Source organism: Enterococcus sp. DIV0970a (assembly GCF_051711265.1).
GTDB classification, from domain to species: domain Bacteria; phylum Bacillota; class Bacilli; order Lactobacillales; family Enterococcaceae; genus Enterococcus_D; species Enterococcus_D casseliflavus.
This window is the reverse complement of sequence record NZ_JBIOMF010000001.1, coordinates 1,890,001-2,005,343: the sequence shown is the minus strand read 5'-3', so window position 1 is coordinate 2,005,343 and position 115,343 is coordinate 1,890,001. Positions and strand designations below refer to the sequence as shown.

General features: G+C 42.5%; 102 protein-coding genes, 2 rRNA genes, 2 pseudogenes, 2 riboswitches and 1 other annotated feature (1 of these 109 running past the window's edge). Of the genes and pseudogenes, 84 read left to right on the top strand and 22 right to left on the bottom strand.

The window, feature by feature from the left end; translation table 11 throughout:
* Window positions 1–62 precede the first annotated feature (62 nt).
* The gene (locus tag IGK14_RS09625) at window positions 63–1,025 is read left to right on the top strand and encodes an aromatic acid exporter family protein (RefSeq protein ID WP_438712124.1); all 963 of its coding nucleotides are present in this window, start codon (window positions 63–65) and stop codon (window positions 1,023–1,025) included.
* Between the two features lie 32 nt (window positions 1,026–1,057).
* Here IGK14_RS09625 and IGK14_RS09620 read toward each other — a convergent pair whose 3' ends face one another.
* Window positions 1,058–2,014, bottom strand: coding sequence for a Gfo/Idh/MocA family protein (locus IGK14_RS09620; protein WP_005229991.1), 957 nt, complete (start codon window positions 2,012–2,014; stop codon window positions 1,058–1,060).
* A gap of 123 nt (window positions 2,015–2,137) precedes the next feature.
* Between IGK14_RS09620 and IGK14_RS09615 the strand changes: the two genes are divergently transcribed.
* The 9 genes from IGK14_RS09615 (at window position 2,138) to purB (ending at window position 10,366) form a co-directional block, all read left to right on the top strand.
* On the top strand, window positions 2,138–2,641 hold the full coding sequence (locus IGK14_RS09615; RefSeq protein ID WP_005229993.1) for a hypothetical protein: 504 nt from the start codon (window positions 2,138–2,140) through the stop codon (window positions 2,639–2,641).
* A gap of 32 nt (window positions 2,642–2,673) precedes the next feature.
* Entirely contained in the window at window positions 2,674–3,684 is a 1,011-nt protein-coding gene (locus IGK14_RS09610; RefSeq protein WP_034696034.1) for a M15 family metallopeptidase, read from the top strand.
* Window positions 3,681–4,286 (top strand): glycoside hydrolase family 73 protein, encoded by a 606-nt coding sequence (locus IGK14_RS09605; protein WP_010749576.1) that lies wholly within the window; start codon window positions 3,681–3,683, stop codon window positions 4,284–4,286. The genes IGK14_RS09610 and IGK14_RS09605 overlap by 4 nt, the downstream gene beginning before the upstream one ends.
* Before the next feature lie 20 nt (window positions 4,287–4,306).
* Window positions 4,307–4,984 carry a hypothetical protein gene (locus IGK14_RS09600; RefSeq protein ID WP_010749577.1) on the top strand — a complete coding sequence of 226 codons (678 nt, stop codon included), beginning with the start codon at window positions 4,307–4,309 and terminating at the stop codon, window positions 4,982–4,984.
* Between the two features lie 82 nt (window positions 4,985–5,066).
* Window positions 5,067–5,164: riboswitch (purine riboswitch) on the top strand.
* 76 nt (window positions 5,165–5,240) lie between these two features.
* A complete protein-coding gene (locus IGK14_RS09595; protein WP_010749578.1) occupies window positions 5,241–5,822 on the top strand; it encodes a xanthine phosphoribosyltransferase in 582 nt (193 codons plus the stop codon).
* The gene (locus tag IGK14_RS09590; RefSeq protein WP_010749579.1) at window positions 5,822–7,126 is read left to right on the top strand and encodes a nucleobase:cation symporter-2 family protein; all 1,305 of its coding nucleotides are present in this window, start codon (window positions 5,822–5,824) and stop codon (window positions 7,124–7,126) included. Before IGK14_RS09595 ends, IGK14_RS09590 begins: the two co-directional genes overlap by 1 nt.
* A 329-nt stretch (window positions 7,127–7,455) precedes the next feature.
* A complete protein-coding gene (gene purE / locus IGK14_RS09585; protein WP_010749580.1) occupies window positions 7,456–7,944 on the top strand; it encodes a 5-(carboxyamino)imidazole ribonucleotide mutase in 489 nt (162 codons plus the stop codon).
* Window positions 7,928–9,055 (top strand): 5-(carboxyamino)imidazole ribonucleotide synthase, encoded by a 1,128-nt coding sequence (gene purK, locus IGK14_RS09580; protein WP_010749581.1) that lies wholly within the window; start codon window positions 7,928–7,930, stop codon window positions 9,053–9,055. Before purE ends, purK begins: the two co-directional genes overlap by 17 nt.
* Window positions 9,056–9,067: 12 nt before the next feature.
* Window positions 9,068–10,366 (top strand): adenylosuccinate lyase, encoded by a 1,299-nt coding sequence (gene purB, locus IGK14_RS09575; RefSeq protein WP_438712119.1) that lies wholly within the window; start codon window positions 9,068–9,070, stop codon window positions 10,364–10,366.
* A 48-nt stretch (window positions 10,367–10,414) separates the two neighbouring features.
* Here purB and pbp4 read toward each other — a convergent pair whose 3' ends face one another.
* The 3 genes from pbp4 to IGK14_RS09560 all read right to left on the bottom strand — a co-directional run bounded on the left by pbp4 (window position 10,415) and on the right by IGK14_RS09560 (window position 13,605).
* Window positions 10,415–12,463 carry a penicillin-binding protein PBP4(5) gene (gene pbp4 / locus IGK14_RS09570; RefSeq protein ID WP_438712117.1) on the bottom strand — a complete coding sequence of 683 codons (2,049 nt, stop codon included), beginning with the start codon at window positions 12,461–12,463 and terminating at the stop codon, window positions 10,415–10,417.
* 1 nt (window position 12,464) lies between these two features.
* A complete protein-coding gene (locus IGK14_RS09565; RefSeq protein WP_010749584.1) occupies window positions 12,465–13,070 on the bottom strand; it encodes a DUF1054 domain-containing protein in 606 nt (201 codons plus the stop codon).
* A gap of 100 nt (window positions 13,071–13,170) precedes the next feature.
* Window positions 13,171–13,605 carry a hypothetical protein gene (locus tag IGK14_RS09560; RefSeq protein WP_016611022.1) on the bottom strand — a complete coding sequence of 145 codons (435 nt, stop codon included), beginning with the start codon at window positions 13,603–13,605 and terminating at the stop codon, window positions 13,171–13,173.
* 214 nt (window positions 13,606–13,819) lie between these two features.
* Here IGK14_RS09560 and purC point away from each other — a divergent pair, with 214 nt between their 5' ends.
* The 19 genes from purC to IGK14_RS09465 all read left to right on the top strand — a co-directional run bounded on the left by purC (window position 13,820) and on the right by IGK14_RS09465 (window position 39,179).
* Entirely contained in the window at window positions 13,820–14,545 is a 726-nt protein-coding gene (purC, locus tag IGK14_RS09555) for a phosphoribosylaminoimidazolesuccinocarboxamide synthase (RefSeq protein ID WP_438712115.1), read from the top strand.
* Window positions 14,536–14,808 carry a phosphoribosylformylglycinamidine synthase subunit PurS gene (purS, locus tag IGK14_RS09550; RefSeq protein ID WP_010749587.1) on the top strand — a complete coding sequence of 91 codons (273 nt, stop codon included), beginning with the start codon at window positions 14,536–14,538 and terminating at the stop codon, window positions 14,806–14,808. The genes purC and purS overlap by 10 nt, the downstream gene beginning before the upstream one ends.
* Window positions 14,805–15,482: a phosphoribosylformylglycinamidine synthase subunit PurQ gene (purQ, locus tag IGK14_RS09545; RefSeq protein WP_010749588.1), complete on the top strand. Its 678-nt coding sequence runs from the start codon at window positions 14,805–14,807 to the stop codon at window positions 15,480–15,482. Before purS ends, purQ begins: the two co-directional genes overlap by 4 nt.
* Window positions 15,475–17,703 carry a phosphoribosylformylglycinamidine synthase subunit PurL gene (gene purL / locus IGK14_RS09540; protein ID WP_010749589.1) on the top strand — a complete coding sequence of 743 codons (2,229 nt, stop codon included), beginning with the start codon at window positions 15,475–15,477 and terminating at the stop codon, window positions 17,701–17,703. The genes purQ and purL overlap by 8 nt, the downstream gene beginning before the upstream one ends.
* On the top strand, window positions 17,688–19,112 hold the full coding sequence (gene purF, locus IGK14_RS09535) for an amidophosphoribosyltransferase (protein WP_010749590.1): 1,425 nt from the start codon (window positions 17,688–17,690) through the stop codon (window positions 19,110–19,112). Before purL ends, purF begins: the two co-directional genes overlap by 16 nt.
* A gap of 115 nt (window positions 19,113–19,227) precedes the next feature.
* Entirely contained in the window at window positions 19,228–20,274 is a 1,047-nt protein-coding gene (gene purM / locus IGK14_RS09530) for a phosphoribosylformylglycinamidine cyclo-ligase (RefSeq protein ID WP_010749591.1), read from the top strand.
* On the top strand, window positions 20,271–20,855 hold the full coding sequence (gene purN / locus IGK14_RS09525; RefSeq protein ID WP_010749592.1) for a phosphoribosylglycinamide formyltransferase: 585 nt from the start codon (window positions 20,271–20,273) through the stop codon (window positions 20,853–20,855). The genes purM and purN overlap by 4 nt, the downstream gene beginning before the upstream one ends.
* Window positions 20,848–22,383, top strand: coding sequence for a bifunctional phosphoribosylaminoimidazolecarboxamide formyltransferase/IMP cyclohydrolase (purH, locus tag IGK14_RS09520; RefSeq protein ID WP_015509884.1), 1,536 nt, complete (start codon window positions 20,848–20,850; stop codon window positions 22,381–22,383). Before purN ends, purH begins: the two co-directional genes overlap by 8 nt.
* A gap of 16 nt (window positions 22,384–22,399) precedes the next feature.
* Entirely contained in the window at window positions 22,400–23,686 is a 1,287-nt protein-coding gene (purD, locus tag IGK14_RS09515; RefSeq protein ID WP_010749594.1) for a phosphoribosylamine--glycine ligase, read from the top strand.
* A gap of 169 nt (window positions 23,687–23,855) precedes the next feature.
* Complete coding sequence (locus IGK14_RS09510) at window positions 23,856–24,770, top strand: aldo/keto reductase (protein WP_010749595.1); 915 nt, start codon at window positions 23,856–23,858, stop codon at window positions 24,768–24,770.
* Window positions 24,771–24,980: 210 nt separating this feature from the next.
* Window positions 24,981–25,958 carry a GMP reductase gene (gene guaC / locus IGK14_RS09505; protein WP_005230038.1) on the top strand — a complete coding sequence of 326 codons (978 nt, stop codon included), beginning with the start codon at window positions 24,981–24,983 and terminating at the stop codon, window positions 25,956–25,958.
* 121 nt (window positions 25,959–26,079) lie between these two features.
* Entirely contained in the window at window positions 26,080–27,180 is a 1,101-nt protein-coding gene (wecB, locus tag IGK14_RS09500; RefSeq protein WP_010749597.1) for a non-hydrolyzing UDP-N-acetylglucosamine 2-epimerase, read from the top strand.
* Window positions 27,181–27,570: 390 nt separating this feature from the next.
* A riboswitch (M-box (ykoK) riboswitch) is annotated at window positions 27,571–27,742 on the top strand.
* Between the two features lie 187 nt (window positions 27,743–27,929).
* Complete coding sequence (mgtA, locus tag IGK14_RS09495; RefSeq protein WP_010749598.1) at window positions 27,930–30,521, top strand: magnesium-translocating P-type ATPase; 2,592 nt, start codon at window positions 27,930–27,932, stop codon at window positions 30,519–30,521.
* A 434-nt stretch (window positions 30,522–30,955) separates the two neighbouring features.
* Window positions 30,956–32,065, top strand: a complete 1,110-nt coding sequence (gene pdhA, locus IGK14_RS09490) for a pyruvate dehydrogenase (acetyl-transferring) E1 component subunit alpha (protein WP_005231936.1) — start codon at window positions 30,956–30,958, stop codon at window positions 32,063–32,065.
* A 2-nt stretch (window positions 32,066–32,067) separates the two neighbouring features.
* Complete coding sequence (locus IGK14_RS09485; protein WP_005230047.1) at window positions 32,068–33,045, top strand: alpha-ketoacid dehydrogenase subunit beta; 978 nt, start codon at window positions 32,068–32,070, stop codon at window positions 33,043–33,045.
* 25 nt (window positions 33,046–33,070) lie between these two features.
* A complete protein-coding gene (locus IGK14_RS09480; RefSeq protein ID WP_010749599.1) occupies window positions 33,071–34,717 on the top strand; it encodes a dihydrolipoyllysine-residue acetyltransferase in 1,647 nt (548 codons plus the stop codon).
* A 7-nt stretch (window positions 34,718–34,724) separates the two neighbouring features.
* Window positions 34,725–36,131 (top strand): dihydrolipoyl dehydrogenase, encoded by a 1,407-nt coding sequence (gene lpdA, locus IGK14_RS09475; RefSeq protein WP_005230052.1) that lies wholly within the window; start codon window positions 34,725–34,727, stop codon window positions 36,129–36,131.
* Window positions 36,132–36,241: 110 nt separating this feature from the next.
* Window positions 36,242–36,495: a binding site (T-box leader), on the top strand.
* Window positions 36,496–36,545: 50 nt separating this feature from the next.
* Window positions 36,546–37,817, top strand: coding sequence for an O-acetylhomoserine aminocarboxypropyltransferase/cysteine synthase family protein (locus tag IGK14_RS09470; protein ID WP_010749600.1), 1,272 nt, complete (start codon window positions 36,546–36,548; stop codon window positions 37,815–37,817).
* Window positions 37,818–37,979: 162 nt separating this feature from the next.
* Window positions 37,980–39,179, top strand: coding sequence for an MFS transporter (locus tag IGK14_RS09465; protein WP_010749601.1), 1,200 nt, complete (start codon window positions 37,980–37,982; stop codon window positions 39,177–39,179).
* A 72-nt stretch (window positions 39,180–39,251) separates the two neighbouring features.
* Here the strand turns inward: IGK14_RS09465 and IGK14_RS09460 are convergent, their stop codons facing one another.
* Window positions 39,252–39,776 (bottom strand): type 1 glutamine amidotransferase domain-containing protein, encoded by a 525-nt coding sequence (locus tag IGK14_RS09460; protein ID WP_154694507.1) that lies wholly within the window; start codon window positions 39,774–39,776, stop codon window positions 39,252–39,254.
* 188 nt (window positions 39,777–39,964) lie between these two features.
* Here IGK14_RS09460 and IGK14_RS09455 point away from each other — a divergent pair, with 188 nt between their 5' ends.
* The 21 genes and pseudogenes from IGK14_RS09455 to IGK14_RS09355 all read left to right on the top strand — a co-directional run bounded on the left by IGK14_RS09455 (window position 39,965) and on the right by IGK14_RS09355 (window position 59,750).
* On the top strand, window positions 39,965–40,870 hold the full coding sequence (locus tag IGK14_RS09455; protein ID WP_010749604.1) for a hypothetical protein: 906 nt from the start codon (window positions 39,965–39,967) through the stop codon (window positions 40,868–40,870).
* A gap of 206 nt (window positions 40,871–41,076) precedes the next feature.
* Window positions 41,077–41,349, top strand: coding sequence for a UPF0223 family protein (locus IGK14_RS09450; protein ID WP_008381425.1), 273 nt, complete (start codon window positions 41,077–41,079; stop codon window positions 41,347–41,349).
* Between the two features lie 8 nt (window positions 41,350–41,357).
* On the top strand, window positions 41,358–42,125 hold the full coding sequence (locus IGK14_RS09445) for an inositol monophosphatase family protein (protein ID WP_010749605.1): 768 nt from the start codon (window positions 41,358–41,360) through the stop codon (window positions 42,123–42,125).
* Window positions 42,126–42,255: 130 nt separating this feature from the next.
* Entirely contained in the window at window positions 42,256–44,085 is a 1,830-nt protein-coding gene (gene typA, locus IGK14_RS09440) for a translational GTPase TypA (protein ID WP_005236363.1), read from the top strand.
* 244 nt (window positions 44,086–44,329) lie between these two features.
* Window positions 44,330–45,697, top strand: a complete 1,368-nt coding sequence (gene rlmD, locus IGK14_RS09435; RefSeq protein WP_010749606.1) for a 23S rRNA (uracil(1939)-C(5))-methyltransferase RlmD — start codon at window positions 44,330–44,332, stop codon at window positions 45,695–45,697.
* Between the two features lie 422 nt (window positions 45,698–46,119).
* Window positions 46,120–47,781, top strand: a complete 1,662-nt coding sequence (locus IGK14_RS09430; protein ID WP_010749607.1) for a phosphoenolpyruvate carboxykinase (ATP) — start codon at window positions 46,120–46,122, stop codon at window positions 47,779–47,781.
* A 73-nt stretch (window positions 47,782–47,854) separates the two neighbouring features.
* Complete coding sequence (locus IGK14_RS09425; RefSeq protein ID WP_010749608.1) at window positions 47,855–48,283, top strand: VOC family protein; 429 nt, start codon at window positions 47,855–47,857, stop codon at window positions 48,281–48,283.
* Window positions 48,284–48,619: 336 nt separating this feature from the next.
* The gene (locus IGK14_RS09420) at window positions 48,620–49,450 is read left to right on the top strand and encodes a prenyltransferase (RefSeq protein ID WP_438712107.1); all 831 of its coding nucleotides are present in this window, start codon (window positions 48,620–48,622) and stop codon (window positions 49,448–49,450) included.
* Window positions 49,451–49,559: 109 nt separating this feature from the next.
* A complete protein-coding gene (locus IGK14_RS09415; protein WP_010749609.1) occupies window positions 49,560–50,252 on the top strand; it encodes a response regulator transcription factor in 693 nt (230 codons plus the stop codon).
* Window positions 50,245–51,228, top strand: coding sequence for a sensor histidine kinase (locus tag IGK14_RS09410; RefSeq protein ID WP_010749610.1), 984 nt, complete (start codon window positions 50,245–50,247; stop codon window positions 51,226–51,228). The genes IGK14_RS09415 and IGK14_RS09410 overlap by 8 nt, the downstream gene beginning before the upstream one ends.
* Before the next feature lie 93 nt (window positions 51,229–51,321).
* Window positions 51,322–52,080 (top strand): ABC transporter ATP-binding protein, encoded by a 759-nt coding sequence (locus IGK14_RS09405; RefSeq protein ID WP_010749611.1) that lies wholly within the window; start codon window positions 51,322–51,324, stop codon window positions 52,078–52,080.
* Between the two features lie 3 nt (window positions 52,081–52,083).
* The gene (locus IGK14_RS09400; RefSeq protein ID WP_010749612.1) at window positions 52,084–54,057 is read left to right on the top strand and encodes an ABC transporter permease; all 1,974 of its coding nucleotides are present in this window, start codon (window positions 52,084–52,086) and stop codon (window positions 54,055–54,057) included.
* A gap of 322 nt (window positions 54,058–54,379) precedes the next feature.
* On the top strand, window positions 54,380–55,072 hold the full coding sequence (locus IGK14_RS09395) for a M23 family metallopeptidase (protein ID WP_010749613.1): 693 nt from the start codon (window positions 54,380–54,382) through the stop codon (window positions 55,070–55,072).
* A 128-nt stretch (window positions 55,073–55,200) separates the two neighbouring features.
* Window positions 55,201–55,752, top strand: coding sequence for a CDP-alcohol phosphatidyltransferase family protein (locus tag IGK14_RS09390; RefSeq protein WP_051095385.1), 552 nt, complete (start codon window positions 55,201–55,203; stop codon window positions 55,750–55,752).
* A gap of 141 nt (window positions 55,753–55,893) precedes the next feature.
* Window positions 55,894–56,877 carry a serine hydrolase domain-containing protein gene (locus IGK14_RS09385; RefSeq protein WP_010749615.1) on the top strand — a complete coding sequence of 328 codons (984 nt, stop codon included), beginning with the start codon at window positions 55,894–55,896 and terminating at the stop codon, window positions 56,875–56,877.
* Window positions 56,878–57,146: 269 nt separating this feature from the next.
* The gene (locus IGK14_RS09380; RefSeq protein ID WP_005230091.1) at window positions 57,147–57,521 is read left to right on the top strand and encodes a hypothetical protein; all 375 of its coding nucleotides are present in this window, start codon (window positions 57,147–57,149) and stop codon (window positions 57,519–57,521) included.
* Window positions 57,522–57,688: 167 nt separating this feature from the next.
* Window positions 57,689–57,991, top strand: coding sequence for an antibiotic biosynthesis monooxygenase family protein (locus IGK14_RS09375; protein WP_010749617.1), 303 nt, complete (start codon window positions 57,689–57,691; stop codon window positions 57,989–57,991).
* 58 nt (window positions 57,992–58,049) lie between these two features.
* Window positions 58,050–58,514, top strand: a complete 465-nt coding sequence (locus IGK14_RS09370) for a hypothetical protein (RefSeq protein ID WP_010749618.1) — start codon at window positions 58,050–58,052, stop codon at window positions 58,512–58,514.
* A 48-nt stretch (window positions 58,515–58,562) separates the two neighbouring features.
* Window positions 58,563–58,694 (top strand): annotated as a pseudogene (locus IGK14_RS09365) (hypothetical protein); the annotation flags it as partial.
* A 110-nt stretch (window positions 58,695–58,804) separates the two neighbouring features.
* Complete coding sequence (locus IGK14_RS09360) at window positions 58,805–59,020, top strand: DUF3788 domain-containing protein (protein ID WP_256998704.1); 216 nt, start codon at window positions 58,805–58,807, stop codon at window positions 59,018–59,020.
* 316 nt (window positions 59,021–59,336) lie between these two features.
* The gene (locus IGK14_RS09355) at window positions 59,337–59,750 is read left to right on the top strand and encodes a VOC family protein (protein ID WP_010749620.1); all 414 of its coding nucleotides are present in this window, start codon (window positions 59,337–59,339) and stop codon (window positions 59,748–59,750) included.
* Window positions 59,751–59,838: 88 nt separating this feature from the next.
* On the opposite strand, the gene IGK14_RS09350 is transcribed toward IGK14_RS09355, so the two are convergent.
* Entirely contained in the window at window positions 59,839–60,723 is an 885-nt protein-coding gene (locus IGK14_RS09350) for a LysR family transcriptional regulator (RefSeq protein ID WP_010749621.1), read from the bottom strand.
* 210 nt (window positions 60,724–60,933) lie between these two features.
* Between IGK14_RS09350 and IGK14_RS09345 the strand changes: the two genes are divergently transcribed.
* The 3 genes from IGK14_RS09345 to IGK14_RS09335 all read left to right on the top strand — a co-directional run bounded on the left by IGK14_RS09345 (window position 60,934) and on the right by IGK14_RS09335 (window position 63,258).
* Window positions 60,934–62,031 carry an alpha/beta hydrolase gene (locus tag IGK14_RS09345; RefSeq protein ID WP_376717223.1) on the top strand — a complete coding sequence of 366 codons (1,098 nt, stop codon included), beginning with the start codon at window positions 60,934–60,936 and terminating at the stop codon, window positions 62,029–62,031.
* A 122-nt stretch (window positions 62,032–62,153) separates the two neighbouring features.
* The gene (locus IGK14_RS09340; protein WP_010749623.1) at window positions 62,154–62,666 is read left to right on the top strand and encodes a cyclophilin-like fold protein; all 513 of its coding nucleotides are present in this window, start codon (window positions 62,154–62,156) and stop codon (window positions 62,664–62,666) included.
* Between the two features lie 22 nt (window positions 62,667–62,688).
* Window positions 62,689–63,258, top strand: coding sequence for a sugar O-acetyltransferase (locus IGK14_RS09335; protein WP_010749624.1), 570 nt, complete (start codon window positions 62,689–62,691; stop codon window positions 63,256–63,258).
* 78 nt (window positions 63,259–63,336) lie between these two features.
* On the opposite strand, the gene IGK14_RS09330 is transcribed toward IGK14_RS09335, so the two are convergent.
* Together IGK14_RS09330 and IGK14_RS09325 are read right to left on the bottom strand one after the other, a co-directional pair.
* Window positions 63,337–64,791: a flotillin family protein gene (locus tag IGK14_RS09330; RefSeq protein ID WP_010749625.1), complete on the bottom strand. Its 1,455-nt coding sequence runs from the start codon at window positions 64,789–64,791 to the stop codon at window positions 63,337–63,339.
* A 25-nt stretch (window positions 64,792–64,816) separates the two neighbouring features.
* Window positions 64,817–65,362 (bottom strand): NfeD family protein, encoded by a 546-nt coding sequence (locus tag IGK14_RS09325; RefSeq protein ID WP_051095388.1) that lies wholly within the window; start codon window positions 65,360–65,362, stop codon window positions 64,817–64,819.
* Between the two features lie 302 nt (window positions 65,363–65,664).
* On the opposite strand from IGK14_RS09325, the gene IGK14_RS09320 reads away from it, so the two are divergent.
* Together IGK14_RS09320 and IGK14_RS09315 are read left to right on the top strand one after the other, a co-directional pair.
* A complete protein-coding gene (locus tag IGK14_RS09320; RefSeq protein ID WP_010748508.1) occupies window positions 65,665–66,852 on the top strand; it encodes an IS110 family transposase in 1,188 nt (395 codons plus the stop codon).
* 539 nt (window positions 66,853–67,391) lie between these two features.
* Window positions 67,392–67,520: a hypothetical protein gene (locus tag IGK14_RS09315; protein ID WP_005236316.1), complete on the top strand. Its 129-nt coding sequence runs from the start codon at window positions 67,392–67,394 to the stop codon at window positions 67,518–67,520.
* Between the two features lie 79 nt (window positions 67,521–67,599).
* Here IGK14_RS09315 and spxB read toward each other — a convergent pair whose 3' ends face one another.
* From spxB to IGK14_RS09300, 3 genes are all read right to left on the bottom strand, one after another.
* Window positions 67,600–69,333, bottom strand: coding sequence for a pyruvate oxidase (spxB, locus tag IGK14_RS09310; RefSeq protein ID WP_010749629.1), 1,734 nt, complete (start codon window positions 69,331–69,333; stop codon window positions 67,600–67,602).
* 127 nt (window positions 69,334–69,460) lie between these two features.
* On the bottom strand, window positions 69,461–70,153 hold the full coding sequence (locus IGK14_RS09305; protein WP_010749630.1) for an N-acetylmannosamine-6-phosphate 2-epimerase: 693 nt from the start codon (window positions 70,151–70,153) through the stop codon (window positions 69,461–69,463).
* Window positions 70,154–70,333: 180 nt separating this feature from the next.
* Window positions 70,334–70,819 (bottom strand): MerR family transcriptional regulator, encoded by a 486-nt coding sequence (locus IGK14_RS09300; protein ID WP_005230125.1) that lies wholly within the window; start codon window positions 70,817–70,819, stop codon window positions 70,334–70,336.
* A gap of 137 nt (window positions 70,820–70,956) precedes the next feature.
* Here IGK14_RS09300 and IGK14_RS09295 point away from each other — a divergent pair, with 137 nt between their 5' ends.
* The gene (locus IGK14_RS09295; protein WP_010749631.1) at window positions 70,957–72,435 is read left to right on the top strand and encodes an MDR family MFS transporter; all 1,479 of its coding nucleotides are present in this window, start codon (window positions 70,957–70,959) and stop codon (window positions 72,433–72,435) included.
* Window positions 72,432–73,139: a DUF4811 domain-containing protein gene (locus tag IGK14_RS09290; protein ID WP_010749632.1), complete on the top strand. Its 708-nt coding sequence runs from the start codon at window positions 72,432–72,434 to the stop codon at window positions 73,137–73,139. Before IGK14_RS09295 ends, IGK14_RS09290 begins: the two co-directional genes overlap by 4 nt.
* A 134-nt stretch (window positions 73,140–73,273) precedes the next feature.
* On the opposite strand, the gene IGK14_RS09285 is transcribed toward IGK14_RS09290, so the two are convergent.
* Genes IGK14_RS09285 through IGK14_RS09275 form a run of 3 tightly spaced genes read right to left on the bottom strand, consistent with a single transcriptional unit; the run spans window position 73,274 to window position 76,642 of the window.
* Window positions 73,274–74,428, bottom strand: coding sequence for a pyridoxal phosphate-dependent aminotransferase (locus tag IGK14_RS09285; protein WP_010749633.1), 1,155 nt, complete (start codon window positions 74,426–74,428; stop codon window positions 73,274–73,276).
* Window positions 74,429–74,445: 17 nt separating this feature from the next.
* A complete protein-coding gene (locus IGK14_RS09280) occupies window positions 74,446–75,168 on the bottom strand; it encodes an amino acid ABC transporter ATP-binding protein (protein ID WP_005230134.1) in 723 nt (240 codons plus the stop codon).
* Entirely contained in the window at window positions 75,161–76,642 is a 1,482-nt protein-coding gene (locus IGK14_RS09275) for an ABC transporter substrate-binding protein/permease (RefSeq protein ID WP_010749634.1), read from the bottom strand. The genes IGK14_RS09280 and IGK14_RS09275 overlap by 8 nt, the downstream gene beginning before the upstream one ends.
* 393 nt (window positions 76,643–77,035) lie before the next feature.
* On the opposite strand from IGK14_RS09275, the gene IGK14_RS09270 reads away from it, so the two are divergent.
* From IGK14_RS09270 to IGK14_RS09250, 5 genes are all read left to right on the top strand, one after another.
* Window positions 77,036–77,698 carry a 2,3-bisphosphoglycerate-dependent phosphoglycerate mutase gene (locus tag IGK14_RS09270; RefSeq protein WP_010749635.1) on the top strand — a complete coding sequence of 221 codons (663 nt, stop codon included), beginning with the start codon at window positions 77,036–77,038 and terminating at the stop codon, window positions 77,696–77,698.
* A 103-nt stretch (window positions 77,699–77,801) separates the two neighbouring features.
* Window positions 77,802–78,068, top strand: a complete 267-nt coding sequence (locus IGK14_RS09265; protein WP_005230142.1) for an ACT domain-containing protein — start codon at window positions 77,802–77,804, stop codon at window positions 78,066–78,068.
* An 8-nt stretch (window positions 78,069–78,076) separates the two neighbouring features.
* Window positions 78,077–79,426 (top strand): PFL family protein, encoded by a 1,350-nt coding sequence (locus IGK14_RS09260; protein WP_005230144.1) that lies wholly within the window; start codon window positions 78,077–78,079, stop codon window positions 79,424–79,426.
* 140 nt (window positions 79,427–79,566) lie between these two features.
* Window positions 79,567–81,159, top strand: coding sequence for a TPM domain-containing protein (locus tag IGK14_RS09255; protein ID WP_154694504.1), 1,593 nt, complete (start codon window positions 79,567–79,569; stop codon window positions 81,157–81,159).
* Window positions 81,160–81,388: 229 nt separating this feature from the next.
* The gene (locus tag IGK14_RS09250; protein ID WP_010749637.1) at window positions 81,389–82,006 is read left to right on the top strand and encodes an HAD-IA family hydrolase; all 618 of its coding nucleotides are present in this window, start codon (window positions 81,389–81,391) and stop codon (window positions 82,004–82,006) included.
* 72 nt (window positions 82,007–82,078) lie between these two features.
* On the opposite strand, the gene IGK14_RS09245 is transcribed toward IGK14_RS09250, so the two are convergent.
* Both IGK14_RS09245 and IGK14_RS09240 read right to left on the bottom strand, forming a co-directional pair.
* The gene (locus IGK14_RS09245; RefSeq protein ID WP_034695912.1) at window positions 82,079–83,521 is read right to left on the bottom strand and encodes a sensor histidine kinase; all 1,443 of its coding nucleotides are present in this window, start codon (window positions 83,519–83,521) and stop codon (window positions 82,079–82,081) included.
* Window positions 83,511–84,179, bottom strand: coding sequence for a response regulator transcription factor (locus tag IGK14_RS09240; RefSeq protein WP_270792552.1), 669 nt, complete (start codon window positions 84,177–84,179; stop codon window positions 83,511–83,513). The genes IGK14_RS09245 and IGK14_RS09240 overlap by 11 nt, the downstream gene beginning before the upstream one ends.
* Window positions 84,180–84,349: 170 nt before the next feature.
* On the opposite strand from IGK14_RS09240, the gene IGK14_RS09235 reads away from it, so the two are divergent.
* Together IGK14_RS09235 and IGK14_RS09230 are read left to right on the top strand one after the other, a co-directional pair.
* Window positions 84,350–86,149: a penicillin-binding transpeptidase domain-containing protein gene (locus IGK14_RS09235; RefSeq protein ID WP_010749641.1), complete on the top strand. Its 1,800-nt coding sequence runs from the start codon at window positions 84,350–84,352 to the stop codon at window positions 86,147–86,149.
* Window positions 86,150–86,346: 197 nt separating this feature from the next.
* Window positions 86,347–87,387: a CAP domain-containing protein gene (locus tag IGK14_RS09230; protein WP_010749642.1), complete on the top strand. Its 1,041-nt coding sequence runs from the start codon at window positions 86,347–86,349 to the stop codon at window positions 87,385–87,387.
* Window positions 87,388–87,505: 118 nt separating this feature from the next.
* Here the strand turns inward: IGK14_RS09230 and IGK14_RS09225 are convergent, their stop codons facing one another.
* Window positions 87,506–88,531, bottom strand: coding sequence for an AraC family transcriptional regulator (locus tag IGK14_RS09225; RefSeq protein ID WP_010749643.1), 1,026 nt, complete (start codon window positions 88,529–88,531; stop codon window positions 87,506–87,508).
* A 167-nt stretch (window positions 88,532–88,698) separates the two neighbouring features.
* Here IGK14_RS09225 and IGK14_RS09220 point away from each other — a divergent pair, with 167 nt between their 5' ends.
* The 6 genes from IGK14_RS09220 to holA all read left to right on the top strand — a co-directional run bounded on the left by IGK14_RS09220 (window position 88,699) and on the right by holA (window position 97,186).
* Window positions 88,699–89,856, top strand: a complete 1,158-nt coding sequence (locus IGK14_RS09220; RefSeq protein ID WP_010749644.1) for a PTS sugar transporter subunit IIC — start codon at window positions 88,699–88,701, stop codon at window positions 89,854–89,856.
* 149 nt (window positions 89,857–90,005) lie between these two features.
* Window positions 90,006–92,600 carry a family 78 glycoside hydrolase catalytic domain gene (locus tag IGK14_RS09215; RefSeq protein WP_438712098.1) on the top strand — a complete coding sequence of 865 codons (2,595 nt, stop codon included), beginning with the start codon at window positions 90,006–90,008 and terminating at the stop codon, window positions 92,598–92,600.
* An 87-nt stretch (window positions 92,601–92,687) separates the two neighbouring features.
* The gene (locus IGK14_RS09210) at window positions 92,688–93,329 is read left to right on the top strand and encodes a helix-hairpin-helix domain-containing protein (RefSeq protein ID WP_010749646.1); all 642 of its coding nucleotides are present in this window, start codon (window positions 92,688–92,690) and stop codon (window positions 93,327–93,329) included.
* Between the two features lie 93 nt (window positions 93,330–93,422).
* A complete protein-coding gene (locus tag IGK14_RS09205) occupies window positions 93,423–93,920 on the top strand; it encodes a ComE operon protein 2 (RefSeq protein ID WP_005230159.1) in 498 nt (165 codons plus the stop codon).
* Window positions 93,892–96,135 carry a DNA internalization-related competence protein ComEC/Rec2 gene (locus IGK14_RS09200; protein ID WP_034695907.1) on the top strand — a complete coding sequence of 748 codons (2,244 nt, stop codon included), beginning with the start codon at window positions 93,892–93,894 and terminating at the stop codon, window positions 96,133–96,135. Before IGK14_RS09205 ends, IGK14_RS09200 begins: the two co-directional genes overlap by 29 nt.
* Before the next feature lie 31 nt (window positions 96,136–96,166).
* Window positions 96,167–97,186: a DNA polymerase III subunit delta gene (gene holA / locus IGK14_RS09195; RefSeq protein ID WP_034696026.1), complete on the top strand. Its 1,020-nt coding sequence runs from the start codon at window positions 96,167–96,169 to the stop codon at window positions 97,184–97,186.
* Between the two features lie 52 nt (window positions 97,187–97,238).
* Here holA and rpsT read toward each other — a convergent pair whose 3' ends face one another.
* Window positions 97,239–97,493 (bottom strand): 30S ribosomal protein S20, encoded by a 255-nt coding sequence (gene rpsT / locus IGK14_RS09190; RefSeq protein WP_005230162.1) that lies wholly within the window; start codon window positions 97,491–97,493, stop codon window positions 97,239–97,241.
* Between the two features lie 236 nt (window positions 97,494–97,729).
* On the opposite strand from rpsT, the gene IGK14_RS09185 reads away from it, so the two are divergent.
* On the top strand, window positions 97,730–98,785 hold the full coding sequence (locus IGK14_RS09185; RefSeq protein WP_005230169.1) for an inorganic phosphate transporter: 1,056 nt from the start codon (window positions 97,730–97,732) through the stop codon (window positions 98,783–98,785).
* A 12-nt stretch (window positions 98,786–98,797) separates the two neighbouring features.
* Window positions 98,798–99,421: a DUF47 domain-containing protein gene (locus IGK14_RS09180; RefSeq protein ID WP_010749649.1), complete on the top strand. Its 624-nt coding sequence runs from the start codon at window positions 98,798–98,800 to the stop codon at window positions 99,419–99,421.
* 76 nt (window positions 99,422–99,497) lie between these two features.
* Here IGK14_RS09180 and IGK14_RS09175 read toward each other — a convergent pair whose 3' ends face one another.
* The 3 genes from IGK14_RS09175 to IGK14_RS09165 form a co-directional block, all read right to left on the bottom strand.
* Complete coding sequence (locus tag IGK14_RS09175; RefSeq protein WP_005230172.1) at window positions 99,498–100,331, bottom strand: undecaprenyl-diphosphate phosphatase; 834 nt, start codon at window positions 100,329–100,331, stop codon at window positions 99,498–99,500.
* 148 nt (window positions 100,332–100,479) lie between these two features.
* Window positions 100,480–101,184 carry a histidine phosphatase family protein gene (locus tag IGK14_RS09170; RefSeq protein ID WP_005230175.1) on the bottom strand — a complete coding sequence of 235 codons (705 nt, stop codon included), beginning with the start codon at window positions 101,182–101,184 and terminating at the stop codon, window positions 100,480–100,482.
* Between the two features lie 33 nt (window positions 101,185–101,217).
* Window positions 101,218–101,838 (bottom strand): MBL fold metallo-hydrolase, encoded by a 621-nt coding sequence (locus IGK14_RS09165; RefSeq protein WP_010749650.1) that lies wholly within the window; start codon window positions 101,836–101,838, stop codon window positions 101,218–101,220.
* 98 nt (window positions 101,839–101,936) lie between these two features.
* Between IGK14_RS09165 and IGK14_RS09160 the strand changes: the two genes are divergently transcribed.
* The 3 genes from IGK14_RS09160 to IGK14_RS09150 all read left to right on the top strand — a co-directional run bounded on the left by IGK14_RS09160 (window position 101,937) and on the right by IGK14_RS09150 (window position 105,917).
* Window positions 101,937–102,350 carry a GNAT family N-acetyltransferase gene (locus tag IGK14_RS09160; RefSeq protein ID WP_228074207.1) on the top strand — a complete coding sequence of 138 codons (414 nt, stop codon included), beginning with the start codon at window positions 101,937–101,939 and terminating at the stop codon, window positions 102,348–102,350.
* A 281-nt stretch (window positions 102,351–102,631) separates the two neighbouring features.
* The gene (locus tag IGK14_RS09155) at window positions 102,632–103,168 is read left to right on the top strand and encodes a hypothetical protein (protein ID WP_010749653.1); all 537 of its coding nucleotides are present in this window, start codon (window positions 102,632–102,634) and stop codon (window positions 103,166–103,168) included.
* 256 nt (window positions 103,169–103,424) lie between these two features.
* On the top strand, window positions 103,425–105,917 hold the full coding sequence (locus tag IGK14_RS09150) for an ATP-dependent DNA helicase (RefSeq protein ID WP_010749654.1): 2,493 nt from the start codon (window positions 103,425–103,427) through the stop codon (window positions 105,915–105,917).
* A 91-nt stretch (window positions 105,918–106,008) separates the two neighbouring features.
* Here the strand turns inward: IGK14_RS09150 and IGK14_RS09145 are convergent, their stop codons facing one another.
* Window positions 106,009–106,500 carry a YajQ family cyclic di-GMP-binding protein gene (locus tag IGK14_RS09145; RefSeq protein WP_005230187.1) on the bottom strand — a complete coding sequence of 164 codons (492 nt, stop codon included), beginning with the start codon at window positions 106,498–106,500 and terminating at the stop codon, window positions 106,009–106,011.
* A 153-nt stretch (window positions 106,501–106,653) separates the two neighbouring features.
* On the opposite strand from IGK14_RS09145, the gene IGK14_RS09140 reads away from it, so the two are divergent.
* The 9 genes and pseudogenes from IGK14_RS09140 to IGK14_RS09100 all read left to right on the top strand — a co-directional run.
* Window positions 106,654–107,589 (top strand): YitT family protein, encoded by a 936-nt coding sequence (locus IGK14_RS09140; RefSeq protein ID WP_005230189.1) that lies wholly within the window; start codon window positions 106,654–106,656, stop codon window positions 107,587–107,589.
* Window positions 107,590–107,663: 74 nt separating this feature from the next.
* Entirely contained in the window at window positions 107,664–107,993 is a 330-nt protein-coding gene (locus tag IGK14_RS09135; protein ID WP_005231940.1) for a metal-sulfur cluster assembly factor, read from the top strand.
* Between the two features lie 756 nt (window positions 107,994–108,749).
* Window positions 108,750–109,067 (top strand): DUF2500 domain-containing protein, encoded by a 318-nt coding sequence (locus IGK14_RS09130; RefSeq protein ID WP_438712093.1) that lies wholly within the window; start codon window positions 108,750–108,752, stop codon window positions 109,065–109,067.
* Window positions 109,068–109,509: 442 nt separating this feature from the next.
* Window positions 109,510–110,055, top strand: a pseudogene (locus IGK14_RS09125) (zinc-binding dehydrogenase); the annotation flags it as partial.
* 210 nt (window positions 110,056–110,265) lie between these two features.
* On the top strand, window positions 110,266–111,204 hold the full coding sequence (locus IGK14_RS09120) for a dihydroorotate oxidase (RefSeq protein WP_010749657.1): 939 nt from the start codon (window positions 110,266–110,268) through the stop codon (window positions 111,202–111,204).
* Window positions 111,205–111,279: 75 nt separating this feature from the next.
* Complete coding sequence (locus IGK14_RS09115; protein WP_010749658.1) at window positions 111,280–111,801, top strand: GNAT family N-acetyltransferase; 522 nt, start codon at window positions 111,280–111,282, stop codon at window positions 111,799–111,801.
* Between the two features lie 139 nt (window positions 111,802–111,940).
* The gene (locus IGK14_RS09110; RefSeq protein ID WP_005230211.1) at window positions 111,941–112,126 is read left to right on the top strand and encodes a hypothetical protein; all 186 of its coding nucleotides are present in this window, start codon (window positions 111,941–111,943) and stop codon (window positions 112,124–112,126) included.
* A gap of 540 nt (window positions 112,127–112,666) precedes the next feature.
* A 16S ribosomal RNA gene (locus IGK14_RS09105) occupies window positions 112,667–114,226 on the top strand.
* A gap of 229 nt (window positions 114,227–114,455) precedes the next feature.
* Window positions 114,456–115,343 (top strand): 23S ribosomal RNA (locus IGK14_RS09100) (it continues 2,027 nt past the right edge of the window).
* The 16S and 23S rRNA genes sit together here, the layout of an rRNA operon.

The window sequence follows — 115,343 nt, the reverse complement described above, 5'->3', positions numbered from 1 at the left end:
AGTTGAGAAATTCTAGTCTTATTCCTCACAATTTAGTATACTTTTCACAGGAGGTGACAAAAATGAAAATCGGAATGAGGACCGTGAAAACGGCGATTGCTGCTGGTTTATCAATGTTTCTGGCACAACAGATCGGTCTTTTGTATGCGCCAGCCGCAGGGATCATCGCCATTTTAAGCGTCGTTAATACAAAGAAAACGTCACTTTTTACGGGAATCGGGCGTTTGATCTCTTTGGCGATCGCAACGCTCTTAGCTTTTGTCAGCTTCCATTTATTAGGCTTTGGGCCGATAGGATTTGTTCTTTTTCTCTTTCTCTTTATCCCAACCGCTGTCTATTTCAATTTGACCGATGGGATCGTCGTCAATTCTGTCTTGGTGACCCATTATATGATGGAACGTTCGTTTGCTTGGCCACTGATTGGGAATGCTTTTTTATTGATGAGTATTGGCATTGGCTTTGCACTTTTGTTCAATTTATATATGCCAGATGGCGAACGAGCATTGAAAGAAAGACAGCAATTAGTGGAAGAAACGTTTAAAAATCTTTTAAAAGACATGTCGATTGCCTTAACTAAAAAAGAAAAGGCGACGCTTCCCCAGGTCTGCCAAACGCTTTTGGGGGATATCAAGCAAGGCAAACAACAAGCAATGGTGCATAGTGAAAATCAATGGCGAGGAGAAGCCTCCTATTATGAAGAGTACTTTACCATGCGCCAAAGTCAGGCACGCTTACTCTTAGAAATGGTTGACTTATTGCAGTTGTTTTGGGTAGAAGAAGCCTATACAAATGCGTTTCAAGAGTTGCTATCCTTTACTGCCGAGTCCTTTCACGAAAATAACGATGGGAAAGAGATATTGGCAAAAATTGCTGCGCTTTATGAAGATTATCGACAAAAGCCATTGCCCCAAACAAGAGCAGAGTTTGAAAATCGCGCTCAGCTGTTTCAGTTTCTGCAAACCTTTAAAAGTTTTATTGAAATCAAAGCCGACTTTTCTAATCAAATGCAAACAATGGCACGCTAAAAAAAGACTCCTAAAAAGGATTCTTTTTCATTTTACTGCTGTTCCCAAAAAGCTTGCATTTGATCAAGAACGTCAATGACATCGGTGGTCAAATGGATCGATCCTTCGATCTCGCCATCGATGGCTTTGATCATATTGGCAATTTCATAATTAAGGGCTTGACTGCTGTCGCCAGCTTCAATCACTTCATTTGTTCCATCTCGGAAATGGATCACGGCTTTGTCCGCACGAGGGTATTCATCTACGGTAATGTATCCTTCTTCGAAAGCGACGATACCGGTTTTAGGCATTTTCGCTTGAAAAGTCAGCGTGACACTAGCCATTTCATCGGCTGGATTTTGTAGGATCGTGACTGATTGTTCATCCACACCTGTAGAGAAGGGCTTCATGCTGCTAAACGTCACTTCTGGTGTATCCGTCATGAAAAAGCGGGCAAATGAAACAGCATACGTACCGATATCCAATAAAGCACCGCCGCCTAAATCTGGATTGAAGAAACGATTGCTTGGGTCTGGATCTTTGTAGCTGCCAAATGGTGCTTGGATCATTTTTAATTTTCCTAAGCGTCCGGCATCGATCTCTTCTTTCAACCGAGCATAAACCGGCATATTGAAAATCGTCATTGCTTCTTCTAAGATTAGGTTTTTTTCTTTGGCTAAGGCTAGTTCTTCCGCTAGCTCATCGGCACTGGTAGTGATGGCTTTTTCGCAGAGGACATGTTTTCCTGCCATCAGAGCTTTCATAATAAATTCATGATGAAGATCATTAGGTACTGCAATATAAACAATATCGATTTGCGGATCTTCTAACATGGCATCTGTGCTTTCATAGGCATGGGGAATAGAGTGTTTCTCAGCAAATGCTTGGACTTTAGGGAAACTCCGGGCACTGACCCCATATAGTTCACTTGCTTCATTAGAAAAGCCAGCAGCAAATTGCGTTGCGATATCTCCGAGGCCAATCATTCCCCAACGGTATTTTTTCATCATTGATCATCTCCTTCGTATTTAGTATAACAAAAGAAATCAATTCTTTAAAATAATCAAAAACAATCGCAAAAAGTTTCCATTACGGCTGACTTTCAGTAAAATATAGAAGAGGAGGGATAACATATGCATAATGTATCAATTGCAATTATTTTAAATACCATCATCGAGCAATACGCATCAGAAAAACAGTTTTATGAAACACAATTAGGCATCACCGAGGAGCAATGGGAGGCATGGAAAAATGGCACAATGAGTCTGTCACCTGCTGAAAATCAGAAAGTGAAGCTGCTGTTTTCAGATTATGAATGGATGTTGATCCAAAAAATCATTCGGCAAACCGTCATTTATCCAGAAAAACGCAATCAAGCGGTCGTCGAGTTCAAAAAAATGAAGACTCAAATCGCCAGAACGTGGTTAGCAAGCGATTTAGCGAAAGTCGAATTGTTAACAGAATCTGAAGAAACAGCCCAATACCTTGATTTGAGAGTCAGTATTACGTATGATGAGTGGGGTTATGATGATATACTAAACTTCCGATTGCCCGCTTTTGTTCAGCAGCAAATTCGCAATGAAAAAATCGAACTGTTGGAGTGGGTCAAAGAAAATCTGGAAGAAACTTACAACTAAAGGTAGGATATTTTTTGAAAAAGTATTATGGAATGGCTGCGGCGGCGGGCTTCTTGTTTCTGGTTCTTTTAACCATTCAAGTGAACCGAGTGACCGCAGTCACCCCAACAAAGAGTGCAAGTATCGCTCGTTCAACAGATCAAGCATCAACGGGTGAAACAACAGAAACAAATGAAAAAGAGCCAAATGGGAACACGCAAGAGTCACAAGAACAAGCAAGTGCTAGTGATGAAGTGAACGAAGAGGATTTTCCAACTGTTTCATTGGATGATTGGTCATTGGTTTTGGTAGGCCCAAACAATAAAATCAAAAGCGAAATTGCCCAAAAAGATTTAGGGAAATTGTCGAATGGCTATCTCGTCGATCAACGCATCGTTTCAGCTTATGAAAAGCTGGCAGATGCCGCAAAAGCTGCAGGACATCCTTTGGTGATGGTCTCTGCCTACCGTTCAGTAGCGTATCAAGAGGAGATATTCAATGCCAATGTCAACACCCTGATGAGTCAAGGTCATACAAAAGAAGAAGCAATTCGTATCACGAAACTGACCTTTACTGAGCCTGGCTATAGCGAACACCATACTGGGCTTGCTGTTGATGTTGTGGATCAGGATTGGTATCAAAATCATACAGGAGAACTGCTCAATGAGGGGTTCGGTGATACTGAGGGTGGAAAATGGCTACAAGCTCATGCAAGGGAGTATGGGTTTATCATCCGTTACCCGAAAGGAAAACATGCTATTACGCAAATCGATTATGAGCCTTGGCATCTACGATATGTAGGGGTCGAAGTGGCAACCTACATTGAGGAGCAGGAGTTGACCTTTGAAGAGTTTCTGGAAGAAGCAAAAGAACACATCGCTCGAAAAGAAGCAGAACTGTCCTCTCACGAATGGGAAGATCCTCTGGCAGAGGACTGGATCTATGAGGGTTCTCTTGCTAAAAGTCAAGAAAGCAGTGAGCTTACACAAGATGAGTTGTTGCTGAATGGAGGCAATTTGTTTTCTGAAAATGTGTTTAGTCAGACAAAGGAAGTGAAAAAATGAGCGCAAGACGAAAAAAACAGAAGACTCGTTTCCCATTAGTCTTTCTAGGGTTATTCTTGATTGGGATTGCTTTTATTTTTTCCTTAAATAGTTTGGCAGACCCCCTTCCCAAAGAGGAAGAAACAAACATGGAAGCCATCTCCCATGAAGAATTTATTGATCGCATCGCTCCTTACGCACAAGAACTGCAAAAGGGCTACGGGATTTTACCAAGTATCATTATTGGACAGGCAATCCTTGAATCAGATTGGGGTCAAAGTTCTCTAGCCAGTGAATACAATAATTTATTTGGAATTAAGTCGTTTGGCCATTCAAAAAAGGTGACATTAGATACCCAAGAGTTTTATAATGGAGAATGGGTCACGATTCAAGGAGATTTTCGTGTCTATGATACTTGGGAAGAATCAATGGATGATCATACGATGTTGTTTGTAAATGGTGTGGATTGGAATCCTGCACTTTATGTAAATGTCTTGACAGCAAACGACTACCGCAGTGCCGCACAAGCATTACAAGATGCAGGGTATGCAACGGATCCGGATTATGCCAGCAAAATCATTCAAGTAATTGAAACCTACCAATTGAATCGATTTGATCAATAAGAAAAGAGAGTTGGCTGCTTATGGAAGAAAAATATATGCCAAAAATCACCACCGATTTGCGCAAAGATATCGTGAAAGTGCCTAAAGTTATTCGAGAGGCTAGCGGTATTCAAATATTTGGAAAACAAATCCGCTCCATTATTTTCACAACGGATATTGCGATCATCCGCAATACAAATGCGGATGCTGTGATTGCGGTCTATCCCTTTACACCACACCCAGCAATTACGAAAGCAATCATCGAAGCAGCGGACATTCCAGTGTTTTCTGGTGTCGGCGGGGGCTTGACCCAAGGATTTCGCTCGTCTTATATGAGCATGTTTGCTGAAGCCCAAGGGTCGATCGGGGTCGTCTTAAACGGACCAACGCCACTGAAAACTGTAGAGCAGGTCTGTAAAGTTGTAGATATTCCCGTTATCAGTACCGTAACGAGTAAGTATACCGAAATTGATGCCAAGCTTGAAGCTGGTGTGAAAGTCATCAATATCAGTGCTGGCAAGGACACAGCAGATACCGTGGCTTTCTTCCGTAAAAAATATCCGAAGCTGCCGATCATCGCAACCGGTGGACCAACCGATGAAAGCATCTTAGAAACGATTGAAGCAGGCGCTAATGCCATCACCTACACGCCGCCGTCCAATGGGGAGCTTTTCAGTAAAAAGATGGAACACTATCGCGATATGGAGAAGCCAGAGTAGGAAATGATCCACAAATGAGAATATTTTTATTTATAAAGGGCATTCCATGCTTGTGTTTTTAATCAAAGACAGGCATAATCGAATCTATCATTTAAAAATTACTTGTATATCGTCGAAATATGGTCGACAGTCTCTACCCGATACCGTAAATATCGGACTATAAGTAAAAATCGTGCCTGTTAGACACTTTTTTTGCTTTGGCAAAAAGAGTGTCTTTTTTTTCAGGATGGAATAGAAAGGAACGAGGAGAGCTAGGATGGAAAAATTAGTTGAGCGTATCAAAACACACGGAAATGTGCTGGGCGAAGGGGTTCTTAAAGTGGACCAATTTTTGACCCACCAAGTGGATTATGAGTTGATGAAAGAAATCGGTGCAGTCTTCGCGGAACGGTTTCAAGGAAGCGGCATCACAAAAGTAGTGACCATCGAAGCTTCAGGGATCGCACCAGCCCTTTATACTGCAGAACAGTTACAAGTACCAATGATCTTTGCCCGTAAAGCAAAGAGTTTGACGATGGATGAAGAGCTGCTGACTGCATCTGTCTATTCCTTTACCAAGCAAGTGACCAGCCAAGTATCGATTTCCAAGAAATTTTTGTCATCAGAGGATACAGTCTTGATTATTGATGATTTTTTAGCAAACGGACAAGCAGCAAAAGGGTTGATCGAACTGTGTCAACAAGCAGGAGCCAACGTCGTCGGTATCGGTATCGTGATTGAAAAATCATTCCAAAGTGGTCGACAATTACTTGAAGAAATGGGAATTCCTGTTGTTTCACTAGCACGGATCGCCTCATTGTCTGAGGGACAAGTCAGCTTTTTAGAAGGAGATGCCTAATGAAAGAAACGAATAGCCGTTCAGCAGTTTTAGGCTTGCAGCATTTGCTAGCGATGTATGCAGGAGCTGTTGCCGTTCCTTTGTTGATTGGGACAGGTCTGGGCTTCAATGAAGCTCAGATGACGTATTTGATCTCGATCGATATTTTCATGTGCGGAATCGCTACGCTTTTGCAATTAGTTGTTACCCGCTTTTTCGGGATCGGCCTACCAGTCGTTTTAGGCTGTGCCATCCAAGCTGTCTCCCCATTGATTTTGATTGGCACCAAATCAGGGATCAGTGCGATTTACGGAGCGATCATTGCTGCTGGGATTTTCATTGTTCTGATCGCTGGCATTTTTTCGAAAATCAAAGTCTTGTTTCCCCCATTGGTGACGGGAACCGTGATTACCGTCATCGGCTTGACCTTGATTCCAGTCGCCATCACTAAAATCGGTGGCGGCGATGCTGCAGCTGCTAACTTTGGTGATCCAACGAATTTATTGTTAGGCTTTGTGACGATTGCCTTGATCATTGGGGTGCAGGTCTTTGGGAAAGGCTTTATTCGCTCGATTGCCGTTTTGATCGGTTTGATCGGTGGGACCATTTTAGCAGCGCTCTTAGGATTGGTGGATCTTTCTGCCATCGCCCACGCGCCTGTGTTTCATTTGCCTCAGCCTTTTTATTTTGGCTTACCAACCTTTGATCTGTGGTCGATCGTTTTGATGATCATTATTTCCATCGTGAGTCTGGTAGAGTCCACTGGTGTTTATTTTGCGCTGGGAGATATTACTGAAAAACCGATTACAGGCAATGACTTAAAGCGCGGCTATCGTGCGGAAGGCTTGGCGGTGATCCTTGGGGGGATCTTCAATACATTCCCTTATACTGGATTTTCACAAAATGTAGGTTTGGTTCAACTTTCAGGTATTAAGACGCGACGCCCGATTTTCTTTTCAGCTATCTTTTTGATCGTATTAGGGCTGTTTCCAAAAGTTGGTGCCATTGCGCAAATCATTCCAGAAGCAGTACTGGGAGGCGGCATGTTAGTGATGTTTGGCATGGTCGCTGTTCAAGGGATGCGAATGCTGAGCAAAGTTGATTTTATGAATGACAAGAACTTGTTAGTGATTGCGGTATCGATCGGTTTTGGTTTAGGGTTCAATATGATGCCAACCTTATTCAGTCAGATGCCTGAAACCGTCCAAATGTTTACAGGCAATGGGATCGTCATGAGTAGTTTGACAGCCATTGTTTTGAATCTGTTCTTCAATGGATTGCCGAAAGAAACAGACGAAGTGACGGAACTGAGCTTGCAACAGTAAGTTGATTTGATCCAGACGAGGATTCGTCTGGATTTTTTGTATTGTTCCTTTATTTGTCTTTTTCCTACCAAACAGAAAGATTGAATAGTTTTCTTAGCCATAAAAACGAACGATACAAAGTTAAACTAGCAAATAGTTCGAAAATATTTTGACATTGCTCCGGCAACTCGTTACTATTTAAAGGTGAAAGTGATTGTTAGTCATAACGTGTTATGCAAGGGGCGTTGGGTCGCAGTGACAAACTGCTGCTAACAAACTAATTTCGTGAGAAAATACTTCTGAGCTTGTTTCAGAAGAAACTAGTAAAAAATCGTTGGAGGGAAAATCAAATGAAACCAGCAGTTGCAGTGATTATGGGGAGCAAGTCAGATTGGGAAACAATGAAGGAGTGCTGCTTGATTTTAGATGAGTTAGCGATACCTTATCAGAAAAAAGTCGTTTCGGCACATCGTACACCAGATTTGATGTTCGAATTTGCCGAAACTGCTCGTGCAGAAGGAATCAAAGTCATTGTCGCAGGAGCAGGGGGAGCAGCTCATTTGCCAGGAATGGTCGCAGCGAAAACAACGTTGCCCGTCATTGGTGTGCCTGTACAATCTCGCGCATTAAACGGGTTGGATTCCCTACTATCGATCGTGCAGATGCCAGCTGGGGTACCAGTGGCAACAACAGCGATCGGAAAAGCTGGCGCAACTAACGCAGGACTACTTGCAGCACAGATGCTTTCCATGTATGATTTAGAGATAGCGGAGAAATTAAACGCGCGAAGAAATACATTAAAAGAAATTGTATTGGAAAGTAGTGATCAACTTGATTAAACCTTTAATGCCCAACGCAACGATCGGAATCGTTGGCGGAGGACAGCTAGGTCGTATGATGGCAATGAGTGCCAAAGAAATGGGCTTTCGGGTTGGCGTCTTAGACCCTACTGCCAATTGTCCAACAGCCCAAGTCGCTGATTGGCATATTGTTGCTGCCTACGATGATGTGTTTGCTTTAGAAGAAATGGCTCGACGTGCCGACGTGATTACCTATGAATTCGAAAATGTCAGTGTCGAGGCATTAAATTCCATTTTGCCTTATTCCCATATCCCTCAAGGGACTGACCTGTTAGCAATCACTCAAGACCGTTTATTAGAAAAGTCATTTCTAGAGGCTAACAATATCGTGATTGCACCTTATGCCACGATCATCAGTCCAACGGATATCCAAGATGCCATCGACAGTATCGGTTACCCCTGTGTGTTAAAAACGACTAGAGGCGGTTATGACGGAAAAGACCAGCACGTACTTTACAGCACTGCTGATTTAGCGCCTTCGATGAACTTGCTGCGTGAAGGGACGTGCGAATTAGAAGCGTGGATTCCTTTTGAAAAAGAATTGTCGATTTTAGTTGCTGGTAATGGAGAAACCTTTACCACTTTCCCAGTGGTAGAAAACATCCACCGCAACAATATTTTGCATCAAACGATCGCTCCTGCGCGCATTGATCCAGAAGTTGCCGAAGAAGCCAAACGGATCGCTCATATTATTGCGAAGGCCTTGGATCTGCAAGGTGTTTTAGCCATCGAAATGTTCCTGACCAAAAGCGGCGGCTTGTATGTCAATGAGTTGGCACCACGACCGCATAATTCTGGTCACTATTCGATTGAAGCTTGTTCCATGAGTCAGTTTGATGCCCATATCCGGGGGATCTGTGGCTGGCCATTACCGGAAGTGACATTGCTTTCACCAGCAGTCATGGTCAATGTCTTAGGCGATGAATTGACAGAAACCTATGAGTTGATTGCCACAAAACCTGCTTGGCAATTCCATTACTATGGCAAAGAAGAAGCGAAAACCGGGCGTAAAATGGGGCATATCACTGTTTTGACAGAAGATATCGCAGAGACCACTGAAGAAATCTATCAAACCAATATTTGGGATTAAAGGAGATAAAAAATGTTAGAGCGTTATACAAGACCAGAAATGGGTGCTATTTGGACCGATCAAAACCGTTACCAAGCGTGGTTAGAAGTAGAAATATTGGCGGATGAAGCTTGGGCGGAACTAGGGGAGATACCGAAAGAGGATGTTGCGTTGATTCGTGAAAAAGCAACCTTTGATATCGACCGTATCTTAGAGATCGAAGCGCAAACGCGACATGATGTGGTTGCTTTTACCCGAGCAGTCTCTGAATCTTTAGGTGATGAAAGTAAATGGGTCCACTACGGCTTGACGTCGACGGATGTTGTTGATACTGCGTATGGCTACTTGATGAAGCAAGCCAACGACTTGATTCGGGAAGATTTGAATCGTTTTGTGACGATCATTGGTGAAAAAGCAAAAGAATACAAACATACCGTGATGATGGGGCGTACCCATGGTGTTCATGCGGAACCAACGACCTTTGGCTTGAAATTAGCCTTGTGGTATGCGGAAATGAAACGCAATGTTGAACGTTTTGAGCGGGCAGCAAAAGGGGTCGAAGCAGGAAAGATCAGCGGAGCAGTTGGAACCTTTGCAAATATTCCACCGTTTGTCGAAGAGTATGTCTGTGAAAAATTAGGGATTCGTGCGCAAGATATTTCCACACAAGTACTACCTCGTGACCTACATGCAGAGTATTTCTCTGCAATGGCGTTGATAGCAACGAGCATTGAGAAATTTGCCACCGAAATCCGGGGCTTACAAAAATCAGAAACCCGAGAAGTTGAAGAATTCTTCGCCAAAGGACAAAAAGGTTCTTCTGCCATGCCCCATAAGCGTAACCCAATCGGTTGTGAAAATATGGCGGGACTTGCACGAGTCGTTCGCGGCCATATGGTGACAGCTTATGAAAATGTCTCACTGTGGCATGAACGGGATATCTCACATTCATCGGCAGAACGGATCATTATTCCGGATACGTCGATTTTGATCGATTATATGTTGAATCGCTTTGGGAATATCGTCAAAAATCTGACCGTTTTCCCAGAGAATATGAAGCGCAATATGAATGCGACCTTTGGATTGATCTACAGCCAACGAGTGATGTTGAAATTGATCGATCACGGTATGACAAGAGAGCAAGCCTATGACTTGGTTCAGCCAAAAACAGCGCAAGCTTGGGATGAGCAAACGGATTTCCGTCCACTATTAGAAGCTGATCCAGCCATTACGGATGTGTTGTCCAAAGCAGACTTAGACGATGCGTTTGATTACAACCATCATTTAAAACAAGTCGACACGATCTTTGAACGTGTCGGTTTAGCCGAATAAGAAAAAAGCCGTAACCTTCAGATACTTGTCTGAAGGTTGCGGCTTTTTTTAATAATGTTCAGCTAAGTAGGTCAATAGCTCAGGTGCTAAACCAGTTGCTGATTGGTTTTCCTGGCGATCTTCTAGCATGGAGACCATCAGAAATCCTTGGTCTTGCGAATCAAAGGCAAATAAGAAACTGTTTTCCTGGCCTTTTTCATCTTGCTTTTCTTTGATTTCAGCTGTTCCTGTCTTAGCAGCCAATGGAATGTTTAATGCTGCCAAGGAATGTGCAGTTCCGTTTGAATCGGAAACAACGGCGGTCAAATCTTGATTGATTTGATCGATCGTTTCTGCTTTAAAGACTTCTTTGTCTTTTTGCTCTGCCTCTTTCACTAAACGGGGATAGACCAGCTTCCCTTGATTGGCAAAGACGGAGTAGATCGCCGCTTGCTGGATTGGATTCAATAGCAATTCTCCTTGACCATAGCCGGTATCTGCCAGTAAAATGTCCGAATTGAAGGAGTCTTCATTTGAAATTTGAGCAGGATTCATCGCGATCGGTAAATCCAATGTTTCACCAAAAATCAACTTGGACAAGCCGTCACGAAAGGCATCTTCGCCCATAGATAAAGTTTGTTGCGCCATATAAATGTTATCAGAGTATACCAGTGCATCCTTGAGATTCACAGAAGCTACATCAGTAACTCTCGTCACAAAGTAGTCGCCCCACGAGCTATCTTTTTGCCATTTCAATCCATCGATTGCGATACTCTGCGTAGGATCGATCGTGCCATTTTCCAAGCCGATCGCACCAGTGATGGCCTTAAAGGTCGAACCAGGTGCATAGGCCGTAGCAAAGCGGCTGATGAAAGGCAGGTCTTCATTTTGTTCATACGCATCATAATCTTCTTGTGAGATCCCTTGGGTCATTTTATTGGGATCATAACTTGGCGAGCTGGCAAGTACCAACAGATCGCCAGTTTTGGGTTCGGTAACGACCGTTGCTCCTGCTTGGTTTTGTAAGGAGTCAAACGCCGTCTTTTGGGCTTGGGCATCAATAGTCAATTGGATATCCTTGCCATCTGCGCGTTCTTTTTCTAAAAGAACCGATTTTTCAGCACCGTCTTCATCTGTGATGGCGATTTTTCCGCCATTTTCGCCCCGCAACTCTTTATCGAAGGCAGCTTCTAGACCACTACGACCAATTTGTCCGTTGCTTGCTAGTGTTTCATCTTTTTCGATATCTTCCGCTGTTACATTTCCTAAGTAACCAATCAGTTGGGCGGCAGCTTCCCCAAGTGGGTAAGTGCGTCCAGTCGTTTCTTTTAAACTTGTTCCAGTTGGCATCTCATCCGTTGGTTCGATGATCTTCAAGGGGACGAACAACTCATCTTGAACCCAAGATTGCTCCAACGCTTGAGTGATGGCTTCTTCTGTCAGGTCGAAACGTTCCGCGATCGCTTTGATATTGGCGTTTTTTTCGTCTCCCGTGCCCAGTTGCCCCGGAACGACGCCTAACTGATAAAGCGTGCCATTTTCTGCTAGTGGTTCGTTGTTTCGGTCGAGAATCTCACCGCGAGTGGCATTATCTACGGAAATACTGACTTTGTCTTGTCCCTCCATTCCTGGAAAGATCAACTGAGGGGACCAATCGATCTTGGCTTCGTTATCAGCTACAGTGATCGTGCCACTATAAGAAAGCTCGGTTAATTCACCTAACGAGGTGGTCAAGGAACCGTTGTATTGGAAAGTGAATTGATCGGAATCCTTGTCATTAGGAGTTACCTCAATCCCAGAGGCTTTAAATGATTCGGCACCGATACCAGTGAAGATCGCTTCGTATTTTGCAGAGACTTCGTCTGCGGTAAAGCCGGTTGATGCTAAACTGTCTTCAGACACGAAGGCAGGCAAGTCACTGTACTTCTGATCGGCCAAAGCGTCGATAAAGGAAGTGAGGGCTTTTTTAGCAGCGGCTTCTTCTTGCCGATCCTGATAGACGGTATAACCATAATAGCCACCACCTAGTACCAATAAGGCGGCAGGAAGTGCCAACCAGACGAAGCGCTTAGGCTTTTTCGCTGGTTTTTCGGTGCGAGAACGCCGATTTTCTGACATTTTATTGTTCCTCCTTTTGTGCCGATAAACGGGCATGATAAAGCGGCAACAGCGTTTGATAAACTGCTAAAATATCCGCCATCTCAACGTCTTCGATCATTTCTTTTGGAAAGATCTTTCCAATTTGAAGTTCACTTTTTTTGACTTTCTTCAATCGTTCCAGATAGGCTGGCCACATGGCGATAGGGTGGTGGTCGTATTTTGTGTGATCAGGAGAAAGTGTAAAGTCAGCTGGTAATTGATCGAATAATTCTTTTTGAGCCAGCCAAGATTCCGCGATCGTTGCTTGATTTTTCGGTTGATCGATCACACTGAGCCAAACAAAGACATACGCTTGATTGATCCCAATTTGAAAGTGGGCATCCATTTTATAGCCTCGTTTGTTCGGACCGATCCCTGCCCAGGTTTCGGCAGGAGGGTAGACGGTTCTGCGTCGGTGCTGAGCAATATGCAAATAAAAAGGCTCTTGGCAGCTTTCTTCAATTAATGGGATCGCTGCCTCACCGATCGTTTGAAAAATCGGCTGAATCTCGGCACGGATTTTTTCCATTCGTTCGTCTAACGTTTCTAAAGAAAAAGCATCAAATGATTGTTTCGTAAATAGCATAATCGTATCCTTTCTGTTGTCTGAAAATAGTATAACAAAAAAAGCCCGAGAAATTACGGGCTTTTGTTTATTTTACCTTTTTTTATCGAAGGATACTCAGTCAATTTGCCGCTGGACTCAATTTAAACGTTGGTGTCTGGCTTTGTTCCTTCAAAAGATGCAAAAGATCATCCAAGAAAGAAAAGTCCATTTCTTCTAAATTAAAATAAATCCGAAAAGAATACGTATGTTTAAATAAGCTTTGGCGATGGATTTGATGAATGATCAATTCGTCATTGCGTTCATTTTGAAATTGTAGAACACGCTTTTGTTCTTCGGCATAATGAGGGCGCGCCCCTTTTTTGAAGGGACTGAATAAATAGAAACTTGTTTGTTGGTTGATGGAAAGGATTTGCTGCACGGCCAATAATTCGTTATGGAGCTGTTGTTTTTCTTTGTCTGATAAATGAGCTAAAAAAAGTTCAGCACGATTCTTTAGCGACCACATATAGTACTCCTCCTTGAATGTAGCTACAATACGACCTAAATATAGCATGAAAAAAGAATATTGTAAACGCTTTATAAATTCTTCGCTGCTTCTAAAGAGGAATCTGCTTTCAACCAACTGGGTAAAAAGCGAACATTCGTGTTTATTAATATGTAAATGTACAGATAATCGTTGACCCGCTTTTTCTGCGTTGTTAGAATAATAAGCAAATAAAGATGTGTGTCATCGCTATGTGAAAAATATTACTTAACTGAGGTGGATTATGGAATCAGAAGTGCTTCTTTATGAAGGAAAAGCCAAGAAATTGTTTAAAACCAACGAAGAGGATGTATTGAGAGTCGTTTATTTGGATCAAGCTACTGCATTGAATGGTCAAAAGAAAGATGCCGTTGTAGGAAAGGGTGCCTTGAACAATCAGATCACTGCGCATCTTTTTCAGCGCTTAGCCGACAAAAACGTCCCAAGTCACTTTCTTCAATTAGTGTCTAAACACGAACAATTAATTCGATCTGTCACCATGATTCCTTTAGAAGTCGTTGTTCGCAACACGGCTGCTGGTAGTTTTTCAAAGCGCTTGGGCATCGAAGAAGGAACCAAACTGCCAAAGCCGATCGTAGAGTTTTACTACAAAGAAGATCGCTTGGATGATCCGTTTATCAATGATGATCATGTGTTTTATCTAGGGCTTGCCTCAGAAGAGGAGCTGGACCAGATCAAAACATTGGCGCTGCAAGTCAACGCTGCGTTACTGGAAATCTTTGCGAACATCAACATTCGCTTGATCGATTTTAAAATCGAGATCGGCAAAACCAAAAAGGGCGAGTTGCTTCTGGCTGATGAGATTTCACCAGATACTTGTCGTTTATGGGATATGGGGACAAATGAGCATCTTGATAAAGATGTTTATCGACGTGAATTAGGGGACATCGTTCCTGTTTATGAAGAAGTCTTAAATCGTTTAGAAAAGGAGAATTCAGCATGTATTTAGTCAAAGTTTATGTAACCTATAAGGAATCTGTTTTAGACCCTCAAGGAGAAGCTGTGAAAGGAGCCGTTCATCGCTTGGGGTATCAAGATGTCAGTGATATTCGGATCGGGAAATACTTTGAAATCAAAGTGACACCTTCAAACAATCAAACACAAGCAGCTGTAGCAGAAGAAATCGAAGCGATCTGCGACAAGCTTTTGGCAAACGTCAATATGGAAACCTACCGTTATGAAATGGTTCAAATGGAGGAAGCGGCCCTATGAAATTTGCAGTGATCGTTTTTCCTGGATCAAATTGTGATGTTGATTTGATGTGGGCAATCAAAGATATCATGGGGGCAGAAGCAGAATATGTGCGCCATGATGCAGACAGCTTAGCTGGTTTTGACGGTGTTTTGCTTCCAGGAGGATTTTCTTATGGTGATTACTTAAGATGTGGAGCGATCGCCCGTTTTTCAACGATCATGTCAGAGGTCATTCGTCTGGCAAATGAAGGCAAACCTGTCTTTGGTACCTGCAATGGGTTTCAAATTTTAACGGAAGCGGGCTTGTTACCAGGGGTTTTACAAAGAAATGAATCACTCCATTTTATTTGCAAACCGGTCCGTCTGCAAGTGAATAATCAAACAGCTTTTACTTCTGAATATGAAACGGATCAAGTCATTACGCTTCCTGTCGCTCATGGTGAGGGCAATTATTATTGTGATGAAACGACTTATCAGGAATTGGTTGCCAACAATCAAATCGTTTTCCGTTATGAAGATAACGTCAACGGTAGCCTACACAACATCGCTGGTATCTGTAATAAAGCTGGCAATGTTCTAGGCATGATGCCTCATCCAGAACGAGCGATGGAAAGCTTATTAGGCTCAGAAGATGGCAAGAAGTTTTTTGCTTCATTATTGAAAAATTTTGGGAAGGTGCCGGTAAATGGATAAAATGATCGTAAAAGAACCTACACCACAAGAAATCAAAGACACGAAATTATACGAGCAATGGGGATTGACCCAAGAAGAATATCGGATGATCTCAGAAGATATTTTGGGACGTTTACCGAACTATACCGAAACTGGACTCTTTTCAGTGATGTGGAGTGAACATTGTTCTTACAAAAATTCCAAACCTGTTTTGCGGAAATTTCCGACAGAAGGGCCGCAAGTACTGCAAGGACCTGGCGAAGGTGCGGGTATCGTGGATATCGGCGATGATCTAGCCGTCGTTTTTAAAGCGGAAAGCCATAATCATCCTTCTGCGGTGGAACCTTATGAAGGAGCAGCAACTGGTGTTGGTGGGATCATCCGCGACATCTTCAGTATGGGTGCAAGACCGATTGCTGTTTTAGACTCCTTACGATTTGGTGAGTTAGATAATCCAAGAACGAAATATCTTTTGGAAGAAGTCGTTGCTGGAATCAGTGGCTATGGCAACTGTATTGGGATTCCGACCGTCGGTGGTGAAGTGGCATTTGATCCTTGTTATGAAGGCAATCCATTAGTCAATGCGATGTGTGTAGGGATCATTGCCCACAAGGATATTCAAAAAGGGCAGGCTAAAGGTGTTGGAAACACCATCATGTATGTCGGCGCAAAAACAGGACGCGACGGGATACACGGGGCGACTTTTGCATCGGAAGAATTTGTCGAAGGAGAAGAACAGCAACGTTCCGCCGTACAAGTCGGTGATCCTTTTATGGAAAAACTTTTGTTGGAAGCTTGTTTGGAATTGATCGTGGATCATTCGGACATTTTAGTCGGAATTCAGGATATGGGTGCTGCTGGATTGGTTTCTTCTAGTGCCGAGATGGCATCAAAAGCCGGATCAGGGTTGCGCTTAACGTTAGATGATGTTCCACAACGAGAAACCAATATGACGCCTTATGAAATGATGTTGTCAGAATCCCAAGAGCGGATGCTGATCTGTGTCAAAAAAGGGCATGAAGCTGAAGTGGAAGCCCTATTTAAGAAATACGATCTAGAAGCAGTCGTGATTGGTGAAGTGACGGATGATGGCAACTATCGTTTGTTCCATCATGGACAGGAAGTCGCTAATTTACCAGTGGATGCTTTAGCTGAAGATGCACCGACTTACTACAAAGAGATGGCAGAACCAGCACGGATCAAAGTGTTTAAGGAAACACCGGACTTTGTTCCAGTGATTCATTCAGCAACGTCTGTATTTGCCGATCTACTGCAGCAGCCGACGATCGCTTCAAAACGCTCGATTTTTGAAACCTACGACTCGCAAGTTCGTACCAATACCGTGGTAGGACCCGGCAGTGATGCCGCTGTTTTACGAATCAAGGGAACCAATAAAGCCTTGGCGATGACGACTGACTGTAATGCTCGTTACCTGTACTTAGATCCAGAAGTCGGCGGACAGATCGCAGTTGCAGAAGCTGCTCGAAATATCGTCGCTTCCGGTGGGCGTCCATTGGCGATCACTGACTGCCTTAACTTCGGCTCGCCAGATAAACCAGAAGGATTCTGGGAGTTATCCACGGCTGCTGACGGGATCTCAGAAGCTTGTCGTGTGCTAGAGACACCAGTCATTTCTGGGAACGTCTCCTTATACAACGAAACGGACGGACAATCGGTCTATCCAACGCCGGTAATTGGGATGGTCGGATTGATCGAAGAGCTGGCGCATATCACGACGCAGCATTTCCAAGCAGCGGGGGATCTGATCTATGTCCTAGGGGAAACCCATGCTGACTTCAATGGGTCTGAATTGCAAAAACTGCAGACAGGAAAGATCGCTGGGCGTTTAATGTCCTTTGACCTTGAAACAGAAAAAATGAACCAACAATTGGTTACCGCAGCGATCCAAGCAGGTCTTGTTCAAAGTGCCCACGATTGTGCCGAAGGTGGTTTAGCGATCGCTTTAGCCGAATCCGCTTTTGACAAGGGCTTTGGTCTAAATGTGACCGTGTCATTGCCAGCAGCACAATTGTTTTCAGAAACCCAATCCCGATTTGTGCTTTCAGTCGCACCTGATAAGCAAGCAGCTTTTGAAGCGCTGGTAGGCGCTGCTGCAACAGCGATCGGGGAAGTGACTGCTGATGGCCAGATTCGCATGCAAGCACAAGATGATACGATCGAGATGCCCCTTACTGAGGCGAAATTGAAATGGGAGGAAGCCATTCCATGTTTAATGAAGTAAAGAGCCTCAACGAGGAATGTGGGGTTTTTGGTGTTTGGGGTCATCCAGATGCCGCTCGCGTCACCTACTTCGGACTACACAGTTTGCAACATCGCGGCCAAGAAGGTGCAGGGATTGTCACGAATGATGCGGGGAAACTCAATGGCCACCGTGATTTAGGGTTGCTAGCGGAAGTCTTTTCGGATGAACGTGTCCTCCAGCGTCTGACAGGAGATGCTGCTATTGGTCACGTTCGCTACGCAACTGCTGGTAATGGTAGCGTTGATAATATTCAACCATTTTTATTCAAATTTTTTGATCAGCAGATTGGCTTAGCTCATAACGGCAACTTGACGAATGCGAAAAGTCTACGGAAATCCTTAGAAAAGGCTGGTGCGATTTTCCACTCGAATTCCGATACAGAGATTCTCATGCACTTGATCCGTCGCAGCGAAGAACCGCTTTTTATGGATCGGGTCAAGGAGGCATTAAATCAAGTTAAAGGTGGATTTGCGTACCTTTTACTGACCGAAAATGCCATGATCGCAGCACTAGACCCCAATGGCTTTCGGCCATTGTCAATCGGGAAAATGGTCAATGGTGCTTATGTGGTGGCTTCAGAAACCTGTGCGTTGGAAGTCATCGGTGCGGAATTTATTCGTGATGTCCGACCAGGCGAAGTCGTGATCATTGATGATGCAGGCATTCAAATTGAACAGTATACCCAAGAAGTACAACCTGCGATATGTTCGATGGAGTTTATCTATTTTGCCCGTCCTGATTCCAACATCGCTGGCGTCAACGTCCATCGTGCCCGTAAAAATATGGGCCGTCGCTTAGCACAAGAGGCGCCGATCGAAGCGGATATGGTCATTGGTGTACCGAATTCATCCTTATCTGCTGCCAGCGGGTATGCAGAAGCTTCAGGTATTCCCTATGAATTAGGCTTAGTAAAAAATCAATACATCGCACGAACGTTTATTCAACCGACGCAGGAGTTAAGGGAACAAGGTGTACGGATGAAGCTCTCAGCTGTTCGTGGCGTAGTCGAAGGCAAACGAGTGATTCTAGTCGACGATTCGATCGTCCGAGGAACCACCAGCCGCCGTATCGTGCAACTGCTAAAAGAAGCAGGTGCCAAAGAAGTTCATGTACGTATCGGTTCGCCGCCTTTGCGCTATCCGTGTTTTTACGGGATCGACATTCAAACGAGAAAAGAATTGATCGCAGCCAAATATACGGAAGCTGAGATTTGTGAAAAAATCGAAGCAGATTCTTTGGCCTTTTTAAGTGAAGACGGGTTGATCGAAGCGATCGGTTTAGATTTTGACGCACCTTACTCAGGATTGTGTATGGCCTATTTCAATGGCGATTATCCAACCCCTTTGTATGATTATGAAGAAAACTATCTCGCGTCTTTAGCTGAATAAATTGTAGGCAAAAATGGTTTTTCAAACGAAGCAGTGAAGGACCGCTGGTTTACTTGCGTTAACGACGAATGAGCTGAATGAAGAAAAGCGGATGAATGATTGAGGAGGAACGAACGTGGCAAATGCATATGCAAAAGCCGGTGTCGATGTCGAAGCCGGTTATGAAGTAGTCGAACGGATCAAAAAGCATGTGAAACGAACAGAACGTCTAGGCGTGATGGGGGCAATCGGGGGTTTTGGTGGCTGTTTTGACTTATCATCGTACCAATTGAAAGAACCAGTACTCGTTTCTGGGACAGATGGTGTAGGAACTAAGCTTTTATTGGCGATCCAGCAAGAACAGCATACAACGATCGGCATTGATTGCGTCGCAATGTGCGTGAATGATATCGTCGCTCAAGGGGCAGAACCTATCTACTTCCTTGACTATGTTGCAGTCGGTAAAAACGATCCTGCAAAGATCGAACAAATCATTGCTGGTGTCGCAGAGGGCTGTGTGCAAGCGGGTGCTGCCCTGATTGGTGGGGAAACCGCTGAAATGCCGGGAATGTACCAACCAGAAGAATATGATCTTGCTGGCTTTGCCGTAGGAATCGTCGAAAAAAGTCGCTTGATCACTGGAGAAACCATCAAAGAAGGCGATGAGCTGATTGGTTTGCCTTCATCAGGCATTCACTCGAATGGGTACTCTTTAGTCAGAAAAGTCTTTTTTGAACAGCATGGCTATACAGGAGCAGAAACATTTGCAGAACTTGACAACCAAACACTTGCAGAAAGTTTATTGACGCCAACGAGAATTTACGTGGATGCATTGAAGCCTTTATTGACAGAAGGATTGCTAGCTGGAATTTCTCATATCACTGGTGGCGGCTTTGTTGAAAATATCCCGCGGATGCTGCCTGAAGGTCTGGCGGCAGAAATCTCCTTAGACACTTGGCCGCAGTTGCCGATATTTGATCTGATCGCTGCTCATGGCGCGATTCCTCACCAAGAAATGTTCGAGATTTTCAACATGGGGATCGGTATGGTCTTAGCCGTTGCGCCAGAAAATGTTGCGGCAGTAATGGCGCTTCTATCTGCCAATGAAGAACCAGCGTATCGGATCGGTAAAGTGACGAAACGTGACAACGAAGCTGTCTGCTTTAAAGAGGCAGTCCGATGAGGATCGCCGTCTTTGCTTCTGGAACGGGCAGCAATTTTACAGCGATCGCCGATGCGATCCAGGCTAATGAAATCAAAGGGGCGCAGATCGGATTGGTCTTTTCCGATAAACCTGCAGCGCCAGTGATAGAAAAAGCCCGCGCAAGAGACTATGAAACGCTTGTCTTGGAGCCAGCGGCTTTTGCGTCAAAAGCAGCCTTTGAAAGGAAATTGATCGAAGAATTGCAGTATCATGCCATCGATTTTATTGTTTTAGCTGGGTATATGCGGATCATCGGGAACACCCTATTATCCGCTTATGAAGGCAGAGTCATCAATATCCATCCCTCGTTGTTGCCGAGCTTCCCAGGCAAATCTGGGATTGCCGATGCCTTCGCTTATGGCGTGAAAGTGACGGGGGTTACGGTTCATTATGTCGATGCTGGCATTGATACAGGGCCAATCATTGCCCAAGAAATCGTTCGGATTGACACCGACGATACGTTAACAAGTGTGACAGAGAAAATTCATCAAGTGGAACACCAAATCTATCCAGCTGTTTTAGCTGAAATTGTGGAAAAGGGGCTATCAAATCGTGAATAAACGTGCATTAATCAGTGTGTCTGACAAAGAAGGACTGGTACCATTTGTCCAAGAATTGACCAATTTAGGATTTGAGATCATTTCAACTGGCGGGACCAAAACCGTCTTGGAGGAAGCAGGGCTTCAACCGATCGGCATCGAAGCGATCACAGAATTTCCTGAAATGATGGACGGTAGGGTAAAAACGCTACATCCGCGGGTGCATGGTGGTCTGTTAGGGCGACGTGATCTGCCTTCTCATATGGAGGCAATGGCTGAGCACGGTATTTTACCGATCGACCTCGTTGTCGTCAATCTTTATCCATTTAAAGAAACGATCAGCAAGCCTGATGTCACAGAAGCCGACGCAATCGAAAATATCGACATCGGCGGACCAAGCATGCTGCGTTCTGCGGCGAAAAACCATGCCTCAGTAACTGTTGTCGTTGATCCCAAGGATTACGACTGGGTTTTAACTGAGCTGAAGGAAGGCAATACGACGTTGGCATCAAGAAAGAAATTAGCTGCCAAAGTCTTCCGTCATACCGCAGCCTACGATGCCTTGATTGGTGAATACTTGACCAAAGCGGTGGCCGAAACAGAAACGGAGAACTTGACGAAAACCTATGTTTTGAAACAAACATTGCGTTATGGTGAAAATAGTCATCAGAAAGCTTCCTTCTATCAAGACGCATTACCCGTGCCCTATTCGATTGCCAGCGCAAAACAAATCCACGGCAAAGAATTGTCTTACAACAACATTAAAGATGCTGACGCTGCCTTACGGATCGCAGAAGAATTTACAGAGCCAACTGCAGTAGCCCTAAAGCACATGAATCCATGTGGAATCGGAAGTGGAGAAACGATTGCTGAAGCTTTCCAAGAAGCTTACGAAGCAGACCCAGTGTCGATTTTTGGCGGGATTATCGTCTTAAATCGTCCAGTTGATGTGGCAACTGCGCAGCAGCTGCAGCGGATTTTTCTTGAGATCATTATTGCACCTGCATTTGAAGAAGGAGCACTTGAAATCCTAACGAAGAAAAAAAATCTGCGCTTGCTGGTTGTTGATTTCGAAAAAGCAGCCAAACAGCCAGAAGTTGTCTCTGTCCTTGGGGGCTTATTGGTGCAAGAACCAGACGATCAAATGGAGTCACCAGCAGATTGGACCGTGGTGACCAAAAGACAGCCGACACCAGAAGAAATCGCAGCCTTGGCATTTGCTTGGAAAGCGGTGAAACACGTGAAGTCCAATGCGATCGTTTTAGCCAATCAACAGCAAACCGTCGGGATCGGTGCTGGTCAGATGAACCGCGTTGGTTCAGTGAAAATCGCTGTGGAACAAGCCCGTGAAAACAATAAATTGGCTGGTTCAGTGCTGGCAAGCGATGCCTTTTTCCCGATGGATGACAGTGTCGAATATGCAGCACAACAAGGAATCAAAGCGATTATTCAACCTGGTGGTAGTATCAAAGATCAAGAATCGATCGACATGGCAGATAAGTACGGTGTGGCGATGGTCTTTACTGGTGTTCGTCATTTTAAACACTAAGAAATAGGAGAAGACGATGAAAATACTTGTTATTGGTAGTGGTGGCAGAGAACATGCCGTCGCAAAAAAGTTTCTGCAAGACCCTCAAGTTGAAACAGTCTTTTGTGCAAAGGGCAATCCTGGAATGCGAAAAGACGGGATCGTGACAGTCGCAATTGAAGAGTCCGATCATGAAGGTTTGATTGCTTTTGCTCAAGAGCAGGAGGTTGATTGGACCTTCGTTGGTCCAGAAGTTCCATTACTAAATGGCATCGTAGATGATTTTCAGGCGGCGGGCTTGGAAATTTTTGGTCCCAATCGACAAGCAGCGATGATCGAAGGATCAAAAGAGTTTGCCAAAGAATTGATGCGTGCCAATCACATTCCAACAGCTGACTATCAAAGCTTTACAGATAGTGCGCAAGCAAAAGCATATATCCAACTTAAAGGTGCACCGATCGTTATCAAAGCGGATGGCTTAGCGGCAGGCAAAGGCGTAGTTGTTGCTGAAACCGTTGATGAGGCGAATGCAGCTGTCGAAGCGATGCTGGAGCAAAATGCTTTTGGTGAAAGTGGTGCAAAAGTGGTGATCGAAGAGTTTTTGGCTGGCGAAGAGTTTTCGCTCTTGGCGTTTGTTAAGGACGAAGCCGTCTATCCAATGGTCATTGCCCAAGACCATAAACGTGCGTTTGATGGCGATTTAGGGCCGAATACAGGTGGTATGGGGGCGTACACACCAGTACCGCAGATTTCGCAAGAAATGGTCGATCAAGCGGTCAAAGAAGTTTTACTTCCTGCAGCAAAAGGGATGATTCGTAATAAGACACCATTTACTGGTATTCTTTATGCAGGTCTGATTGCTACTAATGATGGACCGAAAGTCATTGAATTTAATGCTCGTTTTGGTGATCCAGAAACGCAAGTCGTGTTAAGTCGTTTAGATAGTAGCCTGGCACAGATCATTGATGATCTCTTGCAGGATCGAGAGCCCGCGATCCGCTGGAACCAAGCGGCTTCGATCGGTGTCGTGATTGCATCGCAAGGATATCCTGGCAAGTATCAGCAAGGAATGCCTGTTCCATCTCCTCAAGGAGAAGGAACACAATTCTTTTATGCAGGAGTGGAGGAGACTACTGATCAAGGCGATTTGACGGCAGCTGGTGGTCGTGTTTTTCTTGTGGAAGCTTCAGCTGAGGATTTAGCTACTGCACAAAAGAACGTCTATGAAGCAATCAATAAATTGCCTTTGTCGGGTTTGTTTTATCGAAATGACATTGGTGACAAAGCCTTACACTATAGCAACTCATCAAAGGCGATGAAGTAAAGAACGTTTCTATGCGTAATGCAAATTAAAAGTAAAGGATGACTGCCAGTAAAACCGATCGGTTGTGCTGGTGGTTTTCATTTTATAGGAGGTTTTTTTGACGTTGGTGTAGCGTTTTCATCTTGTTGTGCTAAAATAAGAATGTAGTTTAAATAAGGAGGAACTTTACGTGAAAAAAATTAAATTCGGTCCCACTGATTTAGAAGTATCTAGCGTGATTTTAGGCTTGATGCGAATCAACAATGCCAAAGACCCAGTGAAAGTATTGATGACAGCGATTGAAAATGACATTACCTTTTTTGACCATGCCGATATCTATGGGCGCGGGGAGTGTGAAACGATTTTTGCGGAAGCGTTAGCAAAAACGGATGCCAAAAGAGAAGAGTTGTTCATTCAATCAAAATGTGGCATCGTTCCAGGTGAAATGTTTGATTTTTCGAAAGAGCATATCATTTCTTCCGTGGAAGGTAGTTTACAGCGTTTGAAAACCGATCATTTGGATGCGCTACTATTGCATCGCCCTGATACTTTGTTTGAACCAGAAGAAGTGGCAGCTGCCTTTGATCAATTAGAAAAAGACGGCAAAGTGAAATACTTCGGTGTCAGCAATCAAAAACCTGGTCAAATCGAATTGTTGAAAAAATATATTTCCCAACCTTTAGTAGCGAATCAGCTGCAATTCGGGATCATGCATACGGGAATGATCGATCAAGGAATTCATGTCAACATGACGGATGCTGGTAGTGTCGATCATGATGGAGAAATTCTTGAATATTCTCGCTTGCATGAGATGACGATCCAAGCTTGGTCTCCGTATCAATATGGTTTCTTCGAAGGTGTCTTTATCGGTAACGAGAAATTCCCAGAGTTGAACGAAAAATTGACCGAACTAGCGGACAAGTATCAAACGACACCAACAGGTATTGCTTCTGCGTGGATCTTACGTCACCCTGCAAACATGCAAGTGATTGCTGGAACGATGACCCCACATCGGATCGAAGAAATCGCGCAAGCATCTTCGATCGTATTGACCCGCCATGAATGGTATGAGGTGTATAAAGCAGCAGGGAACATCTTGCCGTAATTTATTAGTAAATCCCGTTTTTTTCAGTACTTATAAGGATGAATGTTCGCAAAAGACGAACATTAATCCTTTTTTTTCAAAAAGTATTTCTAAAAAGCTTGTATTTCACTTCTAGGTGGTTTAAATTGTTGTGGGCGTTAAAAATAGGCTGAGGCCATTTGATGCTTGCTTCACTCTTAGTAAGATTTGGAGGATATTTTTATGTTTGACATGAAAGTTTTTGATTACGAAGATATACAACTGATTCCTAACAAGTGTATCGTGAACAGCCGTTCAGAATGTGATACCACGGTGACATTAGGCGGACACTCTTTTAAGATGCCTGTCGTTCCTGCAAATATGCAAACGATTATTGATGATTCGATCGCAGAATTTTTAGCTGAAAATGGCTATTTTTATATTATGCACCGCTTTGATGAAGAAGCACGGATTCCATTTATCAAAAAAATGAAGAGCCGTGGCTTGATTGCTTCTATCAGCGTAGGTGTCAAAGAAAATGAATATGCCTTTGTGGAAGAACTAGCTGACAAAGAGCTTGTTCCTGATTTTATTACGATCGATATTGCTCATGGCCACTCAAACGCCGTGATCAATATGATCCAACACATCAAGAAGCATTTGCCAGCAACGTTTGTGATCGCTGGAAATGTTGGAACGCCAGAAGCAGTTCGTGAATTGGAAAACGCTGGTGCAGATGCAACGAAAGTCGGCATTGGACCTGGGAAAGTTTGTATCACAAAAATCAAAACTGGTTTCGGGACTGGCGGCTGGCAGTTAGCAGCACTACGCTGGTGTGCCAAAGCTGCTCGCAAACCAATCATTGCAGATGGCGGCATTCGGACACACGGCGATATCGCTAAATCTGTCCGTTTCGGTGCAACAATGGTCATGATCGGTTCGTTGTTTGCAGGTCATGAAGAATCACCTGGTGAAACGAAAGTAGAAAACGGTGTTGTGATGAAAGAATACTTTGGTTCTGCATCGGAATTTCAAAAAGGCGAAAAGAAAAACGTGGAAGGAAAGAAAATTTGGATTCAATACAAAGGTTCTTTGAAAGACACGTTAGTTGAAATGCAGCAAGACTTGCAGTCATCGATCTCTTATGCAGGTGGAAAAGATTTAGAATCGATTCGTAAAGTTGATTACGTAATCGTGAAAAATTCGATTTTTAATGGAGATACGATCTAAACAGGATACTAAAGAAGCGACCTTCTATTGGTCGTTTCTTTTTTTGTAAGAAGAACCATTTTGTTTTTCTGTTTTCTTCGTTATAATAGAAGCAACGAAGAGTAGAGGAGCGGGTGACCAAATGACAATCAAAGTGATGTCAGTGTTCGGTACCAGACCGGAAGCCATCAAAATGGCGCCACTAGTAAAGGAATTGGAAAACGACCCGCGTTTTGAATCGATCGTTGTGGTGACGGCGCAGCATCGAGAAATGTTGGATCAAGTATTAACGGTTTTTGAGATCACACCAGACTATGATCTGGATATTATGACTTTAGGGCAAACTTTAACAGGGATCACCACCAAAGTTTTACTAGATCTAGAACCGATCCTGCAAAAAGAAACTCCTGATATCGTGCTGGTTCATGGGGATACGACCACCGCTTATGCAGCCGCAACGGCCGCCTTTTATCAGCAAATTCCTGTGGGGCATGTGGAAGCCGGTTTGCGCACATGGAACAAAAAATCTCCTTATCCAGAGGAAGCCAATCGTCAATTGATCGATGTCTTAGCTGATTTTTACTTTGCGCCAACTTCCCAAAGCAAAAAAAATCTGCTGGCTGAAAACCGCAATGAGGCTGCGATTTATGTAACAGGTAATACCGCCATTGATGCGATGCGTTATACGATCTCGGAGGAATACCAGCATCCAGAACTTTCCGCAGCAGATCAAACCATGATCCTATTAACAATGCATCGTCGAGAAAACTTAGGTGCTCCGATGCAGCAGGTCTTTCGTGCTTTGGCGCAGATCGCAAAGGAGAAGCCAACGATCAAAGTGGTTTTCCCTATGCACAAGAATCCCCAAGTCCGAGGGATTGCTCAGGAAATTCTTGGGGAACTAGCAAATGTTACGTTGATTGAGCCTTTAGATGTCATTGATTTTCATAACGTTGCGAATCAAAGTACCTTGATTTTGACGGATTCCGGTGGTGTCCAAGAAGAAGCGCCGTCATTAGGCGTTCCTGTTTTGGTCTTGCGAGATACAACAGAGCGTCCAGAAGGCATTGCTGCAGGTACGTTAAAACTGATCGGTACGTCTGAAGCTGCGGTTTATCAGGAAACAAAGCGACTTCTAGAAGATCCAGAAGCTTACAATGCCATGGCACATGCAGAGAATCCATACGGCGATGGGAAAGCAAGCCAGCGAATCCTGCAGATTTTAGCCGATCATTTTTCATGAGAGCTAGAGTAAATAATAATTCTCCCAGTATAGGGGAACATAGAGAAAGAGGCAGCTGTTTGTTAAATGGCTGTCTTTTTATATACATGAAACCTGCGGGAACGCCGTTTCCATTTTTTCGTTGATTGTGACAAACGAAGAAGCTTGATTAAGTGTGAGTTTCGCTTTGAAAGGATTTCTGTTCATCTGCTCGTATATAAAGGTTTATCAAGTATAAAATCACATCAGTTCTTTAACGTTGTTATTTTATTGTAAGACCTTTCATTTGAAAACCTATGGAAAACTTTGAAAAAAGGGTACTTTTTTCCTTAGATACTGTTGACATTGGTTAGGATAGCAGTTATTATGTGGGTAGTTGGAAGAAAGACTTCCGACGAACTGACATTTTATACAAATAATTGTTAGGTGAGGCTCCTATATGGACACAAGCTGCTGCCGCAAAAGCATCGAGAGATGCTTAGTTGGTAGGACAGGTCTAATCGTGAAGGTTAAACCCAAAGCAGCTGATAGCAAATTTGCTATCTACGCCCTATAGTGCTAAAGCTCTACAATGATCATGAGTTTTTTACGCATGCTTATTGGGAGCGTGCGTTTTTTTGTGTCTTTTGCGCGCGTTCCACAGTGACTTACCTAATAAAAAGAAAGGAAGATTCACATGGAATACCCCAGTCCCCAGATGAAACAGCGGAGTAGTTATCGAATCGCTAGGGGTGGCGTAAGCAACTCCTAAGTGCTAGGAGGAAAAAAAGATGTTAAAAAAACTATCGAAAGATCAAGAACTAAAATTACTTGCAAAATTGACCGAAAGAGAATTATTGATGGAGATGCGGACCTCCTTTCAAGGGTTATCGGAAGAAGATGCTGCAGAACGTTTAGCAGAGTATGGTCCAAACAAAGTCGACGCACAAAAACCAACACCCGCTTGGTTGATGATCTTAGGCGCTTTTAAAGATCCCTTTGTGTTAGTTTTAGCCCTATTAATGATTATTTCTTTTGTAACAGGCGATATTGAAGCAGTGATCGTGATGGGAATCATGATTTTAGCCAGTGTCATGATTACTTTCGTCCAAGAATACCGTTCCCAAAAAGCAAGCTTAGCGTTAAAAGAACTTATTGAAAATACTTGTTCCGTAACCAGAGATGGAATCACGAGAGAAATTCCAATGGATGAAGTCGTTCCTGGAGACATCGTCACCTTAGCAACTGGCGACATGATCCCTGCGGATGCGATCTTGATTTGGACCAAAGATTTATTTATCAATCAATCTTCATTAACAGGCGAATCAATGCCCGTTGAAAAATTTGTCGATGCTGGGATCAAAGAAAGCGATGAACAAATTTCTGCACTAGATATGCAAGATCTTGTTTTCATGGGTACCGATGTCTTAAGTGGTCAAGGAAAAGCCATTATTTTGAAAACCGGTCAAAGTACATTCTTTGGCGATATTGCTAAAAATGCGACCACGAAACGCGGCAAAACAACCTTTGAAGATGGCTTAACGAAAGTCAGCAAGCTATTGTTGCGAATGGTCATGGTTCTTTTCCCAATCGTTTTACTGATTAATGGATTAACCAAGGGTGATTGGGGCGAAGCGTTGTTCTTCGCGATTGCAGTAGCAGTTGGTTTGACGCCAGAAATGCTACCAATGATCGTTACCAGTAACTTAGCCAAAGGGGCGATCTCTTTATCAAAAGAAAAAGTGATCGTCAAAGAATTGCCTTCGATTCAAAACTTAGGTGCAATGGATGTCCTATGTACCGATAAAACGGGTACGATCACCGAAGATCGTGTCGTGCTGGTACAACATTTAAACCCGTTTGGCGTAGAAGATAAACAGGTTCTTGATATGACCTATTTAAATTCTTACTATCAAACAGGGTGGAAAAACCTGATGGATATCGCAGTCCTAAACTACTATGAAGAAGAAGGTTTGGCAGCGCCATTTAACGATGTGACAAAAATCGATGAGATTCCTTTTGACTTTTCACGTCGTCGCTTGACGGTTGTTGTCAATGCGGATGGTCATCAACTGATGGTCACAAAAGGTGCAGCTGAAGAAATGGAACAAGTCTGCAAATACGTAGAAGTTGATGGCAAAGTGATGGAATTGACTCCTCAATTGAGAGAGCAATTACGTCAAGTGAACCTGCGCTTGAATAAACAAGGAATGCGCGTGTTGACAGTTGCCGTAAAACGCGATGCTCACGCAGATGCCGTTTATTCTGTAGCAGACGAACAAGACATGATCATGATTGGCTTTATGGGCTTCTTAGATCCAGCAAAAGAAACAGCCAAAACAGCGATTGCTTCTTTACACGGTCATGGCATCAATGTCAAAGTGTTGACTGGAGATAATGCGATCGTTGCGCAAAAAGTTTGCCGAGATGTTGGTATCGATGCAGATGAATACTTATTGGGAACCGATATTGATCATCTATCAGATGAAGAGTTAGCAGCGAAAGCTGCAAAAACCAATCTGTTTGCAAAATTAAACCCAATGCAAAAATCACGAATCATTGAAACCATTCAAGCAGCAGGCCATACAGTCGGCTTTATGGGAGATGGCATCAACGATGCGCCTGCTTTACGCACGGCAGATGTTGGCATCTCGGTTGATACAGCAGCGGATATCACCAAAGATGCCAGCTCGATCATTTTATTAGAAAAAAGTTTAAATGTCCTTGATAAAGGGGTCATCGAAGGGCGCAAAGTATTTACCAATATGATGAAGTACATCAAAATGACGTTGAGTTCGAACTTCGGGAATGTCTTCTCAATCTTAGTTGCTAGTGCCTTTTTACCTTTCTTACCAATGTTGTCCATTCAATTGTTGGTTCAAAACTTGGTGTACGATATGGCACAATTGACGATTCCATGGGACAACGTAGACAAAGCAGAGTTAGAAAAACCAGTCAAATGGCAAGTGGGCGGACTATTGAAGTTTACCGTCGGCATTGGACCGGTCAGCAGCATCTTTGATATTTTGACCTTCTTTGTGATGTGGCATGTCTTCAGTGCAAATACGATCCAAGAGCAAGCCTTGTTCCAAGCAGGATGGTTTATGATCGGCTTAACGACACAAACCTTAGTTGTTCACATGATCCGAACAAGAAAATTACCATTTATCAATAGTATTGCTTCACCGGCAGTCCTGATCTCCAGCGTCCTAGCAATTGCAGTTGGCTTCTTAGTTATCTTGACGCCATTGCACACCGTCTTCGATTTTGCGGCGCTGCCATCAAGCTACTGGCCATGGTTTATTGGTATCAATTTCGCTTATTTAGTAACAGTTGAATTTGCCAAACGCATTTACATTCATGTAACGAAAGAATGGATTTAAAAAAACAGGTCGGCGTTCTTCCTATGGAGGGGAGAATTGCCGATCTGTTTCTTTTTATCCGATCTCTGTATTATTTTTTTCTCATCTTAAGAAAATTCTTTTTGATTCAAGTCGAATCCTTCACAAGTAATAAAAGGAGGTTAATGGTAAATCTGTTTAGCCAAAGGATGATTGCTGTACTATTCTTAAATAAAAAAAAGAATCTGAAAAGAAAAAATTGAAGAAAGCGATTGCTTTAATGTGATTAATTTCACTAATGTTTTCTTAAGAGTTGCTACAGTGGGAATTGTTTTATTAAAAAAAATACCCTTTTCACTTGTCATTTTCGAAGTTAAATGATAATTTATAAGAGTAAATGAAATTTCGATAGTACAGATTTAAACCCTGTTACATACGAAAGTGAATTTTTATATCAGAGAGGAAAGTGTGTCAAGATGGCAAAAAAACAAAAAGCACTTGATTTCCAAGCGATTTTGGAGCAAGTCAATGCAGATTTTCCAACTTACCAAGCTTTGGACAAAGACGGGAAAATTGTAAATCAAGAGTTAGTACCGGATTTAAGTGACGACGAATTAGTTGAATTGATGACTCGTATGGTATGGTCTCGTGTATTAGACCAACGCTCAACTGCGTTAAACCGTCAAGGTCGTCTAGGTTTCTTCGCGCCAACTGCTGGACAAGAAGCAAGCCAATTAGCAAGTCAATTTGCTTTTGAAAAAGAAGACGTTCTATTACCTGGTTACCGTGATGTACCACAATTGATCCAACACGGTCTGCCATTGAAAGAAGCGTTCTTATGGTCACGTGGTCACGTTGCTGGGAACCTTTACCCAGAAGATTTAAAAGCATTGCCACCACAAATCATCATCGGTGCACAATACGTCCAAGCAGCCGGCGTTGCTTTAGGATTGAAAAAACGCAATAAGAAAAATGTTGTATTCACTTATACAGGTGATGGCGGTTCTTCACAAGGGGACTTCTATGAAGCAATCAACTTTGCAGGGGCATACCATGCAAACGCTGTATTCTACATCCAAAACAATGGTTTTGCGATCTCTACACCTCGTGAAGTACAAAGTGCGGCACCAACATTGGCACAAAAAGCAGCAGCAGCTGGGATCCCTGGTATCCAAGTTGACGGTATGGATCCATTGGCAGTGTACTATGTTTCTAAAGCAGCTCGTGAATGGGCAGCAAACGGCAACGGTCCTGTATTGATCGAAACCTTGACTTACCGTTACGGTCCACATACATTGTCTGGTGATGATCCAACCCGTTACCGTTCAAAAGACATGGACAGCGAATGGCAACAAAAAGATCCATTGGTACGTTTCCGTACTTACTTAACTGAAAAAGGACTTTGGTCTGAAGAAAAAGAAGAACAAGTCATTGAACAAACAAAAGAAGAAATCAAAGCAGCGATCGCTGAAGCTGACCGCGTGCCAAAACAAAAAGTTTCAGATTTCTTGAAAAACATGTTTGAAGTTCAACCACAAAACATTAAAGAACAAATTGCAACTTACGAAGCGAAGGAGTCGAAATAGTCATGGCACAAAAAACAATGATTCAAGCAATTACAGATGCCTTAGCTGTTGAAATGGAAAATGACAAAGAGATTTTAGTCTTTGGTGAAGATGTCGGTAAAAACGGCGGGGTTTTCCGTGCAACAGAAGGTTTACAAGAAAAATTCGGCGAAGATCGTGTCTTCGATACCCCTCTTGCTGAATCTGGTATCGGCGGCTTGGCTTTCGGTTTAGCATTAGAAGGTTTCCGTCCAGTTCCAGAAATCCAATTCTTTGGTTTCGTATTTGAAACCTTTGACGAAATCGTTGGTCAAATGGCGCGTACTCGTTACCGTATGGGTGGTACACGTAATTTACCAATCACTATTCGTTCACCATTTGGTGGCGGTGTGCACACACCAGAATTGCACTCAGATAACTTGGAAGGATTGATCGCTCAATCACCTGGTATCCGTGTCGTTATTCCATCAAACCCATATGATGCAAAAGGATTATTGATTGCTTCTATCCGCAGCAATGACCCAGTTGTTTTCTTAGAGCACATGAAACTTTACCGTTCATTCCGTGAAGAAGTGCCAGAAGAAGCATACGAAGTTCCTTTAGACAAAGCAGCAGTAACTCGTGAAGGTTCTGATGTTTCCATCATCACTTATGGTGCGATGGTTCGTGAAGCAATCAAAGCTGCTGACAACTTAGCGAAAGAAAACATCAACGCTGAAATCATCGACTTGCGTACAGTTGCTCCTCTTGATGTTGAAACGATCATCAAATCAGTTGAAAAAACTGGTCGTGTGGTTGTCGTTCAAGAAGCACAAAAACAAGCAGGCGTTGGCGCTCAAGTCGTTTCTGAAATTTCTGAACGTGCGGTTCTATCACTAGAAGCTCCAATCGGACGCGTGTCTGCACCAGATACGATCTTCCCATTCGGTCAAGCTGAAAACATTTGGTTGCCAAATGCAAAAGACATCGAAGACAAAGTGAAAGAAATCGTGAACTTTTAATAGTTGAAGAAGGGAAGAATAGAAAATGGCATTTCAATTTAAATTACCGGATATCGGTGAAGGAATTGCAGAAGGCGAAATCGTAAAATGGTTCGTCAAAGCAGGGGATACCATCAATGAAGATGATACCTTACTAGAAGTTCAAAATGATAAATCAGTGGAAGAAATTCCATCTCCAGTAACAGGAACAGTGAAAAACATCGTTGTCCCTGAAGGTACAGTCGCAAACGTTGGGGATGTCCTTGTTGAGATCGATGCACCAGGACATGAAGACAACGAAGGCGATGAAGGTGTAGCAGCAGAGTCTCAAACACCAGCAAAACCAGCGGCAGAACCTACAACGGAAACGGCTGAAGCATCAGCTGGTTCTTCTGAAGGCGCAGGCGTTTTCCAATTCAAATTACCAGATATCGGTGAAGGTATTGCAGAAGGTGAAATCGTAAAATGGTTCGTTAAAGCAGGAGATACCATCAATGAAGATGATACGTTGCTTGAAGTTCAAAACGACAAATCAGTGGAAGAAATTCCATCTCCAGTAACAGGAACAGTGAAAAACATCGTTGTTGCTGAAGGAACAGTCGCAAATGTTGGGGATGTTTTAGTTGAAATCGACGCACCTGGTCACAACAGTGCGCCTGCTTCATCAAGCACATCTGCAGAAGCACCAAAAGAAAAAGTGGAAACTTCTGGTTCAGCAAGTGTTGTTGAAGCAGCAGATCCTAACAAACATGTCTTGGCTATGCCTTCTGTACGTCAATTCGCTCGCGAAAAAGATGTTGATATTTCTCAAGTATCAGCAACAGGTAAAGGCGGCCGTGTAACAAAAGAAGACATCGAAAACTTCCTATCAGGTGGCGGACAAGCTGCAAAAGCTGAAACTCAAGCTCCTGCGAAAGAAGAAACAAAAGCTGCAGCAACTGAAAGCAAACCAGCAGCTCCAGCAAAAGCCTTCAAATCAAACTTAGGTGATTTAGAAGAACGTGTGGCCTTAACACCTACACGTAAAGCAATCGCTAAAGCGATGGTAAACAGCAAACAAACAGCACCTCATGTAACCTTGCATGATGAAGTTGAAGTAACAAACCTATGGGATAACCGTAAGAAATTCAAAGAAGTTGCTGCTGCAAACGGCACAAAACTTACTTTCTTACCATATGTTGTGAAAGCATTGACTGCAACAGTGAAAAAATTCCCTATCTTGAATGCGTCGATCGATGATGCAAAACAAGAGATCGTATACAAAAACTATTACAACATCGGTATCGCAACAGATACTGACCATGGTTTGTATGTACCAAACGTAAAAGATGCAGATCGTAAAGGCATGTTTGCTATCGCCGATGAAATCAACGAAAAAGCAAAACTTGCTCATGACGGCAAATTAGCTGCAGATGATATGCGTAACGGTACCATCACGATCAGTAACATTGGTTCAGTTGGTGGCGGCTGGTTCACACCAGTAATCAACTACCCTGAAGTAGCTATTTTGGGTGTAGGTACGATCGCGCAACAACCAATCGTAAACGCTGAAGGCGAAATCGTTGTCGGACGTGTGATGAAACTTTCATTAAGCTTCGACCACCGTATCGTTGATGGCGCAACAGCGCAACAAGCAATGAATAATATCAAACGTCTATTAGCTGATCCAGAGCTATTAATGATGGAAGGATGATTAACAAATGGTAGTTGGAGATTTTGCTGTTGAATTAGATACAGTTGTAATCGGTGCGGGACCTGGCGGCTATGTAGCTGCCATCCGCGCTGCTGAAATGGGACAAAAAGTAGCAATCATTGAAAGAGAATACATCGGCGGCGTTTGTTTAAACGTTGGTTGTATCCCTTCAAAAGCTTTGATCGCTGCAGGTCATCATTACCAAGAATCTTTGGATTCAACAATGTTTGGTGTAACAAGTGAAAATGTTTCCCTTGATTTTACCAAAACACAAGAATGGAAAGACAACAAAGTCGTTAAAACGTTAACTTCTGGCGTTGGTTTCCTATTGAAAAAACATAAAGTTGAAACAATTGAAGGAGAAGCTTTCTTCGTTGATGATCACACATTGCGTGTCATCCACCCAGATTCAGCACAAACTTACTCTTTCAACAATGCAATCATCGCAACAGGTTCTCGTCCAATTGAAATCCCTGGTTTCAAATTCGGCGGACGTGTCCTTGATTCAACTGGCGGATTGGCATTAAAAGAAGTTCCTAAAAAATTCGTTGTTATCGGTGGCGGTGTCATCGGTTCTGAACTAGGTGCAGCGTATGCAAACCTAGGTGCAGAAGTAACAATCCTTGAAGGTTCTCCTCAAATCTTGCCAACCTATGAAAAAGACATGGTCAAATTGGTTGAAGAAGACTTTGCGAAAAAAGGTGTAACAGTCGTTACCAACGCAATGGCGAAAGAAGCAATTGACAATGGCGATAGCGTAACTGTGAAATATGCCGTAGATGGTAAAGAAGAATCAGTTACTGCTGATTACGTGATGGTTACTGTTGGCCGTCGTCCAAATACTGATGACATGGGCTTGGAACAAGCAGGTGTTGAAGTAGGCGAACGCGGATTGATCACGGTTGACAAACAAGGCCGTACCAACGTATCAAACATCTACGCAATTGGTGATATCGTTCCTGGTGCTGCATTAGCACATAAAGCCAGCTACGAAGCAAAAATCGCTGCTGAAGCAATCTCTGGCAAAAAAGTTGCCGTTGATTACAAAGCGATGCCTGCAGTTGCCTTTACTGACCCAGAATTGGCTTCTGTCGGTATGACCATCAAAGATGCCAAGGATGCTGGAATTGAAGCAAAAGCATTCAAATTCCCATTCTCAGGTAACGGTCGTGCGTTATCTCTAGGAAAAACCGAAGGATTCATTCGCTTAGTAACAACGGTTGAAGACAATGTGATCATCGGTGCGCAAATTGCTGGTTTAGGAGCAAGCGATATGGTTTCAGAACTTGCTCTTGCTATTGAATCTGGCATGAACGCAGAAGATATCGCGTTAACCATCCATCCACATCCATCTCTAGGTGAGATCACAATGGATGCTGCTGAGTTAGCTCTAGGTTTACCAATCCACATTTAAGCTTTTTGAAACTCGTTCATCATTTGGTGAACGAGTTTTTTTATCACCAAAAATAAAGCGATCCTAAGCTATTGACAGAATCTTCTGTAAATGATACGATGCTCTTAATGTTTCAACTGTTGATGAGGAAAGTACATTGATTTGGCAAGCCTAGAGAGTCTTCGTAGGGTGCAAGAAGAACTTGTAGAATCAATCGAAAATGGCCTCAGAGGTGATCTTCTGAACTTGTACGAAAGATAAGAAGATCCGGGTGCGCCCGCTATCGCGTCAGAGTATAACGACGTTTATTTGTCGCGTACTTGCTGAGAAGCATGCTGGAAAGTCTGCTTGAATAAAGGTGGTAACACGTAAACACGTCCTTTGATATCTCGATATCAGAGGGCTTTTTTATTTGTATTATTAAGGAGGAATAGTATGACAGAAAGATTTGAGACGATTCAATTACACGGAGGACAAACACCAGATCCTACCACAGGGAGTCGCGCCGTACCCATTTATCAAACCACATCGTATGTGTTTGAGGACGCAGATCAAGCGGCAGCGAGATTTAGTCTTAGTGAGAATGGCAATATCTATACCCGTATTACCAATCCGACAACGGCTGTTCTAGAAGAACGATTAGCCCTCTTAGAAGGCGGTGTCGGTGCGTTAGCAACGGCTTCTGGCTCAGCAGCGATCACCTATGCGATTTTAAATCTTGCACAAGCAGGAGATCATATCGTTTCGGCTGCTTCAATTTATGGGGGGACCTATAATTTATTCGCTCATACGTTGCCAGATTTTGGCATCACTACAAGCTTTGTTGATAGTGAAGATCTGGCAGCACTAAAAGCAGCCATCCAAGAAAATACTAAAGCAGTTTTTCTAGAGTCTTTAGGCAATCCAGATATTGATATTGCCGACTTTAAAAAGATTGCAGCGATCGCTCATGAAGCAGGGATTCCCCTCATCATTGACAATACCTTTGCGACTCCCTATCTGTTTCGAGGATTTGAGCATGGGGCGGACATCGTCGTTTATTCCACGACAAAATACCTCGGTGGTCACGGTGCTGCTTTGGGAGGGGCCATTATCGACAGCGGCAACTTTGATTGGACAAATGGCAAATTTCCCAAGCTGGTTGATCCCGATCATAGCTACCATGGAATCTCATGGGTAGAAGCCGCTGGTAACGCTGCCTATATCACTCGAGCACGAACGATTCTTTTACGGGATACAGGCGCTGCGATTTCTCCCTTCAATTCATGGGTGTTGCTGTTAGGCATCGAGACGCTTTCGTTGCGAATGGAACGTCATGTAGAAAATGCGCAACAAGTTGCTGAATTTTTAGCCAAGCACTCGGAAGTCTCTTGGGTTCATTTCCCAACACTGCCGGACAGCCCCTATTTTGAACGGGCGCAGGAGTATTTCCCCAAAGGGACCAGTTCCGTCTTTTCCTTTGGATTAAAGGGTGGGGCAGAAGCAAGCAAAACCTTTTGTGGCGCAACCAAGCTCTTCTCTTTGCTGGCAAATGTCGGGGATGCAAAGTCCTTGATCATCCATCCAGCTTCGACGACCCATTCCCAGCTTAGCGTAGAAGAACTTGCAGCAGCCAAAATTCGTCCAGAGACGATTCGCCTATCCATTGGATTGGAAAACATCGACGATCTATTGGAAGATCTCACGCAAGCCTTCCAACAGCTCTAAATAGTTGAAGCAGTAGGAAAAGCGCAGGATACTATGCTGCGCTTTTTTGTTGCTGGTTAGTGTTTCAAATAAAACTGCGGTTTCTGTTGATAGAAGGATAGTAAATCCATCGGTTCTATGCTATATTTAGTTGCTAAGGAATATGGATAAGGTGGGGGATGTATGCGTAATCATGCAAGTGACAAGAGGATTCGGTTTTACTACACAAGTTTGCAATTTCTTTATTGGATGATGTTTTGCTCAATCTATGGCTTTGCGACCCTTTTTTTGATTTATTTCAAGGTCGATCCAGCAAAAATTGGCGGTATTTTAGCCTTAGTCAATATTGCGTCTACGATTTTGCAGCCCTTCATCAGTCAAGTCATTATCAAAAAAAGTAAAGTACCACTGATCGTTGTCTTGAAAACGATGACAATCGGCGTGGTCGCGGTGCTCTTAGCAGGTGTGATTGTCCCTGCATTATCAATACTGACCTATGTTTTAGGAGGGGTTTTGCTCGTTTCCATGCAGTCCTTTCTCAACGCCTTGGCGTTTGAATACACGAATAGCGGCAACAAAATCAATTTTGGCTTTTCCCGTGCCGGTGGGTCACTAGGATTTGCGGGTACCTCCTTTTTACTGGGGCAGCTCTTAGAGGAGTTTTCGGCAGCCCTTTTACCAATGATCGCTATCGGGCAAGCCGTTTTGTTTCTCATTATTTTGCTTTTGCTGCCAGCGATCAAGAAGCCAGAAATGCCCGTGATGCATACAGAACAAAGTCATTCAGGTGCCTTTTTGAAAAAATATCCTTTTTTACTCTTTCTCTTTGTCGGATTTAGCTTTCTCTTCAGCTTCCACACGATGATCAACAGTTTTTTGGCACAAATTTTTGCCGATATTGGCGGTGGCAGTAAGGAAGTTGGCATCGCCCTGATGGTTGCGGCGTTATGCGAATTGCCGGGCATGATTTTCTTTGAACAGTTAGTGAGGATACGGTCTAGCCGTTTTTGGCTGTTGCTGTCCAGTGTTGCCTTTGCCATTCGTGGGGTGCTGATGCTGTTGATCAGCTCCATCATCCTGATGGAAATGAGCCATTTGATGCAAGGGGTTAGTTTTGCCTTGTTTATTCCTGCTTCTGCTTATTTGTTCAACCATAGTTTGGCAGATGAAGACCGGGTTTTTGGACAAACGATCATCATTATCGCTACCACGATCGGTGGCGTGATCGGCAACCTTTTAGGGGGGATGCTGATCCAAAGCTTCGGTGTCTGGGAAATGCTTTTGATTGGGACTGGGTTTGCCGTTTTGGGTGCTGCATTGACCTTTATCGGTGTGAAAAAAATCCCTAAAAGCAACAAAAAATTAGCGATCATAAGCGAATGATCGATAGGTAGAAAAAAGAGTTGCGGCCGTATTTCCTTCGGTCGCAACTCTTTTGAATCTGATCAATGGGTACTATTTCTTTTCTAAAACAGCAATAAATTCCCGCATATAGTCTGGTAGATCTGGGGGACGGCGGCTGGAAACGATATGTCCATCCGTAACCACAGGTGTATCGATCCATGTGGCTCCAGCATTTGTCATATCATCTTTGATGCCTGGTGTACTGGTAACCGTCTTGCCTTGCAGGATATTCGCAGAAATCAAGACCCAGCCTGCATGACAGATTTGTCCAATGATTTTTTGGTCTTTGTCCATCGTTCGCACGAAAGAGATGACCTCTGGGAAACGCCGTAATTTATCAGGTGCCCAACCACCCGGAACTAAGATGGCATCGTAGTCATCGGCGTGAATATCAGAAAAAGCATAGGCTGATTCTGCGGGTACACCATATTTGCCAATATACGTTTTATGCGCTTCTTCACCGACTAAATCGACTTGTGCGCCTTCTTCCCGTAACCGATGGACCGGATACCAAAGTTCTAAATCTTCGAAATCATTGTCGACTAAGGCAATGATTTTTTTGTTTTCTAAACGCAAGAGAATTCCTCCTTTTTCTTGTTATTCTTACTGTAACATCATGCCAAGGGAAACACCAAAAGTATGCTTCCTGAAAAATGCCAAGAAGCTATTCTGAGAATGGTCGTTCAGAGAAATGATATTGATGTAAGCGTTGTAATCATTAGGGGAGTAAGCGATAATAAAAGAAAGCCAAAGGAGGCGAAGATATGGAAGCATTCGAAAAAGCACGAAAATTTATTTACAAAAACGCGCGCCCTTTAGACCTTGCTCGTTGGCAGTACCATTTTGAAAATGGATCTCGCGAGGCTGTATTACAGGCGTTACAAGTCTACCAAAATGAAGATGGTGGTTATGGGCATGGTTTGGAACCTGATTATTGGAATCCCAATAGTACACCGATTGCAGTGTGGGAGGCATGTCGAATTTTACGAGAGCTTGAATGCCTTCATTCGTCAAATCCACAAGTCCAAGGGATTCTAAGGTATTTAGCTAGTGGAAAAGAATTTTCTAAAGGGAAATGGTTCAACCAAGTGCCGTCAACGGTATCCTATCCGCATGCGATTTGGTGGGAGAGTCCTGTGGGCGTGCCAGCAGACAACCCAACGGCCAGTCTAGCTGGTACGATCTTAAGAACAGGCGAAACGACCCTCTATCAAAAAGCACAAGAAATCGCCGAAACAGCAGTTGCAAGTTTTCTTAAGGAGCCAACAGGTGAAATGCACACATTAGTCGTCTATCTAGAATTATTACAAGACTGTGAAGAAATCCAGTATCAGCCTGTTTTAGCAAATGAACGCTTTCTCGAGATCTTATTCTGGCAAATTCGCCATGCAGTCTCAAACGAGCCAGAAGAGTGGTTCACATCTTATGTCAGCAAACCTTCAAATTTTTTCTTTACAAGAGAGCAGCTGCTTGGGATTTTTAGTGAAGAAATATGTAAAAAAGAAGCCGAAGAAATTTTAGAACACCAACAAGCAGACGGATCATTTGTCATTCCATGGCAATGGGGAACGGATTACCCAGAGTTTTTCATTAGTAAACAGTGGTGGAAATCAATTGCTATCATTAAAAATTTTTTGTTCTTGCGGGCTTTTCTAGACGAACCTTTTTGACATCGGTCATCTTTTAATCAGCGATCTCGTTGAAAGAACAAAGGAATTTCCTTCTTATTTGAGATTCATGGAGTTCAGCTTCTAGAAATCCAAATAGTTTGTAAACCAGAGGTACATTCATTGCCAGAATGTACCTTTTTGCAGCGGAGGCTCTGACCTATTTTCAATTTTGTGGTACACTGAATAAGATGAATAGGAGTGGTAATATGCGGGATTATCAATATCCTCTGGACTTAGATTGGTCGACGGATGAAATGGTCGTCGTCATGAAGATGTGGGAACGGTTAGAACAAGCCTATGAAAAAGGCCTTCCTAGCAGCACGTTTCTTGAGGCGTATCAAGCCTTTAAGAAAGTCGTTCCCAGCATTGGCGAGGAACGCCGTTTAGGTAGAGAATTTGAAGAACTATCAGGCTATTCGTTATACCATGCCGTGCAGGCAGCGAAAAAGACTGAGGGAAAACTAAAAATGAAAGGGTAGATCAACGAATGCATGAAATCGTTAATGAAGTTCGCCAGTGGATGATCGCTGCAGGCGAAAGGATCAAAGACAATTTAAATAAAGAAGACTTGGTGGTCGAGACAAAATCAGGACGGAAAGACTTAGTGACAGAATTGGATAAAGCCACGCAAGATTTTCTGATTGGTAAGATCCAATCCTATGATCCGGATGCCAAAATTTTAGGTGAAGAAAACGGACTGGACACACTTGCCGACATGAGTGGACGGGTCTTCATCATTGATCCGATCGATGGAACCATGAATTTCGTGTTGGAAAAAGAAAACTTTTGTATCATGATCGCGATCTACGAAGAGGGCAAAGGGCGCTTTGGCTTTGTCTATAATGTCATGAAAGATGAATTCTTATGGGGGGGTCCAGAGATTGGTGTTTATAACAATGGCAAGAAGATCGAACCGCCGAAAGATATTGCCTTATCCGAGGGTCTCGTTGGCTTGAATTCACCCATGTTGATCCATAACCGCCACCACGAAACTGAAGTCAGTGACAAAGCATTAGGCATTCGTATGACTGGATGTGCTGGGGTAGAGTTGATCGCCCTCGCTAAAGGACAAAGAGCAGGCTATCTTTCTCATCTTGCGCCATGGGATTATGCGCCAGGGGGTGTTTTGTTAGAAACCCTTGGATTAAAAATGGCAAACATCAAAGGAGAGCCACTATCCCTGAATGGACGGGAATTGTTTGTCGGCGGTACACCGAAAGCTTTCGAAGAATTATTGGCGATCGTTAATCAATAAGAAAAAAACCAGATATTTTATTAATATCTGGTTTTTTCTGTAAAAATGAAAACTTTGCACTATATTTCAGAAAGAAATTCTGGTATAATGGCTTGTCGAGTGCAATGTCACCAAAAAAGGAGTTTATAAATTGAATATTAGAAATGATATCCGCAACGTCGCTATTATTGCCCACGTTGACCACGGAAAAACTACATTAGTTGATGAATTATTGAAACAATCCCAAACGTTAGATAGCCATACCCAATTACAAGAACGGGCGATGGATTCAAATGCGATCGAAAAAGAACGTGGCATCACGATCTTAGCGAAAAATACAGCGGTTGAATACAACGGTACAAAAATCAATATCATGGATACCCCAGGACACGCGGACTTTGGTGGTGAAGTAGAGCGGATCATGAAAATGGTCGATGGTGTTGTTTTGGTTGTTGATGCTTATGAAGGAACGATGCCTCAAACACGTTTCGTATTGAAAAAAGCGTTGGAACAACACTTAGTGCCAATCGTAGTTGTCAACAAAATCGACAAACCATCTGCTCGTCCTGAGCATGTTGTCGATGAAGTCTTAGAACTATTTATCGAATTAGGTGCCGACGATGACCAATTGGACTTCCCAGTGATCTACGCTTCTGCGATTAACGGAACTTCAAGTGAATCAGATGATCCTGCTGATCAACAAAAAACGATGGCACCATTGTTTGATACGATCATCGAACATATTCCAGCGCCAATCGACAACAGCGACGAACCATTGCAATTCCAAGTATCATTGCTTGATTACAATGACTACGTTGGACGTATCGGTATTGGCCGTGTCTTCCGCGGATCAATCAAAGTCGGCGACCAAGTTGCATTGATGAAATTAAACGGAGAAGTTAAAAAATTCCGTGTGACGAAACTTTTCGGTTTCTTCGGTTTGAAACGTTTAGAAATCCAAGAAGCCAAAGCCGGTGATTTGATTGCCGTTTCTGGGATGGAAGATATCTTCGTTGGTGAAACTGTTACACCAATCGATCATCAAGATTCATTACCTGTTTTACACATTGATGAACCAACATTGCAAATGACCTTTATCGTGAACAATTCACCATTTGCGGGTCGCGAAGGAAAATTCGTAACCGCTCGTAAAATTGAAGAACGCTTAATGGCGCAACTGCAAACAGACGTTTCATTGCGTGTTGATCCAATCGGACCTGACTCATGGATCGTTTCTGGACGTGGTGAACTTCATTTGTCAATTTTGATCGAAAATATGCGTCGTGAAGGCTTTGAATTGCAAGTTTCTCGTCCAGAAGTTATCGAACGCGAAATCGATGGCGTGAAATGTGAACCATTTGAACGGGTGCAAATCGATACCCCAGAAGAATACATGGGATCAGTAATCGAATCATTGGGAATGCGTAAAGCAGAAATGCAAGATATGATCAATACAGGGAATGGACAAGTACGGATCATTTTCTTGGCACCAGCTCGTGGCTTGATCGGTTACACGACAGAATTCCTATCAATGACTCGCGGCTACGGCATCATGCACCACACCTTCGATCAATATTTGCCAATGATCCAAGGACAAATTGGTGGCCGTCATCAAGGCGCACTTGTATCGATCGATACAGGAAAAGCAACAACATACTCGATCATGAGTATTGAAGAACGTGGAACGGTCTTCGTTGAACCAGGTACCGAAGTGTACGAAGGAATGATCATTGGTGAAAACTCTCGTGACAAAGACTTAACGGTCAATATCACGAAAGCAAAACAAATGACCAACGTCCGTTCAGCAAACAAAGACCAAACCTCAGTTATCAAGAAACCTCGTATTCTTTCTTTGGAAGAATCACTGGAATTCTTGAATGATGATGAATACTGTGAAGTAACACCAGAAAGCATTCGTTTAAGAAAACAAATCTTGAACAAGAGCGAACGGGAAAAATCACAGAAAAAGAAAAATAACTGATAACTAAAACAGTGATCAAAAGTTTTAAACACTTCTGATCTGTTCGATTTTCCGAAGGATGGAAAAGGGATTGCTCCTGTGTTGCAGCGGCTCTTCGCCGCAGGACCCAGAAAAAGCAATCAGCCGATTTCCCTCCTTCGGTTCTTTTTTGCTCGAAGTCAAGTTGAACCGTTAGAATAAGCACCGCTTGCAATTTCGGCCATTCCTTTTTAAAATGAAGAAAGCAAGCACAAAGGAGAAATCTATGAAAAATTATCCTGTTAAAAAGAATCAGGAACTTGAAGTTGATATTTTGGATCTTTCCCATGAAGGAAATGGGATCGCCAAAGTCGATGGGTACTTATTATTTATTGAAAACACCCTGCCAAATGAACGTGCCTTAGTCAAAGTGTTGAAAGTCGGCAACAAATTTGGTTTTGCCAAAGTGATGAAATTGTTGCAAGCAAGTCCTGATCGGCAAGAATTGCCGAATGAAGCATTGTTGCGCACCGGTATCGCTCCATTGAGTCATTTGAGCTATGACAAACAATTAGCCTTCAAACAGCAGCAAGTAGAGAATGTTTTGGCTAAAATCGCCAAATTGCCTGAAATCACAGTCAATGCGCCAATCGGAATGGAAAAACCATTTGGTTACCGCAACAAAGCGCAAATCCCTGTGCAAAAAATCCATGGGGAATTAACGACTGGATTTTACCGCAAAAACAGCCATACTCTGGTACCGATCGAAGACTTTTATATTCAAGATCCAAACATCGATCAAGCAATCATCAAAGTCAGAGATATTTTGCAGCGGTTCAATGTCAAAGCCTACAATGAAGAAGCCCATGAAGGGTTCTTACGCCACATTGTCGTTCGTCGTGGGCATCACTCAGGTGAAATGATGGTCGTATTAGTGACACGTAAACCGAAATTCTTCAAAGGAGAAGAAATTGCGGAAGTGATCCACGAAGAGATTCCAGAAGTTGTTTCTGTCATTCAAAACATCAATGAAGAAAAAACCAATGTGATCATGGGGGAATTCGAGCGTGTGTTGTATGGCAAGTCATCGATCGATGATCAATTATTAGGCAAAACCTTCCAAATCTCAGCGAAATCTTTCTACCAAGTCAACACAGCGCAAACGGAAGTCTTGTATCAAACCGCCTTCGAGATGGCGCAACTGTCTGAAAATGATGTCGTTGTGGATGCTTATGCAGGAATCGGAACGATCGGGATTAGTTTGGCTGATCGCGTGAAAGAAGTGTTAGGGATGGAAGTCATTCCTGAAGCAGTGAACGATGCCAAAGCCAATGCCAAAAGAAATGGTGTCGAAAACGTGCATTACTTTATCGGTAAAGCCGAAAAAATCATGCCGCAATGGCTACGCGAAGGCATTCAACCGACAGTCGTCTTCGTTGATCCACCTCGCAAAGGTTTAGATGCTAGCTTTATCGAAACGACTGCTGCGGTTAAACCAGAGCGCATCGTCTACATTTCCTGCAATCCAGCAACTTTGGCTCGTGACCTCGCGTTATTTGCGGAAGAAGGGTATGTGACAAAAGAAGTCCAACCTGTTGATTTGTTCCCACAAACGACCCATGTAGAGTGTGTCGTGTTGTTAGAACGTGGTTAAGAAACAACAAGTTTTTTCAGCAATTTTGATTTTGAATTCTTTTTATGGTAAATGTCATAAAATCTTACGATAGCAAAGTTACTAGAGAAAGCAAGTCAATTGAGAAATAAGCAACTAAAACCCATCTGTCTATCTAGTTACGTCGATTGTGACGTTTAGAATGGATGAAATATAAAACCAGAAACTGGAACTGAAAGATACTCTTTCTGTGCCAGTTTTTTTGTTCTTTCTCACTATTGATGAGCGGGGAAAAAATCAATGCAAAAAGCAGTGAAGCTTCAAATATGCAGACATCCCAATCCTTTAACAAAATGGTTTGTCGGCAATTTATAGTTAATGTGTATAAAAATATGGCGTGTGATGATTAGAAAGTATTATAATAAACGTAGTGAATAGAAAATTTTTGTTAGGAGGGATTGCACATGGCAACGATTCGTGCATTTTCACACAAAGAGATTACACCGCAAAATACACATTTGTCGAGTTTTAAAGTGTTGATAGAGTCAGCTTTTTATGGGAACAATGTCACTTGGATTGATGATCTAGCCACTGCCTATCACTTAGCAAAAGAATCTTCTAGCGCTATTCTTACGGATATGCCGGTAATACACACCAAGGAGTTAGGACTACCAGAGGATGCTAAAGTCATCGTGTTTAATGACGGAAAAGTGGTTGGACGGACAGCGGCAGCTCGACGCATCATCGGGCATCCTGGAATCCAGCGAGAATTATATGAAGACATTTTGCGAGATGCCTTATACCAAGGAACCCGCAAGCAATTTTATGGTGGTGAAGTTGTTGTAGGATTAGATGAAGCGTTTATGGTCAAAGCTCACCTGTTGATACCAGAGCACTATGAAACCAACTTTTACTCTTATTTGTTGAATTTTCAATTGATGACGAAATCATGGGAAGAAAGGTACCAATGTTCCAAAGAATATCCAGAGACGGACATTTTTTTGTACGCTGATCCAGATTGGTCTCATCCTGATTTTCCTTATGGACTGTCTCTTTTTGATCCTGAACACAATGTTGCGGCAGTCTTAGGTTTAAACTATTTTGGTGAATTGAAAAAAGCGACATTAACTTTGGCTTGGGCTACCGCGCATCGCCATGGCTTTGTGGCGTGTCATGGGGGAATGAAGCAGTATCAGTTACCGAATCGAACATTTACGATGGCGGCTTTTGGTCTTTCAGGATCAGGAAAATCGACTATCACATTGGCAGAACATGGTGGCAAATATGAGATCAAGGTTTTGCATGACGATGCATTTGTGATTAATCAAACAAATGGTGCCTCCACTGCACTGGAGCCTTCTTATTTTGATAAAACGCAAGACTATCCACTAACCAACCCAAATGTCCGCTACTTTATCACCTGTCAAAATGTTGGGGTTACTTTAGACGAGAAAGGAAAAAAGGTCCTCGTGACCCAAGATATTCGTAATGGGAATGGTCGAACCGTCAAATCACGATATGTCACACCTAATCGGGTGGACCATTTAGATTCTCCGATCGATGCCGTATTTTGGATCATGAAAGATGACACGCTGCCTCCTGTAGTAAAAATTGACGATCCGATTTTAGCCGCTGTTTTTGGTTTGACCTTAGCTACGAAGCGCACGACAGCTGAACATATTGTCGAGACCACGGATATAGATAAACTGGTCATCGAACCTTATGCCAATCCATTTAGAGTCTATCCTTTAGGGGAAGATTTTGCCCATTTCATGCACTTGTTTAAAGAAAACCAAACGGCTTGTTATATTCTAAATACAGGCTTTTACAAAGGCAAGAAAGTCACGCCTGAAGTCACACTAACATCGATTGAAAAAATTGTGGAAGGCGAGGCTGAATTTAAAAATTTCGGTGGGATCACCGAAATGAGTTTCCTGCCAGTAACAGGCTTTAAAGTCGATTTTCAAGATGCCTCCTATGTGGCTCATTTAAGAGAGCGGATGCAAGGACGGCTGGACTTTATTTTGGCTCAAGAGACAGAAAATGATGGCTATAATAAGTTGCCTAAAGAAGTAGCAACGGCAATGGAAAAGGTGATTTCTACATTAAGTGAGCTTCCTAGCTAATTTAGTTGAATCAAACTTCCGCAAGCGGCTTTTTTCCTGAAACACTTATTTTGTTAGCCAGAAAGGAGCGAATATGAACATTCAGTTTCACCATATCCAAATCACAGTCAATGATGTAAAAAAAGCAGAAGGCTTTTATGATCAATTATTTGCACTATTAGGTTTTGACCTCCAGAAGAAATATTCTGGGTATTTAGAACATGCTGATATGGAAGTAGTAGAATATATAGGCGATTCATTTGATTTCGGCATTTGTTCCCCACGAAAAGAATGGAAGAACGAGAAAATCGATTCAAGAAAACCTGGCTCTGTTCAGCACATAGCATTTAAAGCGGAAAGCCGCGAAGTAGTAGATGCGATTTTTCCCAAAATAAAAGCTTTAGGGGTAAAGATCCTTCATGATCGACCAATGGAATACAAAGAGCGCATCGCCCCTAACTACTATGCCTTATTTTTTGAAAGCCCAGAAGGCATTCGTTTTGAACTATTTCATTATGCCTGATTCCTTGAACTAAAAGAGCGTGACATGAACTTGTTGCGTGAGCGTGTTCCTATTCAGGTGATCTTTCATTATGGGGTTCGTATAACCATGCGATTTCAGAGACAAACTTTTTTCGAACCTGTCATCAGGAAAACTAGAACACTCTTTTTTTAAAGTAGGTCCGTTTGGAAAAAACTATTTGATTCCTAAAATTCATTTGGACAATTCAAAAACAAAAATCTAACACATGTGTTAAAAAACGTTTGAATTTTTATCATTCTAGAAGCGAGTGCACCGTGGGTCAATGAGGATTATTGGGTTGATTGCACGACACTTAAGAGATGGAGGAAGATCAATATGGATCAGAGGGTTCAGCAAGACATCGAAGCAATCATTTCCCATCAATATGATCATGGCGCCGATTTATGGTCGACGCCAGACCATAAATTACTAAAAGGAGCACCCTTTACGACCTTAGAAAGTCCTCTTTATTTACTTGAACTTGGCATGTCACGTGAGGAGAACTTATTAAAAGAGACAGCCGCATTGATCTTTCAAGGATGGAGAGAAGACGGCAGATTTAAAATTTCTCCGTCAGGGGGGATCTATCCATGTCATACGGCGTTGGCTTTGCGAACGCTGTGTGCTCTTGGTTACACAAGGGACCAGCGGCTGCAACAGACCTTTCACTATTTTCTTGCTACTCAGGAAGCAGATGGCGGCTGGAAGTGCAATAAGTATAGTTTTGGTCGCGGCCCTGAGACCCACTTTTCCACGCCAATGACGACGTTAACGGTCCTTGATGCTTTTCGATATACTCATGATCGTGAACAAATGGAAACGCTTAAGCAAGCAAGCGAATTTTTGCTTGCTCATTGGGAGATCCGTCAGCCAATCAGTCCCTGTCATTATGGGATGGGTACATTATTTATGCAGACAGAATATCCCTTTAGAGGATACAATCTTTTTTATTATCTGTATGTCTTTTCTTTTTATCCTTCTGCCAGAAAAGACGCACGATTTTTGGAGGCTTTGCAGCAGTTTGAATCGAAAGTTCAAAATGGCAATGTCATCGTAGAACGGGTCGTACCCAAACTGGGGAAACTGAATTTTTGCCAAAAAGGGCATATAAGTCCCTTTGCCACACAGCGTTACCAAGAAATTCTTGCTCGATTGGCAGAGGATTGAGGAAAAAAACAGCCCTTTGAAAGGTTCCCCCCATCTAGACGATTCTTTTTCTTTTCTGGTACACTGTCTGTAAAGAAGCAAGTGATTAATCAACAGAGAGGAGAAAGACATGCAAAAAATATATCTTGTTGAAGATGATGCAACGATCGTCTCTGTTCTAGCAGAATATTTGCAGCAATGGGGGTACGAATGTGTTTCTGCTAAGAATTTTGCTAGCATCTTGCAAGAGTTTCATGAGATCAAACCGGATCTCGTTCTTTTAGATATTTCGCTGCCTTATTACAACGGGTATCATTGGTGCCAAGAAATTCGCAAGAAGTCAGAAGTGCCGATCATTTTCCTTTCGTCGATGGATCAACAGATGAATCAGATCATGGCGATGAACATGGGAGCAGATGATTATTTAACAAAACCCTTTGATTTAGCCTTCGTTTTGGCAAAAATCCAAGCATTGCTGCGGCGCAGCTATCAGTATAGCCACCAACAAGCGCTGACCTTTGAGATAGGGCAAGTAACCTTTTATCCCACAGAAAATGTATTAAAAAAACAGGGGGAACAGTTGCCACTGTCTCCAAATGAAGCTCGGATTCTTTCCTTGCTTTTGCAGCATCGAGGGAAGATCGTAGCCAAAGAGACCATCATTGAAATGCTCTGGAATAGTGAAGAATTCATCGATAATAACACATTAGCGGTCAATATGACCCGCTTGCGAAAAAAATTAAGCCAGATCGAACTATCCGATTTGATCCAGACGGTAAAGAATAAAGGGTATTTGATAGAAAAGGAACACGCCTATGACTAACGTGAAAGAATATTTCGTCCTTTATGGAAAGTTTTATCTCGTTTACCTGCTGTTTAGTGCGGGCCTATTTGGGCTATTCTTTCTCCACAGCCTTTCGTTGGAGCCCTTCATTGACTATGTGGTCTTTTCAGGGGTGATCTTAGGGGGACTTTCCCTTTTTCATTATTTTCGTTACGCACAAAAAAGAAAGCAGCTGCAGCATTTATTAAGAAAAGAACGTATGACGGAAGCGGCGTTGGCGTTCTTGCCTGCCACTCGAAATCGTTTAGAAGACGAATACCAAGCCCTTCTTAAACAATTGGCAAGAGAAAAAACCACTTCTGATTACAAGGCAGCGTTAAAAAATGAAGAAATTTATGAAGATTTCGGCTTGTGGCTTCATCAAATCAAAACGCCTCTAGCTGCGCTGGATCTTTTGGTCCAAAGCGATTCGTTGTCACCGACGGAGGTCAAAGCGGAATTATTTAAGGTGAATGATTACTTGCAAATGATGTTGAATTATTTACGACAAAATTTAGCGAATGAAGATTTTGTCTTTGAGTCGATGGCTTTAGCGCCCCTCGTTCGTCAAACGATCAAAAAGTATGCCTTGTTTTTCTCGAAAAAGAATCTGCAACTGGACATGGCGGTGGATTTGACGGTGACATCCGATCGAAAGTGGCTCGTTTTTATTTTTGAACAGGTTCTTTTCAACAGCTTGAAGTATACCGAAACTGGTGGCATCAACGTTTTCACTAAAGACAATGCCTTAGTGATTCAAGATAGCGGCATTGGTATTCGTAAGGAAGACTTGCCAAGGGTGTTTGAGAAAGGATATACGGGACAAAATGGTCGCTTTCAGCAACGAGCGAGCGGGCTAGGCTTATATATGAGTCAACAAGCGGCTGAAAAAATCGGCTGCCGTTTAGCGATTGATTCTGAAGTGGGACAGGGAACCATCGTCACACTTCATTTTCCCACCACAAATAACCGATAGCCGCAAACTTTCAACACTGTAAGTTTGCGGTTTTTATTGTAAGTCGCTTTTTTCTGCCAGTCAGCTTATTCTAAAAAGGAAGGAGGGAACAAGATGACACTTTTAAACATTCAACAAGTAAAAAAAATCTATCAAAGCCAGCTGAACGGACAACCCGTTGAAGCGTTGAAAAATATTACCTTTATGGTAGAAGAAGGGGAATATGTCGCTATCATGGGGGAATCAGGTTCGGGAAAGAGTACGTTGCTGAACTTGATGGCGACGTTAGACCAACCAACAGCGGGTGAAATGCAGCTGAATGGCATCGATCTGACCACGATCAAAGAAAAAGACGCAGCGAGTTTTCGACGGGATCACTTAGGCTTTGTTTTTCAAGACTTTAATTTATTGGACACCTTTTCGGTAAAAGACAATATTTTATTGCCATTAGTTTTATCAAAAGTTTCCGTCAAACAAATGGAAAAGCAGCTTCAGCCTATCGTACAAACTTTAGGGATCGCCGATTTATTGCAGCACTATCCGTATGAATTGTCTGGCGGACAAAAACAACGAGTTGCTGTCGCACGAGCAATCATCACAAAACCGGAACTGCTATTAGCAGATGAGCCAACCGGAGCGCTGGATTCGAAAACCTCTGATCAATTACTGACATTATTTCAACAGATCAATCAAAATGGACAGACGATCGTGATGGTCACTCACAGTTCGATCGCAGCCAGTCGCGCACAACGCGTCTTGTTTATCAAAGACGGGTATGTGTTTCACCAGCTGTATCGAGGGGATCGCAGCAATACCGCTTTTCTAGAAGCAATAGCCGAAACAATGACTGCTGTCTTTGCAAAGGAGGAGTAACCAATGTTCTTTCAAAAAATCGCCTTCTCCAATTTGCGTAAAAATGCCAAAGCTTACACACCCTTTTTATTATCTATGAGTTTCTTGGTGGCTGTTTTGATGATGACGCAAATCATCGTGAACAATCCAGGAATGAAGGAACTTCCTAGTAGTCAAAGCGCCATCCTCATGTTTCGTTTAGGAAATATCATCCTCATGATTTTTGCGGCGATCTTTTCCTTTTACACCAATAACTTTTTGATCAAACAGCGAAAAAAAGAATTTGGTCTCTACAATGTTTTAGGACTAGGAAAACGTGAGATAGCCTTCGTGGTCTTTTGGGAACTCTTTTACAGTTTTCTCATTAGCCTTGCCGCCGGACTGATCAGTGGCTTATTGTTTGCACGATTAGGATTTTTGATACTGAAGAAAATCTTAGCCGTAGGCGAGTTCTTTGTCTTCAAACTGTCATTTGAGAGTATTGGCTTGGTGATCCTGTATTTTATGTTCGTCTTTGGTTGTTTATTTTTATTTGACATACTGCAAGTACGCAAAACCAATCCACTTCAATTACTGCAGGGAAGCAAGCGAAATGAAAAAGAACCACGAGCAAAAGGTATTTTGGCACTATTAGGTGTCCTATGCTTAGTGGCAGGCTATACGATCTCTGTGACGATCAAGTCGCCCATCAGTGCATTAGGCCTGTTCTTTGTCGCCGTCGTCCTCGTAATCTTGGCTACCTATTTGTTGTTTATTGCGGGCAGTATCAAAGCATTGCAGTTTTTAAGAAAACGAACGACCTATTATTATCAAACGACCCATTTTATCAATGTCTCTACCATGTTGTATCGGATGAAGCAAAATGCGGCTGGTTTAGCAAGTATTTGTATTTTATCAACGATGGTGTTAGTGACCGTTGCTACGACCGCCAGTCTTTATTTTGGACAAAAGAATGTGATCGAAACCCGTTTTCCTTACGATGTTCAAATTGAGTCAGCGGCTGATTCCCAGCAAATCAACACAGCAATTAATGGACTTGAGGAGAAGCTAACGATCAAAGAGCGCCAGCAAGTCACTACAACAAGACCGTTGCTTTTTACCTTTGAGGAACCAAATTTTGTTCCCTCAACCAATTTTGAAGAAAATAGCGGTAGTTTAGATAAAGCCGTGTATCTTATTTTTCTTACCAGTTCTGAATACCATGAAATCACCGGGAAAACAGGACCCGCTGACGACGAATTATTCGTTTTTCCCGCCACCTGGACGCATCAAGCGTTACCAGAAAAGACGACGATCGATGATCGTCAATTTCGCTTGCGGGAATTGAAAGAACTGCCAACATTCACGAAAGTAGAAAACCCCGTTCAGCATCTTGTTCTCGTGGCGGATGATCAGTGGCTTGCCGAAAAGCTAAGCGTTTGGTATCAAAACGAAGAGTTTCAACTTTACCAGCAACCAGTGACAACAACAGTCTTTAATTTTCAAACAGAAGAAGCAAGCGATCGCGAAGCCATCGCAAAACAGATTCGCAGCGAACTTCTGGCAGCAGATGCTCAGGCGAGCGTTGAATCAAAAGATCTTTTTGAAGTTGAGACAAAAACCTTTACCGGCGGCTTCTTCTTCTTAGGCTTGATTTTTGGTGTGATCTTTATTTTAGCTGCTGCATTGATCATTTATTATAAACAAGTTTCCGAAGGGATGGAGGACAAAGAACGTTTCGAGATCTTGCAAAAAGTTGGGTTAAGCCATAAGGAAGTCAAGCAAGTGATCCAGCAGCAAGTTTTGATGATCTTCTCATTTCCTTTGGTGGCAGCGATCATCCATTTGGCGTTTGCTTTACCAATGATTCGAAAATTACTGATTCTTTTTGGTCTGACGGATCGTAACTTATTGATTACGGTAACGATTATTTCTGTCCTGTTGTTTACAATGATTTATCTGCTGGTGTATTTCATCACCGCAAGAGTCTACTATCGATTGGTGGAGCGCAAACAGTAGAGGATGGACAAATGCTATTTTGTCAGACGATAGCTAGATGGATTAGCCGTCACCGCCAAGAGCTACAAAAAAATAAAATGTAAGAACACCTCATCCATGAAGCGACGCTCAAAAGTTAGAATTTTTGGTCTAACAGTTTGGAATCACTACATGATTGAGGTGTTTTTTTGATAGGCACGCCCGTTAGCCCACTTTTTAGAGTTGAAAAAAATCCTTAGGTGACCTATAGTGAAAAGGAGTAAAGCACGGGTATAGAGTGCCGCGCGATTGATAGTCATTTCAAAATAAAAGAGATCATGTGATCCAAAAAGGAGAAAGCCCTATGAAAGAGCAGCCGATAACCATTGGATTCCCCTTAAGAGGTGAGTGGCTTGCGCCGACTACACCAGCCGAGAAGATTCCTAGCCATGGTACCGATCGAATGGGGTTGCGTTATGCCTTTGATTTTTTACAAGTTAATTTTGAGGGGAAAACCAAAGCTTTTCATAATCGAAGCTTTCTGCGCTATTTCTTCTTAGGGGTTCCGCTGGAGAGCTGTTATTGTTGGGGCGAAAAAATCTATGCGCCTTGTGATGGCGAAGTAATTGTTGCAAGAGATGGCTATCGGGAACGGAAAATCGTTCACTGGATCAGAGATTTTTCGATCGCTGTAAAAAATGGTTTGTTTTTTAATGAACAAAAAGATGATTATCAACAAATAGCTGGCAACTACATTGTGATAAAAGCTTCTGAGGGCGTTTATATGGCATTTGTTCATCTGCAAAAAGGATCTGTCACTGTTTCCGTAGGACAAAATATCACCAAAGGGATGGTGATCGGAAACGTTGGCCATTCGGGAAATTCGACTTCGCCTCATCTGCATTTTCAAGTGATGGACACAAGTGATATCGGCCATGCAAAAGGTCTTCCTTGCAGCTTTGAAGAATATGAAGTGTACCAAGCAGGGGGATGGACAAAGGTGCAGAATCGGATACCAGGAAGTACCGATCGGATACGATTGTTGAAGGAATACTAAGGACCAGTTTTGAAACATTCGCATCAGGGCTTGCAGGATGCTCAACTGAAAGAACGTTTAAAAGTCTTTGGACTACTTTTAAGTACGTGAAATAATCTTAGGCTTTCAAAATTTGTGAAGAAAATGAAATGCAAGGAGAACAAATGAATCATTTACCCAATATCCTTACCACATCTCGACTGATTCTCGCACCACTTTTACTATTCCTTCAGCCAATGTCTGGCTGGTTTTGGCTGCTCTATTCCTATTGTTTTGTAAGCGACCTCGTCGATGGGCTGCTTGCAAGAAGGATGAATCTTACGAGTGAGGTGGGTGCCTTACTAGACAGTTTCGCAGATGTAAGCTTTTTTCTCGCAGTTTTTCTTTCTTTTCTACCTCAGCTGTTGGCGGCACATACACTTTGGGTCTGGCTACTAGTGATTGCTATGATTCGTTTTGTCAGTTATCTGATTGGCTATGTAAAATATCGGTCTTTTAGCAGTCTGCATACATGGCTCAACAAAGCAGTCGGATTTCTTTTATGTATTTTCCCGTTGTTGCTCATCATGTTCCATGAAAAAATTGTTATCTTGATTTTGGGGACCATCGCCACTGTTTCCGCATTAGAAGAATTGCTGATAACGATCCTCTCAAAAAATCTGGATAGAAATCAAAAATCGATATTCGAAAGTTTTAAGTAAGGCGCCTCTATCATTGAGGGCCTTTTTTTGCGTATTCATTGCTAATAGACTTTTAAAAGACCCTTCAAAAACAATTTTAAAAATAACATTGAAAACAATTTTTAATGGTATTATGCTTATCTTTGAAGGGAGGCTTCACAAATGAATAGACAAGAACTGCATGCATGTATCAGTAAAAACCAGCCTAATATTTGCCAAATTGCTGCCTACCAAAATGGAAAGGAAGTTTACTCGGATGAATGGCATGAGTATAAGCCGGAGGATACTTGCCACCTTATGTCCGCTACGAAAAGTATCGTTTCTCTACTAGTTGGGATAGCGATCGATCAAGGTGTCATCCGAAGTGTCAATGACAAAGTACTCGATTATTTTCCAGACTATCAAGTAAAACGGGGCGAAAAAACGATTCAGGATATTACGATCAAACACCTATTAACGATGCGAGCCCCGTATAAATGCAAAGGTGATCCATGGACAAAGGTTTGTTCGAGTGACGACTGGACCAGCGCCTCGCTTGATTTATTGGGAGGAAGAAAAGGGGTGACAAATGAATTCAATTATCAAACCGTTTGTCTGCAGATCCTCACTGGTTTGTTAGCGAAAGCTTCTGGAATGACGACCGTTGATTATGCGAACCATTATTTATTTCGACCTCTTGGTGTAGCCGAACTGACCAATTATTATGCGGAAACGGCACAAGAGCATAAGCACTTTACGATGAGCAAGGCACCAAAAAAACCGGTTTGGTTTTGCGATCCTGTAAATATTGGCACTGCAGGTTACGGGCTTTGTCTTTCAGCAAAAGATTTAGCCAAAATCGGTGAGCTATGCTTGAACCAAGGCATCCATCAAGGACAACAAGTGATTTCTTCACAATGGCTCACTGAAATGGTCAATCCGCTAGAGACAAACATAGAGAAATTTCAAAATATGAGTTATGGGTATTTATGGTGGATCTTGGATGCTGAGAAAAGCACCTATGCCGCCATCGGCAATAGTGGAAATGTCCTTTATATTGATCCCGAATCAGAGACTGTTATCGCCATTACGGCGTATTTTAAGCCAACTGTCTTTGATCGCATCGACTTTATCGAGACAGAGCTAAAACCGTTCCTTTTGCACTAATGAGCGTTAAGAAAAAGCAGTCTGCTGTTAAAAGTTGATTGCTTTTTTTGTAGGCGAAAGCTTAATGATCCCTTTTGTGACTATGGCAGGCAGGTGACCTACTGATAAAGCTCGGCTGCTAGCCTTTTATGAAATTATAATTTAGCAATTTGATCCCGCAGGTAGGAGGCTAAATCAATAATAAACGGAAGATAAATGAGAAATGAATAAAATGACCAAACTATCAACGAAGTAAACTTGGTATACTATAATTGAGAAGAAGATCACAAGTGAAAGGAGCGGTCGGGGTGTTTTCAGAAATCAGTATCTATCAAGTGAAACCCAGTAGTGTTGAGACCTTTGAAGCAGTCATGCAGGAAGCAACAGAGGCAATGAAGGCCATGGAGGGGGCTTTGTTCTTTCGATTAATGAAACGAACCCATTACATCAAAGAAATGAGGACCATCAAGGAAGGTCGCCTGCCAGATCCATTGACGAGAGTCATAAAATGTGTGAAATATGCTCACTATTGGGAGTTTGATAGCGAAGAAAATTATGGCAAAGCTCAAAAAAAGTTGTATGAAAGTTACTGGAAAGCAATGGAGAAATGTTTGATCGTTCCCCACGACAAACTATTGGGGGAAGTTCTTGAATGCTCGCTTTAGTACCAAATGCTCTCCTGCTGAACGGACTTTTTGTTGCAACTGTTAAGAAAGGACAGGGTAGAAATACAACGGATGTTAAAAAAGTCATTTGAACGGTTGAATGGAGAACTGTTAGTTTTTTTTAAAACGCTCTATTACTTGATGGAATCTAAAAGGAGGAAGCCCCGATGGCACAGGTTGCTTTTCATAATTCGTACAAATTAAAAAAAGGCGTTTCAACAGCGGAATTTGTTCGTGTCGTTGAACAATTAAACCGAGAATACATTTCCAAACAAAGAGGATACCTTTCTTTTGAATTATTAGTAGATGGAGAAACTTGGGCGGACATCACCAAGTTCGAAACGAAAGAAGATGCGGAAACATTTGTCCGATGCGGCACGCCTAATGCCTTTGCACAAAAGTTTTATTCATTCATCAATCTAAACAGTTGCACCTCTCACCTATACACCATTGAAAAAACGTTCCAATAACTAGCCACTATGGAATGAACAGCTCAAAAAACAATTCATATGAAAAGAGGAACTTCTTATGACAAAACCAGCAGAATGGTATCAAGGAAAAGCCGGTCGGGCAGAACATTTGGTCTATTTAAATAAGGAAGCCAAAGAGCTTGAGAAACTGATTCACGGTGACAAAACAATGATCATTCGGGGGCCAGCCGGCAGAAAATCACCTTTAGGAGGAAGAGCCAAAATCAACGATCTTGTGTATTTTGTGGAGACCGGCGGCGATTTGACCATCACTCATCGGGGCATCATTGCCAACGTGATTGAATCTGAAAAGATGACGAAAGAAGAATCCATAGATTTTGTAAAACGCTATGAAAAAGAGTTGAATTTATCGAAAAAACAAGTCGATCGTTGGGCAGGGAAAAAGTATCTAGCGGTCTATGAAATCGCTGAATTAGAAGAAATAACACCATTTCAGTACAATCGTGAAAAAAATATGGATGATTGGGTCATCACAGATGATATCAACAAAATCAAATTGTAACGTAGCGAAAACCTTAAAAAACGAAGCGCAAAGGAGTTGAGTGGAAGGATGGAAGGCAAAAAGCAATTGTTTCGAGACAAAAACGTGAAACCAACAGAGCAGCTGATTGCAGAATCTCTGGGTGAAGGATATGTCATTTATCAACGTTTTATCGAAACCCTTGAAAACGAGGGCATCTCTCTTATGGATTGGCGCTATTACCAAGATGGAAAAGCGTGGTTGTCAAAAGGCGAATACAAATGGACAACGACTCGTGGAACGAATAAAGTGAACCCATTTTTTGGCTCTCGATGTGGGAGGACTTCTTCAAAGTCTCCTTTCACTTTAGCGAGAAAGTCCGAACACAGTTATTGTCTTTACCAGTCAGTGAAGAGACAAAGGAAACCATTCTTAAGGCGCCAACTAATGACACGAAAATGAAGTTTTTTTCTGTGATTTTTGATGTCGCTAATCCATCACTCTTTGAAGATATCACCGAATTGATCGTGTTCAAAAAAAGTAAATAAAGTAAGAGTATGATTTATTTAACTTGGATAGTCTGATTTTATTACATCTATCAAAAAGGAATCTTTGTTATAGTTTACCCATTTTTTAGGTTAAGAAAAGTAAAAGTCAATCAGAAGACTCTAAGTTTATCGCCTTTCCTCTGATTGGGTTTTAATATAAGTAACTCTTGGGAAAACCAACGCTAATTTTGATTAGATTATCGGATAAAATTCACAATGAAATAAATTTTACTCGCTAAATATGCTATTATGGGTAAAATCTGCTTTAATTACTTTTGAATTGATGGAAGACACATTGGAAAAGGAGAAAAGACAAATGACTATTCAACGAATCACAGCTTGCGTTCAAGTCAAAGGAGACTATCAGAAGTGTTATCATTTTTATACGGAAAAAGTTGGTTTGGTACCAACTTATGGCGATGAGTCAGGTCCTTATACAAGCTTTGCATCGAAGAAAGAGGAGGCGCCTTTTTTTGGTATGTTCCAAGTGGATGCCGTGATCGATCAAATGGAGGGCTATCCGATTTCGGATAATCGGATTTCATCTGATACGCTTTCGGCAACGTTTCACACCACGGATTTTGAAGAAGATTATACGAGAATGAACAATGCTGGTGTAGTGTTTGAAGTGAGTAAAACCGTTTTGGGGGAAGGGTACCAAGCTTTTCATATTGCCTATTTCCGCGATCCAGAAGGAAATTTGCTAAGCTTGGAGGATGGCGGTGTCTAAAGAGTTCACATTCAAAAAGAATCAGAAAAAAACGTAAAGAAAGATTTATCTCATAATTGTTTTGAGATAAATCTTTTTTTATTTGAAATCATTCCTCTATAAAGCGTTCCTTCATCCGCTCCAAGAAAAGTCCAGAGGCTTTTGAAAAAACTTGGGTGTTCTTCCAAATGACTGCAAGATCTGATTCAAGAGTGGGACTCAATTTTCTAAAGCATAAAGGACTGTCAGGGGTGAAGTTGATTAATTTGTCGAGGGTCAATGCATAGCCGACGCCTTCTTCAACCAACTTTGACGCATTGTACACGAGATTATACGTGGCAACGACAGTCAATTTGTTCATGTCTTTTTTCAACCATTTAGAAAGCTCACTGCTGACCAGACTTTGTCGTGAAGTAATCAAGGGAACCTCCCAGAGATCCTTTGGTGTGATGACTTCGTTACTAGCAAGGGGACTGTCTTTTCGCATCAAGACGCCCCAGGTGTCTCTGGCAGGTAAGCGCAAGGAATGGTATTTTTTGACGTCGACGGGGCTGATCACGACGCCAAAATCCAACAATCCTTTGTCCAACCGTTCTTTGACCTCGTCAGCATTGCCGCTAAATAAATGAAATTTGACGTTAGGGTACTCAACTTGAATCTCCTTGATGATTTTTCCCAACAGCTGGATCACGTAGGTTTCTCCAGCACCGATCGACACGTTACCGGTAATCGTATCTCGAGGTGACAAAAATTCAGAACGGGTCTTTTCTAACAATTCTACAATTTCTTCCGCCCGCTTACGAAACAAGAGGCCATCTTCCGTCAGCGTAATTTTGCGATTGCCTCTGGTGAACAGCGTGACACCTAATTCTTTTTCTAACTCCATTAACTGTCGTGACAGGGATGGTTGCGAGAGATGCAGATGTTTTGCGGCAGCTGAAATCGTTTCTTTTTCTGCAACTGTTAGAAAGGTGGTTAAACTTTTTAATTCCATAGGTCTATACTCCTTTTTCTATGCTATATATGAATAGTTGGGTATTTGATATTAGTATTTTACATAGAAAGATGCTGCAAGTACAATAGGTTTATCTAAAATAGCTCAAGCGATCAAGAAAAAACGATCATCCAGACCTTGATCATTTGAGAAAAATTGGAGAATCGCCCTAAGGTACAGGATAGTTGACCGAGAAAGAAGGCGAATGAAATGAAAAACTGGCAAAAGAAGGCCCTTGTGTCTTTAGTTGTGCTGGCACCGCTGGTTTTAGGTGCTTGTAGCAGCAATAATGAGGAGACGAATGAAGAGTCGCAAGCCAGCTCAGGAGGAGAAACGATGACAGAAAATGTTTCATTGACAGATGAATGGGATAAAGTTTTCCCAGAAAGTGACACGGTGAATCACCGAAAAGTGACTTTCCAGAATCGTTACGGGATCACTTTAGTTGCGGATCTTTATGAACCAATTGATGCGCAAGGACCACTTCCAGCAATCGCTGTTAGCGGACCTTTTGGAGCAGTCAAAGAGCAGACATCTGGTCTATATGCGCAAACGATGGCAGAGCGTGGTTTTGTTACGATCGCTTTTGATCCGTCCTATACAGGTGAAAGCGGTGGCGAACCACGCTATGTGGCTTCACCAGACATTAATACAGAAGATTTTCAAGCAGCGGTCGATTTTCTATCTGTCCAAGAAAACGTAGATGAAGAAAGAATCGGTTTGTTCGGGATTTGTGGCTGGGGTGGTCTAGCTTTGAATGCCGCAGCCATCGATACCCGTGTGAAAGCGACTGTTTCTGCCACCATGTATGACATGTCGCGAGTCAATGCTCAAGGGTATTTTGATGAAATGGGGGCTGAAGGACGCCATGAATTGCGCCAGCAGCTGAACGCCCAACGTACAGTTGATTTTGCCAATGGCAGCTACGAACGAGCAGGTGGGGTACCAGATACACTGCCAGAAGATGCGCCGGTCTTTATGCAGGATTACTTTGATTATTACAAAACAGAACGAGGCTACCACGAACGTTCCTTGAACTCTAATGATGGTTGGAATGTCACGTCTTCGCTGTCATTCTTAAATATGCCACTTTTGTCTTACATTGATGAGATCCAAAGCGCCGTTTTATTGCTTCATGGAGAAGAAGCCCACTCACTTTACTTCAGTCAAGACGCTTTTGAGCAATTGCAAGGTGATAACAAAGAGCTGACAATTATTCCTAATGCTTCGCATGTTGATCTATACGACCAAACAGAGGTGATTCCTTTTGACCAAATGACCGAATTCTTCCAAGAGCATTTGAATTAAACAGCAACAACCAGCTGCACGACTGTTCAGTCCCATATCCTCTGCCGAGCAGTCGTGTTTTAGAAAATAAGCATTCTGTTGCCCGCCGCTACATCGAATCATCAGCAGAAAGGAGCGAAGCCATGCTGATAAAACTCATCCCTGCTGTCTTGCTGCTCCTACTAAGTGCCTGTGGGACAAGTGGAACAGAGGAGAGGCATGCGCTGTCTGCCAGCGAAACTTCCTCTGAGGCAAGTCAGGATCATGATCAACCGACGATTGAATCAGCAACAGCTGTGGTCATTACGGTTGGTCAACAGGATTTTATAGCGAAGTTTTATGAAAATGAGGCGTCTGAATACCTAATGAATCAAATGCCCTTCACGTTGCCAATGAGTGACTTGAACAATAACGAGAAATATTATCGTTTTTCTGAGAATTTGCCAGAAATGACTACAGAACGGCCGGAGATCATTCACGAAGGAGAAATCATGAGCTGGAATAGTCATACGTGGGTGCTGTTTTATCAGACCTTTACCAATTCTTATGGTGGCTATAGTCGTATCGGCGTTACTGAAGATCCAGCAGGATTAAGGGAAGCGTTGGGGGAAGAGGACGTGGAGGTTGTCTTTTCGCTAAAAAATACTTGTGAGTAACGAATGATTAGGAGAAAAACAAATGACGATCGATCAATTAAACAAACTTATGGCAAGTGGTGAACCCTTACTTGCCGGTTCGCAAGCTTCAAAACAAATGGTGGCTTTGAGTGCTGAAGCGAGAAAACTGACCATGAAAATCAATACGGTTTATCATGAACCTCATGAATTACAAGAACTTTTTGCCCAATTGACTGGGAAAGCAGTTGAACCGACATTTTCGCTTTTTCCGCCTTTTTATACAGATTATGGCAAAAACATCCAAATTGGCAAAGGGGTGTTTCTTAACGCCGGTTGTCATTTTCAAGACCAAGGAGGGATCACGATCGGTGATGGTACCCTAATAGGGCACAACGTTGTTCTAGCTACCTTGAATCATGGCCTTCACCCTGAAGATCGTAGCACGCTTTATCCAGCCCCCATTACGATTGGGAAGAATGTCTGGATTGGCTCAAATGCAACGATCGTTGCCGGTGTGACCATCGGTGACCATGCGATCATTGCTGCTGGGGCAGTGGTGACCAAAGATGTCGCTGAACGCACGATCGTGGCTGGTGTACCTGCAAACTATGTCAAAGAGGTCACTGAGTAAGCACAATAGCAATGAGTAAGAAAAAAACTGCTGTTCGCCTTGTCGCTTTTGAAGCGATGAAGACGAACAGCAGTTTTCTTATTCTTGAGGCGGCTCGCTCGTATTGGAACCGGCGAAGTTTTCGATCAACGATTTCACATCCAGACCGAGGGTTTCTTTCAAAGTTTCTTGTGTGGTCGATAAGAGATTGGTGGCGTAATTGGTGACACGATTGGCACCGCCGCCTTTACCTGATCCTGTATCAACGACCGAAATTTTATCGATATTGCCTAATGGGGCGGCAGCCTCTTTGACTAATTGCGGCATGATCTCAACGATCATGCTAAGGATCGCTGCTTCATCATATTTCTTGAAGGCTTCGGCGATTTTTTCCTTCGTTTCAGCTTCCGCCGTTCCTTTCGCCAAGGTCGTCTCGGCTTCTGCCAAACCAATCAGACGAATCTTATCGGCTTCAGCTTTTGCCAACGACTCTGTTCGAAACTGCTCAGCTTCAGTGGTTGCTAACGCAGACGCTTTTTTCGCTAATGCTTCTTGTTCAAGCGCATAACGATCGGCATCGGCTTTTTTCTTGATCTCAGAATCAAATTGGCGTTCACGACGCAAGATTTCTTTTTCTTCCAATACGATTTGTTTTTGTCGTTCAACGACTTCAACTTCAATCTCTTGTTCTCGAACTTTTTGTTTCATGATGGCACTTTGCAGATGATAGGCTTGATCGGCATCGGCTTTGGCGATGTCTTGTTCTTTCTTATAAAGCGCCAACTTCAATTCTTTTTCCTTTAATGCTTCAGCGATTTCGGTCATGCGTTTTGATTCCGCTGTTTGCGATTCTTGTTCCGATTGGGCTTTTTTGATGCGGGTTTCTTTCAGCGCTTCAGCTTCCGCAATTTCAGCATCCCGTTTGACTTGAGCGATTCGAGGTTTTCCAAGAGAATCTAAATAGCCATTTTTGTCTCGTACTTCTTTGATCGTAAAGGAGACAATGATCAAGCCCATTTTCGCTAGATCGACAGAGGCCACTTCTTGCACGCTTTGGCTGAATTTGTCGCGATTTTGATAGATTTCTTCGACGGTCATCGAACCAAGGATCGAACGCAGGTGACCTTCCAAGACTTCTCGTGCCTCATTTTCTAATTCTTCACGGGTTTTTCCTAGAAACTGTTCCGCTGCCGTTGCGATTTCTTCTACGGATGAGCCGATCTTGATAATGGAAGTTCCATCACACATAACGGGAACTCCTTGTTCCGTATACACTTCTGGTGTTGAAACATCCAGCTTGCTGGAAAGTAAGCTGATTCGGTTTGATCGTTGGAACACTGGCAAAACAAAGGCTCCGCCACCACGCACGATTTTGATTTTGTTATTGCTCTCATCCGCATGAACATTTTTGTTGCCAAGGTAACTTCCGCTGATAATCAACGCTTCATCGGGCTTGGCTGTTTGATATTTCGTGACAAAGATGATCAAAAGCATCAGTAAAATGAACGCCACGATTGCGATCGGAAAGACAATTGGTGATAAGAAAATATCCATAGATGCACCTCTTTAGTGATTTATTTTAGTTGTCCAAAAATTTTTCTGTATAGGGAACGACGTAGCAAATACGCTCTTTGACTTCAATAATCAACACTTTTGATCCTGCTGCTAATGGTTCATCGATTGGTTGAAAAGCCGAGGCTGGACGATTACTTGAACCAGTGACACTTGTGAGTTGAATTTCACCCATTCCTTCACAAGGAATCGGCGTCAGCACCGTTGCGATTCGACCTTCAAAGTCTTTCTCGGAACTCGAAAGCGTCGCTTCAGCATTCCTCATGGGAATCAGCACGTAAAAATTCAAGAGAAAAACGAGCCCTGTAGAAAGACAACCGCTACCAATGAAAAGCACCATCGAATAACCTGGGAAAATAGTTTCCCCTAAGTAACCGAAAAGACTCGTAAAGGCAAACCAGGGGATGATCAACATCGGATCAATTGGACCATCAAAATCGAAGATATCGCCAAACAGAAGCAGCAAAAAGGCTAAAATGGCACAGCCAATCAATACATACAAATAAATCTGATCAGGTGCGTAAGTGTGCAGCACGTATCCACCTCCTTGTATATTAGAGTTAGGGTTTTAACCTTCCGGTTTTGATTGGATAACCCTATGAACCACCGTTATTTTAATTTGGTATTAACTCATTCATTTTGAGATAATATATTTATTGGATTGAGAGGCTATGCCGTTGCCTCCTTGAGTTTTGAAGCTCGTAATCGAAAGACTGGCACCTCTCTCTGATAAGTGGATTATGTATGAGTTAGATGTTGAAAGTTTTTGCTTTACTCCGTATCTCGTACAAGGTAGTGACGCTTTTCAGTTGAGCGGGTTTCAATCCAAAATATTTTTTTAGAAAGGTCAAATGTATGTACTTCTTAGGAATTGATATCGGCAAGCGAACTCACGTGGCTTCTTTAATGAGTGAAGAAGGTAAAGTGATCCTAAAAGGTTTTTCTTTCCCTAACACTACTGAAGGAGCTGATTCCCTGATTGAGCGGCTTTCAAAATATTCAGAGACTCCCGCTGACTTTATTGTCGGAATGGAAGCTACGGGTCATTATTGGCTCTCCATCTTTTCATACCTCCACGAATCAGACTTTTTGATTCACGTTGTGAATCCTCTTCAAACCGATGGCTGGCGCAAAGGAACAGAAATCAGAAAACGAAAAAATGATATTATTGATTCTGTTTTGATTGCTGACTTGATGCGTTATGGTTCCTTTGTAGAAACAGTATTGTCTGATGAAAATGTTTTTTCGTTAAAACAACTTTCACGTTACCGAACCTATTTAGTAGGTACCGCAAGCGACTTCAAACGAAAAATCATAGCTGTACTAGATCAAGTGTTTCCTGAATATGCATCAATTTTTTCTAAACAAGGTATTTTCGGAAAAGCGTCTAAAGAGTTATTGCTTGAGTTTAGTTCTCCTATAGAGCTAGAAGAAATTTCGGCAGAAACGTTGGCTCAATACTTAGCTGAGTTAAGCAGGAACCGAATAAAGCCAGAGAAAGCAGATCAATTGAAGCAAGCAGCTTCTAACTCCTTTGGAGTGAAATTTGCTCAAGAAGCTTTTACATTTCAATTACGCTCCATGATTGAACAATTGAAATTCATCGAAAGCCAAGTAAAAGAAACTGAAAAAGAAATTAAGCGCATAATGAGTAATTTAGACTCTGTTATTCTCACAATCCCTGGAATCGGCCCTATAAATGGCGCGACAATTCTTGGTGAAATTGGAGACATTCGCAAATTTTCTAATCCGAAAAAACTGGTTGCTTATGCTGGCATAGACGCGTCTGTGTCCCAATCTGGGCAATACGAAGCAACACATAATGTTATGAGCAAGCGTGGATCTCCATACTTACGAAAAGCCTTGTTTTCAGCTGCTCTAGTTGCTTCTCAATGTGATCCTGTTTTTCGCGCGTTTTATCAGAAAAAAATTTCTGAGGGAAAGCATCATCTGACGGCCTTAGGTGCTGTTTCTCGTAAGCTTTGTTATGTGATTCATGCTATTTTAACTAAAAATGAACCTTATAAGATTGTTTCCGATTAGCTATTGAACAATCAAAAAAATCTAATAGTGAAAGGTCTATTTGTTGTACTCATTTTTTGGACTTAACTGTTATAAAATATTTTTTTGATTTAGCTAATTTTCACTTGACTCTATATAGTTAGTCTTTCAAATAGAGTGATTTGTAAGAACAATGAAAGCTAAGAAACAATCGGAAGAAGAACGAGGGAAGGAAAAGAACGGAATAGGTGTTCTGTTATAATTATACCAATAAATAATAAAAAAACTTAAATAAAATAGTAAATTTGAACAAATGGTACAACGAAGGGAGGTTTATTTTTCTTGAAAGAGCCAATCAAAAGTCAGCTTTTTTTCACCAACCATTGACAAACCAGGAAAATCCAAGTAGATTAAATCAGGGTACTAGAAAAAGGCAAAATCAGCTGCTGATGATTTGAATCGTAAGAGGCAGCTTTTATTTTCTATTACCATAGATCGAAGGTAGTTGTTCGCAAACATAAAAGAAGTCAGGAACACTTCTTTTCAACCGACAGTATTGCTAAGAAATAGAGGTGGAATCGATGGATCAAAAAGAAAAAATGTTAGAACTAATCAAGAAAAAACAAGGCGGCGGCCGTTCAAAAAAAATGGAATCCCCAAAAAACGATCGAAAAAACATGCGTAAAGGCCCGAAAATTTATAATAAGTAAGGCGATGCATTAGAAACATGAAATGGTTGATGAAAAAAAAGAGAGAAGGACAGGATTTCTGTCTTTCTCTCTTTTTTATTTACTCTTGAGAATCCACGTACAACTCACTCAAAGCTGGCAGATCATGGACTTGGTATTTTGCTTTAAAAGCTGCGATTTCTTCAGCGCTGAAGCGGTTCGGATCAAGTTTCAGTTCTTCGACAGGAAGAGGTCGTTCGTTAGCGATCTTGACATCGATCACCACAGGTCCGTGGCTTTCTTTAGCTTGTGTAAAGACGGATGCTAATTCTTCTTCCTTCGTTACCGTGAAGCCTTTCGCACCCAATGCTTCCCCAACTTTACCAAAATCAGCACCGGCTAATTGGACACCGAACTTGGTTTGCTCGGTATCTTCTTGCTCCGCTTCGATGAAGCCGAATGAGTCATTGGAAAAGACCACGTTGATGATTGGCAAATCATATTTCACTTGGGTGATGATGTCTTGCATTTGCATCGCAAAACCGCCATCCCCACTAAAGGTAAATACTTGGCGATTCGGATAGCTCAATTGAGCTGCGATCCCACCAGGTACACCATTACCCATTGTCGCAAACCAGCCAGACGTTGTAAAACGCTGTTCACCCGTCATTTCTAAATGACGGATACTGTGGATCGTCACATTACCGACATCCGTGACAAACAGGGCATCAGGAGCTGCAATCCGGTTGATTTCTCGATAGACAGGTTCAGGACGCAAAGGAACTTGCGAATCATGGTAAAAATGATGGCGCCATTCATGCCAATTGCGACAGTTTTCTTGATTGGCTTTTAACCAAGCATCTGCAGGACGAGGGGCTGCCATCTCTGTCCATTTTCTAAGAGCGGTCGCACCATCTCCTAAAACAGAGACATCCGTCTGATGACGACGACCAAATTTCGAGGCGTCGATATCAACTTGGACAAAGTTGGCACCAGGATTGAAAAAGCGGCGGCCAAAAGGGAAGTCACTGCCGACAAAAACGATGAGATCGGCTTCTGCCAAAGCTTCATTGGCAGGTTTTGTCGCAACCCGTCCAGCAAATCCAAGAAAGTTTTCATAAAGATCAGGCACGATGCCTTTGGCTAAGACAGAAGCTGCGATAGGCATCGAGAAATGCTTAGAAAAAGCATCGATGGCATCAAAATGACCAAAGAGACCTTGTCCGATATAAAGGACGGGTTTTTTTGCTTGTTCAAAATAAGGAAGGGCAGCCTGTAAACCCTCTTCATCAGGCTGGAGAACACCTGTCTTATGATTTTTTGCGGTTGCAATCTCCTGTTCGTCGATTTCTGCAAACCCGTAATCGACCGGGATCGTTACCACAGCGACTCCTTTAAATTTGTAGGCTGCTTTAATGGCTTCGTCCACCACGTGGGGCAAACTTTCAGGGGACATGACCGTGCGATTGTAGATACTGACATCAGCGAACATCGGATTTTCATTCATTTCTTGAAAATCATTGTAGTTCATCGAGCTTGAAGCTACTTGTCCTAACAAGGCGACGACGGGCACGTTATCCATTTGAGCATCATATAAGCCATTGATCAAGTGGGTGGCACCCGGACCAGCAGAACCAAAAACCGCACCGACTTTTCCCGTTAGCTTGGCATCAGCCGCTGCTGCCAGCGCACCTGCTTCTTCATGACGTACTTGAATATACTTGACCGATTGCCGTTCATGGTACAAAGCATCCATCGTTGAGTTGAAAGAGCCACCGGGGATTCCATAGATATGGTCGATGCCCCAAGCTTCAAAAACCTTGATCATTGCTGTACCAGCATTGATTTTTGTCATTTTCTTCACTCGCTTTCTCTGTTGTTATTCGTTCTCTTTTAAGTATAAACGTTTCTCAAAAAGACAACAAAGAATGCGCCTTCTGTCACAAGGCGAAGTGAAAGACTTATTTTAGGAAATGAACGACTCAGTTGCGCAGCTCTTGCACGAATCGGCTGGCGATCTCTTTGGGTCGGGTGATGGCACCACCAACCACGATACCCGTCACACCCATATCTTGGATTTTCTTTGCTTGTTTCGGGGTGTGGATCTTGCCTTCGGCTATCACTGGAACCTTTGCCGCAACCAATTGCTGGATCAATTGATAATCTGGTTCGTCAATGGTGGGACTATTCGCCGTATAGCCGGACAAAGTTGTACCTACAAAATCGACACCCGCTTCAAAGGCATTGATGCCTTCCTCATAGGTGGCGATATCTGCCATGAGTAGTTGATTGGGATAAAGAGTTTTGATTTGTTTGATAAAGGCATTGACCGTCAAGCCATCGTGACGTTTGCGCAAGGTGCAGTCCAAAGCGATCACCGCAATCTGTAAAGCTGCTAATTCGTGCACCTCTTTGATGGTCGCTGTGATAAATGGTTCTTCAGGTGGATAGTCTTTTTTGATAATTCCGATGATCGGCAGATCAACAGCGGCTTGGATTTCGCGAATATCGCGAACGGAATTGGCACGGATGCCAACAGCTCCAGCTTCTTGAGCTGCTTTTGCCAATAGGGGCATGACACCGCCGTTTTCGGTATATAAGGGTTCTCCAGGCAATGCTTGACAAGAAACAATCAACCCGCCCTTGATTTGTTGGGTAAAGACTTCTTTTTCCATTTATATGACACTTCCCATTCTACTAAAGGTTCGTTTCTCCCTTCGACTATATCATGAGGTTTTTTGCTTGTAAATGAATCAACACCTCTTTGAATAAAAGGCAAGACATTCAAAAAACGTGCAGCAAGCATCACTGTCAAGGATACTTGCTGCACGTAACGAATAGGCTAGGCAGATTTTTTATTCTGCTTGTTTTGACGTGCATTGCTTGAACTTTTCAAAATCGATCGTTTGATTAGCAGGCAGCACTTCGTATTGCAATCGTTCTGTTTCTTCATCGTGAATGATATGGAGGATTTTTCCTTCGTCATCTACTGGTCCCAGACTGATGATCGTAAAGCGTTCATTGATGACTTCTAAATTTTGTAGAACCCCAGAAAACACTTTGCGAATATGATGGGCGGTCTTGATTTTTTTGTCCGCTTTTTCAACAGCCTTGGCCAACGTAAAGCCTTCATCTAAAAACGTTTTGATCATTTCCACTTTGACGACCGTAGGCAGTCGGTATTTTCGTGGGGCATTTTCTTCTTGTGGGACCGATTGAATAAATCCTTTTTGTTCCCAATAACGCAATTGGCGAGGGGAGATATCACACATTTGGCTAAGTTCGCTGATGCCGACCAACAAGTTTTCATTATCAACGAGTTTTCGAAAAAGATGAGACATACGGACTCCATTCTTGTAAAGGTATTTGTTAATATTGTAACTTGTTTTACTTTTATGTCAAGTAGGTTGACAAATGTTAGGGAAAGATTTAAAGTAAAGAAGGTTTTATGAAAAATATACTGAAAAGAGTGTGAAATATGTCAACGAGTCGTCCTTTAGATATCTACGGCAAACCTTACAACCGTTCTTTACTGGTCATGGTTTTGCTGATCGGTACGTTTTGTACTGTTTTGAACCAAACATTGTTAACAACGGCTTTTCCAACTTTGATGGATGCCTTTGACATCTCAGCATCTGATGTTCAATGGCTGACCACTGGTTTCTTGCTGGTCAATGGGATCATGATCCCGATCACCGCATGGCTGATCAACAAGTTCAGCTCGAGAAGTCTTTACTTAACGGCAATGAGCATCTTCCTTGCTGGAACGATCGCTTGTTTTGCTGCACCGAACTTTTCTACATTATTGATTGGCCGCTTAGTGCAAGCTGCCGGTGTAGGGATCTCGATGCCGCTTTTGCAAAATATCATGTTGTCGATCTTCCCACCAGAAAAACGCGGTTCAGCCATGGGCATGTCAGGAATCGTTATTGGGTTAGCACCAGCCTTAGGCCCAACGTTATCTGGTTGGATCATTGATCATTATGACTGGCGCTATTTGTTCGGAATGGTCATTCCGATCGTCGTTTTAGTCTTAGTCTTAGCGCTCTTTCTAATGAAGAGTGTGATTGAATTGTCGCATCCGAAAATCGATCTGTTCTCAGCGATTTTATCAACCCTTGGTTTTGGTACATTGCTTTATGGCTTTTCAAGCGTCGGCGACAAAGGGTGGGGCAGTATGGAAGTAATCGGTTTTCTAGCAGCCGGTGTCTTTTTCATTGCTTTCTTTGCATGGCGTCAATTGCACATTGAGCATCCGTTCTTAGAGTTGCGCGTGTTCAAATCAACGACCTTTACCTTGGCGTCGATCCTTTCAGGGGTCACGAATATGGCGATGATCGGTGCTGAAATGGTTCTCCCATTGTATATCCAAAACATTCGTGGTGAATCAGCGTTTCATTCAGGATTGATGTTATTACCAGGTGCTTTGATCATGGGGATCATGATGCCGATCACTGGTGCGATCTTTGATAAGTATGGTGCAAAACGTTTAGCTATCACCGGGATGTTTATCTTGACTGCCGCAACCTTACCATTTGCTTTCTTAACAAAAGATACACCGATTTTGCATATCATCATTCTTTATGGGATTCGGATGTTCGGGATCTCAATGGTGATGATGCCAGTAACGACTTCAGGAATGAATGCCTTACCTGGTCATTTGATCAGTCACGGTACCGCGGTAAACAATACGTTCCGTCAAGTAGCCAGCTCAATTGGTACGGCTATCTTGATCAGTGTCTTGACAAACGTCACCAAGGGCAACTTGCCAAGTGATTCTTTGCTGGATGCAACGCCTTTGGCATACAAAGAAAAAGCAATCGAAGCGACTTTATCTGGCTACCATGCCGCCTTTTATGTGGCAGCGGTCTTTAGCTTCTTAGGATTCTTGATCGCCTTCTCCTTAAAGAAAAAAGAACCACGATTGACGGTTCTTGAAGGAGGTGCGGACAAATGATCTTGCTTTTGATCGTTCTTAGCGTGTTAGGGTTTGCAGTACTGAATGTCTTTGCCAAAAACAAGCTGCAAACAGGTTTATCATTGGTCTTAGGTCTAGTCTTCGTGGCAAGTGTCGTCGCATTGATGGCCAATTTGACCTATCATTTTGGAATGGAAAAAGAAACGACTGCTAAAACAACCCCACTGGTTTCTAGTGCCGATAACGAGAATTTTGATTTGCTATTGTATCAGCCATTAGGAGATGGTACGGAAAAAATCTACCTATATAAAACGGATGCTGATCAAGAGGAACCAAAACAAACCGGTACTGATAAAGTGACCAATGTTGTGGAAACAGGGGCTGATTCAGCTCAATTAGAAACAAAAATGACGCGCTGGGTTTATAAAAGTGACCTATCACGCTTCTTGTTCGGGATCGCTGATAACGATGGCCAATATGTCTGCCGTACCAATACGTTCTCATTGCCAGATTCATGGGAAGTCTTGAGTGTGGATCAAGCAAAAAAACTGGCTTCTTTAGCGAAAGAACAAGCGGACACCATGAAAACACAAGGACAAGCGTATGTCCAAGAAAAAATGCAAGCTGCATTAATGGCTGATCCAACTATGGATGAGGCAGCCCAAAAAGCAAAAATCGCTGAATTGACAGAAGCTTATCAAAAAGAAGCGATGGCAAAACTGCTGGAAGAAGCAAAAAAGTAAAAACGAGCAGATAGTCAGGGGACGGAAGAATCCAATCGGATTCTTCTGTCCCTTTTTTATATAGAACATGATACTTTTGAAAAACGGCTGCCACCAAAAAAAATCCCACACACTAGAAGTGAGTAGGATTTTCTTTAGTCAAATGAGCACGCGGCAATGCGGTCGAAAGCTTCTTTCAACAAGTCCAACGATTGGGTGGCAGCTAAGCGAACATAGCCATCGCCGGTTGTTTCTCCAAAGGCTTTCCCAGGGATCATCAGCACACTGGTTTCCTTTAATAATTTCTCGACAAAGCTGACAGAGTCCAACCCCGTTTGTTCAATGTTGATGAAGGCATACATGCTTCCTTTGACTGGGGATAAGGAAAGGAAGGGAATCTCAGCAACCCGTTGTTCAATGTAAGTCAGTCGTTCCTTAAAGACAGCAACCACTTGCGGCACGAGGGTATCATAGTGATTCAATGCATAAATACCTGCCCGTTGTGAAGGAGTTGGTGCCGAATAGGCGATCGCCTCATTGATCAGTTTTGCCGTAAGATTGATCGATTCAGGTGCGATCATGTAACCGATCCGCCAGCCTGTCATGGCAAAGGCTTTTGAGAAACTGCTGAATGTGATGGTGTTCTCAGGTGCGAAGGCTGCCATCGGTACAAAGGTATCATCAAAGCAAAAGGCTTCATAGACTTCATCCGAGAGGATCAGCAAGTCATGGTCAATGGCAACTGCTGCGATTTTTTCAAAAGTTTCTGGAGAAAAAACAGCACCAGTAGGATTGTTTGGTGAATTGATGATGATCGCCCGAGTTTTCTCAGTGATAGCGGCTTTTAAGACCTCGACGTCGATTTGAAAGCCATCTTTTTCAAAGGTCGGAATAAAGACTGGCACACCACAGACTAGTTCGACTTGTTGTTTGTAAGGCGAAAAGTATGGTTCGTGAATAATCACTTCATCACCAGGATCAATGATGGCAGCCAAAGCTAAGTACATGCCATGCAATGCACCGACAGTTCCTCGTACTTGACTAGGAGAAAAAGTAAGCTGGTATTGCTTTTGGTAAAAATCAACGACAGTTTGGATAAAATCAGCACTGCCGTCTGAAGCGGTGTATTTTGTATGACCTGCTTTGACGTCAGCAAAAGCTGCTTCAATGATTGTCGCATCTGTAATCAAATCAGGATCACCAATCGACAAATCAATCAGATTTGGGGTTTTCTTTGCAAGAGTGGCGATATCCATTAAAAGGTTTTCTTCTGGTTGTAAAAAACGTTCTGCAATCAACGGACGGTTCATTTTGTCATCTCCAATTTCTATAAAACTTTGCTTAAAAAGTCCTGTGTCCGCGCATTTTGCGGATGCTCAAAGATTTGTTCTGGTGTTCCTTGTTCTTGAATGATACCGTCAGCCATAAAGATGACACGATCGGCAACTTCTTTTGCGAAGCCCATTTCGTGGGTAACGACGACCATCGTCATGCCTTTTTCTGCTAAAGCTTGCATGACTGTCAACACTTCTCCAACCATTTCTGGGTCCAATGCTGAGGTTGGTTCGTCAAAGAGCATTACATCAGGATCCATTGCCAATGCTCTAGCAATAGCCACCCGTTGCTGCTGCCCGCCAGAAAGGCTAGAGGGGTAACTATCCGCTTTTTCAGCTAAGCCAACTTGCTCCAGCAATCCTTTCGCTGTCTCTTCGGCAGCAGCTTGCTCTTGCTGTTTGACTTTGATCGGGCTGATAGTCAGATTTTCTAACACCGTTTTATGAGGGAATAAATTGAAGCTTTGAAAGACCATTCCCATTTTTTGACGAATCTGATCGATTTTCACCCCTTTTGCCAATAAATCATTGCCTTCGAAGGTGATTTTCCCACCAGTCGGCTGTTCAAGAAGATTCAAGCAGCGTAAGAAAGTACTTTTCCCACTTCCTGAGGGTCCGATGATCACAACGACTTCACCAGGTGTCACTTCAAGATCGATTTCTTTTAAGACGGTATTCTCGCCAAATGTTTTCACTAATTTTTCGACTTTAATCACTAGTTTTCATTCTCCTTTCAGCAACACCCAATAGACGTGAGAGGGCGAAGGTCAATACAAAGTAGATCAATGATACGATAACGTATGGTAAAAACGGTTTGAAGCTGGCCCCTTGAACGACGCCTGTTTGGAAAATCAGTTCAGACACACCGATCACCGATACGACCGAAGACTCTTTGATGACCGTGACAAATTCATTTCCTAGAGCAGGCAAGATGTTTTTGATGGCTTGCGGGAAAATGATGAAGCGCATCGCTTGGATCTGATTCATGCCTAATGAACGAGCGGCTTCCAGCTGTCCTTTATTGACGGCATTGATCCCAGCACGGATGATTTCTGCCACATAGGCGGCACTGTTTAGTGCTAAGGCAATACAGCCAGCAGCTAATTTCGAAAGCTCTAAGCCTAACACGCCTGTTCCAAAGTATACAATAAATATTTGTACTAACAAAGGTGTTCCCCGAACATATTCAATATAGACAGCGGCAATGACTTTCAATGCTTTTGATTTAGAAAGCTTCATAAAGGCTAACAAGCTGCCACCGATAGAGCCGAATAATACCCCAACCAAGGCTAGGAAGATCGTATAGCCAGTTCCAGTGATGTAAAAAGGCAGATATTTTTCCCAAAAGCTTTGCTCTTCATCGATCGTGCCATCTTCAGTAAACATCAAACGATAGGCATCTTCTTTGTATTGGCTTAGAAGATCATTACTAATGATAGTTTCGATAGAGGAATTGAGTTTTTCCAATAAAACTGGCGCTTCTTTCGAGATGGCGATGGCGGTTTCCTTCACGCCGTTTTCAAACGTGACATTTTCGGCTAATGCCAAGGTATCATTCGCCGTCACATAAGCTTCGGCGACGGGACCTTCCATCACGATCGCATCGATCTTGCGTGATTTTAGATTGGTGATCAAATCAGGCACCCTTTGCAAAGAGGTGACGGTGGAGCCAGTCAATTCTGTATTGGCCAGCTCTTCTTGTGTGGTTTGTCGTTGTGCACCGACAGCTACACCATCAAAATCAGCCGTCGATTGGAAACGATCCGCGTCTTCTGCTCGAACCAGAACAGTTTGTTGGACTTCCATATAGGTGTCAGTGAAATTGACTTCTTTACGGCGCTCATCCGTAGCAGCCATCCCAGAGATGACGACATCGATTTTGCCCGTTTTTAAAGCCCCTAACAGCGCGTCGAACCCAAGCTCCTCAATCTTCAGGTCGACCCCTAAGTCATCTGCAATTTTTTGGGCAATCGAGATATCGATCCCCACGATTTCATTTTTTCCGTCAACATTGGCACGGAATTCATATGGTGCATAATCGGCAGATAAACCCACGACCAATACTCCATTTTCTTTGACTTTTTCATAGATCGGATCGGTTTCTTCTGCATGTGCTTGTCCGACAAAGAAAAACGGCAGCAACGCTGTGATGATCCCTAATAAAACAGTACCTTTACTAAACCTTTTCATGTAAACGCCCCTTTAACTTTTTCTGCGCATCTATTAAAAATGCAAATAATAACTAATAAATGTATAAAAATACATATAAGTGATAGAAACTATCATAGCATAACATCAGTTGAAGTCAATAAGTCAGAGAAAAAAAGTCAAAAATTGTTGTAGAGCGTAAAACCATTTATTCAAATTATTTGCAATCCAACCAAGAGCAATGTGAAGAAGGCACAGCGTCTTTTTTCTAAACATATATATTCGATCTTTCACTTTGAAAATAACCGATAATAAAGAAATGTGACCACACTGAATGAACAAATGGAAAATGGTCTCAGAAGAAGCCAAAAAAAACGAAACATAAGACATTTTTTTGATTTCTTGCGATAATAAAAGTGAAGAGGAGGCGGTAGGATGAAGGTCGTATTGATTCGACACGGAGAAAGTGAAGCAAATTTCGAAAATTATTGGACAGGATGGCTGGATGTTTCGCTGACCGAGAAAGGCCGGCAGCAAGCTTGGGCTGCGGGGGAACAGATCAAAGCATTGGGGATTTCCTTTGATTTTGCCTTTGCATCTGTGCTGCAGCGAACGATCATCACTTGCGATGCCGTTCTGGAAGCCAGCGATCAGCTTTGGGTCCCTGTGAAAAAAACATGGCGCCTAAATGAACGTCATTATGGCCAATTAGTAGGGGTCAATAAAGATGAGATGGTGGCAAAGTATGGAAAAGAACAGGTTCAAAAATGGCGACGTGGATATGATGAACCGCCTTTATATGTGGAGGAAAATGATTTAGACCGACGCTATGATTCTTTAGACCCTCGCTTGATACCTAAGGGAGAAAATCTGGGGATGGTGGTGGCGCGAGTAGTCCCATTTTGGCAAGACCAGGTGGTTCCGTTACTTAAAGATCATAAGAATATTCTCATTACTGGTCATGGGAACAGCTTGCGGGCGTTAGTCAAATACTTGGAAGACGTGCCAAAAGATGCCATGGATACGATCGATATTCCTAACGCACAGCCGATCATTTATGAGTTTGATAGCCAAGCAAATAGGATTGAACGGGCGTAATAACGAACATTTAAAGAATAAACCACAATTTCGTTTGATGTTACATCGAAAATGTGGTTTTGTTGTGCTATAATAAGAAAAATTTTATGAAAGGCGGGAGGATATGAAAGCCGTATTAACCGTTATTGGAAAAGACAAGGTTGGGATCATTGCTGGTGTTAGCCAGAAATTAGCAGAATTAGAAATCAATATTTTAGATGTGTCCCAAACAATCATGGAAGATTACTTCACGATGATGATGCTTTTAAACATGGATGCCAATCAGGATTTTGATGGTGTTCGTGAGGAGCTTCACCAAATTGGTCGTACATTAGGTGTAAAAATCAGCATTCAAAATCAAGAGATTTTTGATACCATGCACAAATTATAGGAGGCACTATGGAGACAAATCAAATACTTGAAACCATTCGCATGGTGGAAGAAGAAAACTTAGATATTCGTACCATCACTATGGGGATCTCATTATTGGATTGTATTGACGCCGACATTGATCGTACCTGTGAGAAAATTTTTCAAAAAATTACAACAAAAGCGAAAGATCTTGTCAAAGTCGGCGAAGAGATCGAAAGTGAATATGGCATTCCGATTATTAACAAGCGGATTTCGGTTACCCCTGTAGCGATCGTAGTGGCAGCTTGCCAGCCGACACCCGCAGACTGTATCAAAGTTGCGAAGACCTTGGATCGAGCGGCGCAAGAAGTCGGAGTAAATTTCATCGGCGGCTATAGCGCACTAGTAGAAAAAGGCTATCAAGGCGGCGACCTTGCATTGATCGAATCGATTCCAGAAGCCTTGGCTCAAACCAATTTTGTCTGTTCGTCGGTCAATATTGGATCAACGAAAGCTGGGATCAACATGGATGCAGTACGTCTGATGGGAGAAACAGTCAAGAAGACGGCTGAGGCATCAGATATGGGCTGTGCGAAGCTCGTCGTCTTTGCGAATGCAGTGGAAGACAATCCCTTTATGGCGGGGGCTTTTCACGGGGTCGGTGAAGCTGATGTGGAAATCAACGTTGGTGTCAGCGGACCTGGTGTCGTCAAACGTGCCTTGGAAAAAGTCAAAGGCGAGTCCTTTGATGTTGTGGCGGAAACAGTCAAAAAAACAGCTTTCAAGATCACGCGGATGGGGCAATTGGTCGGGCGCGTGGCTTCCGAGCGCTTGGGCGTTCCATTCGGGATCGTCGATCTTTCGCTGGCGCCAACTCCTGCAGTCGGCGATAGTGTGGCATTGATTTTAGAAGAAATGGGTCTAGAATCTGTCGGTACCCACGGAACGACAGCGGCTTTGGCCTTGTTAAATGATGCAGTAAAAAAAGGCGGCGTAATGGCATGTAACCATGTTGGGGGTCTGTCGGGTGCCTTTATCCCCGTTTCTGAAGACGCAGGGATGATCAAGGCTGTAGAAGCTGGTTTATTGAATTTAGAAAAACTTGAAGCCATGACGGCGATCTGTTCTGTCGGTTTGGATATGATTGCGATTCCAGGAGATACTTCTGCTGAGACGATCGCCGCAATGATTGCGGATGAAGCAGCGATCGGCGTCATCAACCACAAGACGACAGCTGTCCGAATCATTCCAGCGAAAGACAAAAAAATCGGCGACCGCATTGAGTTTGGTGGATTATTAGGGACGGCACCAGTGATGAAAACCAATCCTGCACAGTCTACTGATTTCATTTTACGTGGGGGACGTATTCCCGCTCCGATCCATTCATTCAAAAATTAATTTGTACTCCTTTACTAGGAAAATATGATAAAATGACCTTTAAAAGACCGACCAAAATGCTGTCTTTTAAAGGTTTTTTAGTCATGTAACTATTTTTTTCATGCTTAAGGCGGATGTTTTATCATTTGAAATCGAATACAATGAAAGATAACACGATGAAAAGGGGTGGTAAAATGAAGAAAATCTTCCAACTTGGGATGTTGGTTTTTGTTGGTTTGATGGGATTTTTTGTCCTTCAACCATCAATTGCCTTTGGACAGACATTTGTTCGTGATGATGCCGGGGTCCTTTCACAAGAGACGATCAAACAAATCGATACTTTGAATAAAGAGGGCTTTCAATCATTGACTGGAGCACCAGAATATGCTGTGATCACGATCCCTTCTTTAGATGGGCAATCGATTGAAGAGCGTAATTTGGAACTGTTCAATGAGTATGGTTTAGGAAATCCAGAGGACAATAATGGACTATTGTTTCTCTTTGCCATTGACGATCGTGAATTTCGTCTGGGTTATGGCGATGGACTATCCTATGTCTTCAGTGAGCTATCGGAAGATGATTTAGTGGATGAAGATGCCAAAGACGCATTACGAGATGAAGATTATGATACAGCGATATTGGCAGCTTCTAATGAAGTCTATCAGCGAATGAAAGAAGCGGATGAAACGATTGGTTTAGGGACGATTTATCAAGATGGCAATCAAATGTTAGCAGAAAAACAGGCACAAGAAGCAGAAGCCACTAAGCAAATGTGGTTCACTATTGGAAAAATCGTCAGTGGTGTCGTAGCGGCAGCAGCTGCAGGCCTTGTCGGGTTCATCAGTTTTCGCCATCTTAAAACCAAACGGCGATTTGAAGAGCACCTGCCGTTGCCGAAACATCTGTTAGAAGATAGTCACTTCCAACAGAAAGATTTCTTGAAATGGGCTAGCAATAGAAAGAACTATCAGCGTTACCATCAGTATCAGACAGCAAAAGATTGTCAACAAGCATTTACGCAGTATGTGACGAGTACTTACGTGCCAGCGAAATTGAGCTCGATCACCGGATTGTCGACTGCGGATAAACGAGTTATCCAACATGCCTTGACGAATCCAGCAATTGGATCTTATTTTTCAAACTTGCTGATGAAGAAACAAACCACGGTCAAACATTTCGGTCAGGTGATCCTTACACAACATGACACCTTAAAAACCTATGAAGCCCAATTAGACAGGGAAGTGTCTGAACGGATGGCAGACTATGATTTATCTGATGCGGTGTTACTTGAGAATTTGCCTTTAGCAGATGCGTATCGAGCAGAAATAGCTAAGCAAGCCAAAGAAGAGATCAGAAGACGCAATGAGCAGGGGCGTTATTTAGCTCAACTTGTGACGGAAAAAGCGACCTATCCCGAGATGGTACAAGCCATTCCGAAAGAAGTTTCTAATGTTATAGCGGAAGTGAAAACAGATGCCTTGTTCCAAGTTGACTTGAAACAGGTTTATCAAAATCACCCAGATTTAGCAAACAAATTATCCTCATTTGATGCTTCTGATCGAGCAGCAGTTTTAAATAATGCTCGCCAAGAGTATGACCCGCATGGGATGAATATGGCGTTGTTCTTTGTGATGATGAATAATCACGTGTCCCATCAAGAACAAGTCATTGCCGATACACAAAGTTCTTCGAATGATTTTGGCGGTTTTAGCGGAGGAAGTAGCAGCGGTGGCGGTGTTTCTGGTAGCTGGTAATTATTTCAAATGCTTTTTTAGTAAAGATGAACGTTCATTAACCTGTAACATATTCCTTTGTATTTAGGTTTGTGCAAATGGAATTGTTACAAGGTTAATGGCTTTTTTCTTGTGGAGGAAATCCCTTGATAAATAAGACAAACCAAACAAAGTGTGGTAAACTTTTTAGAGTTACAGAAAATGAATGGAACTTTCATTCATTTGAAAAAGGGAGAAAACGAGGGATATCATGTACCAATCTTACATATGGGATTTTGACGGAACACTTTACGACAGCTACCCAATCATGTTAAAAGCTTTTATTAAGACATTGAAGGAGTATGGCTTCGATCCAGATCCAGCGGAGATTTATTATATATTGAAAGATTCATCTTCCAAAAAAGTTGCTGAAAAATACAACTTAGATTTTCAAGAGTTCACTAAAGCATTCAAAGCAAATGAAGCGCTGGATGATCGTTTGCCGCTTTCCTTTGTAGGAACCAAAGAAACATTAGAAGCCGTGGTTGCTGCTGGTGGCAAGAACTACATTTTGACCCACCGCGATGTCGTTTCAACAAAAGAGCTGTTAGAAAAAGAACAGATGGCAGACCTGATCGTTGAGATCGTAGGACCGGAAAACAACTTTCCCCGTAAACCTGATCCAACTTCATTGATTTATCTTGTCGAAAAATATCATTTAGACAAAGAGCAGACCGTCATGATCGGCGATCGTACGATGGATGTTTTTGCAGGACAAGGAGCAGGTGTCAAGACGATATTTTATGATATAGAAGGTATCTTAAAAGATGTATCCGCCGACCATACCGTCCAATCCATGGCTGAAATACAAGAAATCATTAAGTCTTGAGAAATCAAGGCTTTTTTTGTGCAAAGAAAGTAAGACATTCATTACTTATGATGAACGGTATAAACGTGGTTCTCATTGGTCTCCTAGTCTCGGCACAACAAACCAAAAAGAAGTCACGCCATTTTTCGACTCAGCGCCATAATCGAAGGCGTGAGAAGTCAAAATGGTTTTCACGATCGCTAAGCCGATGCCGGTTCCTTCTTTATGTCCTGCTTGATGTTGGACGCGTTGGTATCTTTCCCAAATGAGTTCGAGTTGTTCTGGAGGGATATCTTTTCCGGGATTGATGACAGCAACTTTTGTTCTTGTAGATGTATTCGTTAATTTGATCAAAAGACGCTCGTTTTTAGGTGTATGGTTGATGCCATTGTTTATCAAATTACGCAAAACCTGTTCCATTTTGATGCGATCAAAAAGAGCAATTCCATTCTTACGATCTGCTTCAAAATCGACAGTGATGTCATATTGATTGGCGATCCCTCTTGCGTAGGCAACGACGGAGGAAACCACCTCGTATGTATTCCAGATTTCATTTTTAAGTTGTGTATAGCCTGCTTGCATGATAGAGAAATCCATGATGTCATCAACCATGGCACTCATACGGTGGGCTTCGCTGATAATTAGTTCCATATGTTCTTTTCGAAGGCGTTCGTCACTTCCAGAAACATCACGTACCATCTCCCCATAACCCGTGATCAACGCGAGGGGGGAACGTAGTTCATGAGAAACATTGGCAATCACTTCTTTTCGCAACACGTCTACTCGCTGAAGTTCTGTGCTTAAGTCCGCAACAGATTCAGAAAGTGTACCTAATTCATCGCCACGGTTTAGTTTGGGTACGGAATAAAGCTCTCCGTTGGTTAAGCGGATGATGGCTTCTTTGATGGTTTTGATCGGGCGAATAAAATGCTGTGCTAAAAAAAAGGAGATCGTTGACGCAAAAATAGTTAATATGCTGGTGAATAGAAAGAGTTGCTGTCGATTTAAGCTTTGAAGCGCTTCGATTTGAGTGATCGTATTGGAGAGCAAAAGGGCAGCTGGGCGTTGGAAAAGAGTGGTAGGAACGCCAATAAGAATGGCAGAAGACTTTTCAAAGTCTTCTACAGCACTCAGGCTCTCACCATCAAGGACAGTTGGTGCATGAGATAACAACCAATTGTATTCGTTGCTCAACCCATCTATGTTTAATTGTTGGCCATTGTTAAATGCCGCCAAAATTTCGCCATCCTCGTCGACTAAGAAAAGAGTCCCAACGATCGTTTTACTGAGGAAAAGTAATGGCTCTTCTGGTAAGTCATCTGGATCTACTGCCATTTCTTCAATAGCGGCAGCTGTTTCCTGAACTGTATCTAAAAGTGATTCTTTCGTTACATTGATATAATTTGGTTCAAAGAGCAAAATTTGAACAGTCCACAAAAAAGCGATACCAATGATTACTAGCAACATATTGGCGGACCAAAGCCGCACGAGTAATTTACTTTTGATGTAAGTAAAACCTAACCGACTAGTCTTCATAATCAAATTTATACCCAACTCCCCAAACCGTTTGGATCAACTCTCGGTAATCCCCTAGACGCTCTCGCAAGGACTTGAAGTGTGTATCCACTGTTCTGGTATCTCCGAAATAATCAAAGCCCCAGACACCTTCTAAAATTGATTCTCGGCTCAAAGCGATATGATTATTTTTCGTCAAATAGACCAGCAGATCGAATTCTTTTGGTGTAAGCGGCAGAGGTTTCCCTTTGATCGTTACAGTATGAGAAAAAACATTGACTTCGAGATCACCAAAAACGATCTTTTCGAACTGAAACTGACTGCTTCGTTTCAACACAGCTTTGATGCGAGCCATCAGCTCTTTAGGGCTAAATGGCTTGGCAATGTAATCATCGGCACCAAGATTGAAGCCAAAGAGTTTGTCATACTCTTCCTTTCGAGCGGTAATCATAATGACTGGCGTGTTACAGCTGCCTCTGATTTCCGAAAGCGTCTGAAAGCCATCTTTTCCCGGCATCATGACATCTAGGAGGATCAAATCGAATGAATGATTGGTTAATTTTTCCAATGTTTCTTTTCCATCCGCTGCCTCAAAACATAGATACCCTTCGATCTCCGCATAAGTTTTCACCAGGGCACGCATATGGGTGTCATCATCGACAATCAATATTTTTTGCAATTTTATTCACATCCTTAAAAATAATTTATATTTTTTAAAGTATATCACAGCATAATCGCTGAATTAATAAGAAAATGACTCTTTGAAAAATAATTGTTCTTTCCCTCACAAGATCATCACAAATACCCAATACTATAGAGGTATATTCGATCGAAAGGGGCGCTTTGGCGATGTATGACTATCATATAGTCAAAAAGAAAAAAGCGAAGAAAAATCGTAAGCTAGTCGGTCATTGGTTATACATAATCAGTCTTGCGCTTTTTATGGGGTTTTCTGCACGTTTGATTTACATTGTTCAAGTCGGCGTGATTGCTGGCGTCTCTTTGTCTGAAAGAATAGAAAATTTGTATTATAGTTCACGATCCATCGAAACAAGCCGAGGGGCGATTTTTGATCGGCAAGGGACAGTGATCGCACAGGATATTCTTTCCTATACTGTTCGAGCGGTTCTTTCTGAAGATTACATTGACAATGGCCGACCCATGTATCTAGACAGAGCGCGCTTTGAGGAGACCGCAACGATTCTTTCGGAGTATTTACCTATTTCTAACGAGCAAGTTTTGTCTATCTTGACAGACGGTGCGAATCAAACAAACCCGCCTGTTTTTCAAGTGGAATTTGGCAATGTTGGCAGTGGTCTAAGTGTGACTACTCGAAATCAAATCGAAGCGGCGTTTGATGCAGCTGGAATCAACGGTATCTATTTCGATGCTCGTTCAAGTCGCAGCTATCCGAATGGTATCTTTTCTTCACATTTGATAGGGACAACGTCAGATGATGAAGAGATTCGAGTCGGAGTTTCTGGATTAGAATATGTACTGAACGACTTTTTGAAGAATCAAAATGGGCGAGAGTCTTTTCAAGTCAATGCTTCAGGGAATCCTGTTCCTGCAACCAATCAAATGGTAGAAGAAGGCGTAGATGGGAACGATGTTTGGACGACATTAGATGCTCATCTGCAGTTATTCACTGAATCAGTGATGGATGAAGTTAGGGAACAAACACGACCAGAAAATCTAACGGCTTTATTGATGGATGCGAAAACTGGAGAGATTTTAACGATGGCTCAAAGACCTAGTTTTCATCCAGAGATCCAAGAAGGAATTGCGGATGAGCACTTTATTTGGCGTAATCTTTTTACGGAAGAGATGTATGAACCAGGTTCGACCTTGAAGCTGGCAACCGTTGCGGCAGCGATTGATGAAGGTGTTTTTGATCCGACGGAACGCTACAATCCTGTGAGTATGCAGATTGAAGATCGAGTCATCAACGACCACGACTCAGGAGCAAATGGTGAGTTGACGATGCGGCAAGCGTTAGCTTGGTCAAGCAACACTGGGATGGTTCGACTTCAGCAACGAATCGGTTTTGATAATTGGGCACAGTATTTAACTGATTTTGGACTAGGGAAAGTTACAGGAAGTGAGCTTCCCGGTGAGGTGCCTGGTATCTTACCTTCAAGAAATCGGGTGGATTATGCCATGAGTTCCTATGGCCATGCGATCGGCGTCAATCAGATGCAGATGATGCAGCTATTTAGTGCATTTGCCAATGGTGGCGAGATGATACGTCCGCAATTGATTCGGCGAGTAGGGGAAGAGACCCAAGTTTTTCCAGAAGTCGTTTCCCAACCTATTTCACAAGCAGCAGCTGATGCTGTTTTAGAATACATGACCGATGTAGTGACGGATGAACGCTATGGCACCGCTTATGATGTATACCAACTGACGAACCATGAGATTTCTGTCAAAACTGGGACTGCTCAGATCGCCAATGAGAATGGTCAAGGCTACATGACGGGAGAGTTTGATTATATTTATTCGGCGGTCTCCATCTACCCAACGGATGATCCACAGTTTATTCTTTACCTCACTATCAAGCGACCAGAAGAATACGATCGACATACATTAGCTAAAATCGCCAATCCCTTGATGGAGCGTTCGATGGCGCTGCAAAGTTTTCGTGAGTAAAAAAAGTTTCTTAACTGGAGCTTAAAAAGACGTAGATCATCTAAGAAATTTCATGCTGCAGCTGGTCAATTTTCCACAGGAATGATAGTCTTTAGAAAAGGCAGGACGGGTTATCAGCGATCCAATCTAGGGATGAATGAGTGGATAAACGATCGCGCTACAGCTAACACATAATGATTCATTGACGGAGGTGTCATATGAAAAAAATAAAATTCTTAATCAAAAGCATTTTTCTCATCGGGCTTCTTTATTTTGTAAGCCAGATGATTACATGGCAAGACGGGCGCTTGGCATTTCGGGATGCTCGACTCAACGAGATCACTCAATCTCTCTCGTCCCAATTTTCTCCTTCACAAGACACTTCTGCCAGGCCATCGGCAGAAACACCTGCCCAGACATATTTATATAATGAATCACGACAAGTGATCGAAGAAACCTTTGGAGAAGCGATCAATGTATCAGCGAATAGGTATGGACTGAACTGGACTTCCTATCACGATGATTTTCGTAACTTCATGATGGTGATGTATGATGAACATGATATTGCGCAAGGGATCTATACGAATCAAGACACGATTCTTATCGATGACACGCTAGGTATCGGGTCTTCAAAAGCAAGCGTTCGTAATCAGATGGGTACGCGCCAAGAAAGTCTACAACGAGGATCAAGACGGTATCGCATCGATTCGGATGCCGACTATGATCTGTTCTTGCAAGACGATCAATTGATTACTTTTTTCTATGATGTTCATGCCGAAGATACAGTGACTGCGATTCAAATCATCAATCGCTCGCTAGAAACACGCCATGCGAATGATTTTCGCCAAAATCAAGCCGCCATTTTAAGCGGCTTACGAACACAGTTATTTGAATTAACGAATGCCACCCGAGTGAAATTTGGTTTGTCGCCCCTTGTATTCAGTGAAGCAACCAGTGAGACTGCCGGGAAGCATAGCCAAGACATGGCAGAACATCGATACTTTGACCATATTGGGTTAGATGGATCGACTCCATTTGATCGGATGCAAGAAGATGGGATCAGCTTCACTGCTGCAGGGGAGAATTTGGCATTTGGCCAAGCTAGCAGTATTTACGCCCATCAAGGTTTAATGAACTCAGAGGGACATCGGGCAACGATTCTAAACGATGAGTATCAATTTCTCGGGATCGGTATTGCGATCGATACCAGCGAACAGCCATATTATACAACGTTGTATCACAGAGGATCGACGTCGTAAATTCCTGAATTGCTTGAAACTGATTAGTTAAAAAACACTGCTCATTTGAGATTGCTGCGTTAGCAGCATCAAGTGAGTAGTGTTTTTTTGTCGATAAAATGGTGTGCAGCAGTATTGTTTAGTTTTGACGGTAGGCATGAGGAGAGCACTGATACTTCTTTTGAAACAGCTTATAGAAGAATGAGACATTTTTATAGCCGACTTGGTGTGCGATTTGTTCCACAGGTAGGGAAGAGTTTCTCAACAATAAACTGGCTTGATTGAGTTTTAATTCTTGAAGGATCGTCACAAAGGAACGACCAAGCTGCTGACTGATACGGCGACTCAAATAGCTCGGGTTGTATCCAAATGTCTCCGCAACCGAAGCTAGTGTGCAAGTAGCGAAATGTTTCTCCAGATAGTCCAACACTTCTCCGAGGTACAATTGGTCACTGTTTTGCGACTCGATCCGTTGTTTTTCTTGGAAATTACGAACAAGTTCGGAAAAAATAATGATCATATAGGAATGGATGACCTCATGAGAACCGAAGGAGGGGTTGAAGAACTGGGCCAAGACCCCGAAAATCGCATCAATCAAATAGTCGTTGTTACTCGTTTCAAACACTAGGTATTGATTGTGCTTTTGGCTTTCAGATAACGCATTGATGGCAAAATCGGCGATCATGCTATTGGATGCTAACCGACTGAGCATCTGCGTGGAAAAGTACTCTTTGCTGATCAAAAAGTTAATAACAATGTCGTCTTGATTTGTTTCGATAATTTGGTGGATCACCCCAGTATCTAGTAAACAAAAGTCACCTGCCTTTAGGATCACTTTTTTCTCATTGATCATGATCGTGACTGTTCCAGAAAAAACATAATTCATTTCGATAAAATCATGCTGATGTAGTGGCGTAGATGAAAAGCGTGCATGTTTTAAAATCAAGAGCTGGCTTGTCTTAAGAAATCCGCTATCCTGCGGTCGTTTTCGTATGAGACGAGAAAGGTGTTTTTCGAAGGTATATTGGTAAATTGGCTCATTTTTCTCAGTGTAGACTTTCTTGAAATCCTCATAATTGTATGGAAGGGTTTGCGTCTTTTTAAGGGCTATTTCTTCGGTAGTCGTCAATTGTTGTAACTGCTGCAGAATGTTTTGTTTATCCATCGCTTTCTCCTTAGGTAAAAAATAGTCAATGAAATAGTAGAGTATCGTCATTGAAGACAGGTAAAGATAGTATATAATACTTGTATGGTAGCGTTATCAATTATCATAATCCGGATGATAATAATAGTCAATAGTACCAGCAAATTCGAAAGAAATGGGGAATCACCATGAACCACGACAAACCATCATTAGGGGATAAGATCCAAAGTGCCCTTGGTCCATTTGCAAGTAAAGTCAATGGGAATATTTATATTACTTCAGTTAGGGATGCAATGTTAGCTTACATGCCATTCACCTTTATTGCGTCGATCTTTTTAATTATTGCTTTTTTTCCGATCCAACAAGTGACCGATTTTATTACTATGGTGTTGCGAACAGAAGATGCTAGTGTCTGGCAAGAGAAATTGCTCTATGTCAACAATGCCACACTCGCAATCGGTGGTTTGCTAGTTGTCATTTCCCTCGCAAAATCTCTGGCAGAAAAACTTGAAACAAATGTTTTGCAATGTGTCTTAACTGCTTTTGTTTCCTTTTTACTATTAACACCGTTGGATGCAATGGAAGCAGGAACTTTTTTAGATATCACCCGCGTTAGCGCGCAATCGATGTTTTTAGCGATTATTGTCGGTATTTTTAGTACAGTTCTTTATAAAAAAATTGAGGGCAAAGGAATCAAAATCAAAATGCCAGCAGCGGTACCACCAGCTGTTTCTGGTCCATTCGAATCGGTGATTCCATCTTTTCTTGTCATCACGACGATTTGGGTCATCCGACTCATCATCGAAGCCTTATTTAACAGTGATGCCATGACGTTGATCAATGGGACCCTTGGGATTCCATTAACTATGTTAGGTGGCTCCCTAGTTGGAATGGTCGTTGTGAAAATTTTCGAGCAATTCTTGTGGTTTTTTGGCCTTCATGGAACTTCGATCATTCAAGCAGTGATGGACCCAATCCATCAAGTCCTTGAAGATCAAAATCGTGTGGCATCAGTGGCGGGAGAGATTCCAACGAATATTATCAGTATGAGCTTTCGGAATCATTTTGCCTCGATTGGGGTCGTCGGTGCGATCATTGCTATTTTGATCGTAGCAAAAAGTAAACAGTACAAAGAGGTTGGAAAAATTGCTAGTGTTCCTTATATTTTCAATATCGGTGAACCAGCGTTGTTCGGGATACCGTTGATGTTGAATTTCAGTTTTATCATTCCTTTTTTTTGCAAATGCCGTCACAACGATCGTCGCTTACTTTGCTTTTTATTTCGGGCTAGTCCCGATCCCAACTGGGCTTGCGCAAATTCCGTGGACGACTCCGCCGATCATTAGCGGCTATTTTGTCACTGGTAGTATCATGGGCGCATTGTTACAAATCGTCTTGATCGTGATCGCAACGATGATTTGGTTGCCATTTATCAAAGTTGCTGATAAGCAGATCTGTATTGAAGAAGCACAATAACCCACGAAAGGAGCAGCCTATGAAAGAAACGATAACCATCAACGGGAAGACAAAGCCATTAACAGTGGATTTAAATGATCCGGTCCTTATTGAGTGGTCGATGACCAATCACCAAGGCTATCGATTGCAACTCTTCAATGAACAGCAGCAAGCAGTGTATGACGTTTCCAACATAGCCGCTTCTGAGAATAAAATGGCGGTCCACTTACCACAGCATCCGCAGCGAAAAAAATATCAAGTCAAATTGACAGCAGGATCAGGAAACGATGTCACCGTTTACAGCAGTGTGTTTTTCACGATAGAAAAGCGTGAGCAACCTAAAGAAACCATGGGCAAGTGGATCACTCGCTTAGATGATCCAATTAAAAAAGAACGGTTTTATTTTTCAGAAGAGAAAAATAGCTGCTTGTCCCGCTCCTTCACACTGGAAAAGTGTCCTTCCTATGCAGTGATCGATTGCTGCGGGCTTGGTTTTTATCGCTTGTCTGTTAATGGAAAAACGGTATCAGATGTTTATTTAAACAGTGATGTAACGAACTATGATCGAGTCGTCTACTATGATACTTATGAGTTAACTGATTTTTTACAGGAGGGAGACAATCGGATCGAAGTTGAACTTGCGAATGGCTGGTACAACCCTGCTCCGATTGAGATTTTAGGTCGGTATAACATCCGCAAACAACTAGCGATCGGTAAACCCTGTTTCTGGGGGGAGCTTCAGTTAAATGACGGAGGAGAGAATAGCTACATTTACTCAGACAATCAGTGGCAAAGTAGTTTTGGGCCTTATTTGCAAAACAATCTTTATATAGGAGAAATCGTTACCGATGTACCTGATCCTCGTCCAGAAGGAAAAACGGTACAAATTGCTGGTCCCGCGGGACGTTTTAAGCCAAGCTTTATTCCTAAAATCAAGCGCACACAATCGATCGTTCCCAAAAAAATGACCGAAACTGCAGCGGGACTGCTTATTGACTTCGGTCAAATCATCAGCGGTCAATTTGCTTGTACACTTGAGAAAGATTTCATTGGTCAGATCAGAATCAGCTATGCAGAAACATTAGATGAGCAAGGCAACCCTGATTATACGTCTACGATCAGTGGAACTTATGGCGTCTACGATCCCTATGAAGGGAAGCAGTCAGATGATCCCATCGTTCAACGAGACATCATTGAGAAAACGGCAGCGAGGACGTTCGTTTTTGAAAACCGCTACACGTATCATTCTTTTCGCTATGCATTGATCGAGACGAAACCTGCTAACAACCTTCAAGCGATTGTGGGCGCAATCAAAGCCTATCGCCTGCATACGGATGTGAAATCGTTGGTAACCCTTGAAACCTCCGATCCCTTCTTAAATCAGTTATTGGCGGTTGGCCAAGCCACGCGGTTGAACAACATCCACTCGTATTTTGAGGACTGCACCCGTGAGCGGTTCGGATATGGCGGAGACATCGTCGCTTTATTGCCAACACAGATGGCAGATCTGGCGATTGCGCCGTTGTTGGAAAAAGTGTTGTGGGATTTTGCCAACGACCAACGATCGGATGGTGCAATGACTGCAACTGCGCCATTTGTAGGAATCATGACAAATGGTCCATCAAATGGTGGTGGTGCGTTAGGGTGGCAATTGGTAGTTCCAGAGCTTGCTTTGGCATTGGTCAAGACCTATGGGAAACAAGCAGCGGTTGCCAAGCTGCGTCCACAGTTGGAACGGCACCTCAACTATTTACTCGCTTTTGATTTTGATTATATCGCCCAGTGCTGCCTCGGTGATTGGGGAGCAATTGATGAAACTCAGCAAAACGGGGTCATTACTTCGCCAGATCAGTCCTTTTGCTCTGCCTGCATGTATCTGCTTTTACTACAGCGTTACCAAGAATTGATCGACTTGAGGATCATTGGTAACGAGGACTCTTGTCAGCGAGTGACAGCAGCGATCCAGTACACGATACAGCAAATCAAACAGCAGTTTTCTAAAGGAAATGAGCAATACGGTGCGGGCACCTTGTCTAGCATGATCTTTGCAATGAAAACAGGACTCAGTGAGAAAAAACAAACCCTGCCAAAACTAGTACAACGGATCAAGCAGCAAGAGGGGATTTTCTCTTTCGGCATCTTCGGGATGGCATGGAGTTATCAGTTGCTGGCTGAAGCTGGCTATAATGATATTATTTTTGATTGGTTAACGAGGAAATCTGCGCCTAGTTATGCAGCAATGCTGGCAAGTGGAAACGGCACTTTGATGGAACATTTTCCAACGCCGCAACATTCAGCCACTTACGAGGGTTCGTTGAATCATGCCATGTTTGCTTCTTATGGGTATTGGTTTGTCCGTCATTTATTAGGCATTCAGATGACAAGCGCTGGGATACTGATACAACCAGCCTTCGATGTACCTGTAGCCCATGTCAAAGGCTCCTTACAAAGTACGTTTGGATTAGTAACTTTAAGCTGGGAAAAGACTGATTGTACCGTTCGCTTAACGGTGGAGTTGCCACGAACATGTGGCTATGAAATCAGTCAGATGAAAGGTTTTAGAAAAGTCAGCGAGAAAATAGAGGATGAGGGGAGCCAAAAGAAAGTTACCTGTCACTATACGATTACTTCTTAGCTGGTGAAAAAGTCGACACGTGGAAAGTGTTGACTTTTTTTCTGTCCTTGATTACTTTTTGCGTATTTCATCTATGAGGTGGTGAAAATGGATCAATGGAAGCTGCTCAAAGACTATTGGCGATTTGCAGTTGGTGGTGCTGTTTTGATGGTTTTGCTGATCATCTGGTTTGTACCGTTCTCGCAAAACAAAGAAACAAGCTGGCAATCAATGGCAGATGCAGAAGGTCAATCGTCTGAAATGGGGGAAGATGGAACCCTTCAAGAAGATGGTCTTCACGATGAAGAGTATGAGATCGTTATCGATGTCAAAGGAGAAGTGCACCAACCGGGCATTTATCGTTTAAAATCAGGTGCGCGGATGTATGAATTGATCGAACAAGCAGGTGGTCTGACAGAAGAGGCGTTAGAAACAGCCATAAACTTAGCACAGGTGCTGCAAGATCAACAGATGGTGATCGTCCCACATAAAGAGGATCAAGCGTTTACGGAGATGAATGCTTCAGGAGTAGGTGGCAGCCAGACAGCAGTGACACAAATCAATCTGAATCAAGCCAATGCGCAGCAACTGCAAGAACTGCCAGGTGTGGGTGCCAAAAAAGCAGAAGCAATCATCGCTTACCGCGAAGAATATGGCTTTTTTAAACAGATTGATGACCTAAAAAAGATCACAGGCATCGGAGAGAAGACCTTTGAGTCCTTGAAAGAGATGATTACAGTGACGGACTGAACCAAATAAAAGTAAGAAATACTAAGAAATGACGGTTGAAAATTCAAGAAATTCGATTAGAATAGAACTAATCAATCGCAAAGGAGCAAATGAATGAGCAATACGAGAATCCCTTGGGACCAGTATTTTATGGCGCAAGCTGTTTTACTTTCTTTACGCAGTACGTGTTCCCGACTTGAAGTCGGCGCTACATTAGTCAAAGATCGCCGAATCATCGCTGGAGGCTACAATGGGTCAGTCAGTGGCGATGTACACTGCATCGACGATGGCTGTTATGTTGTCGATGACCATTGTATTCGGACGATTCATGCAGAAATGAATGCCTTATTGCAATGTGCAAAATTAGGGGTGTCAACAGACAATGCGGAAATCTATGTGACGCATTTCCCTTGCCTTCCCTGTACGAAAGCAATTTTGCAAGCAGGGGTCAAAACGATCCATTATTTGAATGACTATCGTAACAATCAGTATGCAATGGAATTGATTCAACAAGTAGGTGCTTCCGTCCACCAAGTTGAACTTGATCCGGTGTATTTTGAAAAACTTTCATTTGGTGTGCTGAATGATGCACAACCAACAAAAGAGAACTGATTCATTTTTATTTCTTAGTATTATTTTTGCTTGTTCGGTGACTGCTTACTATGTGCAGTCCATCTTACTGGGACTCATTGCACTTTATTATTTCGGGATGCTTGTCTTAAGACGACAAGCATTTTTGTGCATGATTTGTTTGGTCGGACTGTTGCTGTTAAGTGTCCGCGTCTGTCTTTCTCGGAATGGAAACATACAAGAAGGTGAGTATCAAGGGGTAGTCAATGTGTTGCCAGACACGATCAAAATCAATGGCGATCTGCTTACGTTTGAAGCAAAATCTTCCGCAGGTAAAGTGATTGGCCGTTACACGATTTCTTCAGAGACTGAAAAACAGCAATGGCAGGATCGATCCGATTGGGGAAGAAAGCTGCTGGTGAAAGGATTTTTTTCTCTTCCTGAAAAACCACGAAACCGCCACGGGTTTGACTATTCTGCCTATCTAGCCAGTCGATCAATTATTGGCACAGTCCATATCGAGCAAATGGTAGGAATGGAAGCAGCAGACTCAGGCTTTTCGCTTGCAAAAGTTCGAGCAGAGGTTATTTCTTCTGTGCAACGAATCTTTCCTGAACGCTCAGCAGCCTATATCAATGCGTTGCTCTTTGGTTTTAAAGACCATGACTTTCAAGAAGTACGTCAAATGTATCGTGCTAGTGGCTTATTGCATTTCTTTACGATCTCAGGAATGCATGTCGTCTTATTTTTCAAGTGGTTTCGCGGAAGCTTCTGCCGATTGGGGTTTACGCAAAAAGAAATGCTGTTGCCAATGGGGGTCTTTTTCTTGGTCGTAATTGGGATTTGTGGCGGCGGCATTAGTGTCTGGCGTGCTGTCTTGGCATTGTCGGTTACTCAAGTGACCACTCTTTATCAACAACGGCTATCGGCAAGTGATCATTATGGGATCGTCTTAACGGCTCTTTTATTCGTTGATCCCAAAGTATTGCTTCAAACATCGGGGCAACTAAGTCTTTTGATGACCTTCCTGATAATGATGCAGCGACCGATCAAATTGACGTGGTTTTGGCGCAGTCAGTTTCTCACGGTGCTGGCTGCGCCTGTCATTGTCTCGCTCTTTTATGAATTTCCATTATTTGGGGGCTTTTTGACGTTTGTCTTTTTACCGTTTTTTCAATTGGTTTTGCTGCCAGCCTGTTTCTTAATGTTCATTGCTGGGACGCTTTTCCCAACCATCAGTGGGCTGATTGCCCTTTTTGAAGAGCTTTTATTACTTATGGAAGTTGCCGTGGGCGCTGTAGGAGGCGTATCGATAACGGTGGGTGCCGTTCCTGCAGGATTGGCAGCTAGTTGTTGTTTGCTTGGCCTGCTCTGTTACCAAAAGAAACGGTGGCTGCTGGTGATCTGTTTTTCGCTTGTTGTACCAATCCTCTTTCAACAGAATCGCGTTTTACCCACCATTAGTTATGTCGACGTTGGTCAAGGCGATAGTATCGTTTTACAGGCAGAAAAAAATCGCGAAGTTTATGTGATCGATACTGGAGGTTCTCTATCTTTTCCGAAAGAAAACTGGCAAGAGCGCAAACGACAAGCTGCCGCGGAATCTACATTGATTCCTTTTTTAAAAGGGGAGGGAGTCAAGAAGATTACTGGTTTGTTTCTAACTCATGGCGACACGGACCATATGGGAGATGCGCTAGCATTGATGAAGGCGATCCCTGTTGAAACGTTATATCTTGTACCAGGAAGTGAACAAGATCACCGCATCTCCAAGCTTTTAAACGAACTGCCTAAGCAGACAAGCGTTGTTTGGACGACGGTTGGCCAAGTGGTGGGGGATTCCCTTCAGTTGCAAGTATTGGCACCAGAATCAGGTGAAGGACAAAACGAAGATTCGATGGTGATTAAAACCAAGGTAGGGGATAAAACATTTTTGTTTACTGGCGATCTCGAACAAGCAGGGGAAAAAAAGTTGATTCATGATTATCCGAATTTAAAAGTTGATGTATTGAAGCTAGGGCATCATGGCAGTCGAACCTCGACGGCACCTGAGTTTGTTGCGGCAATCGATCCCCAATTCGGGATCGTTTCAAGTGGACGGAACAATCGGTACGGGCATCCTCATGAAGAGGTGCTTGAAACGTTGGTAAATCAGACCGTTTTGCGAACCGATCAGCAGGGCATGATCCAATTTATTTGGTCTGAAAAACAACAATCATTTTTGATAAAAACGCTGCTAGACTATCCGATTGACTAATGGTAGGATAAGAATGAAAGCGGGGGGAACGATGGAATTACAAAAAGCGTTGCAAGCAATTCGAACCAAGGAGTTGCAATCGATTTATCTGGTCATCGGCAGTGAAATGTTTTTACAAGAGCAAGTTCGCACGGCCTTTTTGGAGCGTTTTTCCGTTGGGAAAGATGATCTGAATTTTGCTTCCTTTGACATGGAGAAAGATCCCCTTGATATGGTGATCCAAGAAGCCCAATCGTTGCCTTTTTTTGGCGATCAGCGATTACTGTTCGTTGAGCGGCCATTTTTCTTAACGGCTGAAAAAAAGAGCAATGCACCTGAGCATGACCTAGATGATTTTTTGAATTATATCAAAGACCCATTGGAATCATCGGTAATGGTGATTTTTGCAGATGTCGATAAATTAGATGACCGGAAAAAAATTACTAAGCAGTTGAAGAAAGCCGCAGTTGTGATTGATGTCGCACCTATGAAAGAAGCCGACGTGCGTCAGTATCTCCAACAGTCGTTGGCCAATGATGGCATCGAAATGAGCCGAGAGGCGTTTGATTTGTTTTTACGGTTAACGGATCTGCACCTATCAAAAGCGATGCAGGAGTTACAGAAACTACGGCTGTATGCAGGAAATGGCAATAAAATTACGAAAGAGATCGTCTTGCAGTTGATCCCTAAGACGTTGGAACACAATGTCTTTGAATTAACCAGCGATGTCTTAAAGGGGAACGTATCGGATGCGTTGCGCTTGTATGACGATCTATTATTGCAAGGGGAAGAGACGATCAAGATCAATGCTATCTTGATCAGCCAAGTCCGTCTGCTGTTACAGGCGGCGATTTTGATGAAAATTGGCTACCAGCAAGCCAATATCGCAGAAACGTTGGGGATTCATCCGTACCGAGTGAAGTTAGCGATGCAGCAAGCTCGGGGGTTTGGAGAAAAGCAATTAGCGGCACTATATAGTGAATTGATCGAAAATGATTACTTAGTAAAAAGTGGTCAGATGGACAAAGAGTATTTGTTCCAGCTATTTGTTTTAAAACATGGCAAACAGTAAGACAAAAAGAAAGGCGCAGCAATCATCGATTGCTGCGCCTTTCTTAATTTGCTTATTTTGCAATTTTTTTACTTAAACGAGATTTGTCGCGACTAGCTTTGTTCTTGTGGATCAATCCTTTAGTCTCAGCCATATCGATTGCTTTAACAGCATCTTTATATAACGCATCTACGTTATCAGCACCAGCTTCAACAGCTTGATCAAATTTTTTGATTGCTGTACGCATTGTGCTTACTTGAGATGAATTCTTAGCATTAGCCGCTTCGCTTGTGCGAACACGTTTGATTGCAGATTCAATGTTTGGCATGTATTTCACCTCCGAAAAAAAAGTTCAATTACGTTTAGAAAACGTATAAATCAACACTAGTCATTATACCTAATGCCAAGAGTGATTGCAATAAAAGTTGTAAAGAAATTTTACTTAACACAAAAATTTGTTTTTTAGCCGCGCTATTTTTTGCTTTATGGATTTTAAAAATGCTTCTTTACACATTTTTTACTGAATAGTTATAAAAAGTTTACACAGAAACAGCTTTCTATGCTATGATTACTTCGGAATTTTTAAATGGGGGAATCTATGTGAATATCGCTTTGTTTCTAACAATTGTGTTGTCATTAGGGGTGATTTTCGTCAACGGCTGGACGGATGCGCCGAATGCTATTGCAACCGCTGTCTCCACGAGAGTCTTACGCCCGAATATCGCCATTGGCATGGCAGTCGTCATGAATTTCTTAGGTGTGCTAGTGATGACGTATTTTAATGCACAAGTTGCAGAAACCATCAGCAACATTGTGACTTTTGATTCAGGCGGGAGTTTTCGGGTCTCACAGATCGCATTAGCCGCTGCCTTGTTTTCAATTGTTGTTTGGACGGTCGCAGCTTGGTATTTTGGGATCCCAACCAGTGAATCCCACGCGTTGATCGCAGGACTGACTGGTGCAGCCATGGCCCTTGGTGGGTTACATGCAGTCAATGGCGAGGAGTGGCTGAAAGTATTGATCGGTCTTGTCGTTTCTACGTTGATGGGCTTCATTGGTGGCTTTCTGATCACGAAACTGATCGTATGGCTCTTTCGCGATACCCAACGGCGAAAAGCCAACAAAATTTTTACAGTTGGTCAAGCCATTGCGGCTGGTGCCAATGCGTTCTTACATGGTGCACAAGATGGCCAAAAATTTATGGGTGTCTTCATGTTAGGGCTTTTCTACAACAATCTTGCTGAAAAGACCGGCAATGGCTTTTCGATCCCACTCTGGGTGATGGTTCTTTGTTCCTTGACCATGGGGATCGGTACTTCTGTCGGTGGGATGAAAATCATTAAATCAGTAGGGATGGATATGGTAAAACTGGAAAAATACCAGGGCTTTTCTGCAGATGTTACCGCTGCGATCTGTTTGTTCTTGTCTTCCGTATTTGGTATCCCAGTTTCAACGACCCATACAAAAACGACTGCCATCATGGGGGTAGGGGCTTCTCGACGTTTTTCTAGCGTTGATTGGCGCATCGTTAAAGAAATGATCTATGCTTGGATTTTAACGTTCCCTGGTTGCGGGTTGATTGCGTTTCTAATGGTGAAAATTTTATTGCTAATTTTGTGAGGAGAGAAAGTAATGTCACGAAAAAAAGGATTTGATTATTTTGCGGCAATGGAACAGTTGGCAACAAATGGCCATCTAGCTGCGAAACGTTTTTCGCTGTTGATCAATGATTACTCTGAAACAGCGTTAAGTGAAGCGGCAGCTGAGATTCATGGATTAGAAAAGGAAGGCGATCAGGTGATCGCTGAGTTAACGAATGAGTTGTACGACTCATTTATCACACCGATCGATCGCGAAGACATCCTGGTCATCTCTGAGCGCTTAGATGATATTTTGGATGGCATTATGGGACTGACTTATTTATTTGCGAATTTGGTCATTACGAAGATCCGCCCTGAGACGAACTTATTTGCTGAAATGATCGTTCAAGCGACACAGGGGGTCGAAACAGCATTAAAAGAGTTTCCGAAGTTCAAAAATTCAAAAACATTGCGTCAAATGATCAACGATGTAAATACGATTGAATCAGAAGCAGATCTTTTGTATTCAAAAATGAAAAAAGCGTTGTTTACGGATGAAAAAGAAGTGCTGGAAATCATTAAATGGAAAGATATTTATGATCGCTTTGAATCGATTATCAACGACACCGAAAGTGCGGTTGATATTATCGATGGTATGGTGATCAAAAACACGTGAGGAACTAGAGAGCATTCAAACGAAAAAAAAGAGCAACTATTGCGGCAGTTACCTGCCCAAGAGTTGCTCTTTTTGCTTATAATTGGATCAGCCAATAGCCGATCAAAATGATTCCTAAAACGATGCGATACCATCCAAATACGGTAAAATCATTCCGTTTGATGTAGTTCATCAAGAAACGGATCGCGATGATCGAAACGATGAATGACACGATGGTTCCTGTCAATAAGATGACGGTTCCTTGGAAATCAAAGGCATTGCCATCTTTCAAAAACTTGAAGATTTTCAAGGCACTGGCACCAAACATGGTGGGAATACCTAAGAAAAATGAAAATTCAGCAGCAACATAACGAGAAGCGCCGATCATGATAGCACCTAAGATAGTAGCACCAGAACGAGAAGTTCCTGGGATCAATGCCAATACTTGGAACATTCCTACGATCAATGCCGCTTTGTAGGTGAACTTGTTCAAATCGGTACATTTTGGTGCTTTATTTTTGTTGCGTTTTTCTACCACGATAAAGCCGATCCCATAAACGATCAAGACGATCGAAACGGAGAAAAAGTTGTAGAAGTGCGCATCTAACCAATCATCTAACGGTAAACCGATAATAACCGATGGCAAGACCGCCACGACGACTTTAAACCATAACGTCCATGTATCTTTTTTCTCTAACTCATTTTTCTGCGGTGAAAAAGGGTTTAGTTTATGGAAATATAAGTAGACGACTGCTAAAATCGCACCCAGTTGTATGACAACATTGAACATCGTCATAAACTCGGGAGTTACATTCAATCCGATAAATTCGTCGGCTAGAATCAAGTGACCCGTGCTGCTGATTGGCAGCCATTCCGTGATCCCTTCAATGATCCCAAATAAAATCGCTTTTATGAAATTTGTAAAAAACATTGGTTCAGTCCTTTCTATGACAAAATACAACTCTTAGTATACCGTTTCCTGATTCGAATACCAATCTTTTTCCTAAAAAAAGGGGGCAGTTTTTAAAACAAAAACTGCTCCTTTCTTAAAGAAATTGATCAACTGCCAAAGGTTTCTCTTAGGATAAAAGTTCTTGAGAGAGTGCTAAGCCTTTTTTGATGTAATCGGTATTGCCCACTTCAGCAATCGTAAAGCTGCCATCTTCGTAGATCAGTCGAGTGACCGAGCCATTTTCAATATCCATGCGAACATTGTTCTCATCATTGATCAGATGCAAAAGAAAAGCGATCGTTAAGCCGTGAGACACAACTAGCGCATTGCCGCCGCCTTTTTTCTCAACGCGGTAGGCGATATCTTCAAACCCTGTTTTGACACGTTCGGTCAACACATCAAAGGTTTCTGCCCAATTGGCTGTATCTGCGTGATAGATCGCATTGGCGATCGCCTCAAACGAGACATGATTGGCAATCATATCATCGTAATCAGGAAAGTCAAGAATCCGTGGCAGAACGCCCCACATTTCTGCATCATAGGCACCTTCAAGTGAGCCAAAGCACCATTCACGAATCCGTTTGTCGATATGATAAGGGATCTCTGGTCCTCTGACATGTTCACCCAGTATCAGACGCATCGTTTCGATCGCGCGGCCGCTGTCACTGGATACTGCTTCCACAAAATCCACATCTCGTAACCCGAGTCCTAAATAATGGATGCCTTGTTCACCAGTACGAGTCAATGGGGTGTCGCACCAGCCTTGCACACGCTGCAATGTGTTGAACATGGTTTTCCCGTGACGCACGACATACAATTCCGTTTTTGCCATAAGTAGTAATTCCTCCTTTGGTTCGTAATTCGTTTATGCGTTAAAAAACGGATTGGTCCGTTTCTCAATCTCGATCGTTGTTGGTTCCCCGTGGCCAGGATAAACGGCCATCTGATTCGGTAAAACAAAAAGTTGCGTTTGGATGCTGGTCAGCAATTGCTCAAGGTTGCCAGTTGGTAGATCGGTCCGACCGATGCTGCCTTTAAATAAGGCGTCTCCAGAAACGACAAACTTGTCAAAAATAAAACTGACGCTGCCGATGGAATGACCTGGGGTTGCAACAACCTTAAAGGACATGCCAGCTATCTCGTACTCTTTCAATTCAAGCTCGAATTCTGCTGGACGTGCGGTGATGGTTCCTAATTCAGGATGACGACCAGAAAGGTTTTTCATAGGATCACTTAGCCATTCTTGCTCAAGTGGACTAACGTAAACGGGGATCTGATAATAATCCCGCAAATGGTCAACTGCGCCGATATGGTCATAATGAGTGTGGGTCAATAAAATCGCTGCTGGTTTTGCGCCTGTTTTTTCGATCTCAGCGATCAATCTCGCTGCTTCTGCTCCAGGATCAATAATCAACAAATAATCTTCTTTCCAAATAAGGTAACAATTTTCTTGAACGGGTCCTGTCACTAAACCAATGATTTTCATGCTAAAACCTCCTAGGATCACAAATACTTGTGTCTGACTATAAGTATAGCTTAAAGTATAAGAGGAAACAAAGAAAGGTTTTTAGGAGTGAAAAATTAATGATAGAAACGATGAACACAGAAGACAATCGTCAGGCGATCTGTCAATGGCTCAATTATTCAACGAAAAAAACAGAGGCAGTGAGTGCCTTTTCCGATCAAGAGCAGCTTTCATTTGCATTTTTTGACAATCACGATCAACTTGGTGGGTTGATTGGGAAACGGACAGGTAATACGATTCATATTCAATTGTTTGCAGTTGATCCAAACCATCAGAATCAAGGGGGGGGGAAACAATTGATGGAAGCACTTTTCGATCACGGTAAAAAAGCGGGGTGTCGTTCCGTGACAGTTACCACCCAAGACTACCAAGCGCCACAGTTCTATCAAGCAGTCGGCTTCGAACAATTTGCTGTGCTTTCTGACACACCTGTACTTGGCACGGATAGGCTTTATTTCGTGAAGATGCTGTGACCACCCTATGGCAGGCAAGGTGATAAGGCTAACCAATAGTTTGATGAGAGAAAAGCTCAGAATTATTGTGGGAATTCGAAAATTTTTCTAAGAAACCGCATTAGCAAAAAACTGCTGTTATACTAATTAAAATAAGAAAGCGCGTGTTTCGTTTGAAACTGGTCTAATTTTTTCCTGCAGCAGAAACATTCGTCGTGACTAAGTTCGGGGAAAGTAAGTGTTCAGGACCTTGTGTTCGTTTTGATTGGTATACATCAACTTTTTGTAAGAAGGTGTTTTTTATGAAAAAATCGCTCCAATTCTTTTTCACTGTATGCTTTGCTGTGCTTCTTTTAGCGAGCTGTGGTGAGGAAGAGCTATCCATCGATGATTCGAAAGAAGTTTCTGAAACCGTTACTTCCGCCTCCAAAGCAGTTGAAAATGGCGACCTTGATTTGATGTTGATCCAAGATGAGAGTGTCATCTTTCCGCAAAGTCAAGGGGTTTATGATTTCCATGAGAATGAGTTGACGATCGTTAAGCAGTATTTGCCGATGGCAGACTTAGAAGATAGTTCAGCCAGCGCTAGCGATGTTGCCTTGTATGAAGGACAAATCGAAAGTGATTTTCAGCGTCATTTTTCCCATTCAGAGGTACAGTTGTCCAACGATCCTTATCAAATTTATGAGATCACCTATCAAGATGCCTCATACATCGTCGAAGGAAAACGTTTGACGATCATGGCAGATGGGCGAACCTTTGAGTTCACCTTAGATCCCGACAATCAGAAGGCCTATGATCAAAATGGCGTCAGCTATGACATTCAGGTCGATCAATAAATTTTCTTAAAAAATATTCCTGCTTTACTTGCTTAGGTGAGTAGAGTAGGTTTTTTTGTTAACCTTTCGTCAAACCCATTTTCTGGAAGTGGAAATGGCGTTGATTACCTGATGAGTAAGCATTTTGCCGCAAGTGGTTTTTTTAGAGATCAAACCTGTTTGGATAGGATACTCTCCGCAGAGGATGAAAAGCTGTTTCTGTTCGCTTTTCCAAAAGTGATCTATCCGCTATAATGGCAAACGAGAAGGTGAACACGTGTATAAAGGAAAAGTTGCGGTTAGAAAAATCGTAGAATTTATTTTGCGCAGAGGCGATATTGATAGCCGCAAAGTCAGTAATCATACCGCACAAGAAGGCGCCCGTATCCATCGCCAACTACAAAAAGAGGCTGGGGATGCGTATCAAAAAGAAGTCTTTTTCAAACGAGAAAGCCAAATTGAGAAAGATTCGATCACTGTCGAAGGACGTGCCGATGGTCTCTTTTTTGATGCAGCTGTTAATTCTTGGGTGATCGATGAGATCAAAACTTCAGAACCAGCTTTCGAAGATATCCCTGAAGATCAAATCGATTTGTTTTTTGCCCAGGGAATGGTTTATGCTTATTTGTTTTTACTACAAGAAAATGAACAAGCAGCGCTTAATGACAGTGAAAAACAAGAGAAACCAGAAGCAGAAGCTACTGCTGATGGAGAAAATGATCCGAGGAGACCCATCGATCGGATCGCCGTACAATTGACTTATTATCAAACCACTGAAAAGCTGACCACCCGTACGAGAAGAACATTTCAGTTCTCAGAATTAGCTGTTTTTTATGAAGAATTACTTCAGGAATATCATAAATGGTTAGTTTTTCAAGAGAATTGGCGCCGTGTCCGCAATACGTCTTTGCAGCTGCTGTCTTTTCCCTTTGAAACCTTTCGCAAAGGGCAGCGAGAGTTAGCAGCAGCGGCGTATAAAACACTAAAAAATGGCAAGCGACTTTTTGCGGAAGCGCCAACGGGAACTGGAAAAACCATGTCAACGCTGTTTCCCGCATTAAAAGTTCTCGGGGAAGAAGGGGCAGATCGGGTCTTTTATCTGACGGCGAAGACGATCACCAGACAAGTGGCTGAAGATGCGTTGAGCAAGTTAGCAGACAACGGTAGTGAAACCAAGAGTGTCACGATCACTGCCAAAGATAAAATTTGCTTTCTGGATGAACGAAATTGTACGCCAGAGCATTGTCCTTATGCACAAGGTTATTACAATCGAATCAACGAAGCATTGTGGGATCTGTTGCATCACGAAAACCAAATAACCCGAGAAGTGATCGAGACTTATGGAATGAAGCATACGGTTTGTCCCTTTGAGCTTTCACTGGATGTCAGTGTCTTTTGCGATGTCATTATTGGTGATTATAATTATTTGTTTGATCCAACCGTTTATTTACGGAGATTTTTTGAAGAGCCTGACGAAGAGTATTTCTTTTTAGTGGATGAAGCCCATAACTTAGTTAATCGTTCGAAAGAAATGTATTCTGCAACGATCTCCCGACAGCCATTTAAGGAATTAAAGAAGAAGCTGCCGAAGGATCAACAGAAATTAAAACGCGCACTAAACAGAGTTGATAAAGAATTTGCGGCTTTAGCCCAATTAGCAAAAGAGGAAGGATGGTCATACCACCATCAAGCAGCTCCCCATGAAACAATGGTCAATCAGCTATACAAATTAGCTGAATTGATGAAGGAATGGTTGCCGGCAAATCCTGAGCATGAATTGCAAGAAGAAGTGCTGCAAGTGTATTTTGAAGCTAACCATTATTTGAAGATCAGTGAATTTTATGATGATCACTACGAAACGACGGTGGAGATCGACCGCTATGATATCAAACTACGGCAATTTTGCATCGAACCAGCGCCGTTTTTGGAATCCGTGTTAGATAAGGGCAAGGCCAGCCTGTTGTTTTCTGCGAGCTTTACCCCTTTGTCGTATTATCAAGAAGTATTAGGTGGCGGCGATGAAGCTTTGCGCTATCGCTTGCCAAGTCCTTTTGATCCGAAAAATCAGGGGATTTTTATTGCGGACTATATCCAAACGACATATCGCCAACGTGAAGCCAGCATTCCTGCGATCGTTGATGCGATCCAGAAAATGACGGCAGCGAAAGCGGGAAACTATATGGTCTTTTTCCCATCTTATCGTTATTTGGATGAGGTGGCGGCAGCATTTTCTCAACAGGCGCCAGAGGTGGAGGTCTTGATTCAGGGGACTGCTATGAACGAAGCAGAGCGCGAGGCGTTTCTTGCGCAGTTTCAATCTTTTGACTCGCAACAATCATCCTTGCTGGATAAAAGTCAAGACGAACCAAAGAGTCAACCAAAAACTTTGGTGGCATTTTGTGTCCTTGGAGGAATTTTTTCTGAAGGGATCGACCTAAAAGGCGATCGCTTGATCGGTGCAGCAGTGGTAGGAGTCGGACTGCCGCAAATCAATCACGAGCAAGAATTGATTCGGGAATATTACGATGAGAAAAAGGCAGCTGGCTTTGCGTATGCCTATCAGCTGCCAGGGATGAATAAAGTCCTGCAAGCAGCCGGTCGAGTGATTCGGGATGTCAGCGATCGTGGCGTGGTGTTATTGCTGGATCAGCGCTTTCGGACACCGCGTTACCAAGAACTTTTCCCACTACATTGGCAGCATGCCTTGCAGATTCGTCGGCCGCAAGAGTTATCAAAGGCATTGACTCATTTTTGGCAAGAAAAAAACTAGAAGCAGAGCTTTCAAGAGCGGTTGCGCAAAATCAGTAGATAAAGCTGATTTTGCCTAACCATCACGTTAGACTCTGTTCTAGTTTTTTTGATTAGCGATAATTTGTAAATTGTAAATCGATCGTCAGGGGCAGTTTACGCAACAATTGGATCACCTCTTGCAGATCGTCACGACTTTTGCCTGTTACCCGAATTTGATTGTCTTGAATTTGGGTTTTAACTTTTAGCTTGGCGTTTTTGATCGCTGTCGTTATTTTTTTTGCGTTTTCTTTATCGATGCCATTGATCAATTCTGCCGTTTGACGAGCTTTTGCCCCCAAGGCATGCTCCGTTTCGCCAAATTGAATATTTTTCGTTGGTACATTCCGTTTGATCAGCTTCGCAAAGAGCACATCTTTGATTTGCTCCAACTTAAATTCGTCATCTCCAACGATCGTCAGTTTGCCCTCAGTCATCTTGATTTCTACCGTGGAGCCTTTAAAATCAAATCGGTTTTTCAATTCTTTTTCCGCCTGTTGAATGGCGTTTTTCACTTCTTCTGTGTTGATCTCAGATACGACATCAAAACTTGCTTCTTTTGCCAAAATCAATCACTCCTCTCATCTCTTACCTATGATTTTAACATGGAGGCGAACGATGCGGGAATGAAAAGTAAATTTTTGCAAATAATTGTTTCATTTTTTCACACAAACTGCTATTCTTTGGAAGGAGATTTTTAGTGAAGGAGCTAGATCATTGTGAGTAAGTTATTAACGAAGCACGAACAATCAGAACGATTGAAAAAAATAGGGGTTATTTTGCTGTCAGGTATTACTGCAGCCATTGCTTTAAATTTCTTTTTGATTCCCGCAAACGTTCTTTCTGCTGGGATGAACGGGGTCGCCCAATTGATCGTGGCACTTGCCTTGGAACATTTTGGCGTTCACCTTAGTACAGGGCTGTTTATTTTCCTCTTAAACTTGCCTATCTTTGTTCTCGGGTTCATCAAACTCGGGAAATCATCGACACTATTGAGCTTTATCAATGTCGTTGTCGTTTCCGTCTTAACGATGATCCTTCCGCAAGGAGCGATCACTGACAATATTTTGGTTAACGCTTTGCTAGGTGGCGTACTGTTGGGCGTCGGCGTTGCGTTTTCACTGAAAATGGGTTTTACCACCGGCGGAATGGATATCCTTTCGTTGATATTATCAAAAACGACTGGAAAAACAGTCGGTAAATATATGTTTATTTTAAACGGCATCATTGTCATGGTCTCAGGTTTCGTCTTTTCTTGGGAAAGTGCCTTGTACACGATCATTTCGATTTTCGCGATGAGCTACGTTGTGGACATGCTGCACACAAGTCATCAAAAGGTAACGGCAATGATTATTACGACCAATGCGGAAGCTGTTGGGAAAAATATTTCTAAGCATGTGTTTCGCGGCATGACTTTGTTCCCCTCAGTCGGAGGGTATTCAGGCGTACCTGGCAATATGATCATGATGGTCGTGACGCGCTACGAGATCTACGATTTAGAACAAGCCGTTTTAGAAGCTGACGGCAATGCGTTTATTAATTTTGTGCCGACCCAATCGATTACAGGCCGTTTTGCGACAGATGATGAACAACGGACCTTTAAAACGACAGGGGTCTTCCCAGAACTGAAAATACACAAGAAAAGCCGGCCATAATCAAGGATCGTCCATTTACAAATCTTGCAAAAGAAGGTATTATTTGAAACAAGAATTAAAGGAGGTCTTCAACCGTGGCATATACTGAAGTAGAAGCAGAAGCAATCAAAGAGCGTGTCTTGGCTGCCTTGGAAACCGTGATTGACCCTGAGTTGGGGATTGATATAGTGAATCTAGGCTTAGTTTATGAAGTCGAATTTGATGCAGAAACAGGCAATACCGTAATCAAAATGACCTTAACAACAATGGGCTGTCCCTTAGCCGACGTATTGACTGAATCGATACACGAAGCACTAAGCGATATTCCAGAAGTCAAAAATCCAGAGGTAAAATTAGTCTGGTATCCCGCTTGGACGACCGATAAAATGAGTCGTTATGCACGGATTGCTTTGGGGATTCGTTAAGGATTTTCAATCATAGAAAGTTGTTTCATATTTGTTAACTAGATGGAACAAGCTGTTTTCTTAGGTGTCGGACAGTTGGCAAAATGAGGATATAAACACAGAACTCTTTTATTAACTTTGAAAAAGTTGGTAGAAGAGTTTTTTTATAGAATACTTTCTTAAATAAACAGTTACTTGGTGAAAAAGTTATGCTTTTTTACTAAAAGCATTAAAGAAAATCATATATTTTTAAACCTGAAAGCTCAAAGTATTTTCCATTCATATGACAACTCAAAGTGAGTTAGTATTTAACTTTGCCGAAATAGTAATACTTTCTATAAACCTTCGATCATTTTGACAAAAAGAGAGCACAGATTAAATTCTTATTCATCCACATTGATAACCTTAAGGTGCATCCCAGAAAACATGTCTAAATAAAAGTTACTGAATTTAGTCAGAGACTTTGGGATACGATGAATTTTCCTTAAGAAGTCAATGTAGAATGAAGAAGGATGATTCTAGGAATGCTTTTTCAAAGGTCATGTGATTTCATCCTATCAACTGACTCTTGGTTAACAGATATACAAATGTGTTCTATGCAACCATACATATAGGAAAACGATAGCCAAACTACAGTTTCGGTCAATCATTTAGCGAGTTACATATTTTTATTAGAGATTCGAGATTAATTAATTTAATTAATGTATAATTATAGTTAAGTTGTAAAAATGATTTGGTTGATTCCCTTGATCATAAAAACAAAAAGGAGTGTGTTTTGTGGATTTTCTATTTACTTTATTTGCTTTTATTTTCGTCGCAGTTATCTTATATCATATTGTCGAATTCTTAAAGGATCAATCTACGCCAGAAGTGGCAGTACTTGCCAAGCTAGTAGACAAACGAATGACTAGTAGCACGAATATTGCTGCAAACGGCTTTACGAATCAATCCATTACCTATTATCTTTTATTTGAAATCGCAAGTGGCGAAAGATTACAATTTAAAGTAGGGTATGGAAAATACAAATTATACGTCATCGGAGATACTGGGGTGTTGAGGTATCAAAGAAAAAGGTTTAATTCACTTGATAGGTAAAAAATTTGTATGTATATAGTATGTGTTTATTCGTTTTCAATTTCAAAAAAAGTTGAACAGTCAATTAAAAAACTCCTATTCAAGTGTCTTATCATTTGAAATGATTTGAATTGTACGCTTTCGATGGAAAACGCAAGTATCATCGAGTAACACTTGAGAATTTCTACTTATGAGGTCGCATAAATAAAACCAAAACCGAAGGAAATTTCCTGCGAGGAATGGCTTAATTTAGTTCACCCATTCGTTTTATTGGCGGAAGTGATGAGCTACGGATAGTTTTTAAATACTCATAAATAGAATAGATTTCTTCACCAAAACCTCGTGACTCATTGTTACGAGGATTTTTGTTTTTTACGTGACTTCAGAAATAATTGCAAAAAGGAAAAATCGTTCTTGGTTTTTCACAAACATTTTCTCTTTCAAGTGACAAAGTCGTTGCCGTTTTGGGTTAGGAACGATTGGGTTGCTGACGATCCAATGGTTAAAAATTACGGGTGTGAAAACGATCATTGGCATTGATATTCAATCAGAGAAACTGGAACAAGCCTTAGATTTAGGTGTCACCGATACGATCGATCCTAGTGTTCAAGACCTTGAAAACGAGATTTCTCGGATAACGGATGGTTTAGTCGTAGATATTGCAATGGAATGTGCAGGTACTAAAATAACCGAAGAACAATGTCTCTTAGTGACAAAAAAAGGCGGGAAAATTGGATTTCAAGGGATCACTTATTCTGATGTGTTGATTAAGCAACGGGCATTTGAAAAAATCTTTCGCAGTGAATTAACCATTAAGGGTTTTTGGAATAGCTATTCTACGCCTTTCCCAGGCAAAGAATGGTTTGATTCAATCACCTTTTTAGAAAGCGGACGCTTGAGTGCCAGTCATATGATTTCCCATCGCTTTCCGTTAGAATATCTTCAAAGAGCATTTGATTTAGCGGTAAATAGAAGTGAAAGCTTAAATAAAATCATGATCATGCTCTAAAAACTAAACATTTGATTACAGCACAAACAGATTGTTTTCAAAAACCATATTTATTCAGCAAGCTTTAACAAGCTGCTATGGATATGGTTTTTTTATTTGCTACAGTGATTAAATAGGTTGCTCCTTCTAAAACCTGTCCCAATCAAAGACACCGTTGCATTTTCAGAAATGAAACGGTAAACTAGTTGAAAAGATTGGAGGAATGAATCAATGTTAGCTACGAATTTTGGGAAATATACATATGAAAATCCGTTTATGAACGCCTCAGGGGTCCATTGTATGACGATCGAGGAATTAGATGAATTAGCGGTATCAGCAGCTGGATCATTTGTCACAAAGAGTGCAACGCTAGAAGCACGTGCCGGAAATCCAGAACCACGTTATACCGATTTACCCTTAGGAAGCATCAATTCGATGGGATTACCAAATCTAGGGGTGGACTACTACTTAGATTATGCCATCAAAAAACAGCAGGAAATGACTCAGCAAGCGCCTTTCTTTTTCTCTGTCGCTGGTATGAGTGTGGCTGAAAACATTGAGTTATTGAAGAAGATCCAAGAAAGTGATTTTGAAGGAATCACTGAGTTGAATCTTTCTTGTCCAAACGTGCCAGGAAAACCACAAGTTGCCTATGATTTTCCTTTGACCGATCAAATTCTTGAAACAGTTTTTGGTTTTTTCACAAAACCTTTAGGTGTCAAATTGCCGCCATACTTTGATTTGGCTCACTTTGATGAGATGGCTAAGATATTAAACAAGTATCCGTTAACCTACATCAATTCAATCAATAGTATTGGGAATGCTTTATTCATCGATCCTGCTACTGACTCGGTAGTCATCAAACCAAAAGGTGGTTTTGGTGGTCTCGGAGGCGAATATGTGAAACCAACGGCATTAGCCAATGTGCGGGCTTTCTATACACGTCTCAAGCCAGAAATCAAAATTATTGGTACAGGTGGGATTCGTAATGGTCAAGATGCGTATGAGCATTTGTTGTGTGGTGCCTCTATGTTGCAGATCGGCACAGAGTTGCAAAAAGAAGGGCCGGCGATCTTTGAACGATTGACGAAAGAGTTAGAAACGATCATGAAAGAAAAAGGATATCAATCAATCAGTGAATTTCAAGGCAAACTAAAAACGATTGATTAAAACGACTATTGACGACTGTCTATCATCCTCTGTTTCTTTTTATAGAAGAAAGTCATAGAAGAAAGGTGGGGTTAAATGGAGGAATTTCGTAAAACAACTGAGGGCGATTTAACGGAGTTAATGGCGCTGATTGAGGAAGGAATTGCTTTTTTAAAAGCTCAAGGATCACCACAATGGCAAAATGGCTATGGCCCAAAAGAAACTCAAATCAAAGAAGATATTGCAAAAGGTGAAAGCTATGTGTTAGTGAAAGATGGGAAAATTGCAGCGTCTGCGGCACTGGTTTCTGGTGATGATCCTGTCTACAACGCAATTACCGGCGCAGGGTGGGATGGAAACGGTCCGTATCTATCCATTCATCGCGTCGTTGTCAGTTCTCATTTTAAAGGGCAAAAGTTAAGTGCCAAATTGCTGCAAGCTCTTGAAGTGGTTGCATTAGAGCAAGGAATCGTTGATTTGCGTATCGATACGTATAAAGCCAATATTGGGATGCAAAAGAATATACAAGCAGCTGGCTATCAATATAAAGGAGAGGTAACATTTCCTTTTCCGAATGGAGAGCGATTGGCTTTTCAAAAACGTTTGATCACAAACTAAACATTCTTTTTCCATTCTTGTCACTTGGCTGAAAGAATGGAAAAGGTGTGTCAAAGTGAATTTTTGGTATGAAAATGTGGATAATGGTTGTCAGAATCCTTTCGGCTTGCTAAGATAAGCACGTAAAGGACGGTGCCAAATGAAGAAAAGAATCAAAAAGAAAAAAGCTTATAAAAAATACATCCATGATATTTTTGCAGGTTATGAAGAAATGCTTGAAAATCCAGCGATCGATGAGAAGAAGTTCTCTTATTTGAAAGAAGAAACAACCTTAAAACGAGACGATCAAAATCAAATCCGTTTCCGTACGATCGATATTGATTAAACTACCTTTTGGGTAGTTTTTTTCTTTGTTTTTGTTAATTGGAAAAATTTCAGAAAAAAAGCTTGCTCTTTCATTCATAGAATGATAAAGTATTCAACGTTGGCAATTGAGTCAGCGGGTCAAAACAACAGTTGAAAAATCTTCAAAAAAGACTTGACCAAAAATAAAACAGATGATATTATAACAAAGTCGCAATAATAAAACAGTTAATCAATGTTGATACATCAACAAAATTAATTGAAAAAAGTTGTTGACAAATAACAAATCATTTGTTATTATAATTAAGTCGCTGAGACAGCCGCTACGAAGTTGAAAAACAACGAGCGAAAAAAACTTTTAAAAAAGAGTTGACAATCAAACGTCGCTCTGATATGATATAAAAGTTGCTAACGCAGCACGGTAGACCTTTGAAAACTGAACAAAGCAAGCAAACGAACCAATGTGTAGGACGTTTCAATTTATTGAAACAAATACATGCAAGCAATAGCTAGCAAAGTTAATTTTTATGAGCTTAATGACCGTATGGTCATTCAAACAAATCATTATGAGAGTTTGATCCTGGCTCAGGACGAACGCTGGCGGCGTGCCTAATACATGCAAGTCGAACGCTTTTTCTTTCACCGGAGCTTGCTCCACCGAAAGAAAAAGAGTGGCGAACGGGTGAGTAACACGTGGGTAACCTGCCCATCAGAAGGGGATAACACTTGGAAACAGGTGCTAATACCGTATAACACTATTTTCCGCATGGAAGAAAGTTGAAAGGCGCTTTTGCGTCACTGATGGATGGACCCGCGGTGCATTAGCTAGTTGGTGAGGTAACGGCTCACCAAGGCAACGATGCATAGCCGACCTGAGAGGGTGATCGGCCACACTGGGACTGAGACACGGCCCAGACTCCTACGGGAGGCAGCAGTAGGGAATCTTCGGCAATGGACGAAAGTCTGACCGAGCAACGCCGCGTGAGTGAAGAAGGTTTTCGGATCGTAAAACTCTGTTGTTAGAGAAGAACAAGGATGAGAGTAAAATGTTCATCCCTTGACGGTATCTAACCAGAAAGCCACGGCTAACTACGTGCCAGCAGCCGCGGTAATACGTAGGTGGCAAGCGTTGTCCGGATTTATTGGGCGTAAAGCGAGCGCAGGCGGTTTCTTAAGTCTGATGTGAAAGCCCCCGGCTCAACCGGGGAGGGTCATTGGAAACTGGGAGACTTGAGTGCAGAAGAGGAGAGTGGAATTCCATGTGTAGCGGTGAAATGCGTAGATATATGGAGGAACACCAGTGGCGAAGGCGGCTCTCTGGTCTGTAACTGACGCTGAGGCTCGAAAGCGTGGGGAGCGAACAGGATTAGATACCCTGGTAGTCCACGCCGTAAACGATGAGTGCTAAGTGTTGGAGGGTTTCCGCCCTTCAGTGCTGCAGCAAACGCATTAAGCACTCCGCCTGGGGAGTACGACCGCAAGGTTGAAACTCAAAGGAATTGACGGGGGCCCGCACAAGCGGTGGAGCATGTGGTTTAATTCGAAGCAACGCGAAGAACCTTACCAGGTCTTGACATCCTTTGACCACTCTAGAGATAGAGCTTCCCCTTCGGGGGCAAAGTGACAGGTGGTGCATGGTTGTCGTCAGCTCGTGTCGTGAGATGTTGGGTTAAGTCCCGCAACGAGCGCAACCCTTATTGTTAGTTGCCATCATTTAGTTGGGCACTCTAGCGAGACTGCCGGTGACAAACCGGAGGAAGGTGGGGATGACGTCAAATCATCATGCCCCTTATGACCTGGGCTACACACGTGCTACAATGGGAAGTACAACGAGTTGCGAAGTCGCGAGGCTAAGCTAATCTCTTAAAGCTTCTCTCAGTTCGGATTGTAGGCTGCAACTCGCCTACATGAAGCCGGAATCGCTAGTAATCGCGGATCAGCACGCCGCGGTGAATACGTTCCCGGGCCTTGTACACACCGCCCGTCACACCACGAGAGTTTGTAACACCCGAAGTCGGTGAGGTAACCTTTTTGGAGCCAGCCGCCTAAGGTGGGATAGATGATTGGGGTGAAGTCGTAACAAGGTAGCCGTATCGGAAGGTGCGGCTGGATCACCTCCTTTCTAAGGAATATTTCGGAAGACTACACATCGTTTGCCTTTGTTCAGTTTTGAGAGGTTTACTCTCAAACAAAATTTGTTCATTGAAAACTGGATATCGAAGAAATAATCAAAACAAGTAACACACACCGAGTTGAAATGTTAAAAGAGTTTTTTAATAAGTTCAACGCTTATTTTCTTGAGCAACCTTCTATCGCTAGAAGAAGTACTCAAAACCGACCGAAAGGTCAAAGGTTAAGTGAATAAGGGCGCACGGTGGATGCCTTGGCACTAGGAGCCGATGAAGGACGGGACTAACACCGATATGCTTTGGGGAGCTGTAAGTAAGCTATGATCCAGAGATTTCCGAATGGGGGAACCCAGCATCTTTTATAGGATGTTACGTCTGCGTGAATACATAGCGCAGTCGAGGTAGACGCAGAGAACTGAAACATCTAAGTACCTGCAGGAAGAGAAAGAAAATTCGATTCCCTGAGTAGCGGCGAGCGAAACGGGAAAAGCCCAAACCAACAAGCTTGCTTGTTGGGGTTGTAGGACTCCGATATGGTAGTCTATTCAGATAGTCGAAATACTTGGAAAAGTATGTCAAAGAGGGTAAAAACCCCGTAGGCGAAATTTGGATAACACCTAGGAGGATCCTGAGTACGGCGGAACACGAGGAATTCCGTCGGAATCCGGGAGGACCATCTCCCAAGGCTAAATACTCCCTAGTGACCGATAGTGAACCAGTACCGTGAGGGAAAGGTGAAAAGCACCCCGGAAGGGGAGTGAAATAGATCCTGAAACCGTGTGCCTACAACAAGTTAGAGCCCGTTAATGGGTGATAGCGTGCCTTTTGTAGAATGAACCGGCGAGTTACGATAGCATGCGAGGTTAAGTTGAAGAGACGGAGCCGTAGCGAAAGCGAGTCTGAATAGGGCGAATGAGTATGTTGTCGTAGACCCGAAACCATGTGATCTACCCATGTCCAGGTTGAAGGTGCGGTAAAACGCACTGGAGGACCGAACCCACGTACGTTGAAAAGTGCGGGGATGAGGTGTGGGTAGCGGAGAAATTCCAAACGAACTTGGAGATAGCTGGTTCTCTCCGAAATAGCTTTAGGGCTAGCCTCGGAATTGAG

Excerpts from the sequence above, each read along its gene's own strand:
- IGK14_RS09625 (WP_438712124.1), top strand. The coding sequence starts at position 63 with ATGAAAATCGGAATGAGGACCGTGAAAACGGCGATTGCTGCTGGTTTA.
- IGK14_RS09620 (WP_005229991.1), bottom strand. The coding sequence starts at position 2,014 with ATGATGAAAAAATACCGTTGGGGAATGATTGGCCTCGGAGATATCGCA.
- IGK14_RS09615 (WP_005229993.1), top strand. The coding sequence starts at position 2,138 with ATGCATAATGTATCAATTGCAATTATTTTAAATACCATCATCGAGCAA.
- IGK14_RS09610 (WP_034696034.1), top strand. The coding sequence starts at position 2,674 with ATGGCTGCGGCGGCGGGCTTCTTGTTTCTGGTTCTTTTAACCATTCAA.
- IGK14_RS09605 (WP_010749576.1), top strand. The coding sequence starts at position 3,681 with ATGAGCGCAAGACGAAAAAAACAGAAGACTCGTTTCCCATTAGTCTTT.
- IGK14_RS09600 (WP_010749577.1), top strand. The coding sequence starts at position 4,307 with ATGGAAGAAAAATATATGCCAAAAATCACCACCGATTTGCGCAAAGAT.
- IGK14_RS09595 (WP_010749578.1), top strand. The coding sequence starts at position 5,241 with ATGGAAAAATTAGTTGAGCGTATCAAAACACACGGAAATGTGCTGGGC.
- IGK14_RS09590 (WP_010749579.1), top strand. The coding sequence starts at position 5,822 with ATGAAAGAAACGAATAGCCGTTCAGCAGTTTTAGGCTTGCAGCATTTG.
- purE (WP_010749580.1), top strand. The coding sequence starts at position 7,456 with ATGAAACCAGCAGTTGCAGTGATTATGGGGAGCAAGTCAGATTGGGAA.
- purB (WP_438712119.1), top strand. The coding sequence starts at position 9,068 with ATGTTAGAGCGTTATACAAGACCAGAAATGGGTGCTATTTGGACCGAT.
- pbp4 (WP_438712117.1), bottom strand. The coding sequence starts at position 12,463 with ATGTCAGAAAATCGGCGTTCTCGCACCGAAAAACCAGCGAAAAAGCCT.
- IGK14_RS09565 (WP_010749584.1), bottom strand. The coding sequence starts at position 13,070 with ATGCTATTTACGAAACAATCATTTGATGCTTTTTCTTTAGAAACGTTA.
- IGK14_RS09560 (WP_016611022.1), bottom strand. The coding sequence starts at position 13,605 with ATGCTATATTTAGGTCGTATTGTAGCTACATTCAAGGAGGAGTACTAT.
- purC (WP_438712115.1), top strand. The coding sequence starts at position 13,820 with ATGGAATCAGAAGTGCTTCTTTATGAAGGAAAAGCCAAGAAATTGTTT.
- purS (WP_010749587.1), top strand. The coding sequence starts at position 14,536 with ATGTATTTAGTCAAAGTTTATGTAACCTATAAGGAATCTGTTTTAGAC.
- purQ (WP_010749588.1), top strand. The coding sequence starts at position 14,805 with ATGAAATTTGCAGTGATCGTTTTTCCTGGATCAAATTGTGATGTTGAT.
- purL (WP_010749589.1), top strand. The coding sequence starts at position 15,475 with ATGGATAAAATGATCGTAAAAGAACCTACACCACAAGAAATCAAAGAC.
- purF (WP_010749590.1), top strand. The coding sequence starts at position 17,688 with ATGTTTAATGAAGTAAAGAGCCTCAACGAGGAATGTGGGGTTTTTGGT.
- purN (WP_010749592.1), top strand. The coding sequence starts at position 20,271 with ATGAGGATCGCCGTCTTTGCTTCTGGAACGGGCAGCAATTTTACAGCG.
- purD (WP_010749594.1), top strand. The coding sequence starts at position 22,400 with ATGAAAATACTTGTTATTGGTAGTGGTGGCAGAGAACATGCCGTCGCA.
- guaC (WP_005230038.1), top strand. The coding sequence starts at position 24,981 with ATGAAAGTTTTTGATTACGAAGATATACAACTGATTCCTAACAAGTGT.
- wecB (WP_010749597.1), top strand. The coding sequence starts at position 26,080 with ATGACAATCAAAGTGATGTCAGTGTTCGGTACCAGACCGGAAGCCATC.
- mgtA (WP_010749598.1), top strand. The coding sequence starts at position 27,930 with ATGTTAAAAAAACTATCGAAAGATCAAGAACTAAAATTACTTGCAAAA.
- pdhA (WP_005231936.1), top strand. The coding sequence starts at position 30,956 with ATGGCAAAAAAACAAAAAGCACTTGATTTCCAAGCGATTTTGGAGCAA.
- IGK14_RS09485 (WP_005230047.1), top strand. The coding sequence starts at position 32,068 with ATGGCACAAAAAACAATGATTCAAGCAATTACAGATGCCTTAGCTGTT.
- IGK14_RS09480 (WP_010749599.1), top strand. The coding sequence starts at position 33,071 with ATGGCATTTCAATTTAAATTACCGGATATCGGTGAAGGAATTGCAGAA.
- lpdA (WP_005230052.1), top strand. The coding sequence starts at position 34,725 with ATGGTAGTTGGAGATTTTGCTGTTGAATTAGATACAGTTGTAATCGGT.
- IGK14_RS09470 (WP_010749600.1), top strand. The coding sequence starts at position 36,546 with ATGACAGAAAGATTTGAGACGATTCAATTACACGGAGGACAAACACCA.
- IGK14_RS09465 (WP_010749601.1), top strand. The coding sequence starts at position 37,980 with ATGCGTAATCATGCAAGTGACAAGAGGATTCGGTTTTACTACACAAGT.
- IGK14_RS09455 (WP_010749604.1), top strand. The coding sequence starts at position 39,965 with ATGGAAGCATTCGAAAAAGCACGAAAATTTATTTACAAAAACGCGCGC.
- IGK14_RS09450 (WP_008381425.1), top strand. The coding sequence starts at position 41,077 with ATGCGGGATTATCAATATCCTCTGGACTTAGATTGGTCGACGGATGAA.
- IGK14_RS09445 (WP_010749605.1), top strand. The coding sequence starts at position 41,358 with ATGCATGAAATCGTTAATGAAGTTCGCCAGTGGATGATCGCTGCAGGC.
- rlmD (WP_010749606.1), top strand. The coding sequence starts at position 44,330 with ATGAAAAATTATCCTGTTAAAAAGAATCAGGAACTTGAAGTTGATATT.
- IGK14_RS09430 (WP_010749607.1), top strand. The coding sequence starts at position 46,120 with ATGGCAACGATTCGTGCATTTTCACACAAAGAGATTACACCGCAAAAT.
- IGK14_RS09425 (WP_010749608.1), top strand. The coding sequence starts at position 47,855 with ATGAACATTCAGTTTCACCATATCCAAATCACAGTCAATGATGTAAAA.
- IGK14_RS09420 (WP_438712107.1), top strand. The coding sequence starts at position 48,620 with ATGGATCAGAGGGTTCAGCAAGACATCGAAGCAATCATTTCCCATCAA.
- IGK14_RS09415 (WP_010749609.1), top strand. The coding sequence starts at position 49,560 with ATGCAAAAAATATATCTTGTTGAAGATGATGCAACGATCGTCTCTGTT.
- IGK14_RS09410 (WP_010749610.1), top strand. The coding sequence starts at position 50,245 with ATGACTAACGTGAAAGAATATTTCGTCCTTTATGGAAAGTTTTATCTC.
- IGK14_RS09405 (WP_010749611.1), top strand. The coding sequence starts at position 51,322 with ATGACACTTTTAAACATTCAACAAGTAAAAAAAATCTATCAAAGCCAG.
- IGK14_RS09400 (WP_010749612.1), top strand. The coding sequence starts at position 52,084 with ATGTTCTTTCAAAAAATCGCCTTCTCCAATTTGCGTAAAAATGCCAAA.
- IGK14_RS09395 (WP_010749613.1), top strand. The coding sequence starts at position 54,380 with ATGAAAGAGCAGCCGATAACCATTGGATTCCCCTTAAGAGGTGAGTGG.
- IGK14_RS09390 (WP_051095385.1), top strand. The coding sequence starts at position 55,201 with ATGCAAGGAGAACAAATGAATCATTTACCCAATATCCTTACCACATCT.
- IGK14_RS09385 (WP_010749615.1), top strand. The coding sequence starts at position 55,894 with ATGAATAGACAAGAACTGCATGCATGTATCAGTAAAAACCAGCCTAAT.
- IGK14_RS09375 (WP_010749617.1), top strand. The coding sequence starts at position 57,689 with ATGGCACAGGTTGCTTTTCATAATTCGTACAAATTAAAAAAAGGCGTT.
- IGK14_RS09370 (WP_010749618.1), top strand. The coding sequence starts at position 58,050 with ATGACAAAACCAGCAGAATGGTATCAAGGAAAAGCCGGTCGGGCAGAA.
- IGK14_RS09360 (WP_256998704.1), top strand. The coding sequence starts at position 58,805 with ATGTGGGAGGACTTCTTCAAAGTCTCCTTTCACTTTAGCGAGAAAGTC.
- IGK14_RS09355 (WP_010749620.1), top strand. The coding sequence starts at position 59,337 with ATGACTATTCAACGAATCACAGCTTGCGTTCAAGTCAAAGGAGACTAT.
- IGK14_RS09350 (WP_010749621.1), bottom strand. The coding sequence starts at position 60,723 with ATGGAATTAAAAAGTTTAACCACCTTTCTAACAGTTGCAGAAAAAGAA.
- IGK14_RS09345 (WP_376717223.1), top strand. The coding sequence starts at position 60,934 with ATGAAAAACTGGCAAAAGAAGGCCCTTGTGTCTTTAGTTGTGCTGGCA.
- IGK14_RS09340 (WP_010749623.1), top strand. The coding sequence starts at position 62,154 with ATGCTGATAAAACTCATCCCTGCTGTCTTGCTGCTCCTACTAAGTGCC.
- IGK14_RS09335 (WP_010749624.1), top strand. The coding sequence starts at position 62,689 with ATGACGATCGATCAATTAAACAAACTTATGGCAAGTGGTGAACCCTTA.
- IGK14_RS09330 (WP_010749625.1), bottom strand. The coding sequence starts at position 64,791 with ATGGATATTTTCTTATCACCAATTGTCTTTCCGATCGCAATCGTGGCG.
- IGK14_RS09320 (WP_010748508.1), top strand. The coding sequence starts at position 65,665 with ATGTACTTCTTAGGAATTGATATCGGCAAGCGAACTCACGTGGCTTCT.
- IGK14_RS09315 (WP_005236316.1), top strand. The coding sequence starts at position 67,392 with ATGGATCAAAAAGAAAAAATGTTAGAACTAATCAAGAAAAAACAAGGC.
- spxB (WP_010749629.1), bottom strand. The coding sequence starts at position 69,333 with ATGACAAAAATCAATGCTGGTACAGCAATGATCAAGGTTTTTGAAGCT.
- IGK14_RS09305 (WP_010749630.1), bottom strand. The coding sequence starts at position 70,153 with ATGGAAAAAGAAGTCTTTACCCAACAAATCAAGGGCGGGTTGATTGTT.
- IGK14_RS09300 (WP_005230125.1), bottom strand. The coding sequence starts at position 70,819 with ATGTCTCATCTTTTTCGAAAACTCGTTGATAATGAAAACTTGTTGGTC.
- IGK14_RS09295 (WP_010749631.1), top strand. The coding sequence starts at position 70,957 with ATGTCAACGAGTCGTCCTTTAGATATCTACGGCAAACCTTACAACCGT.
- IGK14_RS09290 (WP_010749632.1), top strand. The coding sequence starts at position 72,432 with ATGATCTTGCTTTTGATCGTTCTTAGCGTGTTAGGGTTTGCAGTACTG.
- IGK14_RS09285 (WP_010749633.1), bottom strand. The coding sequence starts at position 74,428 with ATGAACCGTCCGTTGATTGCAGAACGTTTTTTACAACCAGAAGAAAAC.
- IGK14_RS09275 (WP_010749634.1), bottom strand. The coding sequence starts at position 76,642 with ATGAAAAGGTTTAGTAAAGGTACTGTTTTATTAGGGATCATCACAGCG.
- IGK14_RS09270 (WP_010749635.1), top strand. The coding sequence starts at position 77,036 with ATGAAGGTCGTATTGATTCGACACGGAGAAAGTGAAGCAAATTTCGAA.
- IGK14_RS09265 (WP_005230142.1), top strand. The coding sequence starts at position 77,802 with ATGAAAGCCGTATTAACCGTTATTGGAAAAGACAAGGTTGGGATCATT.
- IGK14_RS09260 (WP_005230144.1), top strand. The coding sequence starts at position 78,077 with ATGGAGACAAATCAAATACTTGAAACCATTCGCATGGTGGAAGAAGAA.
- IGK14_RS09255 (WP_154694504.1), top strand. The coding sequence starts at position 79,567 with ATGAAAGATAACACGATGAAAAGGGGTGGTAAAATGAAGAAAATCTTC.
- IGK14_RS09250 (WP_010749637.1), top strand. The coding sequence starts at position 81,389 with ATGTACCAATCTTACATATGGGATTTTGACGGAACACTTTACGACAGC.
- IGK14_RS09245 (WP_034695912.1), bottom strand. The coding sequence starts at position 83,521 with ATGAAGACTAGTCGGTTAGGTTTTACTTACATCAAAAGTAAATTACTC.
- IGK14_RS09235 (WP_010749641.1), top strand. The coding sequence starts at position 84,350 with ATGTATGACTATCATATAGTCAAAAAGAAAAAAGCGAAGAAAAATCGT.
- IGK14_RS09230 (WP_010749642.1), top strand. The coding sequence starts at position 86,347 with ATGAAAAAAATAAAATTCTTAATCAAAAGCATTTTTCTCATCGGGCTT.
- IGK14_RS09225 (WP_010749643.1), bottom strand. The coding sequence starts at position 88,531 with ATGGATAAACAAAACATTCTGCAGCAGTTACAACAATTGACGACTACC.
- IGK14_RS09220 (WP_010749644.1), top strand. The coding sequence starts at position 88,699 with ATGAACCACGACAAACCATCATTAGGGGATAAGATCCAAAGTGCCCTT.
- IGK14_RS09215 (WP_438712098.1), top strand. The coding sequence starts at position 90,006 with ATGAAAGAAACGATAACCATCAACGGGAAGACAAAGCCATTAACAGTG.
- IGK14_RS09210 (WP_010749646.1), top strand. The coding sequence starts at position 92,688 with ATGGATCAATGGAAGCTGCTCAAAGACTATTGGCGATTTGCAGTTGGT.
- IGK14_RS09205 (WP_005230159.1), top strand. The coding sequence starts at position 93,423 with ATGAGCAATACGAGAATCCCTTGGGACCAGTATTTTATGGCGCAAGCT.
- IGK14_RS09200 (WP_034695907.1), top strand. The coding sequence starts at position 93,892 with ATGATGCACAACCAACAAAAGAGAACTGATTCATTTTTATTTCTTAGT.
- holA (WP_034696026.1), top strand. The coding sequence starts at position 96,167 with ATGGAATTACAAAAAGCGTTGCAAGCAATTCGAACCAAGGAGTTGCAA.
- rpsT (WP_005230162.1), bottom strand. The coding sequence starts at position 97,493 with ATGCCAAACATTGAATCTGCAATCAAACGTGTTCGCACAAGCGAAGCG.
- IGK14_RS09185 (WP_005230169.1), top strand. The coding sequence starts at position 97,730 with ATGATTACTTCGGAATTTTTAAATGGGGGAATCTATGTGAATATCGCT.
- IGK14_RS09180 (WP_010749649.1), top strand. The coding sequence starts at position 98,798 with ATGTCACGAAAAAAAGGATTTGATTATTTTGCGGCAATGGAACAGTTG.
- IGK14_RS09175 (WP_005230172.1), bottom strand. The coding sequence starts at position 100,331 with ATGTTTTTTACAAATTTCATAAAAGCGATTTTATTTGGGATCATTGAA.
- IGK14_RS09170 (WP_005230175.1), bottom strand. The coding sequence starts at position 101,184 with ATGGCAAAAACGGAATTGTATGTCGTGCGTCACGGGAAAACCATGTTC.
- IGK14_RS09165 (WP_010749650.1), bottom strand. The coding sequence starts at position 101,838 with ATGAAAATCATTGGTTTAGTGACAGGACCCGTTCAAGAAAATTGTTAC.
- IGK14_RS09160 (WP_228074207.1), top strand. The coding sequence starts at position 101,937 with ATGATAGAAACGATGAACACAGAAGACAATCGTCAGGCGATCTGTCAA.
- IGK14_RS09155 (WP_010749653.1), top strand. The coding sequence starts at position 102,632 with ATGAAAAAATCGCTCCAATTCTTTTTCACTGTATGCTTTGCTGTGCTT.
- IGK14_RS09120 (WP_010749657.1), top strand. The coding sequence starts at position 110,266 with ATGTTAGCTACGAATTTTGGGAAATATACATATGAAAATCCGTTTATG.
- IGK14_RS09115 (WP_010749658.1), top strand. The coding sequence starts at position 111,280 with ATGGAGGAATTTCGTAAAACAACTGAGGGCGATTTAACGGAGTTAATG.
- IGK14_RS09110 (WP_005230211.1), top strand. The coding sequence starts at position 111,941 with ATGAAGAAAAGAATCAAAAAGAAAAAAGCTTATAAAAAATACATCCAT.